The sequence below is a fragment of the Promicromonospora noduliphila genome (assembly GCF_056951025.1).
Map to the genome: position 1 here is coordinate 1,833,124 of NZ_CM167806.1, position 109,961 is coordinate 1,943,084.

117 protein-coding genes, 1 other RNA gene and 1 pseudogene (2 of these 119 only partly in view) are annotated in these 109,961 nt (G+C 71.3%); 49 read left to right on the forward strand and 70 right to left on the reverse strand.

Features of this window, described 5'->3' with window-relative positions; genetic code table 11:
• Window positions 1-1,610: the 3' portion of a bifunctional 3'-5' exonuclease/DNA polymerase gene (locus tag AC0QU1_RS07945; RefSeq protein WP_483575740.1), read on the forward strand. The gene continues 268 nt to the left of window position 1, outside the view; only the last 1,610 of its 1,878 coding nucleotides appear in the window; its start codon lies off the left edge, out of view; the stop codon is at window positions 1,608-1,610.
• A gap of 10 nt (window positions 1,611-1,620) precedes the next feature.
• On the opposite strand, the gene mtnN is transcribed toward AC0QU1_RS07945, so the two are convergent.
• The 3 genes and pseudogenes from mtnN to AC0QU1_RS07960 form a co-directional block, all read right to left on the reverse strand.
• Complete coding sequence (gene mtnN, locus AC0QU1_RS07950; RefSeq protein ID WP_483575742.1) at window positions 1,621-2,370, reverse strand: 5'-methylthioadenosine/S-adenosylhomocysteine nucleosidase; 750 nt, start codon at window positions 2,368-2,370, stop codon at window positions 1,621-1,623.
• Between the two features lie 170 nt (window positions 2,371-2,540).
• Window positions 2,541-2,990, reverse strand: a pseudogene (locus tag AC0QU1_RS07955) (S-ribosylhomocysteine lyase); the annotation flags it as partial.
• A 57-nt stretch (window positions 2,991-3,047) separates the two neighbouring features.
• Window positions 3,048-4,775: a SulP family inorganic anion transporter gene (locus AC0QU1_RS07960; protein WP_483575744.1), complete on the reverse strand. Its 1,728-nt coding sequence runs from the start codon at window positions 4,773-4,775 to the stop codon at window positions 3,048-3,050.
• A 144-nt stretch (window positions 4,776-4,919) separates the two neighbouring features.
• Here AC0QU1_RS07960 and AC0QU1_RS07965 point away from each other — a divergent pair, with 144 nt between their 5' ends.
• The 3 genes from AC0QU1_RS07965 to AC0QU1_RS07975 all read left to right on the forward strand — a co-directional run bounded on the left by AC0QU1_RS07965 (window position 4,920) and on the right by AC0QU1_RS07975 (window position 7,493).
• The gene (locus AC0QU1_RS07965) at window positions 4,920-5,864 is read left to right on the forward strand and encodes a Nif3-like dinuclear metal center hexameric protein (RefSeq protein ID WP_483575746.1); all 945 of its coding nucleotides are present in this window, start codon (window positions 4,920-4,922) and stop codon (window positions 5,862-5,864) included.
• Between the two features lie 118 nt (window positions 5,865-5,982).
• Window positions 5,983-6,744, forward strand: coding sequence for a zinc ribbon domain-containing protein (locus tag AC0QU1_RS07970; protein ID WP_483575748.1), 762 nt, complete (start codon window positions 5,983-5,985; stop codon window positions 6,742-6,744).
• Window positions 6,741-7,493: a histidine phosphatase family protein gene (locus AC0QU1_RS07975; RefSeq protein WP_483575749.1), complete on the forward strand. Its 753-nt coding sequence runs from the start codon at window positions 6,741-6,743 to the stop codon at window positions 7,491-7,493. The genes AC0QU1_RS07970 and AC0QU1_RS07975 overlap by 4 nt, the downstream gene beginning before the upstream one ends.
• 303 nt (window positions 7,494-7,796) lie before the next feature.
• Here the strand turns inward: AC0QU1_RS07975 and AC0QU1_RS07980 are convergent, their stop codons facing one another.
• Entirely contained in the window at window positions 7,797-9,263 is a 1,467-nt protein-coding gene (locus tag AC0QU1_RS07980; protein WP_483575751.1) for an MFS transporter, read from the reverse strand.
• Between the two features lie 82 nt (window positions 9,264-9,345).
• Window positions 9,346-10,173: a YaaA family protein gene (locus AC0QU1_RS07985; protein ID WP_483575753.1), complete on the reverse strand. Its 828-nt coding sequence runs from the start codon at window positions 10,171-10,173 to the stop codon at window positions 9,346-9,348.
• Window positions 10,174-10,340: 167 nt separating this feature from the next.
• Here AC0QU1_RS07985 and rnpB point away from each other — a divergent pair.
• An RNA gene (gene rnpB, locus AC0QU1_RS07990) (RNase P RNA component class A) lies at window positions 10,341-10,739 on the forward strand.
• 24 nt (window positions 10,740-10,763) lie between these two features.
• Here the strand turns inward: rnpB and AC0QU1_RS07995 are convergent.
• The 3 genes from AC0QU1_RS07995 to AC0QU1_RS08005 are packed head-to-tail and all read right to left on the reverse strand — an operon-like array spanning window position 10,764 to window position 12,690.
• A complete protein-coding gene (locus AC0QU1_RS07995) occupies window positions 10,764-11,336 on the reverse strand; it encodes a tyrosine-type recombinase/integrase (protein WP_483575755.1) in 573 nt (190 codons plus the stop codon).
• A gap of 9 nt (window positions 11,337-11,345) precedes the next feature.
• Window positions 11,346-12,056, reverse strand: a complete 711-nt coding sequence (locus AC0QU1_RS08000; protein ID WP_483575757.1) for a site-specific integrase — start codon at window positions 12,054-12,056, stop codon at window positions 11,346-11,348.
• Window positions 12,025-12,690, reverse strand: coding sequence for a hypothetical protein (locus AC0QU1_RS08005; RefSeq protein WP_483575759.1), 666 nt, complete (start codon window positions 12,688-12,690; stop codon window positions 12,025-12,027). The genes AC0QU1_RS08000 and AC0QU1_RS08005 overlap by 32 nt, the downstream gene beginning before the upstream one ends.
• Before the next feature lie 108 nt (window positions 12,691-12,798).
• Here AC0QU1_RS08005 and AC0QU1_RS08010 point away from each other — a divergent pair, with 108 nt between their 5' ends.
• From AC0QU1_RS08010 to AC0QU1_RS08030, 5 genes are all read left to right on the forward strand, one after another.
• Window positions 12,799-12,987, forward strand: coding sequence for a helix-turn-helix transcriptional regulator (locus AC0QU1_RS08010; RefSeq protein ID WP_483575761.1), 189 nt, complete (start codon window positions 12,799-12,801; stop codon window positions 12,985-12,987).
• A 615-nt stretch (window positions 12,988-13,602) separates the two neighbouring features.
• Entirely contained in the window at window positions 13,603-14,004 is a 402-nt protein-coding gene (locus tag AC0QU1_RS08015; protein WP_483575763.1) for a hypothetical protein, read from the forward strand.
• Window positions 14,005-14,494: 490 nt separating this feature from the next.
• A protein-coding gene (locus AC0QU1_RS08020; RefSeq protein ID WP_483574796.1) for an IS3 family transposase occupies window positions 14,495-15,783 on the forward strand; the annotation gives its coding sequence in 2 pieces (ribosomal slippage) (window positions 14,495-14,768 and window positions 14,768-15,783; 1,290 coding nt in all).
• A gap of 154 nt (window positions 15,784-15,937) precedes the next feature.
• Entirely contained in the window at window positions 15,938-17,758 is a 1,821-nt protein-coding gene (mobF, locus tag AC0QU1_RS08025) for a MobF family relaxase (RefSeq protein ID WP_483616438.1), read from the forward strand.
• A 943-nt stretch (window positions 17,759-18,701) separates the two neighbouring features.
• Window positions 18,702-18,953: a hypothetical protein gene (locus AC0QU1_RS08030; RefSeq protein ID WP_483575764.1), complete on the forward strand. Its 252-nt coding sequence runs from the start codon at window positions 18,702-18,704 to the stop codon at window positions 18,951-18,953.
• 13 nt (window positions 18,954-18,966) lie between these two features.
• Here the strand turns inward: AC0QU1_RS08030 and AC0QU1_RS08035 are convergent, their stop codons facing one another.
• Window positions 18,967-20,286 carry a chymotrypsin family serine protease gene (locus AC0QU1_RS08035; RefSeq protein WP_483575765.1) on the reverse strand — a complete coding sequence of 440 codons (1,320 nt, stop codon included), beginning with the start codon at window positions 20,284-20,286 and terminating at the stop codon, window positions 18,967-18,969.
• Window positions 20,287-20,833: 547 nt separating this feature from the next.
• Window positions 20,834-21,265, reverse strand: a complete 432-nt coding sequence (locus AC0QU1_RS08040; RefSeq protein ID WP_483575767.1) for a winged helix-turn-helix transcriptional regulator — start codon at window positions 21,263-21,265, stop codon at window positions 20,834-20,836.
• Between AC0QU1_RS08040 and AC0QU1_RS08045 the strand changes: the two genes are divergently transcribed.
• Window positions 21,264-21,860, forward strand: a complete 597-nt coding sequence (locus tag AC0QU1_RS08045; protein ID WP_483575769.1) for a hypothetical protein — start codon at window positions 21,264-21,266, stop codon at window positions 21,858-21,860. The two genes, AC0QU1_RS08040 and AC0QU1_RS08045, sit on opposite strands and share 2 nt — an antisense overlap.
• 142 nt (window positions 21,861-22,002) lie before the next feature.
• Complete coding sequence (locus AC0QU1_RS08050) at window positions 22,003-22,650, forward strand: PAS and ANTAR domain-containing protein (RefSeq protein ID WP_483575771.1); 648 nt, start codon at window positions 22,003-22,005, stop codon at window positions 22,648-22,650.
• A 73-nt stretch (window positions 22,651-22,723) separates the two neighbouring features.
• Here the strand turns inward: AC0QU1_RS08050 and AC0QU1_RS08055 are convergent, their stop codons facing one another.
• From AC0QU1_RS08055 to AC0QU1_RS08065, 3 genes are all read right to left on the reverse strand, one after another.
• Window positions 22,724-23,272 (reverse strand): DUF1062 domain-containing protein, encoded by a 549-nt coding sequence (locus AC0QU1_RS08055; RefSeq protein ID WP_483575773.1) that lies wholly within the window; start codon window positions 23,270-23,272, stop codon window positions 22,724-22,726.
• 250 nt (window positions 23,273-23,522) lie between these two features.
• On the reverse strand, window positions 23,523-24,314 hold the full coding sequence (locus AC0QU1_RS08060; protein WP_483575775.1) for a C40 family peptidase: 792 nt from the start codon (window positions 24,312-24,314) through the stop codon (window positions 23,523-23,525).
• Window positions 24,315-24,416: 102 nt separating this feature from the next.
• The gene (locus AC0QU1_RS08065) at window positions 24,417-24,863 is read right to left on the reverse strand and encodes a hypothetical protein (protein WP_483575777.1); all 447 of its coding nucleotides are present in this window, start codon (window positions 24,861-24,863) and stop codon (window positions 24,417-24,419) included.
• Between the two features lie 180 nt (window positions 24,864-25,043).
• Between AC0QU1_RS08065 and AC0QU1_RS08070 the strand changes: the two genes are divergently transcribed.
• Window positions 25,044-25,400 (forward strand): DUF3467 domain-containing protein, encoded by a 357-nt coding sequence (locus tag AC0QU1_RS08070; RefSeq protein ID WP_483575779.1) that lies wholly within the window; start codon window positions 25,044-25,046, stop codon window positions 25,398-25,400.
• A 268-nt stretch (window positions 25,401-25,668) separates the two neighbouring features.
• Entirely contained in the window at window positions 25,669-26,037 is a 369-nt protein-coding gene (locus tag AC0QU1_RS08075; RefSeq protein WP_483575781.1) for an STAS domain-containing protein, read from the forward strand.
• Window positions 26,038-26,085: 48 nt separating this feature from the next.
• Here AC0QU1_RS08075 and ppgK read toward each other — a convergent pair whose 3' ends face one another.
• Window positions 26,086-26,832, reverse strand: coding sequence for a polyphosphate--glucose phosphotransferase (gene ppgK / locus AC0QU1_RS08080; protein WP_483575783.1), 747 nt, complete (start codon window positions 26,830-26,832; stop codon window positions 26,086-26,088).
• A gap of 14 nt (window positions 26,833-26,846) precedes the next feature.
• On the opposite strand from ppgK, the gene AC0QU1_RS08085 reads away from it, so the two are divergent.
• Window positions 26,847-27,032 (forward strand): SPOR domain-containing protein, encoded by a 186-nt coding sequence (locus AC0QU1_RS08085; RefSeq protein ID WP_483575785.1) that lies wholly within the window; start codon window positions 26,847-26,849, stop codon window positions 27,030-27,032.
• Here the strand turns inward: AC0QU1_RS08085 and panB are convergent, their stop codons facing one another.
• Window positions 27,033-27,863 carry a 3-methyl-2-oxobutanoate hydroxymethyltransferase gene (gene panB, locus AC0QU1_RS08090; protein WP_483575787.1) on the reverse strand — a complete coding sequence of 277 codons (831 nt, stop codon included), beginning with the start codon at window positions 27,861-27,863 and terminating at the stop codon, window positions 27,033-27,035.
• A gap of 104 nt (window positions 27,864-27,967) precedes the next feature.
• Between panB and glnA (AC0QU1_RS08095) the strand changes: the two genes are divergently transcribed.
• The 8 genes from glnA (AC0QU1_RS08095) to AC0QU1_RS08130 all read left to right on the forward strand — a co-directional run bounded on the left by glnA (AC0QU1_RS08095) (window position 27,968) and on the right by AC0QU1_RS08130 (window position 41,339).
• Window positions 27,968-29,302, forward strand: a complete 1,335-nt coding sequence (gene glnA, locus AC0QU1_RS08095) for a type I glutamate--ammonia ligase (RefSeq protein WP_483575789.1) — start codon at window positions 27,968-27,970, stop codon at window positions 29,300-29,302.
• Window positions 29,303-29,361: 59 nt separating this feature from the next.
• On the forward strand, window positions 29,362-32,847 hold the full coding sequence (locus AC0QU1_RS08100; protein WP_483575790.1) for a bifunctional [glutamine synthetase] adenylyltransferase/[glutamine synthetase]-adenylyl-L-tyrosine phosphorylase: 3,486 nt from the start codon (window positions 29,362-29,364) through the stop codon (window positions 32,845-32,847).
• Window positions 32,848-32,928: 81 nt separating this feature from the next.
• Complete coding sequence (locus AC0QU1_RS08105) at window positions 32,929-33,816, forward strand: serine/threonine-protein kinase (protein WP_483575792.1); 888 nt, start codon at window positions 32,929-32,931, stop codon at window positions 33,814-33,816.
• Window positions 33,817-33,821: 5 nt separating this feature from the next.
• A complete protein-coding gene (locus tag AC0QU1_RS08110) occupies window positions 33,822-35,114 on the forward strand; it encodes a hypothetical protein (RefSeq protein ID WP_483575794.1) in 1,293 nt (430 codons plus the stop codon).
• A gap of 65 nt (window positions 35,115-35,179) precedes the next feature.
• Window positions 35,180-35,827 carry a nucleotide exchange factor GrpE gene (locus AC0QU1_RS08115; protein WP_483575796.1) on the forward strand — a complete coding sequence of 216 codons (648 nt, stop codon included), beginning with the start codon at window positions 35,180-35,182 and terminating at the stop codon, window positions 35,825-35,827.
• Window positions 35,820-38,342, forward strand: a complete 2,523-nt coding sequence (locus AC0QU1_RS08120; RefSeq protein ID WP_483575798.1) for an Hsp70 family protein — start codon at window positions 35,820-35,822, stop codon at window positions 38,340-38,342. Before AC0QU1_RS08115 ends, AC0QU1_RS08120 begins: the two co-directional genes overlap by 8 nt.
• Window positions 38,339-39,253: a tetratricopeptide repeat protein gene (locus AC0QU1_RS08125; protein WP_483575800.1), complete on the forward strand. Its 915-nt coding sequence runs from the start codon at window positions 38,339-38,341 to the stop codon at window positions 39,251-39,253. Before AC0QU1_RS08120 ends, AC0QU1_RS08125 begins: the two co-directional genes overlap by 4 nt.
• 130 nt (window positions 39,254-39,383) lie before the next feature.
• A complete protein-coding gene (locus AC0QU1_RS08130) occupies window positions 39,384-41,339 on the forward strand; it encodes a GTP-binding protein (protein ID WP_483575802.1) in 1,956 nt (651 codons plus the stop codon).
• Between the two features lie 385 nt (window positions 41,340-41,724).
• Here the strand turns inward: AC0QU1_RS08130 and AC0QU1_RS08135 are convergent, their stop codons facing one another.
• The 13 genes from AC0QU1_RS08135 to AC0QU1_RS08195 are packed head-to-tail and all read right to left on the reverse strand — an operon-like array spanning window position 41,725 to window position 49,736.
• Entirely contained in the window at window positions 41,725-42,924 is a 1,200-nt protein-coding gene (locus AC0QU1_RS08135; protein WP_483616440.1) for a tyrosine-type recombinase/integrase, read from the reverse strand.
• A gap of 8 nt (window positions 42,925-42,932) precedes the next feature.
• Window positions 42,933-43,163, reverse strand: coding sequence for a helix-turn-helix transcriptional regulator (locus AC0QU1_RS08140; RefSeq protein WP_483616442.1), 231 nt, complete (start codon window positions 43,161-43,163; stop codon window positions 42,933-42,935).
• A 15-nt stretch (window positions 43,164-43,178) separates the two neighbouring features.
• Window positions 43,179-44,780, reverse strand: a complete 1,602-nt coding sequence (locus AC0QU1_RS08145) for a replication initiator (protein WP_483616444.1) — start codon at window positions 44,778-44,780, stop codon at window positions 43,179-43,181.
• The gene (locus tag AC0QU1_RS08150; protein ID WP_483616446.1) at window positions 44,780-45,103 is read right to left on the reverse strand and encodes a WhiB family transcriptional regulator; all 324 of its coding nucleotides are present in this window, start codon (window positions 45,101-45,103) and stop codon (window positions 44,780-44,782) included. The genes AC0QU1_RS08145 and AC0QU1_RS08150 overlap by 1 nt, the downstream gene beginning before the upstream one ends.
• A complete protein-coding gene (locus AC0QU1_RS08155; protein WP_483616448.1) occupies window positions 45,100-45,855 on the reverse strand; it encodes a DUF2637 domain-containing protein in 756 nt (251 codons plus the stop codon). Before AC0QU1_RS08155 ends, AC0QU1_RS08150 begins: the two co-directional genes overlap by 4 nt.
• The gene (locus AC0QU1_RS08160) at window positions 45,852-46,292 is read right to left on the reverse strand and encodes a hypothetical protein (RefSeq protein ID WP_483616450.1); all 441 of its coding nucleotides are present in this window, start codon (window positions 46,290-46,292) and stop codon (window positions 45,852-45,854) included. Before AC0QU1_RS08160 ends, AC0QU1_RS08155 begins: the two co-directional genes overlap by 4 nt.
• Complete coding sequence (locus tag AC0QU1_RS08165; protein WP_483616452.1) at window positions 46,289-47,938, reverse strand: FtsK/SpoIIIE domain-containing protein; 1,650 nt, start codon at window positions 47,936-47,938, stop codon at window positions 46,289-46,291. The genes AC0QU1_RS08160 and AC0QU1_RS08165 overlap by 4 nt, the downstream gene beginning before the upstream one ends.
• Window positions 47,935-48,183 (reverse strand): hypothetical protein, encoded by a 249-nt coding sequence (locus AC0QU1_RS08170; protein WP_483616454.1) that lies wholly within the window; start codon window positions 48,181-48,183, stop codon window positions 47,935-47,937. The genes AC0QU1_RS08165 and AC0QU1_RS08170 overlap by 4 nt, the downstream gene beginning before the upstream one ends.
• Entirely contained in the window at window positions 48,183-48,407 is a 225-nt protein-coding gene (locus AC0QU1_RS08175) for a hypothetical protein (protein ID WP_483616456.1), read from the reverse strand. Before AC0QU1_RS08175 ends, AC0QU1_RS08170 begins: the two co-directional genes overlap by 1 nt.
• Window positions 48,408-48,448: 41 nt before the next feature.
• A complete protein-coding gene (locus AC0QU1_RS08180) occupies window positions 48,449-48,688 on the reverse strand; it encodes a hypothetical protein (protein WP_483616458.1) in 240 nt (79 codons plus the stop codon).
• Between the two features lie 20 nt (window positions 48,689-48,708).
• Window positions 48,709-48,969, reverse strand: a complete 261-nt coding sequence (locus AC0QU1_RS08185; protein ID WP_483616460.1) for a hypothetical protein — start codon at window positions 48,967-48,969, stop codon at window positions 48,709-48,711.
• On the reverse strand, window positions 48,966-49,349 hold the full coding sequence (locus tag AC0QU1_RS08190) for a hypothetical protein (RefSeq protein ID WP_483616462.1): 384 nt from the start codon (window positions 49,347-49,349) through the stop codon (window positions 48,966-48,968). Before AC0QU1_RS08190 ends, AC0QU1_RS08185 begins: the two co-directional genes overlap by 4 nt.
• A gap of 3 nt (window positions 49,350-49,352) precedes the next feature.
• Complete coding sequence (locus AC0QU1_RS08195; protein WP_483616464.1) at window positions 49,353-49,736, reverse strand: hypothetical protein; 384 nt, start codon at window positions 49,734-49,736, stop codon at window positions 49,353-49,355.
• A gap of 127 nt (window positions 49,737-49,863) precedes the next feature.
• On the opposite strand from AC0QU1_RS08195, the gene AC0QU1_RS08200 reads away from it, so the two are divergent.
• A complete protein-coding gene (locus AC0QU1_RS08200) occupies window positions 49,864-50,643 on the forward strand; it encodes a GntR family transcriptional regulator (RefSeq protein WP_483616466.1) in 780 nt (259 codons plus the stop codon).
• Between the two features lie 9 nt (window positions 50,644-50,652).
• Window positions 50,653-51,162: a GNAT family N-acetyltransferase gene (locus AC0QU1_RS08205; RefSeq protein ID WP_483616468.1), complete on the forward strand. Its 510-nt coding sequence runs from the start codon at window positions 50,653-50,655 to the stop codon at window positions 51,160-51,162.
• Window positions 51,163-51,204: 42 nt separating this feature from the next.
• On the opposite strand, the gene AC0QU1_RS08210 is transcribed toward AC0QU1_RS08205, so the two are convergent.
• From AC0QU1_RS08210 to AC0QU1_RS08225, 4 genes are all read right to left on the reverse strand, one after another.
• Window positions 51,205-51,453 (reverse strand): hypothetical protein, encoded by a 249-nt coding sequence (locus AC0QU1_RS08210; RefSeq protein ID WP_483616470.1) that lies wholly within the window; start codon window positions 51,451-51,453, stop codon window positions 51,205-51,207.
• Between the two features lie 232 nt (window positions 51,454-51,685).
• Complete coding sequence (locus tag AC0QU1_RS08215) at window positions 51,686-52,099, reverse strand: hypothetical protein (RefSeq protein WP_483616472.1); 414 nt, start codon at window positions 52,097-52,099, stop codon at window positions 51,686-51,688.
• A 332-nt stretch (window positions 52,100-52,431) separates the two neighbouring features.
• Window positions 52,432-52,635 (reverse strand): hypothetical protein, encoded by a 204-nt coding sequence (locus AC0QU1_RS08220; protein WP_483616474.1) that lies wholly within the window; start codon window positions 52,633-52,635, stop codon window positions 52,432-52,434.
• Window positions 52,636-52,983: 348 nt separating this feature from the next.
• Window positions 52,984-53,241, reverse strand: a complete 258-nt coding sequence (locus AC0QU1_RS08225; RefSeq protein ID WP_483575804.1) for a hypothetical protein — start codon at window positions 53,239-53,241, stop codon at window positions 52,984-52,986.
• A 75-nt stretch (window positions 53,242-53,316) separates the two neighbouring features.
• Here AC0QU1_RS08225 and AC0QU1_RS08230 point away from each other — a divergent pair, with 75 nt between their 5' ends.
• Entirely contained in the window at window positions 53,317-53,577 is a 261-nt protein-coding gene (locus AC0QU1_RS08230; RefSeq protein ID WP_483575805.1) for a GntR family transcriptional regulator, read from the forward strand.
• Here the strand turns inward: AC0QU1_RS08230 and AC0QU1_RS08235 are convergent.
• The 19 genes from AC0QU1_RS08235 to AC0QU1_RS08325 all read right to left on the reverse strand — a co-directional run bounded on the left by AC0QU1_RS08235 (window position 53,574) and on the right by AC0QU1_RS08325 (window position 68,234).
• Window positions 53,574-53,858, reverse strand: coding sequence for a hypothetical protein (locus tag AC0QU1_RS08235; protein WP_483575807.1), 285 nt, complete (start codon window positions 53,856-53,858; stop codon window positions 53,574-53,576). The genes AC0QU1_RS08230 and AC0QU1_RS08235 overlap by 4 nt on opposite strands.
• Entirely contained in the window at window positions 53,855-54,244 is a 390-nt protein-coding gene (locus tag AC0QU1_RS08240) for a hypothetical protein (RefSeq protein ID WP_483575809.1), read from the reverse strand. The genes AC0QU1_RS08235 and AC0QU1_RS08240 overlap by 4 nt, the downstream gene beginning before the upstream one ends.
• Window positions 54,245-54,253: 9 nt before the next feature.
• Window positions 54,254-56,980: a hypothetical protein gene (locus AC0QU1_RS08245; protein WP_483575811.1), complete on the reverse strand. Its 2,727-nt coding sequence runs from the start codon at window positions 56,978-56,980 to the stop codon at window positions 54,254-54,256.
• A complete protein-coding gene (locus AC0QU1_RS08250; protein ID WP_483575813.1) occupies window positions 56,980-58,233 on the reverse strand; it encodes a phage tail protein in 1,254 nt (417 codons plus the stop codon). The genes AC0QU1_RS08245 and AC0QU1_RS08250 overlap by 1 nt, the downstream gene beginning before the upstream one ends.
• A gap of 127 nt (window positions 58,234-58,360) precedes the next feature.
• Window positions 58,361-58,663, reverse strand: coding sequence for a hypothetical protein (locus AC0QU1_RS08255; protein WP_483575814.1), 303 nt, complete (start codon window positions 58,661-58,663; stop codon window positions 58,361-58,363).
• A gap of 8 nt (window positions 58,664-58,671) precedes the next feature.
• Entirely contained in the window at window positions 58,672-59,043 is a 372-nt protein-coding gene (locus AC0QU1_RS08260) for a hypothetical protein (RefSeq protein WP_483575816.1), read from the reverse strand.
• Window positions 59,043-59,471, reverse strand: a complete 429-nt coding sequence (locus tag AC0QU1_RS08265; RefSeq protein WP_483575818.1) for a hypothetical protein — start codon at window positions 59,469-59,471, stop codon at window positions 59,043-59,045. The genes AC0QU1_RS08260 and AC0QU1_RS08265 overlap by 1 nt, the downstream gene beginning before the upstream one ends.
• A gap of 16 nt (window positions 59,472-59,487) precedes the next feature.
• Window positions 59,488-59,856 (reverse strand): hypothetical protein, encoded by a 369-nt coding sequence (locus tag AC0QU1_RS08270; protein WP_483575820.1) that lies wholly within the window; start codon window positions 59,854-59,856, stop codon window positions 59,488-59,490.
• A complete protein-coding gene (locus AC0QU1_RS08275) occupies window positions 59,853-60,449 on the reverse strand; it encodes a hypothetical protein (protein ID WP_483575822.1) in 597 nt (198 codons plus the stop codon). Before AC0QU1_RS08275 ends, AC0QU1_RS08270 begins: the two co-directional genes overlap by 4 nt.
• A gap of 19 nt (window positions 60,450-60,468) precedes the next feature.
• Window positions 60,469-63,465, reverse strand: coding sequence for a phage portal protein (locus AC0QU1_RS08280; protein ID WP_483575824.1), 2,997 nt, complete (start codon window positions 63,463-63,465; stop codon window positions 60,469-60,471).
• Window positions 63,466-63,504: 39 nt separating this feature from the next.
• Window positions 63,505-64,968 (reverse strand): hypothetical protein, encoded by a 1,464-nt coding sequence (locus AC0QU1_RS08285; RefSeq protein ID WP_483575826.1) that lies wholly within the window; start codon window positions 64,966-64,968, stop codon window positions 63,505-63,507.
• 636 nt (window positions 64,969-65,604) lie between these two features.
• Window positions 65,605-65,745: a hypothetical protein gene (locus AC0QU1_RS08290; protein WP_483575828.1), complete on the reverse strand. Its 141-nt coding sequence runs from the start codon at window positions 65,743-65,745 to the stop codon at window positions 65,605-65,607.
• Window positions 65,742-65,990: a hypothetical protein gene (locus tag AC0QU1_RS08295; protein ID WP_483575830.1), complete on the reverse strand. Its 249-nt coding sequence runs from the start codon at window positions 65,988-65,990 to the stop codon at window positions 65,742-65,744. Before AC0QU1_RS08295 ends, AC0QU1_RS08290 begins: the two co-directional genes overlap by 4 nt.
• Window positions 65,987-66,532 carry a hypothetical protein gene (locus tag AC0QU1_RS08300; RefSeq protein WP_483575832.1) on the reverse strand — a complete coding sequence of 182 codons (546 nt, stop codon included), beginning with the start codon at window positions 66,530-66,532 and terminating at the stop codon, window positions 65,987-65,989. The genes AC0QU1_RS08295 and AC0QU1_RS08300 overlap by 4 nt, the downstream gene beginning before the upstream one ends.
• Window positions 66,533-66,591: 59 nt before the next feature.
• On the reverse strand, window positions 66,592-66,999 hold the full coding sequence (locus AC0QU1_RS08305) for a hypothetical protein (protein ID WP_483575834.1): 408 nt from the start codon (window positions 66,997-66,999) through the stop codon (window positions 66,592-66,594).
• Window positions 66,996-67,178, reverse strand: coding sequence for a hypothetical protein (locus AC0QU1_RS08310; protein WP_483575836.1), 183 nt, complete (start codon window positions 67,176-67,178; stop codon window positions 66,996-66,998). The genes AC0QU1_RS08305 and AC0QU1_RS08310 overlap by 4 nt, the downstream gene beginning before the upstream one ends.
• The gene (locus AC0QU1_RS08315; protein ID WP_483575838.1) at window positions 67,175-67,489 is read right to left on the reverse strand and encodes a hypothetical protein; all 315 of its coding nucleotides are present in this window, start codon (window positions 67,487-67,489) and stop codon (window positions 67,175-67,177) included. The genes AC0QU1_RS08310 and AC0QU1_RS08315 overlap by 4 nt, the downstream gene beginning before the upstream one ends.
• Complete coding sequence (locus AC0QU1_RS08320; protein ID WP_483575840.1) at window positions 67,486-68,037, reverse strand: hypothetical protein; 552 nt, start codon at window positions 68,035-68,037, stop codon at window positions 67,486-67,488. The genes AC0QU1_RS08315 and AC0QU1_RS08320 overlap by 4 nt, the downstream gene beginning before the upstream one ends.
• Window positions 68,034-68,234: a helix-turn-helix transcriptional regulator gene (locus tag AC0QU1_RS08325; RefSeq protein ID WP_483575842.1), complete on the reverse strand. Its 201-nt coding sequence runs from the start codon at window positions 68,232-68,234 to the stop codon at window positions 68,034-68,036. Before AC0QU1_RS08325 ends, AC0QU1_RS08320 begins: the two co-directional genes overlap by 4 nt.
• 142 nt (window positions 68,235-68,376) lie before the next feature.
• Here AC0QU1_RS08325 and AC0QU1_RS08330 point away from each other — a divergent pair, with 142 nt between their 5' ends.
• Together AC0QU1_RS08330 and AC0QU1_RS08335 are read left to right on the forward strand one after the other, a co-directional pair.
• Window positions 68,377-69,078: a hypothetical protein gene (locus AC0QU1_RS08330; protein ID WP_483575844.1), complete on the forward strand. Its 702-nt coding sequence runs from the start codon at window positions 68,377-68,379 to the stop codon at window positions 69,076-69,078.
• Window positions 69,078-70,208 carry a site-specific integrase gene (locus AC0QU1_RS08335; RefSeq protein ID WP_483575846.1) on the forward strand — a complete coding sequence of 377 codons (1,131 nt, stop codon included), beginning with the start codon at window positions 69,078-69,080 and terminating at the stop codon, window positions 70,206-70,208. Before AC0QU1_RS08330 ends, AC0QU1_RS08335 begins: the two co-directional genes overlap by 1 nt.
• Here the strand turns inward: AC0QU1_RS08335 and glnA (AC0QU1_RS08340) are convergent.
• The 5 genes from glnA (AC0QU1_RS08340) to AC0QU1_RS08360 form a co-directional block, all read right to left on the reverse strand.
• The gene (gene glnA, locus AC0QU1_RS08340; RefSeq protein ID WP_483575848.1) at window positions 70,205-71,629 is read right to left on the reverse strand and encodes a type I glutamate--ammonia ligase; all 1,425 of its coding nucleotides are present in this window, start codon (window positions 71,627-71,629) and stop codon (window positions 70,205-70,207) included. The genes AC0QU1_RS08335 and glnA (AC0QU1_RS08340) overlap by 4 nt on opposite strands.
• 379 nt (window positions 71,630-72,008) lie before the next feature.
• A complete protein-coding gene (locus tag AC0QU1_RS08345; RefSeq protein WP_483575850.1) occupies window positions 72,009-72,749 on the reverse strand; it encodes a DUF4191 domain-containing protein in 741 nt (246 codons plus the stop codon).
• A gap of 39 nt (window positions 72,750-72,788) precedes the next feature.
• Window positions 72,789-73,790: a lipoyl synthase gene (lipA, locus tag AC0QU1_RS08350; protein WP_483575852.1), complete on the reverse strand. Its 1,002-nt coding sequence runs from the start codon at window positions 73,788-73,790 to the stop codon at window positions 72,789-72,791.
• A gap of 91 nt (window positions 73,791-73,881) precedes the next feature.
• Window positions 73,882-74,610 (reverse strand): lipoyl(octanoyl) transferase LipB, encoded by a 729-nt coding sequence (gene lipB / locus AC0QU1_RS08355; protein WP_483575854.1) that lies wholly within the window; start codon window positions 74,608-74,610, stop codon window positions 73,882-73,884.
• 32 nt (window positions 74,611-74,642) lie between these two features.
• A complete protein-coding gene (locus AC0QU1_RS08360; protein WP_483575856.1) occupies window positions 74,643-75,356 on the reverse strand; it encodes an HNH endonuclease family protein in 714 nt (237 codons plus the stop codon).
• A 168-nt stretch (window positions 75,357-75,524) separates the two neighbouring features.
• Between AC0QU1_RS08360 and AC0QU1_RS08365 the strand changes: the two genes are divergently transcribed.
• On the forward strand, window positions 75,525-76,613 hold the full coding sequence (locus tag AC0QU1_RS08365; RefSeq protein WP_483575858.1) for a Gfo/Idh/MocA family protein: 1,089 nt from the start codon (window positions 75,525-75,527) through the stop codon (window positions 76,611-76,613).
• Window positions 76,614-76,729: 116 nt separating this feature from the next.
• Window positions 76,730-78,184 carry a serine/threonine-protein kinase gene (locus tag AC0QU1_RS08370; RefSeq protein WP_483575860.1) on the forward strand — a complete coding sequence of 485 codons (1,455 nt, stop codon included), beginning with the start codon at window positions 76,730-76,732 and terminating at the stop codon, window positions 78,182-78,184.
• 27 nt (window positions 78,185-78,211) lie between these two features.
• On the opposite strand, the gene AC0QU1_RS08375 is transcribed toward AC0QU1_RS08370, so the two are convergent.
• From AC0QU1_RS08375 to lpdA, 3 genes are all read right to left on the reverse strand, one after another.
• Window positions 78,212-79,156: a TIGR01777 family oxidoreductase gene (locus AC0QU1_RS08375; RefSeq protein WP_483575862.1), complete on the reverse strand. Its 945-nt coding sequence runs from the start codon at window positions 79,154-79,156 to the stop codon at window positions 78,212-78,214.
• A 121-nt stretch (window positions 79,157-79,277) separates the two neighbouring features.
• Window positions 79,278-81,155, reverse strand: coding sequence for a 2-oxoglutarate dehydrogenase, E2 component, dihydrolipoamide succinyltransferase (sucB, locus tag AC0QU1_RS08380; RefSeq protein WP_483575864.1), 1,878 nt, complete (start codon window positions 81,153-81,155; stop codon window positions 79,278-79,280).
• Window positions 81,156-81,184: 29 nt separating this feature from the next.
• Window positions 81,185-82,603: a dihydrolipoyl dehydrogenase gene (gene lpdA / locus AC0QU1_RS08385; protein WP_483575866.1), complete on the reverse strand. Its 1,419-nt coding sequence runs from the start codon at window positions 82,601-82,603 to the stop codon at window positions 81,185-81,187.
• Window positions 82,604-82,873: 270 nt separating this feature from the next.
• On the opposite strand from lpdA, the gene AC0QU1_RS08390 reads away from it, so the two are divergent.
• Window positions 82,874-83,227: an oxidoreductase gene (locus AC0QU1_RS08390; protein WP_483575868.1), complete on the forward strand. Its 354-nt coding sequence runs from the start codon at window positions 82,874-82,876 to the stop codon at window positions 83,225-83,227.
• 6 nt (window positions 83,228-83,233) lie between these two features.
• Here AC0QU1_RS08390 and AC0QU1_RS08395 read toward each other — a convergent pair whose 3' ends face one another.
• Entirely contained in the window at window positions 83,234-84,772 is a 1,539-nt protein-coding gene (locus tag AC0QU1_RS08395) for a leucyl aminopeptidase (protein ID WP_483575870.1), read from the reverse strand.
• A gap of 130 nt (window positions 84,773-84,902) precedes the next feature.
• On the opposite strand from AC0QU1_RS08395, the gene AC0QU1_RS08400 reads away from it, so the two are divergent.
• The 4 genes from AC0QU1_RS08400 to AC0QU1_RS08415 are packed head-to-tail and all read left to right on the forward strand — an operon-like array spanning window position 84,903 to window position 86,999.
• Window positions 84,903-85,262 carry a hypothetical protein gene (locus AC0QU1_RS08400; RefSeq protein WP_483575872.1) on the forward strand — a complete coding sequence of 120 codons (360 nt, stop codon included), beginning with the start codon at window positions 84,903-84,905 and terminating at the stop codon, window positions 85,260-85,262.
• The gene (locus AC0QU1_RS08405; protein WP_483575874.1) at window positions 85,262-85,708 is read left to right on the forward strand and encodes a hypothetical protein; all 447 of its coding nucleotides are present in this window, start codon (window positions 85,262-85,264) and stop codon (window positions 85,706-85,708) included. Before AC0QU1_RS08400 ends, AC0QU1_RS08405 begins: the two co-directional genes overlap by 1 nt.
• The gene (locus tag AC0QU1_RS08410) at window positions 85,705-86,793 is read left to right on the forward strand and encodes a quinone-dependent dihydroorotate dehydrogenase (RefSeq protein WP_483575876.1); all 1,089 of its coding nucleotides are present in this window, start codon (window positions 85,705-85,707) and stop codon (window positions 86,791-86,793) included. The genes AC0QU1_RS08405 and AC0QU1_RS08410 overlap by 4 nt, the downstream gene beginning before the upstream one ends.
• Window positions 86,790-86,999, forward strand: coding sequence for a hypothetical protein (locus tag AC0QU1_RS08415; protein ID WP_483575878.1), 210 nt, complete (start codon window positions 86,790-86,792; stop codon window positions 86,997-86,999). The genes AC0QU1_RS08410 and AC0QU1_RS08415 overlap by 4 nt, the downstream gene beginning before the upstream one ends.
• Here the strand turns inward: AC0QU1_RS08415 and AC0QU1_RS08420 are convergent.
• Both AC0QU1_RS08420 and yczR read right to left on the reverse strand, forming a co-directional pair.
• Window positions 86,941-87,525: an MMPL family transporter gene (locus AC0QU1_RS08420; RefSeq protein WP_483575880.1), complete on the reverse strand. Its 585-nt coding sequence runs from the start codon at window positions 87,523-87,525 to the stop codon at window positions 86,941-86,943. The genes AC0QU1_RS08415 and AC0QU1_RS08420 overlap by 59 nt on opposite strands.
• A gap of 45 nt (window positions 87,526-87,570) precedes the next feature.
• Window positions 87,571-89,079 (reverse strand): MocR-like transcription factor YczR, encoded by a 1,509-nt coding sequence (gene yczR, locus AC0QU1_RS08425; protein WP_483575882.1) that lies wholly within the window; start codon window positions 89,077-89,079, stop codon window positions 87,571-87,573.
• Between the two features lie 60 nt (window positions 89,080-89,139).
• Here yczR and yczE point away from each other — a divergent pair, with 60 nt between their 5' ends.
• Together yczE and AC0QU1_RS08435 are read left to right on the forward strand one after the other, a co-directional pair.
• Window positions 89,140-89,841 carry a membrane protein YczE gene (gene yczE / locus AC0QU1_RS08430; RefSeq protein WP_483575884.1) on the forward strand — a complete coding sequence of 234 codons (702 nt, stop codon included), beginning with the start codon at window positions 89,140-89,142 and terminating at the stop codon, window positions 89,839-89,841.
• Between the two features lie 94 nt (window positions 89,842-89,935).
• On the forward strand, window positions 89,936-90,949 hold the full coding sequence (locus AC0QU1_RS08435) for an aldo/keto reductase family protein (protein WP_483575886.1): 1,014 nt from the start codon (window positions 89,936-89,938) through the stop codon (window positions 90,947-90,949).
• Window positions 90,950-90,991: 42 nt separating this feature from the next.
• Here the strand turns inward: AC0QU1_RS08435 and AC0QU1_RS08440 are convergent, their stop codons facing one another.
• Window positions 90,992-91,573, reverse strand: a complete 582-nt coding sequence (locus AC0QU1_RS08440) for a DUF3043 domain-containing protein (protein ID WP_483575888.1) — start codon at window positions 91,571-91,573, stop codon at window positions 90,992-90,994.
• 92 nt (window positions 91,574-91,665) lie between these two features.
• On the opposite strand from AC0QU1_RS08440, the gene AC0QU1_RS08445 reads away from it, so the two are divergent.
• Complete coding sequence (locus AC0QU1_RS08445) at window positions 91,666-93,048, forward strand: dipeptidase (RefSeq protein ID WP_483575890.1); 1,383 nt, start codon at window positions 91,666-91,668, stop codon at window positions 93,046-93,048.
• 1 nt (window position 93,049) lies between these two features.
• Here the strand turns inward: AC0QU1_RS08445 and AC0QU1_RS08450 are convergent, their stop codons facing one another.
• The 3 genes from AC0QU1_RS08450 to nadA form a co-directional block, all read right to left on the reverse strand.
• The gene (locus AC0QU1_RS08450) at window positions 93,050-93,610 is read right to left on the reverse strand and encodes an acyl-CoA thioesterase (RefSeq protein ID WP_483575892.1); all 561 of its coding nucleotides are present in this window, start codon (window positions 93,608-93,610) and stop codon (window positions 93,050-93,052) included.
• Window positions 93,611-93,700: 90 nt separating this feature from the next.
• Window positions 93,701-94,291: a DJ-1/PfpI family protein gene (locus AC0QU1_RS08455; RefSeq protein WP_483575894.1), complete on the reverse strand. Its 591-nt coding sequence runs from the start codon at window positions 94,289-94,291 to the stop codon at window positions 93,701-93,703.
• A 25-nt stretch (window positions 94,292-94,316) separates the two neighbouring features.
• Window positions 94,317-95,531 carry a quinolinate synthase NadA gene (gene nadA, locus AC0QU1_RS08460; protein ID WP_483575896.1) on the reverse strand — a complete coding sequence of 405 codons (1,215 nt, stop codon included), beginning with the start codon at window positions 95,529-95,531 and terminating at the stop codon, window positions 94,317-94,319.
• A 28-nt stretch (window positions 95,532-95,559) separates the two neighbouring features.
• On the opposite strand from nadA, the gene AC0QU1_RS08465 reads away from it, so the two are divergent.
• Window positions 95,560-96,159, forward strand: a complete 600-nt coding sequence (locus AC0QU1_RS08465) for a hypothetical protein (protein ID WP_483575898.1) — start codon at window positions 95,560-95,562, stop codon at window positions 96,157-96,159.
• Between the two features lie 144 nt (window positions 96,160-96,303).
• Complete coding sequence (gene erpA, locus AC0QU1_RS08470) at window positions 96,304-96,657, forward strand: iron-sulfur cluster insertion protein ErpA (RefSeq protein WP_020014294.1); 354 nt, start codon at window positions 96,304-96,306, stop codon at window positions 96,655-96,657.
• Between the two features lie 106 nt (window positions 96,658-96,763).
• Here the strand turns inward: erpA and AC0QU1_RS08475 are convergent, their stop codons facing one another.
• Both AC0QU1_RS08475 and AC0QU1_RS08480 read right to left on the reverse strand, forming a co-directional pair.
• Window positions 96,764-97,033: a sulfurtransferase TusA family protein gene (locus AC0QU1_RS08475; RefSeq protein WP_483575900.1), complete on the reverse strand. Its 270-nt coding sequence runs from the start codon at window positions 97,031-97,033 to the stop codon at window positions 96,764-96,766.
• Between the two features lie 34 nt (window positions 97,034-97,067).
• Window positions 97,068-98,264 carry a cysteine desulfurase family protein gene (locus tag AC0QU1_RS08480; protein WP_483575902.1) on the reverse strand — a complete coding sequence of 399 codons (1,197 nt, stop codon included), beginning with the start codon at window positions 98,262-98,264 and terminating at the stop codon, window positions 97,068-97,070.
• A gap of 271 nt (window positions 98,265-98,535) precedes the next feature.
• Here AC0QU1_RS08480 and ctaC point away from each other — a divergent pair, with 271 nt between their 5' ends.
• Genes ctaC through AC0QU1_RS08495 form a run of 3 tightly spaced genes read left to right on the forward strand, consistent with a single transcriptional unit; the run spans window position 98,536 to window position 101,659 of the window.
• Window positions 98,536-99,447, forward strand: a complete 912-nt coding sequence (gene ctaC, locus AC0QU1_RS08485; RefSeq protein ID WP_483575904.1) for an aa3-type cytochrome oxidase subunit II — start codon at window positions 98,536-98,538, stop codon at window positions 99,445-99,447.
• Window positions 99,447-101,261 (forward strand): aa3-type cytochrome oxidase subunit I, encoded by a 1,815-nt coding sequence (gene ctaD / locus AC0QU1_RS08490; protein ID WP_483575906.1) that lies wholly within the window; start codon window positions 99,447-99,449, stop codon window positions 101,259-101,261. Before ctaC ends, ctaD begins: the two co-directional genes overlap by 1 nt.
• Complete coding sequence (locus tag AC0QU1_RS08495) at window positions 101,258-101,659, forward strand: cytochrome c oxidase subunit 4 (protein ID WP_483575908.1); 402 nt, start codon at window positions 101,258-101,260, stop codon at window positions 101,657-101,659. The genes ctaD and AC0QU1_RS08495 overlap by 4 nt, the downstream gene beginning before the upstream one ends.
• A 191-nt stretch (window positions 101,660-101,850) precedes the next feature.
• Here AC0QU1_RS08495 and trpD read toward each other — a convergent pair whose 3' ends face one another.
• Complete coding sequence (gene trpD / locus AC0QU1_RS08500) at window positions 101,851-102,900, reverse strand: anthranilate phosphoribosyltransferase (protein WP_483575910.1); 1,050 nt, start codon at window positions 102,898-102,900, stop codon at window positions 101,851-101,853.
• Window positions 102,897-103,346 carry a response regulator gene (locus AC0QU1_RS08505; protein WP_483575912.1) on the reverse strand — a complete coding sequence of 150 codons (450 nt, stop codon included), beginning with the start codon at window positions 103,344-103,346 and terminating at the stop codon, window positions 102,897-102,899. The genes trpD and AC0QU1_RS08505 overlap by 4 nt, the downstream gene beginning before the upstream one ends.
• Window positions 103,347-103,524: 178 nt before the next feature.
• On the opposite strand from AC0QU1_RS08505, the gene ctaE reads away from it, so the two are divergent.
• The 6 genes from ctaE to qcrB (AC0QU1_RS08535) form a co-directional block, all read left to right on the forward strand.
• Complete coding sequence (ctaE, locus tag AC0QU1_RS08510; protein WP_483575914.1) at window positions 103,525-104,178, forward strand: aa3-type cytochrome oxidase subunit III; 654 nt, start codon at window positions 103,525-103,527, stop codon at window positions 104,176-104,178.
• A gap of 121 nt (window positions 104,179-104,299) precedes the next feature.
• Entirely contained in the window at window positions 104,300-105,079 is a 780-nt protein-coding gene (gene qcrC / locus AC0QU1_RS08515; protein WP_483575916.1) for a cytochrome bc1 complex diheme cytochrome c subunit, read from the forward strand.
• Window positions 105,076-106,146: a cytochrome bc1 complex Rieske iron-sulfur subunit gene (qcrA, locus tag AC0QU1_RS08520; RefSeq protein ID WP_483575918.1), complete on the forward strand. Its 1,071-nt coding sequence runs from the start codon at window positions 105,076-105,078 to the stop codon at window positions 106,144-106,146. Before qcrC ends, qcrA begins: the two co-directional genes overlap by 4 nt.
• On the forward strand, window positions 106,143-107,852 hold the full coding sequence (gene qcrB / locus AC0QU1_RS08525; protein WP_483575920.1) for a cytochrome bc1 complex cytochrome b subunit: 1,710 nt from the start codon (window positions 106,143-106,145) through the stop codon (window positions 107,850-107,852). The genes qcrA and qcrB (AC0QU1_RS08525) overlap by 4 nt, the downstream gene beginning before the upstream one ends.
• A 165-nt stretch (window positions 107,853-108,017) precedes the next feature.
• Window positions 108,018-108,647 carry a superoxide dismutase gene (locus tag AC0QU1_RS08530; protein WP_483575922.1) on the forward strand — a complete coding sequence of 210 codons (630 nt, stop codon included), beginning with the start codon at window positions 108,018-108,020 and terminating at the stop codon, window positions 108,645-108,647.
• A 184-nt stretch (window positions 108,648-108,831) separates the two neighbouring features.
• On the forward strand, window positions 108,832-109,961 hold the 5' portion of the coding sequence (gene qcrB, locus AC0QU1_RS08535; protein ID WP_483575924.1) for a cytochrome bc1 complex cytochrome b subunit. The gene runs 541 nt beyond the window's last position; 1,130 of the gene's 1,671 nt are visible here — the first part of the coding sequence; it begins with the start codon at window positions 108,832-108,834; its stop codon lies beyond the right edge, outside the window.

Here is a 109,961-nt window from a genome sequence, read left to right on the forward strand (position 1 = left end):
CCGCGCTCGCCCAGGCGGGCCCCTCGGCCTGGGACCGGCTCTCCCCGGTCCCGCCACCGGGCGGCCCGACGGCGGCCGCGCTGGCTCGCCCCGACCGCCATCCCGGTGCCGAGCCGCTCTTCGAGCTCGGCGAGATCACGGCACCGGCAGGTCGCCCCGGATCGGCCGGAGGGCGCCGTCCCGAACCGGCCGAGGAAGGTCGCTTCGAGCCCGACGGACCAAGCCCTCGACCGGGCGGCGCAACCACGGCGAACAACGGCGACGAGCCTCTTGACCCCACCGCGGAGCTGACCGCCCAGCTCCGCGCGCTCAAGGACAGCAGCGATCCCGGCCGCCTGCGCCTCCTGCTCGCGGCCGAGTCGGCAGGAGCGCTCGCCGCCGCCGAGATGCACCACGCCGGCCTGCCCTGGCGGGGCGACCTGCACGACGAGGTGCTCACGGAGGCGCTCGGCCCGCGGCCCCGGCCGGGGGCGCGCCCGGCGAAGCTGGAGGCGCTGGCCAACCAGATCCGGGACGCGCTCGACGCCCCGCCCACACTCAACCCCGACTCCCATCCGGACCTGCTGCGCGCCATGGAGTACGCGGGCGTGGGCGCCCGCAGCTTGCGCAAGTGGGAGCTGGAGAAGCTCGACCACCCGGTGATCGCCCCGCTCCTGGAGTACAAGGGGCTTTACCGCCTCTACACCGCGAACGGCTGGAACTGGCTCGACACCTGGGCGCCCGACGGCCGGTTCCGCATGGAGTACGTGGTGGGCGGTGTGGTCACGGGCCGCTGGGCGAGCACGGGCGGCGGGGCGCTGCAGCTTCCGCACAGCGTCCGCCGGGCGGTCGTCGCCGACCCGGGCTGGACCTTCGTCGTCGCCGACGCCGCTCAGCTCGAACCGCGCGTGCTGGCCGCCCTGGCCCAGGACGAGCGCATGGCCGCGGCGGGCCGCGGCACGGACGGTGCGAGCACCGACATGTACGCAGGGATCGTCGCGACGGGCGCCGTCGACTCCCGCGAGCACGCGAAGGTCGGCATGCTCGGCGCGATGTACGGGGGCACCACCGGCGTCAGCGCGCAGGTGCTACCGCGGCTCGCCCGCGCGTTCCCGCAGGCCATCGATCTCGTCGAGCGCGCGGCGCGGGCCGGGGAGCGTGGCGAGGTGGTCACCACCCGGCTGGGGCGCAGCTCACCGCTGCCGGGCGAGTCGTGGGCGGCGGTGCAGGGTTCCGCGTTCGACGAGGACGCCGGGGCCGACGCCCAGTCCCGCGCCCGCAGCCAGACCCGCTCCTGGGGCCGGTTCACGCGGAACTTCGTGGTCCAGGGCACCGCCGCCGAGTGGGCGCTGTGCTGGATCGCGTCCATCCGCCGTCGGCTCTGGGCGCTGGGGGAGTGCCACGAGGACGACGCCGGACTCGCGCCCGCGCCGTTCAGCACCCGCCCGCACCTGGTGTTCTTCCTGCACGACGAGGTGGTGGTGCACGCACCGGCGGCGCTCGGGGACGCTGTCGCGCAGGAGGTGCGGGCCGCCGCCGTCGAGGCGGGCAGGCTGCTGTTCGGCGACTTCCCGGTGGACTTCCCGCTCAGCGTCGCCGTGACGGAGAGCTATGCCGACGCCAAGGGCTGACCGGCCGCCGTCAGGCAGCCAGCAGGCCGACCGCCGCGGCCACCAGCCGGGCCGAGCGCTGCGCGGCGTCGTCGACGTGCGTCAGGAACTCGGTGCCGTCGGGCGCACACAGGTCGGAGACGGCGCGCACCGATACGAAGCCGACGCCGAAGCTGTGGCAGAGCTGCGCCAGCGCCGCCGACTCCATGTCGACGGCGAGCATGTCGGGGAAGTCGGCGCGGAGCCGCATCGCCAGGTCGGCGGTCACGAACTTCTCGCCGGACCCGATGGTGCCCTCGCGCAGGACCGGGGCGACCGGAGCGCCGACGTCGGCCCCGACGGCAGGGGCCCAGGCAGTAGCAGCCGCACGCCGGACGACGTCGACCAGCCCGGGCTCGGCGTCGTACGCCTCCGGCATGCCGGGGACCTGACCGAGTGCATACCCGAAGGCGCGCGCGTCGGCGTCGGCGTTCACGTAGCGGGCGCCCAGCACGATGTCGCCGACGGCGATGTCCTTGGCGAGCCCGCCGGCGCTGCCCGCGCTGATCAGCGGCACGCCCGCGCCGTACCGCAGGATCGCGCTGGTACCCGCGGCCGTCGTGTTGACGAAGCCGATGCCGCTGCGGACCAGCACGACGGGGCGGCCGGACAGGGTGATCCGCCGGTGCTCGGCGTGGCCGATGCGTTCGGGTTCGCCCACCTCCGAGGCGAGGGCGAGGAACGGCGCGGCCTCGTCGTCCATCGCGACGAGCACGACGGCGACGGGCGTCGGGGCGCTCACCGGTCGACGCCGGTGTCCGTGCCGGCCGCTGCGCCGCCGGCTCCGGCGTCGCCGGCTGCCGCGCCACCAGCCGCCGCACCAGGGGCCCCCGCATCGCGAGCCGCCGCCGCACGCGCGGCCGCGTCCCGAGCCGCCAGATCGTCGGCCGACGCCTCGCCGGGGGCTCCCTCGGCGAACACGGTCGACCACACGCCGCGCGCCGAGAGGAACACCGACGCCGCCTCCTGCGCGCCGCTCAGCGAGTGGTTGGCGCCCCAGCCGCACTGCACCTCGTTGGCGGCGGGCACCTCGGTGGCCTTGACGATGTCGCGCATCGTCGCCTCGACCAGGCCGAGGACGTCCTCGTAGGCGGGATCGCCCTGCAGCATCAGGTAGAAGCCGGTCTGGCAGCCCATCGGCGAGAAGTCGAGGACGGCGTCGGAGTGGTTGCGCGAGTGCTCGGCGAACAGGTGCTCCAGGGAGTGCACGGTCGGCATCTCCAGGTGCGCGGTGTTGGGCTGCGTGAACCGCACGTCGTACTTGACGATCACGTCGCCGGCCGGGAGCTGCTTGCGGTCCGCGAGCCGCACGTACGGCGCCGCCACCGCCCGGTGGTCCAGGTTGAACGACTCGACGTTCATCCGGGGCGGCGTGCTGGGGGCTGGCGTGCTGGATGCTGGCTCGGTCACGGCAAAAGCCTATGCCGTCGAGGGCTGCAGGACATGCGACCGGGCATGTTCGACGGCGGCGGGCAGCTCGGTGAACAGGTGGCTCTCGTGCCGCAGCACCCGGGTGAGGCCGACGGCCTCCAGGAGCTTGCGGTGCTCGGGCCGGATGCCCTTGACGAGCACCGCGACGCCGCGCTGCTCGAGTTCCAGCACGAGGTCCGCGAGGGCCCGCGCCCCGGTGGCGTCCACGTGCCGCAGGTGGGAGAGCCACAGGATCACCACCTCGACCGGCTCGTGCCCGCGGGTGTGCGCGGTGACCTCGCTCAGCACCCGGTCGGACGCCCCGAAGAACATCGCGCCGTCCAGCCGGAACAGCGCGATCCGCTCGTCGCCCTCGTGCGCGACGCCGGGCAGCGGCTCGCGGTGCACCGACGTCGCCCCGGCGATGGCCCGCAGCGCGAAGAACGCGGCGATCAGCAGGCCGATCTGCACGGCGTCGATCAGGTCGAACGCCACGGTGATCACCGCGGTCACCACGAACGTGAGCGCGTCCGGCCGGGTGGAGGTGAGCACCGAGCGGATGGTTCCCGCGCCGATCATGCGGAACGAGGTCACCATGAGCACGCCCGCCAGCGCGGCGAGCGGTATGCGCCCCACCGGCCCCGTGGCCAGGTAGATCACGGCGAGGATCACCAGCGCGTGCACGACGGCGGACAGCCGGGTGCGGGCCCCCGAGCGCACGTTGACCGCCGTCCGCGCGATCGCGCCCGTGGCCGGGATCCCGCCGAACACGCCGCTCGCGAGCGAGGCGAGCCCCTGACCCACCAGCTCCCGGTCGGGGTGGTACGGCCCGGTGCCGCCCTGGCGCTCCGTCGGCATCGAGGCCGCGACACGCGCCGAGAGCAGCGACTCGATGGCGGCCAGCGCCGCGATGGCCAGGGCCGCCCCGACGAGCTCGCCCACGGCGTCCGGCGTGATCTCGGGCAGCACGGGGACCGGGAGCGAGCTGGGCAGCTCACCGATGCGCGGCACGGGCGCGCCCAGGACCTCCGCGAGCAGGGTCACCAGCGCGACGGCCACGAGCGATGCGGGCAGCGCGCTCGCCACCCGCGGCAGCACGAGCATCACGGCCGCGACGACGGCCACGACGGCCAGCGTCCAGGCCCAGGTGGGCGCTCCGCCGTCGGACAGGCCGCCGCCGGACGGCGCGAGCGCCTCCCCGACCGAACGCACGGCGGTGAGCAGTGTGTTGTGCCCGGTCTCCGCGTCGATGCCGACGGCGGCCGGGACTTGCTGCAGGAAGATGATCGCCGCGATGCCGAGCGTGAAGCCCTCGACGACGGGCCACGGGATGTAGGTGACGACGCGGCCCAGCCGGAGCAGGCCGCAGGCCAGCACGATGAGGCCGCCGAGCAGGGTGACCAGGGCTACCGAGCCGAGGCCGTGGTGGGCCACGATCGGCGCCAGCACCACCGCCATGGCGCCGGTGGGCCCGCTGATCTGCACGTTCGACCCGCCGAACACGGCGGCGACGACGCCGGCCACGACCGCCGTCACGAGCCCGGCCGCCGGTCCGACGCCGGAGCTGACGCCGAACGCGAGCGCGAGCGGCAGGGCGACGACGCCGACGGTGATGCCCGCCAGGAGGTCGGCGCGCAGGGTGCGGGGGCGCAGGTCGTAGTCGGTGTGCGACGGTACGAGGTCGCGGATGTCGATGCGTTCCCGGAGGGCGGTCAGCAGGGATGCCCTGCCGTTCATGCGGGGGTCTCGACGAGGTGGGCAAGGATGTCGTGAAGCGGCTCGGTGTCCACGATTTCAGGACGTTAGCAAGGCCCGGACCGGCCCGCCCCAGGTAACCGGACAAGCCCGCCCCAACCGGCACGCGGTACTACGCTGCGGGGTGTGAGCAGCAGCGACACCCCGACACTCGCCCAGGTCGTCGGCGCACTCGACGGCCTCTACCCGCCGGCGACGGCCGAGGGGTGGGACGCCGTCGGACTAGTGGCGGGGGACCCGGCGACGCCCGTGCGCAAGGTGCTGTTCGCGGTGGACCCCGTGGCCGCCGTGGTCGACCAGGCGCTGGAGTGGGGCGCCGACCTGCTCGTCACCCACCACCCGCTGTTCCTGCGCGGCGTGAGCTCCGTGGCCGCCACCACCTTCAAGGGTTCGGTGGTGCACCGGCTGCTGACCGGCGGCTGCGCCCTGCACGTGGCGCACACCAACGCGGACGCCGCGCCGCGCGGCGTGGCGGACGCGCTCGCCGACCTGGTCGGCATCACCGACCGGCGGCCGCTCGCGGTGAACGGCGGCGCCGACGACGAGACGACGCCTGACGGCGGGACGACGCCCCCGGGTGAGACGCACGGCGGCGGGACCGGCGGCCGACGGGGCATCGGCCGGGTCGGCCGCCTCGCCGAGCCCACCACGCTCGCCGACTTCGCCCGCCGGGTCGCCGCGGTACTGCCCGCGACGGCCCAGGGCATCCGGTTCTCCGGCGACCCGGACGCCCCCGTGGCCACGGCCGCCGTCCTCGGCGGGTCGGGAGACGGCTACTTCGACGCCGTCCGCGCGGCCGCCGCCGACGTCTACGTCACCTCGGACCTGCGCCACCATCCGGCCTCCGAGCTGCGGGAACGCGCCGAGTTCGAGGCCCGCGCCGCCGGCGGCCGCGGCCCGGCGGGCACCCCGTTCCTCGTGGACACCGCCCACTTCGCGAGCGAGTGGCCCTGGCTGCGCTACGCCGCCGAAGATCTCACGACGGCGCTCGCGGCGGCCGGCCTCACCGTGGAGACCCGGGTCAGCGAGCTCGTGACCGACCCGTGGACCGGCCAGGTGCCGTCCCGCTGACCGGTCCGGGTGAACCGGCCCGCCGTCGTCCACAGCCCGGCCCTCCGGGGGCGCTCGACGTCGGTGGCCCGGGGTAGCGTTGGACCACCCCCAGAACTCGACCGAGAGGACGCCTCCCGTGGCTACCGCACCACCCGAAGACCAGCGCAGGCTCCTGGAGGTCCAGGCACTCGACACCCGCGCCCAGCAGCTCGCCCACCAGCGCAGGAGCCTGCCCGTGCTGACGAGGCTGAGCGAGCTCGACGGCCGGATCGGCGACCTGCGGGCCTCGCTCATCGAGTCGCGGACCCGGGTGGCCGACCTGCGGCGCGAGCTCACCAAGGCGGAGGCCGACGTCGAGCAGGTCCGCAACCGCGCCGCGCGCGACCAGGAGCGGCTGGACTCGGGCGCCGTGAGTGCCAAGGACGCCGTGGCGCTCACCGATGAGCTCGGCTCCCTCGCCACCCGCCAGGCCGCGCTGGAGGAGATCGAGCTCGACGTCATGGAACGGCTCGAGGCGCACGAGGACTCGCTGGCCAAGGTCGAGGCAGCCAACGACGAGCTCGTCGCGGAGAAGACCGAGGCAGAGGCCGAGCGGGACGCCGCATGGGCCGACCTCGACTCACAGGCCCAGGCGCTCGCGGGCGAGCGCGTCGCGGCGGTCGAGGGGCTCGATGCGGGGCTGGTCGCCCTGTACGAGAAGATCCGGGCGCAGCTCGGCGGCACGGGCGCCGCCGTGCTGAACGGCAACCGCTGCGAGGGCTGCCGCATCGACCTCCCGCCGGGTGATGTCGCGGCGATCAAGAGCGCAGCGCCCGAGGCCGTCGTGCGCTGCGAGGAGTGCGGCCGCATCCTGGTCCGCGTCGCGTCCGGCGCGACGACCGGGGCTGCCGCCGGATGAGCGAGGCGCCCGGACTCGACACCCACCTGCGGCCACCGGCCGCGATCACCCGGTTCGACGGCGCGCTCCCGCTCACCGTCGTGCTCGTGCGGCACGGCGTGACGCCCATGACGGAGGCCGGCGGGTACTCCGGGTCGGACGTTCCCGGCCCGTCGCTGAACGCCCGCGGCCGGCTCCAGGCGGCCCAGGCCGCCGACGCCGTGTTCCGCATCGGCCGCGCGTCGCGCGACGGGGCCGCCTCCTCCGGCGGCATGCGCGGCGGCGGCCTCTGGCCGGACCTGCCCCGGCCGACGGCGCTGGTCGCCTCCCCGACCGTGCGCACACAGGAGACGGCGGCCGCCGTCGGACGGCGGCTCGGGCTGCACGTCACCACCGACGACCGGTTCGCCGAGTGCCGGTTCGGCGAGTGGGAGGGGCTCACGGCCCTGGAGATCGAAGAGGGCTGGCCGGGCGAGCTCATGCAGTGGCACTCGACGGGCACGTTCGTGCCGCCCGGCGGCGAGTCCTATGCGCAGCTCGGCGCCCGCGTCTGGGACGGCCTCGCCGACCTGCTGGCCGGCGGCGTGGACCGCACGGTGGTGGTGGCGGGGCACGCGGCGCAGATCCGGACCGCCGTCGGGCAGGCGCTGGGGGCGCCCGCCTCGTACTGGGCCCGGCTGCGCATTCCGCCCGCCTCGCTGTCTGTGCTGCGCCTCTGGGAGGACGGGACGACGGAGGTGACAGCCGTCGGCGTCCCGACGGACGGCTGAGCTGTACGCCTGTACGGCTGAAGCTGCATGCTTGTACGGCTGGAACTGTACGGCTGAAGGTGCGCGCCCGGGCCGCCGGTCGACCGAGCTACGGGTCGCTCGACGGGCCTGTTGGTCGCTCGACGGAACTACGGGTCGCTCGGCGGAGCTGTCGGTCGCCCGACGGAGCTGTCGGTCGCCCGACGGGGGCTGCTGCCGGCCGGGAAAGCGCCCCGCGGGAGGGTGTTGCTCTGCGTGGACACTGTTCACTGTCAGCAACACAGCCTGAGGAGCAACTGTCTTCCCCGGCGCCTGCGTTGCCCGCTACGGGTTGGTTGCCGGGCGGCCCTGCGCGCGCCGCAACGTGCCCCGGGCGAACGCCGGCGCGAGCGGCACCAGAGCCAGCACCAGGACGGCGGGCAGCACGAACCCGAGCCGCAGGTTGTCCGCCCCGACGAATCCCGTGAGCACCGAGCCGAGCAGCGCGCCCACGTAGTTGAACTGGTTGAAGCGCGCGATCACCGCGTCGGTTCGGGCGCGGTCCGGCTCGGCTGACGGTTCGGACGTCGGACTGATTGAGTCGGTCGAACCGATGGGGTCTGCCGAACCGATGGGGCTTGCCGAACCGATCGTGCCTGCCGAACCGATCGTGCCGGTCGAACCAATGGTGGCGGTCGAACCGTCCACGGGGCCTGCGGCGATGCGCCCGGCCGCCGAGAAGCTGAGCGGTGCGACCAGCGCGACGGCCGCACCGAGGATCGTGAATCCCGCGACCGCGACCTGCCAGGACGGCGCGAACGCGACCAGCGCCAGCGCCGCGCAGGCCAGGACCGCCCCGATCCGGAGCAGCGGCGTCACGCCGAACCGGGTGACGAGGTACCCGCCCGCCAGGCGCACCACGATCGAGGTCACGAGGTAGGGGAAGGTCGCGAGCGCGACCAGGTTGCCGGGGGCGTCGAACGCGCGGGCCAGGTAGACCGGTCCCCAGGCCGACGCGGTGGTGTCGACCATGTAGAACACGACCAGCCCGATCCCGACGAGCCAGATAGGTCGCCACGGGATGGGGCCGGCATCAGGCGGACCTGAGGACGCGGGGCTCGATGGCGCGGTGTCCGATGGCGTGATGCCCGATGGCGTGATGCCCGGCGGCACCGACGGCACGCCTACGGCCGCCGTCGGGCCAGGGAAGCCGAGCCGGTCGCGCCGCACGTCGAGCCCAGGCGTCGCCGCACCGTGCGCCTCGGGCGCGACGCGCGGCAGGAACGGCGCGAACGCGATCACCATCGGGACTACGACCACATAGGTGCCGACCGTGGGAGAGAGGTGCCCCGTGGCCAGCGCGATCGCTGCGGCGCTGATGCCGCCGGTGGTCCAGTAGCCGTGGGACGACGGCAGGATGGGGCGGCCGTACCGGTGCTCGAGGTCGACGGCCTGCATGTTGGTGGTGGCGTCGACCAGGCCCAGCGCGATGCCGTAGACGGCGACCCCGCCCACGAAGACGCCGACCGCTGGCGCCAGCGTGAGCGCCGGTACGGCGACGACCATCAGGGCGAGCCCCAGCCGGAGCAGCGGCGCGCTGCCGACCCGCCGCACGGCGCGCTCGGCGGCGAGGGAGCCGACGCCCGCGAGCAGCACCATCATGAGCAGCAGCAGCGAGAGGGCCACCTCGTCGAGGCCCCACCGGTCCAGGAACCGCGGCAGGCGGGTGGTCAGGCTGATGAAGACGAAGCCTTGCGCGAAGAACGCCGCGGCCACTGCGATGCGGGCGCCCGTCAGGCTGCTGATCCTCATGAGGGGTCATCAAACCGGTCGGCGGGCCTTGGCGCCAGAGGCGCGGCCCAGCCGTTACACAAGCCCGCCCGACCGGGGGCGCTCAGGCCAGGACCAGCTCCAGCGTCCGCGGGCCGCGCGGCGTGCCGTCCAGCAGGTTCGCCTCGATCAGGGTCTGGTCCCGGCCCGAGCCGATCTCGGTGAGCAGCACGGAGCCCACCAGCTCGTGTGCGGCTTTCAGCACGTCCTCACTGTTCCGGGCCTCGGGCTCGCGGCGCAGCAGGTGCCCGGCGAGCACGCCCCGCGTGTGCTTGGCGTTGTGCGACACCACGCTCCGCTTCCCGTCGGTCTCGCGCAGCACGCGTACCTCGACCCACTCGGCGGCCCCCGCACCGGTCGTCCGCGGCCGCCAGGCCGCGACATAGGTCGCGGACCGGCAGTCGACGACGACGTCGCGCGCGGCCCGCGCGTCGAGCACCTCGGCCAGAGCGAGCTTCCAGAACGTGGCGAGCCGGCCGACGTCGGGGAGCCCGACGCCCATGCCGAGCCGGTAGGCGGGGATGCGGTCGCCGGGAGCGACGACACCCCACAGGCCCGAGAAGGTGAGGACGCTCGCCTGGGCGCGCCGCGCGGCGCCGTCGGACAACGTGGAGAGGCCGGCCGCCGAGTACAGGACGCCGGTGTAGACCTCCGCCGCGCGGGCGGCCGGGGCTGTGCGCAGCTCCGTGTTGCGTGCCACCTCGTCGGCGAGGCCGTCGCTCACTCCGAGGGCCGCCGTCGCGCCGGGCTGGGCGCTGACCTGCGCGAGCTCGGACAGGACCCGCTCGCGCCGGGCGGTGAGCTCCGGGTGGGCCAGGGCGTTCAGGTCGAGGGGAGCTGCGCCGGCGGGCGCGGGCGTCTTGCCCTCGGAGGGCGGAAGGAGCAGGAGCACCCGTACAGCCTAAGTTGCCGGGCCCGAGGCGCTGGCAACTTCCGGTGGCCTCGGCCCGAGGCCTCGAACGCGGGAGTGGTAGCGGTATCGCCCGCCCTACCGCTACCACTCCCGCGCTCGACGGCGACGTCGTCGGACAGTCCGCTCGGGTAAACTCGGTCTGCGGACGAGTCGGTCGGACGGTCGCGTCGGGGACCTTCGGGTGCCCGCCGAGGAACGTCCGGGCTCCACAGGGCAAGGTGGTGGCTAACGGCCACCCGGGGTGACCCGCGGGACAGTGCCACAGAAAACAGACCGCCCACGGCCGCGAGGCCGGGGGTAAGGGTGAAACGGCGGTGTAAGAGACCACCAGCGCGGTCGGTGACGACAGCGGCTTGGTAAACCCCACCTGGAGCAAGGTCAGACAGACTGTGTTGGAGGGCTGCCCGCCCGACTCTCTTCGGAGAGGCGCAGTCGGGTAGACCGCTCGAGCCCTGCGGCAACGCAGGGCCTAGATGGATGACCGTCGCCCGTGCCAGGGTAACCGGGCGCGGGAACAGAACCCGGCGTACAGACCGGCTCGTCCGCTTTTATAGCCCTGACCAGGGCATTCAGGCTGCCGCAGGGGGTGCAGTCCGCAGAGAGTCCGCAGGAACTGCACCGAGAACACTGTCCACAGCGTCGCGGGTCCGGTCGTCGTCGTCCGGCCACAGGTGCGAGTAGGTGTCCAGCGTCTCGGCTGCGGACTTGTGTCCCAGACGCGCCTGCACCACCTTCACCGACGCCCCGCGCCGGATCAGCAGGCTCGCGTAGTAGTGCCTCAGGTCGTGGAACACCACGGCACCGCGCGGAAGGTCGCCGAGCGCTGCTCGTGCTGACTTGATCAGCGTCGGGCTCGCATCGTCAGGCGGGACGAGGCCCGCCGCTCGCGCCTGAGCGACGAGAACACCCGCCTTGGCGGCCGACACCCCGAGTGTTCTCGCGACCGATCGAACCCGGTCCTCTGGCGAGGCGTCCAACCACGCGAATGCCGCGAGCACGGTTCGCCGGGCCGCCGTCCAGAAATCGTTGAACGCAGAGCGGCGGAGTGCACCACCCTCCGAGTTCGTGAAGATGAGCCCGTCAGCCCCGGTCGAGTACGTGCTCAGGTGGACAGTGAGGGCATCGACCACGGTCTGCGGCAACGGGATCTCTCACTCCGACGCCTCGGTCTTGAGTTCGCCGAACTCCGGGCGAGCGCCGTTGACGGAGACGAGCTGCCGATCGACCGTGACTGTCCTCCGCATGAGATTGACCCGGTCCAGAGTGAGCCCGAAGACCTCACCCTGCCGAAGTCCAGTGCCCGCAGCCGTCACCACAAGGGCGCGGTAGCGGTCCGGGATCACGTCCCGGAGGCTGAGCACGACCTCCGTCGAGAGGGGCACGACCTTCTTCTTGCCGGGCTTGGGTGCCGTAGCCGTGACCGTGGGGCTCGTTGCGATCTTGCGGTCACGTACGGCGGACGCGAGCACGGCCGAGACGTACCTGTGGATGACGACGACCGTCGAGGGCGCCAGTTTGTCGCCAAGCGCCTTGTCGAGAGCCCTGATGTCGGACGGCGTGATGTTCTTGAGTCGCTTGTCACCGATCGCGGGATACACGTGATTGGTGAAGTGTCGCCGCACCAGGTCGGCGGTCGACTTCCTGTGACTGGCGATCTCGCGCCACGTCTCCGCGTAGTCGCGGAACGTGATGTCGCCGGCCTTGGGATGGACGTACTGCCCAGTCACGATGCTCGTCGTCACCTCGTCCAGCCAATCCTGAGCGTCAGTCCTGCGGTCGAAGTGGCGTGAGTGTTCGTGCTTGTCCGCGTCGCGGTAGCGGGCGCGCCACTTACCGTTCGGTCTCTTCTTGATGGACGCCATCGGTCTTTCCTTCCTGTGGGGTATCCGGGGGCTCTTGGGGGTCTTCGCGCAGCGGGAGGCCACGTCTGTCACGCCACTGGTCGGGGATGAACCAGACGTGCTCGCGTTCGAAGATGGTCTGCTTGACGCGCTCGGGATTGCTCTTGCGGGCGAGCAGCGAATCGCGCTCCCGCTCGACTTGTGATCGGGCCATGTCGGCAATGACCTCGGTGGTGTAGGTCAGGGCGTTGCCGATCTGGTTGTGGTCGGCCAGCCGGTCCCAGCCCGGGAGCCGGATGCCGACATCGATCGCGTCGTCGAGGTCACGGCGTTCGCGTTCGAACTCGATGAGTGCGTCGGTGGCGCGTTTGGCCAGGGCGAGGGTCTGGCGGGTGCGGGCGGCGACGTCGCGGGTGGCGGTCGCCAGCTCGGGTTCCTGCAAGAGGTCTTCGATGCGGATTTCAAGGGCTTCGGCCAGGTCGATCGCCTCAAGGAACTTGAGCGGGCGGTCTCCCTTCTCGATGGACCAGACAGTGGCCTGGGACCACTTCCAGCCGCGCTTGCGCATCCAGTCGGCAAGAGCCTTCTGGCTGCGGAGGCCTCGATGCTTGGTGAGGTTCTGTCCAACGTGTACGTCTCGCTCGTCTGCTGCCACCCACCAACCGTACTAGCAATTCTTGTTTACAGCAACTAGAAAGTATGTTTCACTGGAATTCACAGTTCGATATGACTAGGGAGTGTGGTCGTCGTGGAGTCTGATCCGATGCTGCGTACCCGGGAGGTCTCCGAGCTCCTGGGCGTGCCGGAGAACACGCTGCGGTGGTGGCGGTACACCGGCAGGGGCCCGGACTCGTTCCGGCTCGGTCCGCGCCGGGTGGTCTACCGGCGCTCGAAGGTGCTGGCCTGGCTCGCTGCGCAGGAGGCTGCTGGTGCCAACCACACGATGGTCTGATCCCTCCCAGGGCAGGCGAATGAACGGGGCTCGGACACTTCGGTGTCCGAGCCCCGTTGCCGTTCCGGCCAACGCCGCCGTCGCGAGCCGTGCCGCGCCATCGACGCCATCGTCCTCGCGTCCGTGCGGTGCGAAGGAGTGGATCGCCGGCTATCTGTCTGCCCGCGGGGGTGAGGCCGTGGCCGCCGAGGTGATCGAGGCCGGGCGCCTTCTGGGGTTCCCGGCGTCCACGCTGAAGAACGCCCGACCGAAGGCGGCCGACACATACCGGATCGGGTACGGCACGGCGCAGAAGACCTACTGGCGACTCCGCGCCGACGTCGGCACCGCCGTTGACGCGCGGCCCGCAGATACTCCGAGTCTCGCGGACACCGCAGATCCCGCAGCGGCCACAGTGCCCGCCGGGACCGCACGGCCTGCACCGGCCACAGGACACACGGACACCAGAGAGCCCGCTGGCCGCGCAGGTCCCGCGCTGCCCCGCGACACCGCCTCACCGCGACCGGCCGGAGCGGCCCGCCCGCGTCGTGCGCGTCGTCGACCTGGCGGTACTTCGGCATCGGGGTCCGGGGTGCAGCAGCCGACGCTGTTCGCGGTGATGGGGGTGAGCGAGCCATGAGGCGCGACCCGGAACGGGCCGGCTGGCGTGCCGTCGAGGATCTGAGGGCTGAGGCGCGGGCTCGTCGGGAGGCGGCCCGCCACCTGGCTTTCAGGCGCTCGTATCGCCTCGCCGAGACCACGGCGAGCGTCCTGTTGTGGGCGCAACTGGCTGCCCGCCAGGCCGCGCTGGCACTGCCAGACGACCCGGACGAGGCCGTGGTGCAGGCTCGGGCGTTCCGGCTGCTGGACGAGTCCTGGTGGCGGCCGTCCGATCGCCACAAGCGCGACCACCACGTCAAGCAGGTAGGTAACGCCGAGATCGGCCCAGTGGGGCAGTCGCCGGATCGCCCTGGTATCCCAGGCGGCGTCCCGCGTCGCCGGGCTCGCGGTGACGTTACCGGGGTGGATGGCCCATGAGCCGGACCCTGCGGCCGAGCGACGGAAGCTCCTGCCTGCGTCTCGCTGTGCGGGGAGGGGCGACGGTCGCTCGTATCGCGCCCGCCACCGGGCGCCCGGCCAGGGGAGACCTGCGCGCCGACGCGCGCGCGTCCTCTGAGGCCGGTTCCGCCGCCGTGCGGTCGGGCCCGGTGCAGCGGCTCGCGCCGTCGGTCGGCGGTCCAGAACGCGCCGGGGTCGTGGCCTGGGCGGCGCGGGGGTCCCGCCTTGCCGACCCCTCCCCCCGCCGGTCCTCGCTCCGGCCCTCCTTGACATCCGCCGTCCTCTCCCTACCTACCCCGCCGACCTCCACCTGCCCCACCGTTCCTCACCCCGTCCTGCCTCTCCCCAGCCACACCTGCCCCACCATCTCCACCACCACGTCCTGCGCCCTCGCCTCCCCACAAGGCAGCACACCTGAACCGGCCCGGGTTTGATGCCGCTGCTGTTTGAGTCCGAGAGGATGAACAGCATGCCGAAGAAGATCGATCCCCAGCTGCGTGCGAGGTGCGTACGACTGGTGCGCGAGCACCAGCAGGAGTACCCCACCCTGACCGCGGCGGTGACAGCGGTTGCTCGCCAGGAAGGTGTCTCGAAGGAGTCGGTGCGGCGTTGGCTGGCTCAGGCCGACGTCGACGACGGAACTCGGCCCGGTGTCACCAGCGAGGAGTCCGCCGAGGTCAGACGCTTGAAAGCCGAGGTCAAGCGGTTGCGGGAGGACAACGAGATCCTGCGGAAGGCCTCGATTTTCTTCGCGGGGGAGCTCGACCCCCGAAACCGCTGATCTGCGCGTTCATCGACGAGATGAGGAGTCAGGGCTACGCAGTCGAGTCGATCCTCCGCGTCCTGCACCAGCAGGGCCTGCCGATCGCTGCGAGGACCTACCGGGCCTGGAAGCGCCCGACCCGTATCGCGGACCGCACGATCACCGACGCCGTGGTCGAAGACACGGTCCGCGACCTCGCGTGGACGTTCAACGACGTCACCGGGCGCAAGCAGATGACTCCGGAGGGCCTGTACGGGCGGCGGAAGTGGCTCGCCCTGCTCCGCCGCCAGCACGGCCTGGCCGGCACGTCCCGCGGTGCGGTCGACCGGGCGATGCGGGCCCTCGGTCTTCAGGGTGTCGTCCGGGCGAAGAAGCTGCGCACCACCATCCCGAGCTCGGACGGGAAGCGTGCCGGTGACCTGCTGGGCCGCGACTTCACGGCCCCTGCACCGAACCGTGTGTGGGTCACCGATTTCACCTATGTCCGCACCTGGGCCGGGTTCGTCTACGTCGCGTTCGTCCTGGACGTGTTCGCCCAGCGGATCGTGGGCTGGCACGCCAGCTCCAGCAAGAAGGTCGAGTTGGTCATGACACCGCTGCGGATCGCGCTGTGGCAGCGCGAGAGGGAAGGAAACCCTGTCTCACCTGGGGATTTGATCCACCACAGCGATGCCGGGTCTCAATACACGGCGATTCGCCTGACCGAACACCTCGCCCTTGAAGGCATCAACCCGTCGATCGGGACCGTGGGCGACGCCTACGACAACGCCCTGATGGAGACCGTGAACGGCCTGTTCAAAGCGGAATGCATCCGCACCACCGTGTTCCACGCCGGCCCCTACCGCACCCTCGCGGACGTCGAGTACGCGACCGCCGGCTGGGTCGACTGGTACAACAACCGACGCCTCCACGGCTCTCTCGGGATGCTCACCCCGATAGAGTTCGAGACGCTCCACTACCAGGCACTCACCCGAGAGCCCGAACCCGCAAAGTAGCGGCAGGGAACCCGGGCCGGTTCACACCTCAGGCAGTTGAGGAGCGGTGGCGGTGTTGGCGTTGGGATGCGTTTGCGCCGTTGGCGGGCCGGTGGACGGGCTGGGCTGTTCGTGTTTGGGGTGGTGGTCGGTCGTGGCGGTGAGTGTGCATCGGATGAGTGTGGGTGAGGGGACGGACTATCTGACCCGGTCGGTGGTCAATGCCGACCGTGACATCCCCAGCCGGCAGGGCGATGGGCTCGGGGTGGATCCGGTCATCGCGTACTACACCGAGGCGGGCACCCCACCGGGGTATTGGCTCGGACGCGGCGTCCAGGAACTCGGTGGCGGAGGTGTGCTCGCCCCGGGCGACCGGGTGACCACCACGCAGCTTCAGCGGCTGCTGGACGCGGGCCGGGACCCGGTCACGACCGAGCCGCTGGGACGGGCTTATCCGAAGATCGTGCCGCTGGGTGAGCGGATCGAGAAACGCACCGCCGCCCTGGACCCGAGCCTGAGCCCGGCCGAGCGGCGGGCCGCGGTGGAGCAGATCACCCAGGACGAGAAGCTGGCTGGGGACCGTCACGCGGTGGCTGGGTTCGATCTGACGTTCTCTCCGCCGAAGTCGGTCTCGGTGTTGTGGGGCCTGTCGGACCGCACGACCCAGGCCTTGATTCTGGGTGCGCATCAGGCCGCCGTCGCGCAGACCCTCCGGTTCATCGAGGAGCACATCGCCGCCACCCGGACCGGCACCGACGCCGGCGACGGGTCGGTCGCCCAGGTGGACGTCACCGGTCTCATCGCCACGGCGTTCGACCATTGGGACTCCCGTGCCCACGACCCGCAGCTGCATACCCATCTGGTGGTCGCCAACAAGGTTCGCGCGGTGACGGATGGGAAGTGGCGGACGGTGGACTCGCGGGCGTTGTTCAACGCGAACGTCGCGTTCAGCGAGCACTACGACGCGGTCCTGGCCGACCGGCTGACCGCCAGCCTCGGCCTCCAGTGGGAACGACGCGCGGCACGCGGCAGGAACCGTAATCCGGGGTTCGAGATCGTCGGGGTGAGCGAGGAGCTGATCCGCGAGTTCTCGACCCGGTCGGCCGATATCGAGCCCGCCACTGACAGGCTGATCGCGGAGTACCGGCACAAGCATGGGCGGTCTCCGTCGCGGGGCACGATCAACCGGCTGCGGGAACAGGCGAACCTGGCCACCCGCCCGCCCAAGACGATCGAGTCCCTGGCCGACCTCACCAAGCAGTGGAACCAGCGCGCCGCCCGGGTCCTGGGCCGGGACCCGGGCGGCTGGGCGCGGGACCTGATCGCCCAGGCCGCCCGGGAACCGGGGCGAGCGTTCACCGCTACCGACGTCCCGAACGAGGTGGTCGAGAAGGCAGCGACGGTCGTGCTGCGGGTGGTGGGGGACAAGCGGGCGACGTGGAAGCACTGGCACCTGTGGGCTGAGGCCGAACGCCAGACCAAGCACTGGCGCCTGGCGACCCACCAGGACCGCGTGGACGTCGTGGCCCGAATCGTCGACACCGCCGAAGCCGCCTCGGTCCTCCTGACCCCGCCGGAACTGGCCCCGGCCCCGGGTTTCCTGCGCCGGGCGGACGGCACGAGCATGCTGCGGCCGAAGCATTCCCGGGTGTTCACCTCCCAGTCCGTCCTGGACGCCGAGACCCGACTCCTTGACGCCATGACCCAGCACACCGCACCCCACCTCGATACCGGCCGTCTCGGGGCCGTTCTCGCTCAGGGGGTACACCCTTCGGGAGAACCCGGCGCGTTGTTCACCGCATCGGGCCTTACTCCAGGACTGCACGGTCCAGGAGGGCCTTCGATCGGTCGATCCGGCGCCGGTACATCCGAGGGCTTCGCATCCACTCGTAGCACGCCGTCTGCATCGCTATGCAGAGTCTCGCCAATCGCGGCCAGTCACGCCTTGAGAACTTGCCCGACTGCAAGTCGCCCAAGGCGTCCGCAAGGCCCTTGACTGTCAGCGCCAAACCTCGGCTCCTGCCAAGCCGGGGTCGGAAGGCGTGAGCCTGCACTTCAAGCAGGGACAGCACCAACGCCCGAACGGAAGCAGCAAGCTCGCTGTCGCGTACCCGAGGACCGCTCCTCATCCGCAGGGCTGCATTGCCAACATCCCACGCCGCCGCAGAGAGCGCCGCAACAGCATCGTCCAGCTTGCTCCTTCGTCGGATCCGCGTGTCCCACCAGAAGGTCGCCAGGACCGTCGCTGCGGCAGCGAGAACTCCGCCAACCCATCCATCAAGCCATCCGATCATGGCGCAAGGATCCCCCGGCTTTTGACGAGCGACAAGGCTGTCAAACACAACTGTCGTGCCGATGCCGACCGGCTCGGCCGGATAAGGGGCGTCGCCCTCACCGAGTCCAGGAAAAGTCCACAAGATGTCCGACAGCCGCCGGAACTGACCGGCGCTGACCAACGCAAGAACCGCTAGATTCCAACGATCCCAACGTGGTCAGCACCGGCCGTTCCCCAGGTCCGACTTCGAGCTCTACTGCCACGACATCTGATCCGCGCCGTTGCGGGATCGATGCAAACGCGAACGGTCGAGATGCGTTCGGCCTTATGGGGCGACGCAGTCGAGGAACCTGGACAGCTCGACGGGTATCTCACCCTGACCGTAGTGGGATCCAGCCTCCCGATCACAAGCCGCAGGCCGACCAACCGGACGACCCGTGGCTGGTTGGGTGCAACTTTGGGCGTCGAGACGACAGAAGATCGGTAGGGTCTGACTCGCAGTTCGTCTGTGGCGCCCTCCTGAACGCTGCAGCGGCGTTCGGTGTCCAGATGGTGGTGGAGGGTAGGGACTATGCGATCGATTCGTGCGGTGCTCTTGGCTGTGGTGACCGCAGCGGTGTGTGTGGCATGTGGGGCACCCGCCGCTGGGGGGCCGGATCTGCCCGTGGTCCCGACACTTGTGACGAAGGCGATTACGTGTGAGACGGCCTTCGAGGGTTTCCAGGGCGATGACGAGCGCGTGCGTCAGCAGGCCGAGTTCGACAGCCTGGTCGCATGCGAGACGCGGGAGCACTGGATCGATGTCGGTGCTGATGTTCTGAATGATTCCCAGGAATCACTCGGTACCCGTCTCGAGCAGCTCTGTGATGACGGGTTGCGGCACGCCGAGACTCCGGTGTGCCGCAACCCGTCGTAGATCAGTTACAGCGTCAGTTGGTCATGATGCTATATCCAGTGCCCGGGAGGTATGCGGCGACTGGCGCGAAGAACAGGGTGTCGCTGCACTGCCTGGAAGCGCTCGCCGGATCTCCAACGCAGGTGTTCCCTGCGTTGACCATTCCGCTAATGACCCCGGTTGCAAATGCGTAGCTTTCGGAGTTGACGGCAAAGACCGGGCCACCCGAGTCCCCGCTGCCACCTGCTGGGATACCGGTCGACTGCACAGTTCGTGCCAAGTCGCCGTACACCCCATCAGCCCCGTAGTCGACGGTCAGGTCAGTGTGTGTGATCTGGTTGTTGTAGACCGTTCCGGTCGGCGCCCCGGAGTAGTGCACGTAGTGGCCCACGATGGGTGCCGTGGTCCCCGCGATATACACGGCTGTGGTGGATGTGTTCTCCCCGAGGTACATCGCAGGCATGTAGTCCTGACCGCTGAGCATGATCGCGTCGTCGATACCGATTGGACTTGGCACACTCAAGGGCTGCAGCCCGATGTCGTCACTGACCTGGTACCGGCCGACGCGCCAGTTCCGCGCGCCGGCGGGCTGCGCACAGTGATTCGCGGTCAGGAGCCTTTCTGCACCACTGGAATTCGCGACCGCGAACGACGAGGAGCACACAACGTAGTTGCCGGGGACAGACAGGTTCCTGATGATGTCGGCGCCGGCCTTGTATGGGGCATAGTCCAGGTCTCGGGACGCCGCCTCAGGGGAACCGTCGACCTGTGTCGAGATGGGGATCCCGTCGATCGTCGTGGTTGCTCGTGCTCGCGGTGTAGTCGCGAGTCCCACGTCGACTCCCGAATGATCGGGAGAGGGAGCAGCCCAGCTCACTTCGGCGCCGGCGAGCGTCCCACCGTCGACGATCTGTCGTGCGGCAGCGATCAGCTCGTCACCTGCGTAGAGCGACCGCTTGACGACCACATCATCATCGACGCCGGCGGCATCGACAACCTCCTGAAGCTGGCTCGTTGCGGCCTGCGGGTCCACCCAGATGGTCAACACGTCGGACTGGTCATCCCAGACGAGTGACACGGGCCCGAACGTGCCGTAGACCTCGTTTGCGACGGACATGACGGCGTCTGGCACGTTGCTCTGCACGGCTTCGCCGCCCGGGACGGTGTCTCGCACCTCCGTTGCGTCGCGGTGGTCCTTATCGTCGGCTGCCGCGCTGAGGCTGGCGTCGCCAGCCAAGAGGGAGGTCGGTAGCGAGCCCTGCTGGTCAGCAGCTTGCGCCGAACTCACGGCGGCCAGGGACAGGAGACCGCACAAGGCGAGGCTTGCGAGCTTGCGGCGATTTGCGGGTGTCATAAATCTTCCCTTCGATCGAGTTCTCTCGTTCAGGGCAGGGGTCAATCTATGACAAATCACCTATAGCATCGCCGGGTTTCACCCAGTCCAGGCCCGCTCTTGGCTTCCGATGGCGAAATCAAGACGCTCCGAGGCCTCGCTGCCGCGATGCTGCCGTTCAGTTTGAGGGTGGCCATCGGGCGAAGATCCCGCAGGTGCGCTCAACAGAGGGTCGCCGGCGGAACGGTCTTCACCTCACATGTCGGATGCGTCGTCTGTCCCGGTCCAACTGTCGGCCACACCGCGACTGGTGCCAGCAAGGCCCGGCACGATTAAGCCAAGCCGTGCAGTCCGCACACAGTCCGCAGAGAGTCCGCAGGAGCCCCACGAAGCGCCGTCAGCCCCCAACGCCGCCAACGCTCACGAGCCGCAGAATTCCAACGTTCTCAGCCGATCCCGCCGGGTACCCCGACAGGCCATAAAGCCTGCCGGGGAAACCCGGCGTACAGACCGGCTCGTCCGCCCGCAGGCATCCGCTCAGCGCCTGGTCTCGTACCATCGCCCGCGCCTACCCGACCACATCGGCGCAGCTCAGCGCCGCCTCCGGCGCAGCAGCGCCGTCGGTGCGCCGCAGGTGAGCCTCACCCCATACCCTGACTCCCTCGACGACGGGCAGGACGGTCATCCCGTACGGGGTGAGCCGGTAGATGACGGGCGCCGGAACCGGTCCGGTCACCACCCGTTCGACGAGCCCGTCGGCCTCGAGCTCGCGGAGCTGTTCGGCCAGCACCTTGGGCGTGATGGGCGCACCTCGGCGGCGCAGCCCGGCGAAGTGGGACTCTCCGTGGGCGAGCCAGTAGATCAGGGTCAGCTTCCACTTGCCGCCGATCGCGGCGAACGCGGCGGCCATCGGGCAGCCCGGCAGCGGATTGGGGCGAGAGGGGTTACCCGCAGGTGCCTTCTTGTTCACGGCTGTGCTCCGCTCGATAGTCGAGACCATGACCATTGCATACCGAAGAATTCCGTACCGAAGGATCCTGACCGCAGGCCTTTCCGCCGCCCTGCTGTTCGCGACGGCGGCCTCGGGCGGCGCCGCACCGGCTCACGCGTCATCGACGATCGCGGACGGCCAGCGGGACTTCGACTGGGAGATCGGGACCTGGCGCTCGACCGTGCAGGTGCTCGCCGACCCGCTCTCGGAGACCCCGGACGAATGGCTCCGGTTCACCGGCACCAGCACCGTGCGCCCGCTCGCGGACCGGCGGGCCAACGTCGTCGAGTTCGAGGTGTCGGGGCCGGACGGCAGCATCGACGCGCTCAACCTGAGGCTGTACGAGCCGCAGGCGCAGCGGTGGAGCCTGACCTTCGTCAACCTGCGCGACGGCCTGCTCACCCCGGCGGTGTACGGCGGCTTCCGCGACGGCGTCGGAGAGTTCTACGGCGACGACCAGCTCGGCGGCCGCCCGATCAAGGTGCGGTTCCTCATCACTCGGGTGAGCCAGGACGAGGCGCGGTTCGAGCAGGCTTTCTCGGCCGACGGCGGAACGACGTGGGAGACGAACTGGATAGCCGTGGATCGCCGAATCCGGCGCTGACGCTCAGCGAACGTGAGAGAAGTGTGTGGATCGCAGTGAATCGCTTCTCCGTCTGGCTCCTCCAGCACTGCTCGGCTACGGTCGAAAATGGTCAAGCAATGGCCATCGCAGTGCCGTAATCAGACCTGTCGATGGAGGACCGATGACTCAGTCTCTGCACGACACACCGCTCGATCATGTCCTGGCCCTCGGGGACAAGACCCCGACCGGCCGCTTCCGGGTCGACCTGTCGACCGAGCGATGGTGGTGGTCCGACCAGACCTACCGTATCCACGGGTTCCAGCCCGGCGAGGTGGTGCCGACGACCGCCATGATCCTGGCGCACAAGCACCCCGACGACCGCGAACGCGTGCGGCACGTCCTGGCTGAGGCCCAGCGGTCTGGCGAGCCGTTCGCCACGGTCCACCGGATCATCGACGCGACCGGGCGGCACCGCGTCGTCTCGATCGCCGGCCAGGCCGTTCGGGACGACGACGGCTACGTCGTCGCCCTCGCCGGATACGTGCTCGACCTCACGGACAGCGTCAAACGCCTCGCCGGCGAACAGGCGAACGAGTCCATCCGGATCGCTGCGAACAGCCGCCGTGACATCGAACAGGCCAAGGGGATAGTCACCGCCTTGCTCGACATCGGTGACGACGAGGCCTTCGAGCTGTTGCGCCACCAGTCCAACACCACCAACGTCCCCGTCCGGGAGGTCGCCCGCCGGCTGGTCGGCCGGGCGCGAGACGCGCTGGGTGAGGTGCCCCTGTCTCTCGACTTCCTGTCCCAGGTGCTGCGCGGCGACTAGGGCCGGGTCGGTCGCACGGGACCTGGGGCTCGTCCGGGGGATCACCCGGACGAGCCCCAGGTTCGAGTACGGCTCAGCGCTTGAGCGTGAAGGTGAAGTCGCCGGAGAGCTTGCCGTCCAGCCGGGCGGCCGAGACGATCTTCCCGTCCTCGATCAGCCGCTCGACCTCGCCCCGCGACAGGCCGCAGCCCTCGGCGATCAGCGGCGCGGTCCGGACCGGGATCCGCGCCCCGAAGCGGACCGAGACGTCGATCGCCTCGCGGTCCGGATGGTCCGACCCGCCGGTGTCGAGGCGCCAGGCGCCCGTCCAGTCGAGGGTGATGCGGTTGCGACGCTGCACGACCGGATCTTGGAGCAGCTCGGCCACCAGGTCCGGGTCGTTGTCGTGCAGCCGGTCCAGCAGGTCGGGTCGGATGGAGCCGACCCTGACCCGCTCCAGGACGGTGAGCTTTGCCGTGACCTCGCACACCGTGCAGAGCGCGAGGAGCCAGGCGTCGATGAGCTTGTGGTTGGCGTTGACGCGAAACTTGCCGCTCGCTCGGAAGCGCTCGGAGGCGCACACGGGACATCGACGGCGGACGAGCGGCAGGCAGGTGGGCATGACTGCCCAGTAGATGAGCATGGAGGTACACCGGTCTCAGTGAGAAGTCCGCAGCAAGAAGGAGCGCGGCGCGCAGGCGCGACGCGCGACAGATCAGCGCTCAGGAGGTCTCACAGGGTGTACAACGGCACGTCCTCGACTCGACGACTCGGTCAGGGCAGCACGGTAGGCGCGCGGAGCGGCGCTGCTCCACTGGTTTTCGGCCAGGTGGCTCTCGGGCAGGCGATGAGGGGCGGGCACCGGCCCGCCCCTCACGCCGTGCGCCGACCGGTCAGCCGACCCGGATGAACGTCGGGTTGGACTGCCAGATGCTGGTGTACCGGACGCTCTGCCCCGGGACCGGGGCCTCGATCTGCATGCCGTCGCCCGCGTAGATCGCGATGTGGCCGGGGGACCAGATCATGTCCCCTGGCTGCGCCTCCGTCCAGGGCACCACGGTCCCGGCGTACCGCTGCTCGGACGACGTGCGGGGCAGGCTGATCCCGACCTGCGCGTAGACGTACGAGGTGAACCCGGAGCAGTCGAACCCGGACGGCGTCGACCCGCCCCACAGGTACGGCACTCCGAGGTACCGCATCGCTATCGACACCACCGCAGAGCCCGTCTCCGCGGCTTCGGCGGCGGCCTCCGCCGCGGCTTCCGCCTCGGCCTCGGCGGCGAGCTCCGCCTGGTACTCCTCGTTCTCCTCGGCGGAGACGACGGACACGGCCGCGTCGTCGACCTTCAGCTCCGCGTCGGGGGCGACGGCGACCACGGGCGCGGCGCTGACCGCCGCCCTGGCCTGGGCGGTCAGCGCGTTGAGGTCGGCCGCGTCGAGCGTGCCTTGCAACGGCTTGGCGTCGAGCTTGGCCTTGACCGTCGTGCCGGCCGGCGTGGCGTTCGCCGGGGCGGCGACCAGGGACAGCAGCAGGCCGGAGCCTGCCATGACCACGGCGGTCCGCTTGGCCAGCTCCGTGGCCTGACCGGCAGCGGCCTGGGTGATGGGGGAGGGGATCGGACGGCGCGCCGCCCGATGACGGCCGCGGCTGCGCGTGGCCGTCGTGGGGTTGAAACGGGGCTCCATGAAAGCGGGGACCTTTCTGATCGGAGTAGAACCACACACGCGACCCGGGGTCGTGGCGCGTCGAACCGGTCGACACCGTGGGGTGCCGACGGCTGTGTCGGTCTACGTCCGGGAGATCCCCAGCGCATGGAGCGACGGCGCGGCCGCGGCGGCCACGCTCGACGCCGTCCGATGGTCGTGCCCCACCATGGCCGGCGCGAGCCGCTGCGCCGAGCGGTCCGGCATCACGGCCGGGACCAGCGACGGCGGCAGGACCGGGTCGCACTGCGCCGTCACCGTGCGGTGGTCGGAGCAGCCGTGCGAGCCCTCACCGTGCGGCGCGGCGGCAGCCTCGACGACGGCGCCGTGGGCGCTCGCGGGCGCGCATCCGGCGTCCGCCTGGGACGCGGCGAGCGGTCCACCGCCGTCGTGGGGGTGCTGGTCCAGGTGCACGCTGCACAGCGCGTGCACGCAGACGACGGCGAGCGCGACGAGCATGACCGTCAGGGCATCCGTAGAACCCGGCCGGCGGGCGGCGAGGCGCGAGCGGAGGCGTCGTGTCAGGCTCATGGTGGGCCCAACGATAACGGAACGAACACGAGCGACAGAACGGACATGCCTCAGCGCGCCGTCGAGCACTTCGGCCAGCCGATCGGGGACCATATGTCCTCCGAGTCCGTTTCCACTGTCGCGCCAACCGGCCCCACGATACGGTCGGTGCACCGCCGTCCGGCCAATCGAGGAGCCCCAGTGTCGTCCGACGAGCTGCCCCAGGAGTTCCAGATCGACGTGCCCGACGAGATGGAGACCGGCGTCCCGGCCGACTTCGCCTCCGTCTGGCACACGCCGACGTCGTTCATCCTGGACTTCATCGCCGTGAAGCAGCCGCCGAGCCCGGTCGCCGACCCGGAGTCGGGTGAAGTGACCTCCATTACCGTGCCGGGCCGGGTGGTCTCGCGCGTACGTATTCCTCCGCAGCAGGTGTTCGAGCTCGCGAAGGCACTAACTATGCAACTGGATGCATGGGAGAAGGAAAGCGCGCCGTCGGTTCGCAATCCGGGGTCTACGGAGGGCCCGGACGGCCCGAATCGGCCCTCAGAAAATTGATTCTGGTGAATTTTTTACTTGGACAATTGACCAACTCGGTGCCCATATGTCCGATCTGACCGTTAATTATCCGCCAGTTTGGCTGGAGAAGGGGTAGTTTATACCAGAGTGGTCCCGGAAATGTAACCTCCGGCGGCTGTTCCACTTGCGATCTTCACGGATGTAGGCTGCCCGTGATCGCAACGAAGGCGTTGCAATCTCCCAGAGTTGCCCGGGGGGTCGGGCGACCCGTTCCGGCGGCCGTGTCGGGGAGCAATGAACAGGGGCGATGCAAGTGAGCAACACTGAATTCGATAACAGGGGGCGCACGGGCGGGATCATGTTCGAGGAACAGTCCCGCGCGAGTGTCGTGAGCATGTGGGGAGAGATCGACGTCTCCCTGCGCGGTGAGTCGAGTGCTGCCATAGCCAACGCCCTCGAGCGGGCCAAGGCGGTGGTGATCGACACGTCCAGGGTGACCTTCATGGACTCGACGGGCGTGGCGTTCCTCATGCAGATGTACACCTACGGGACGCAGGACGGGCTGACCGTCAGCCTTCCCGAGCCGCCGCCCGTGGTCCGGACCGTCATCGAGATGCTCGGCGTGGACGCGCTGTTCGCGCAGCAGGCAGAGCCCGCCGTCGTGCGGGAGGCCTGACCGGGCCGCCGAGGACCGGGAAACCGGCCCGGAGGCCGGGCGCGGGGATCAGCGCCCGGCGGCGAGCGCCGCGGCCCCGACGATGCCGGCCGCGTTCCGGAGCTGTGCCGGCACGATCGGCGCGCGCAGGTGCAGGTTCGGCAGGTACTTCTCGTGGTGCTTGCTCACACCACCGCCCACGACGATGAGGTCGGGGGACAGGAGGTCTTCGACCACGCCGAAGTAGCGCTGCAGGCGCTCCGACCATTCGTCCCAGGAGAGGTCCTCGCGCTCGCGCGCCGAGTCGGCGGCGCGGGACTCGGCGTCGTGCCCGTCGATCTCAAGGTGCCCCAGCTCGGTGTTCGGCACCAGGACGCCGTCGACCACGAGGGCCGAGCCGATGCCCGTGCCGAGCGTCGCCACCAGCACCACGCCGGCGGTGTCGCGGGCCGCGCCGTAGCGGACCTCGCCGATGCCCGCCGCGTCGGCGTCGTTCACCGCGACGACGTGGCGGCCGGTCGCGCGCTGCACGAGGGCGGGCAGGTCCACGCCGGTCCAGGACTGGTCGAGGTTGGCCATGGAGCGCACCACCCCATGCTGCATGGGGGCGGGGAACGCGACGCCGATCGGCACGTCGTCCGGCAGGTGGTAGCCGCCGACGAGCTCGGCGAGCACGTCCGCCACGGCATGCGGGGTGGACGGGCGGGGGGTCGGGATGCGGGTGCGGTCCTGCGCGTACTTGCCCGCCACCAGATCGACGGGCGCGCCCTTGATCCCCGAACCTCCGATGTCTATGCCGAATGCCAGGTCGCTCATGTCAGGATCGTCTCATGAGCAACCAGGAGCAGTACTGGTACAACACCGCGACCGGCGAGGTCGAGACGGGGCGCCGCTCGTCCTGGACGCACCTCATGGGCCCGTACGGCACCCGCGCCGAGGCCGAGCGGGCGCTGGAGAACGCGAAGGCGCGCAACGAGTCGTGGGAGCAGGACGACGAGGACTGGCGCAAGAAGTAGCTACTTGTCGAACGAGTGCGCCTCGTCCGGGAACGACGAGTCCTTGACCTCGGCGATGTAGTCCTCGGCGGCCCGCTGCAGCACCGCGCCGAGCTCGGCGTAGCGCCGGGCGAAGCGCGGCGACCAGCCGGTCATCCCCGCCATGTCGGTCCACACCAGGACCTGCCCGTCGCAGTGCGGTCCCGCGCCGATGCCGATGGTGGGGATGCGCAGGATCTCGGTGATCCGCGCGGCGACGTCGGTGGGCACCATCTCCAGCACGAGGGCGACGGCGCCCGCCTCCTCGACGGCCTTGGCGTCCGCGGCGAGCTGCTCGACGGCGGCGTCGCCGCGGCCCTGCACGCGCGGACCGCCCAGCAGGTTCTCGGACTGCGGCGTGTACCCGAGGTGCGCCACCACGGGGATGCCGGCGGAGGTCAGTGCCCGGATCTGGGGTGCGGAGCGGACGCCGCCCTCGAGCTTGACGGCGTCGGCGCCCGTCTCCTTGAAGATGCGCACGGCCGTCTCCAGCGCCTGCTGGGGACCGGCCTCGTAGGAGCCGAACGGCAGGTCGATCACCACGAAGGCGTGCTTGGCGGCCCCGGCGACGGCACGCGCGGCCGGAATCATCTCGTCGACCGTCACGGGAATCGTGGTCGTGTGCCCGTGCATGACGTTCCCGATGGAGTCGCCGACCAGCAGGATGTCCATGCCGGCGGCGTCGAAGATCGCCGCGGTCACGGCGTCGTACGCGGTGAGCATCGCGAGCTTCTCTCCCCGGGCCTTGGCCTCGGCCAGGTGGTGCACGCGGACCCGCTTGGGACCCTGAGTGGGCGAGGTGTGGGCGGACATGGTTCTCCTGTGGTTCGAGCGGCTGCGGTGCCGCAGGAAAGCCTACGACCGGTCGTCCATGCTCGGTACACGCGCCTGTAACAGGCTTAGGGCAAGATGGGGCCATGGACAGGCAGCAGGAGTTCGTGCTCCGCACGGTCGAGGAGCGCGACATCCGCTTCATCCGGCTCTGGTTCACCGACGTGCTCGGTGTGCTGAAGTCGGTTGCCGTGGCACCCGCCGAGCTGGAGTCGGCGTTCAGCGAGGGCATCGGCTTCGACGGCAGCGCCATCGAGGGGCTCACCCGGGTCTTCGAGGCCGACATGGTCGCCAAGCCCGACCCGACCACCTTCCAGGTGCTCCCGTGGCGAGGTGAGCGGCACGGCACGGGCCGCATGTTCTGCGACATCCTGACGCCGGACGGGCAGCCGTCGCTCGCGGACTCCCGCAACGTCCTCAAGCGCACCCTCGCCAAGGCGAGCGACCGCGGGTTCACCTTCTACACGCACCCAGAGGTCGAGTTCTACCTCTTCAACCAGCAGACCAAGGCCGACGCCGAGCTGGAGCCGGTGGACCAGGGCGGGTACTTCGACCACCTGGCCAGGGGGTCGACGCACGACTTCCGCCGGGCCGCGATCACCATGCTGGAGTCCATGGGCATCTCGGTGGAGTTCTCCCACCACGAGGCCGGCCCGGGGCAGAACGAGATCGACCTGCGGTACGCCGACGCGCTGACCACCGCGGACAACCTCATGACCTTCCGCACGGTGGTCAAGGAGGTGGCGCTGGAGCAGGGCGTGTTCGCGTCCTTCATGCCCAAGCCGCTGGCCGACCAGCCCGGCTCTGGCATGCACACGCACGTTTCGCTGTTCGAGGACGACCGCAACGCGTTCTACGAGCCCGGCGCCCAGTTCGAGCTGTCCAAGACGGCGCGCCAGTTCATCGCGGGCCTCATGGTGCACGCGGGCGAGATCACCGCCGTCACCAACCAGTACGTCAACAGCTACAAGCGGCTCTGGGGCGGGCAGGAGGCCCCGAGCTACGTGAGCTGGGGCCACAACAACCGGTCCGCGCTGGTCCGCGTGCCGATGTACAAGCCGGGCAAGGGCAACTCGGCGCGCATCGAGTACCGCGCGCTCGACTCCGCCGCCAACCCGTACCTGGCGTTCGCCGCGATCCTCGCGGCGGGCCTCAAGGGCATCGAGGAGGGCTACGACCTCCTGGACCACACCGAGGACGACGTGTGGGAGCTCACCCCGGCCGAGCGCCGCGCGCTGGGCATCACGCCGCTGCCGCGCGACCTGGACGAGGCCATCCAGTACATGGAGAAGTCCGAGCTCGTGGCCGAGACGCTCGGCGAGCACGTCTTCGACTACTTCCTGCGCAACAAGCGCGAGGAGTGGGAGGCGTACAGCGCCCAGGTCACACCGTTCGAGCTCAAGCGGTTCCTGCAGCTGTGACCGTGCCGACCGTGCGCAGGGGGGTGCTGCACGTCCGGCCCGCGTCGTAGGGTCGGGGGGTGCAGAGCCGCCGACCCGAGACCTTGACGACCCATCTGATCCGGGCCGGGTTCGCCGACCTCACCCGGTCGGCCGCGCTGTGGCGCGATCCCGACCTGGTCGCGGTGCTGGACAGCCGGGCCACGGGCGGCGGTGAGCCGAGCCGCGCGGTCGGGCCCGATGCGGCCGGCCCGGATCGCGGCGCGGTGGCCCTCGACCCCGCCGGCGCGGCGCTCCTGCGCTCGCTCGCCTCCGTGGCCGACCCCGACCTCGCCCTGCTCCAGCTCGTCCGCCTCGCGGCGGCCGCCCCGGACCGGCTGCGCCCGGTCCTCGTGGTGCCCGACGGCGGGGCGGCGGCTCCGCCCGGCGGCGAACCGCGCGTGGGGGCGGGCCCCCGGGTCGGCGCCGACGCCGCCGACGACGGACTGACACCCACGCCGGACCTCGCCCCCGCCGAGCCCACGGGCCCCGACGACGAGGGGCCACCCCTCCCCACCGCGCGCGACCGGCTGCTGCGCGTGCTCGGCTCGTCCTCCGCGCTCGGCGACGAGCTGGTCCGGCGCCCCACCCTGCTCGACCTGATCCTCGACGGCACCCCGGGCACCGACGTCCCGGCCCCGGCGGTCCGCGCGGAGCTGCTCCGGGCCGTCGACGCCGACCCCGACGCCGACGAGCCCGTCGCGGGCACCCACGTCCCGGCCGGTGGTGCGGGGGACGAGGCGGAGGCGCCCGGCGACGTGCCGCCGTCGTACACGGACCGGCTGCGGCGCGCCTACCGGGCGCGGCTGCTACGGATCGCCGCGACCGACGTGACCGCGGCCGACCCGACCGCCGTGCTGCCCGCCGTCGCCGCGGCGCTCGCGGACCTGGCCGCCGCCGCGCTGGAGGCGGCGCTGGCCGTGGCCCGCTCCGAGGAGGAGGACCACGCCGTCGGCGTGCGCCTCGCCGTGGTGGGCATGGGCAAGACCGGCGGCCGGGAGCTGAACTACATCTCCGACGTCGACGTCATCTACGTGGCCGAGCCGGGCCGGCTGCCCGACGGCGCGCCCGCGTGCGACGAGGACCACGCGCTGCGGGTCGCCACGCGGCTCGCGGGTCGGCTCGCGCAGGTGTGCTCCGGCGCGTCCGCGGAGCCCGCGCTGTGGCAGGTCGACGCGGCGCTGCGGCCCGAGGGCAAGCAGGGCCCGCTCGTGCGGACGCTGGCCAGCCACGTCGCCTACTACGAGCGGTGGGCCGTGACGTGGGAGTTCCAGGCGCTGCTCAAGGCGCGCCCCGTGGCGGGCGACCTGGAGCTGGGGGAGGCGTACGCGGCCGCCGTCGGGCCGCTGGTGTGGCAGGCCGTGGAGCGGCCCAACTTCGTGGAGGACGCGCGCGCCATGCGCAAGCGCGTCGAGGACAACGTGCCCGTCACCGAGGCGGACCGGCAGATCAAGCTCGGCAAGGGCGGCCTGCGCGACGTCGAGTTCACGGTCCAGCTCCTGCAGCTCGTGCACGGGCGCGCGGACGAGCACATCCGCTCGCGGACCACGCTGGACGCGCTGGCCGCGCTGTCCAAGGGCGGTTACGTGGGGCGCGAGCACGCCCGCCGGATGGGGGAGTGCTACCGGTTCCTGCGCGCGCTGGAGCACCGGATCCAGCTCTTCCGGCTGCGCCGCACCCACCTCATGCCGACGGCGGAGGCCGAGCTGCGCCGCCTGGCCCGCGGGCTGCGCTACGGCAGCGCCGACGACCTGGTCAAGACCTGGCGCACGGTGCGGCGCGAGGTGCGCGACCTGCACGAGGCCGTCTACTACCGGCCGCTCCTGCCCGCCACGGCGCTGCTGTCCACGGGTGAGGCATCGCTCGCGCCCAAGGCCGCCATGGCCCGGTTCGCCGCGATCGGCTACCGCGACCCGGCCGGCGCGATGCGGCACGTCCAGGCGCTGACCGACGGCGTCTCGCGGCGCGCGGCGATCCAGCGGCAGCTCCTGCCGGTGCTGCTCGGCTGGTTCGCCGAGGGCGCCGACCCGGACGAGGGGCTGCTCGCGTTCCGCAAGCTGTCGGACACGCTGGGCTCCACCCACTGGTACCTGCGGCTGCTGCGCGACTCGGCCGAGGCGGCGTCGCGGCTGGCGCAGGTGCTGTCCTCCTCGCGCTACCTCGCGGACGCGATCGGGCGGTCGCCGGAGTCCGTGCGCTGGCTGGCGCAGTCCGAGTCGCTGGCTCCGCGCGGGGTGCGGCGGCTGGCCTCGGAGGCGGACGCGCTGCTCGGCCGGGCCCAGGAGGTGGGCGCCGCCACCGTGGCGCTGCGCGCGCTGCGGCGCCGCGAGCTCGCGCGCACGGGCGTCGCCGAGGTGCTGGGGGCCCTCGGGCCCGTCGACGCCGCCAAGGCGATCTCGGACGCCGCCGACGTGGTCCTGGCCGGCGGGCTGCGCATCGCGGAGCACGAGGCGCGCGACGAGCGGAGGGTCGCGCGCGGGGACGAGCCCGCGCGGCTGCTCATCGTGGCGATGGGCCGGCTCGGCGGCCAGGAGATGGGGTACGGGTCCGACGCCGACGTCATGTTCGTGTACGAGGCGGTCGGTGGCGCGGCGGACAAGGAGGCCAACGACTACGCGCTGGCCGTGGCCAAGAACCTGCGGCGCATCCTGTCCGCCGTCGGGCCGGAGCCGGGCCTGCCGGTGGACGCCGACCTGCGGCCCGAGGGCCGCAACGGGCCGCTGGTGCGGTCCTTCGAGTCCTACGTGGAGTACTACGGCCGCTGGTCCTCGCCGTGGGAGGCGCAGGCGCTCCTGCGGGCGCGGCCCCTGTCGGGCACGCTGAGCGTGGTCGCGGCGGGTGGCCCGGCCGAGGGCGCGGTGGCGGCAGCGCTGTCGGACGGCGGTGGGGCGGCCGACGGCGGTGGGGCTGGCGCCCGGGGCGCCGGTGCCGGGGCGGCCGGCGCCGGCGGCGAGCTCGACCTGGGGCCGGGCGCCGAGGGCGGCCGGTCGCTGGGCGCGCGGTTCGCGGCGCTCGTCGACCCGCTGCGGTACCCGGAGGGCGGGCTGGACGCGGCGGTCCTGCGCGAGGTGCGGCGCATCAAGGCGCGCGTGGAGTCGGAGCGGCTGCCGCGCGGCGCGGACCCGGCGCGGCACCTCAAGCTGGGGCGCGGCGGCGTGTCGGACGTCGAGTGGACGGTCCAGCTCCTGCAGCTCCAGCACGCGTTCGAGGTGCCAGGGCTGCGGACCACCGGCACCGTCTCGGCCCTGGAGGCCGCGCGGGAGGCCGGCCTGCTGACGGCCGACGACGCCGAGGTGCTGCTGGAGGCCTGGGTGCTCGCGTCGCGGCTGCGGTCGGCGATCGTGCTGTGGTCGGGCCGGACCACGGGCGCCGGCGTGGACCTGCTGCCGCACGACAGCCACGCGCTGACCGGGATCGCGCGCCTGCTCGGCGACGTCGGCACGGGGCCGGAGCTGGAGGAGCTGTACCTGCGGGTGGCCCGGCGGGCGCGCGGCGTGATGGAGCGGGTGTTCTACGGCGCGCAGTAGCGGATTCGGTCGCCTCGGGAGGGGTCCCTGAGCACGTCAGGCACGATATCGTGCACCACGGCTTAGGGGGAGGGAGAGCCCGTGCGCCTGCTCACCGACGGCCGTCGGATCGGCGACACGTACGAGGTCGAACGCTACCTCGGCGAGGGCGCCTACTCCGAGGTGTACCGGGTGCGCCACCGGTTCCTGGGCCGGCAGGCCATGAAGGTCTTCAAGCGGGTCGGCACCCTGGCCGAGACCCGGCGGATGCTCGGCGAGGCCGTGCTGCTCTCCAAGCTGGGCCACCCCAACATCGTGCGGGTCTTCGAGGCGGGCACCGTTGACACACCTGCGGGCGACCGCGGCTTCTTCACCATGGAGTACGTGGCGGCCGGGAACCTGGACGACTTCCGCCGGTCGCGTCCGGACCGGTCGGTCCGCCTGGCCGACGCCGTCGAGATCCTCGTGCAGCTCTGCGCCGGCCTCGCCGTGGCCCACCGGGAGGACCCGCCGATCGTCCACCGCGACATCACGCCGTGGAACGTCCTGGTCGGTTATGACAGGGGGCGCCTGCGGGTGCGGGTGGGCGACTTCGGGCTCGCCCGGCGGGTCGACGCCCGGACGGGCCTGACCAGCTCGGAGGGCACCCTGGCGTTCATGGCGCCCGAGGCGCTGCGCTACGGGCAGGGAGCGTCCCCGGCGGGCGACGTGTACGCCGTCGGCACCGTGGCGTACCTCCTGCTGACCGACGTCCTGCCCTACCCGGAGGTGCCGCTCACGGTCTTCGGCGCGCAGCACCGCGCGCCGCCGATCTCGCCGCACGACCTCAACCACGACGTGGACCACGAGCTGGCGCGGATCGTGCTGCGCGCCCTCGAACCGGACCCGCCGGACCGGCCGGCCGATGCGGCGGAGCTCGGCGCGGAGCTGGCCGTGTGGCAGACCCGGCACCACCCCGGACCGCCCGACGACGCCCCCGATGCGAGGTGACCGCGATGAGCACCACGTCCGACGTCGCGCGCGAGCTCGACCGCGTGCTGCGCCCGCTCGCCGGCCACGGCCTGTACCGGAACAACGCGTTCCGGGTGACCGGCCTGCCCACCACCGCGACGCCCCGGCAGATCCGGCGGCTCCAGGAGGAGCTCCGCAACCCCTACTACGTGCCGCCCGTCGCCGAGCGTGACGTGCCGCTGCCGCCGTCGGACGACGGTGACGCGCAGCGCGCGGCCTTCGAGGTGCTGCGCGACCCGCTCGCGCGGCTGGTGCACGAGCTGTTCTGGCTGCGCCCGGAGCAGGCGAGCTGGCACGAGCACGCGATCTTCGCGCACTGTCGCGCGCTGGAGGCGACCACCCGCGACGGGAAGGTCGCGGAGCAGGAGACCTGGGACGACTGGCGGTCGGGCCTGCGCCTGTCGGCGCAGGCGTTCGCCACCGGGGAGACCTGGGGGTGGGTCCGACGGCGGGCGGCCGAGATCGACGACCCGCGCCTGTCCGTCGCCGTGCTCCGCGCCCTGCGGGAACGGCTGCCGGAGCACGTCATCGGGGTGACCGTGGGGCTGGCGGTGCGGGCCGCCGCCGTCAGCCGGGCGCAGGCGGAGCCGCACCTCGCGGTGCTCCGCCAGGCGGGGTTCGAGCCGCGGCAGGTGCGCGAGGTCGCCCGGGCGGCCGTCGAGCCGTCGGCCGGCCGCGTCCGGGAGGCGTGCGAGACGGCGCGCAGCTCCGACCCCGCCGTCGGGCTCACGGCCGCCCGGGACCTGCTCGACGGGACGCAGGCTCCGCTGACGACCATCACGACCGTGCTGGGCGCCGACGACGACCTGGCCGGCGCCTGCCGGGACGAGGTGGCGCACGCCGTCAACAACCGTGTGGTCGCGTACGTCAACGAGTTCCTGGAGGACGGGCGGGGCGCGCTGCCCTCCGCGCCTGCCCTCGACCTGCTCCGCCGGGCCCGCTCGCTGGCATGGTCCCCGACGGTGACGGAGATGGTGGACAAGAACCTCGCGGACCTCGAGGAGCTCGTGGCGTCCGGCGCCGGTCGCACGCCCGCGTGGCGGGGCGCCTCGGCCCAGCGCGGCGGGGCCCCGGTCGGGGCGTCCCAGGACGCCGACCTCGGGTGCCTCGTGCTCACGGTCCTCTTCGTGATCGGCGGGGTGGCCTCGTGGTGGCTCCTCAACCAGCTCGACATCGGGCCGGTCTGGCCCGTCCTCGGCGGCATCTTCGGGGGCTTCGTGGCGATCGGCGTGGTCGCGCAGATCATCGAGTTCTTCCAGGACCTGTTCGGCAGGTAGCCCCGGGACGCCGTGCAGCCCGCGCCACGCCGGGCTCCGCGCACACGAACGTAAGGAGTGGATGGATGAACGCCGCACCACGGCGCCGGGAGGGCGCCTCCAGCCTGATGGCCTGGTCCCGGCAGCGCCGGTTCCCCGCCGAGTTCCGGATCGCGGCGCTCGCCGAGGTGCCCGGCCCGGCGGAGCCCCCGGCACCCGAGACGACGCCGGACCGGGCGGGTGACGCCTCCGCCGTCGTGCCCACTGGGACCACCGCTGGAGCTGCCGCCGGGGAGCCGCCCGTGCCGGACGACCTGCCGGACCGGGTGGTCGCCGACCTCGCCACGGAGATCTGGCGGGCCCGCCGCAAGGTGGACGGGCCCGACGCCGAACGGGACGCGCCGCGCGCGGTGCGCTGGGCGAGCCGCTACCTGAGCGCCGCGGCCGACCGGCTGACCGGTGCCGGGATCGAGGCGCACGGCCACGACGGGCTCCGGTTCGACGTCGGGATGGAGCTGCGCGTCCTGGCCTACCAGGACGCCCCGGACGTGACGGAGGAGACCGTCATCGAGACGGTCCGGCCCTCGGTGCGGCGCGCGGGGCGCGTGATCCAGGAGGGGGAAGTGATCGTGGCGGTGCCGGAGAGGGCGGTGCCGGTGCCGGAGGAGGCGGCGCCGGACGAGGCAGTACCCGAGCAGGCAGTACCCGAGCGGAAGGGGCAGGACGATGCGTGACACCATCGACTTCGGGATCGACCTCGGCACCACCAACAGCGCCGTGGCGGTGGCCAGGGGCGCCAGCGCCGAGGTGATCCGCAACAACCGGAACCTGGAGTTCACGCCGTCGGCGGTCTACGTGAACCGGTCGGGGAACCTGCGGGTCGGGCAGCAGGCGCGCGACCGGGTCGTGTCCGACCCGGGCAACGCGTGCGCGGAGTTCAAGCTGCGCATGGGCCGGCACGACCAGGACAAGCTGTTCGAGGAGTCCGGCCGGACCATGTCGCCGGAGGAGATGTCGGCGGAGGTGCTCAAGTCGCTGCGCGGCGACGTGCAGCGCCGGACGGGCGAGCAGATCGAGACCGCCGTCATCACGGTCCCTGCCGCGTTCACGGCGGACCAGACGGCCGCGACCAGCCGGGCGGCCGAGCTCGCCGGGCTGCGCGAGGCGCCGCTGCTGCAGGAGCCCACCGCCGCCGTCTGGGCGTACACCGCCGACGCCGCCGACGTGCCCGACCGGGGGTTCTGGCTGGTCTACGACTTCGGCGGCGGCACGTTCGACGCCGCGGTGGTCAAGATCGAGGACGGCGAGTTCCTCGTGGTCAACCATGCCGGCGACAACTCGCTGGGCGGCAAGCGGATCGACTGGGCGCTCGTCGAGGACCACCTCCTCCCGCGCCTGCGCCAGGAGCCCGGCCTCGGCGACGTCACCCTGGACGACCCCCGGTACCGTGGCGCCCTCGCCCAGCTCAAGGACCTGGCGGAGAGCGCGAAGATCGAGCTGTCGCAGCAGGAGACGGTGGACGTCGAGGCCGAGGTCACCATCGACACCGGCCGCTCGGTCGAGTTCTACTGCGAGCTGACCCGCGCCGACCTCGACGGCGTCGCGCGGCCCCTGGTGGCCAGCTCGATCCGGCTGTGCCGCCAGTCGCTGTCCGAGAGCGGGATCGGGCCGGAGGCGTTCGAACGCGTCCTGCTCGTCGGCGGCTCGTCCCAGCTCACCCTGGTGCGGGAGATGCTGACCGACCCGGCCGACGGCCTCGGCATCCCGCTTGACCACAGCCTGGACCCGATGACCGTCGTGGCCCGCGGCGCCGCCGTCTACGCGGCGACCCAGCGCCTCCGGGTCCAGGCGGGCGACCCGGCGGAGCACGGCCGGATCCAGCTCATCCTCGAGTACGGCCCGGCGGGCCTCGACCCCGACCCGCTCGTCGGCGGCCGGGCACAGGCCGACGACGTCCAGGACTGGTCCGGCTGGACGGTCGAGCTCCGCAACACGACCGCCGCGCCGGTCTGGAGCACCGGGGCCGTGGCGCTCCGCGCGGACGGGACGTTCTCGGTGCGGCTGCTCGCCGAGGCGTACGCGACCCACTCGTTCACCGTGACGCTGCGCGACCCGGCCGGGTCTCAGGTCGAGACGGCGACGACCGGCCTCACCTACCAGCGCAAGAGCGGCGGGATGGGCGGCGCCCCGACGATGAGCCACTCGCTCGGCATCGGCCTGGTGGACAACACGGTGGAGCCCCTGGTCCGGCGGAACACGGAGCTGCCGAGCACGGGCCGGATCCACGGCCTGCGGACCACGCAGGCCGTCAACCGGCTGTCCGGCGACGGCCTGATCCGGATCCCGATCCTGTCCGGCGAGCATCCGCGGGCCGATCGCAACACGGTCGTGGGACAGCTCGACGTCCGCGCGCACGACATCTCGCGCGACGTGCCCGAGGGCACGGAGGTCGAGGTGACCCTGCACGTCGACGCCAGCTTCCGGATCAAGGCCGACGCGTTCGTCCCGTTCCTCGACGCGGAGTTCCCCATCGACGTCGACCTCGCCCGGCCCGTGCTGCCCGGCGTCGCGGACCTCAAGGCGACGCGCGCCGCGGTCGAGGCCCGCTACCACGACCTGCGGAGCCAGGCCGAGGTGATGCGGGCGACCGAGGCGGCGGCCCGCCTCGACCGGGTGGACTCGGACGGCGTGTTCGACGAGATCGACCGGCTGCTGCGCCAGGCCGAGGCCGACCAGGACGCCGTGGCGACCTGCCAGGCGCGCCTGCTCGACGCCGACACCGCGCTGGACGAGGTGGACGAGCTGCTGGAGCTGCCGAAGGTCGTCGAGGACGGCCGGGCGGCGCAGACCATCGCGCAGGAGGTCGTCGAGCACGCGGGCGGGAGCCGTCACGCCGCGGACCTGCGTCGGGCCGAGGCCGACCTCGAGGAGGCCATCGCGGACGGCAACCGGACGGTCATCGAACGTCGGACCGAGGAGGTCAGGGCCATCGCGATCCGCGTGCTCCAGGACAGCGGGGAGCTGCCGCTGGTCCGGTTCAGCGGGCTGGAGAGCGAGCTCGACGGCGACCCGCGCCGCGAGGTGCAGAGCCTCCTGGCCGACGGGCGCCAGGCGGTCGCCCGGGGCGACCTGGCCCGGCTCGACCGGATCAACGCGAGGCTCTACCGGTTCGTCGACCAGGGTGGCACGACGTCGCAGTACCGCCCGGGCAACCTCGGGCACCTCGGCCGAGGGGACGGCCAGCGATGAGCACCGTCGACGCCGCCACCCGCCACGCCCGCGCCGGCCGGTACGACACTGCCCGGCAGCTCCTCGACACGCTCGGCGGCCAGGACAGCGACGACGTCGCGGTGCTCGACCTGCTCGCGCGCATCCACGCCCAGCGCGGCGACCTCGTCGGGGCCGACGCGTGCTGGGCCCGCGTCGAGCAGCTCGACCCGGAGCACACCGGCGCGCGCGAAGGACGCCGTCGGATCCGCGAGACCTGGGCCGGCAAGCGCTCCGGGCGCGCGGGCGTGGCCGCGGGCGCCGCGCTGGTCGGCGTCCTGATCGCCGCGGGCGGGGCCGCGGCCGGCTGGGGGCTCGCCCCGCGGCAGGACGCCGAGCCCGCCACCGACCCGGCGGTGGCGCAGGAGCTCGCCCGGCTGCGGGAGGAGGTGGGCGAGCTGCGGTCCTCTGTGGCTGCCGGGCCGGGCGGCGGTGATGCGGCGGCTGAGCGGGCGACGGCGGACCGGCTCCGGGAGATCCGGGAGGCGCTCGCCGACCCGCGGTGGAGCACCACCCTCGACGCACGATCGGTCCTCGTGACCTTCCGCGACCCGGTGTTCCTGGCGGGCGGCGCCGAGGCGTCGGTCCGGGGCGGCGAGGCGCTGACCGGCCTCGCGGGCCGGCTCGGCGACCTGACCGGCGTCGCCGTCACCGTCGTGGGCCACACCAGTGACACCGCGCCCGTGCCGGGCGGCCCGTACGCGAACAACGCGGAGGTGGGGCTGGCCCGCGCGCTCGCGGCGGCGCAGGCCGTCGCCTCGGGCAGCGGGATCCCGCTGAGCGCCGTGGACGTCGCGAGCGCGGGCGACGTCGACCCGCCGTACCCCAACACGGACGCGGCGGGCCGGGCCAGGAACCAGACCGTGACGGTGACGGTCGAGGTGGTGCCGTAGGCGGCGGGCGAAAATCCGTTGCCCCGGTCGCGCCCGTCGGCGCATGGTGGGGCCACCCGAGAGATTGGAACCCCGATGACGGCTGTCACGCCCCGTGCCCTGACCCACCGAAACACGGACGTGACAGCCTTTGTCGTACCTCAACCTCGGGATCGTCGCCCATGTCGACGCCGGTAAGACCAGCCTGACCGAACGCCTGCTGCACCACGCGGGCGTGATCGACCGTCCAGGCACCGTGGACGGCGGCGACACCACCACCGACACGCTCGCGCTGGAGCGCGAGCGTGGCATCACCATCCGTGCGTCGGTGGCGTCCTTCCCCGCCGGCGACGTCACCGTCAACCTGCTCGACACGCCCGGCCACCCCGACTTCATCGCCGAGGTGGACCGCAGCCTGGCCGTGCTCGACGGCGCGGTGCTCGTGCTGTCCGCCGTCGAGGGGGTGCAGGCGCAGACCCTCGTGCTGATGCGCGCCCTGCAGCGGCTGCGCCTGCCCGTGATCGTGTTCGTGAACAAGATCGACCGGCGCGGTGCTCGTCCGGAGGCGGTGGTCGACGCCGTCGCCCGGCGGCTCAGCCCCGACGTGCTGCCGGTGCAGCGGGTGCTTAATGCCGGAACGCCGGCCGCCCGGGTGGAGGCGCTGCCGGACGACGGCCTGCGTGACTGGCTCGCCGGCGAGTCGCGGCGGGGGAGCGCCCATGCCGTGCTGTTCGGGTCGGCGATGACGGGGGCCGGTGTGGCGGAGCTGGCGGCGGGGTTGGGGACGTACCTGCCGGTGGCGGGGACGCACTTGCCGGCAGCGGAAGTGTTGGCCGACGGCGCGGTGCGCGCGATGGCGGATGGCGCGATGGCGGACGGTGCGGTGCGTGCGATGGCGGACGGTGCGGTGCGCACGACGGCGCCTGTCCCGGGCGCGGCGGCCGTGAGTGGCGCCGGAGCCGACGGTGCGGCGGACGATCTCTCCGGAGTGGTCTTCGCGATCGACCGCGACGAGGGCCGCAAGCGGGTGTTCGTCCGGATGCGGTCGGGCACGCTGCGGATGCGCGACCGGCTCGACCTCGGGCACGGCCGGGCCGAGCGGATCACCGGGCTGCGCGTCGCCTCCCGCGGCACGCTCGAACCGCGCACGACGGCGGAGGCCGGCCAGATCGCCGTCGTGCAGGGGCTGACGACGGCGCGGGTCGGCGACGTCCTGGGGCAGGCGCGGCCGGGGGACGAGCGGGCCAGCCAGTTCCCGCCGCCGTCGTACGAGACCGTCGTGGACGCCGCCCCGGACGCGCGCGGGCGGCTGTATGCCGCGCTCACCGAGCTGGCGGAGCAGGACCCGCTGATCCGGGTGCGGCGGCGCGGTGAGGAGATCACTGTGTCGCTGTACGGCGAGGTGCAGCGCGAGGTGCTGGCCGCGATCCTGCAGCGGGAGCACCGGGTCGACGCGCGGTTCGGCGAGGTGCGGACGGCGCGCACGGAGCGGCTGGTCGGCACGGGGCACGCGCTGGAGGTGAAGAAGCAGGACGGCAACGAGTTCCTGGCCACGATCGGGCTGCGGGTCGAGCCCGTGCCGGCCGGGGCGGGCGTGACGTTCGAGCTGGAGTGCGAACGCGGGTCGATGCCACCGGCGTTCTTCGACGCCACCGAGGACACCGTGCGCCGCGAGCTGGCCCGCGGGCCGCTGCGGTTCCCCGTGCCGGATGCTCGCGTGGTCATGACGCACTCGGGCTACGCGCCCCGGCAGAGCCACATGCACCAGAGGTTCAACAAGGCGATGTCGAGCACGGGGGCGGACTTCCGCGGGCTCGCGCCGCGGGTTCTCGCGGCGGCGGTCCGGCGGGCGGGGACGGTCGTGTGCGAGCCGGTGCACCGGTTCGTCATCGAGCTGCCCGACGACGTCGTCGGACCGGTGACCTCGCTGGTGGGACGGCTGGGCGGGGTGCCGTTCGACTCGCGGACGGTGGGCGCGGGGATCGCCGTCGTGCGGGGAGAGATCCCGGCGGGCGGCGTGGCCGCGCTGCAGCGGGACCTGCCCGGGCTGACTCGCGGCGAGGGCATGTGCCGCACGGAGCACGACCGGTTCGAGCCGGTCCACTGACGGCGGCTCGGTTGGCGCCCACGGATTGAGTGGACGGTGAGTTTCCCAGCAGACCGCCCGTTCAGCGCACGCGCACCTGAGCGCCCGAAGATGACCATGCACCTGCTGCCAGGATCGTGTCCGACGTGGCAGCAAGTGCATGGTCGTCTGCGGTCGGCCGCGACCATGGGGCCGAGGGCGATGCCGGTGGGGCCTCGGCGAAGCGTCGTCGCAGGCGAGGTGCCGGAGGCGGACCCCTACGCGGAGCGTCGCGAGGGCGCAGTGACACGCGACCACGAGAAACGGCGGCCAACGCTGCACAACGTCGCACGACGAAAGTGCAGGTCAGCCGCCGTTTCGGGCCATCTCAGCAGGTCGCGGGGGACCGGCTGTCAGATGTCGTAGGTCAGACAGCGTTTTGACCGCTGACCTGGGCAGACTCCTCAGATTTTGGCGGAAGTTCCACACCGGTTACACGAAGCAGCGAATCGACCGCCTTCCGCGTGCGCTTGTCGCTGCCCGGCATGAGGTGGGTGTAGGTCCGCAGCGTGAAGCCGGGGTCCGAGTGACCCAGGTACTCCGACACGGCCTTGATGCTCTCGCCGTCGTGCAGGAGCGTGCTCGCGTACACATGCCGCAGCATGTGGCAGCCGTTGTCCCGTTCGGTCGGAACCCCAGCCTTCTCCAGTGCCTTTTTCCAGATGAACGGATTGAAGTAGTTCCGATTGAGCGCTTTCCGCTCACGCGACGTGATAACGAGATTCACCGTCGTCGGCACGCCGTCCGTGGTCTTCCAAGGCAGAGTAACGGCCACGGTCGGGTGTTTTTTCAGGTATTCCTTCAATTCCTTGTGTACCGTCGCGGGCAACGGGACCTCCCGCACCTTCTCAAATTTCGGCAGTGCAAACACCTGCCGATTTCCATTAAATAGCTTCACCTGCCGGTTGACGGTCACCCGCCCACGCTTGAAATCCACATCGTCAACGGACAGGCCGAAGACCTCACCCTGACGGAGCCCCAGACCGACGGCGAGCGTGGCGACGATCCGGTACCGCTCAGGCAGCGCCGCACGCACGGCGTGGACCCGCTTGGGCTCCCAGGGCACCACGCGACGACGAGTCACCTTGGGAGGGCTGACTGAGTCCGCCTTGCACGGATTCTTCCGGATCATCTCGTCCGCCACTGCCGCCGAAAGGACGGCCGAGACGTTCGTAAAGATCACTTGCTGATAGGACGGCGCCAACTTACTAAGGCTCTTGAGCCATGCCTGGATTGTTGATGGCTTGAGCGAGGCGAGTGTCTTCGAGCCGAGGACCGGGTAAGCGTGGAGGCGAAGGCGCAATTCAACGGCATCATGTGTCGAAGCGTCGAAGGTCTGCGATTCCAACCACTCTTCCGCATAGTCCTCAAATGTGACCTTGCCAGCGTCGGCAGCGATGTACTCGCCCCGAAGCTTGTCGCCCTCCATCTTGATGACGTAGTTCTGAGCGTCGGTAAACTTCGCGAACGACTTCGAGGGTTGCTTCGTGCTATCCGGTTCACGCCAGCGGGCGAGGTAGAAGGTCGTGACCTTGCCGTTCTTGTTGGTGCGCGTGCGCTTCTCCACGGAGCCCATCAGGCCGCCTCAGCCTGGGCGCGCAGCCAGGCGCGTACGGTGGCGGGGTCGTAGCGCAGGTAGCGGCCGACGCGGAAGGCGGCAGGGCCGGTGCCCATGGTGCGCCACCGGTACAGCGTGGCCACGCTGGGCAGGCGCAGGAACTCCGCGACCTCCTCAACGGTCCACAACTCATCGATACGCGGGACCTCGTTGGGTTCCTTGGCCCGCCGGTTCTTCGTGTTCTTCATGACCCAGCCCCTCCCCTAAGCCGCCACAACGGCGACTGCCGAACGGTTATCCACAGGCCCGGGTGACCCTGGCGGGGCCAGGCCGAGGACGTGTTTCGCCGCGTCGTACTGCCCGCGACGGCGCAAGGTTTCTTGCAGGCTCGCGGCGATCACGGCCGCGTACGTGTAGGTCCCGGCTTCCGGCTCACGCCACACGTACCGGGCGTGCCCATCGCTGGTCTCCTGCGTGGTGGAGAGCCGGTCGGCGTCGTCGGCTTCGATCCCGGCGGCCTCCAGGGCCTGGCGGACGACGGCGGCCCGGTCGGCACGGTGCTGGGTGAGGGTCTTGCCCGACCACCCCCGGGAGACCAGGACGCGGCGGCCGCCGAGGCCGAGGTTTTCCCGGTCGTGCGCCGGGGACAGGCACGCACCGGGCTTCATCCCGGGCGTGGGCTGCTTGGGCTGCACGCCGTACCGGAGCCAGTTCGCGCAGTCCGGCCCGCAGGGCAGTACCCGCACGTGGGCGTGGAGCCGGTCAATGTGCTTGTCGTACTCGACGCGGGCGGCGCTGTCGGCGGCGTCGTCACCGGCGGCGTAGGTGCCTGCTATGGACTTGGTCAGGTACTTGCACAGGTACCGCACCGCCCGGTCAGAGTCCGGGGTGCCGCCCAACAGGCCCTTGATGTCCACTTGCTTACCGAGCCGGACCACATGCGCCGGGTCATCGAGGTTGGCGGTGGCTTGCTTCCACGTGGGCAGGGCCTTGCCCGTGGCCGGGTCGAGGTAGCTCGACGAGTCCTCGTCCCACACGGGCGGCTCGGTGTGCTCGCTGTAGACGACATCGGCGTCGGTGCATGGGGGCCACCAGGCGGCGAAGTAAGTGGCGGCGGCAACCTGCTTGACCATGGCGCGGGGGATGGTGCCCCGGATCGCGGCGTGCAGGTGCGGGGCCAGGCGCCTTTGTGGTTCGACGGCGGCGAAGTATTGGACGTTGTACCCGGCGCAGCGGCGCAGGTTCTGCATGAACCGGTCCACGACGCGGGAGAACATCAGCGCGTCCAGGGCGGCGGTGCGGTAGTCGTACCGTGACGGGTCGGCGGGGATCCCGGTGCCGGGTGTGATCCGGCCGTAAGACCCGAGGGTGAGGGTGAGGAACATCGAGGGCCGGAACGTGCGCCCGGTCCGGGGGTCGGTGAAGGTGCGCCCGAGGGTCCCGCTGGCCATCTCTCGCGTGGGCAGGTCCGGGACATCGGGACGACGCCGCGTCGAGCGCACGGCACGCTCAGGAGCCGGAGCGTCGTCCTCCTTCTCCTCGCCGTCGTCAGCCTGGGCCGTCTCGGGTGCCGGGGGTAGGTCGGGTTCGTCGTCGCGGTGCCAGCCCTCGCGGCACTGGTACATGCGCAACCGGCGGGCCTTGTCCGCGCAGCCCTTGCACTTGGACTCCCGGGTGGAGCCGCACGGGATCGGCACCAGGTGCGTGACCCCGGTCTGACGGTCGAACACGGCCCGCACGACCGGGGACGTGCACACCCCGTTGGCCTCAGCACCAGCACGGGCAAGGTCCCGTGCCTGACGGGCGGCGTCATCGACGTCGAGGCCCGAGCCGTGGGTGTCGAGGTCGGTGCGGAACGAGACCATCAGGCCGCCACCTCCGAAGGGTCAGGGTCGAGGCCGGGCAGGGCGAGGGGCAGGGTGCCCTGTACCGGGAGCCCGGTCAGCAGGTCTTGGAACAGGCCAGAGACGGGCCGCTCGCGCCACAGGGTGCGGTCGGCACCGGCCCAGAAACCGGCAGTGGTCTCCTTGGTGGCGACCTCGCGGGCGCACGCGGCAGCCACCGGGCAGGTGGCGCAGACACCGAACATGCGGGCCCGGGACGCGGCAGACGGGTTCTCGTCGGTCCAGGGCAGGCCCTGGTGCTTGTCTGTCGCGCAGGCCGCGCCGGTCAGGCGGTTGGTACTCATGCCATCACCCCCGGCAGGTCCAGACCGGGCAGCGTGCTCTGCATCGCCATGGGCGAGACCGGCTTGCGCGTGCGGCGTGAGGAGGAGCGGACCGGGCCGAGAACCGGGACCGGCGTGCCGGCAGGAGATTCGGCCGGCCGAGCCACAGGCACTCGTACGGGAGCAGGCGCAGGCTCGATAGCCGGGACCGGTGCGGGTGCCTCTACCGCCGCGGGAGCCGGGCGGGACTTGCGCGCAGCCGGACGCGCCTTGCGAGCACCCGTGGGCTTGGGCTTTGGCGCGGTCTTGGGCTTGCGGACCGGTGCCGGGGTCGGGCCGTCAGCCACGACGAGGGACGCCAGTGCGTGGGTGGAGGTGAGCACGGACAGGGGCGCAAGGGCGACCAGGACCACTCCCACCAAGACCTTGACGGCGGGCGGCACGTCGTAGGCGTGCGCGGCGTTGGCGGCGATGGACACCACCGTGAACAGGAACATCAGGGTCCAGGCCCACACGCTGGAGCGACCCCGGGCGCGCAGCACGAGGGCCACCAGGCCGTACACGAGCACGCTCGCATCGATGACGACCGGCACGAGGAACGCCAGGGCCTCAGGCACCCGACCCCACAGGGCAGCGTCCCGCAGCGACGAGAACGACAGCGCGAACGAGGCCAGGGCGACGGCGACAGTAAGCGCCACGGTGAACACGAGCACGGGTCGGGAGTCGGCCGCGATCCGGGCCACCGGCCCGGCGGAACGAGCGGTGCGGGTCATGTTGGCTCTCCGTTCGTGTCGGCGCGCAGGGCGTCACGCCCGGCGGGGGTGATCCAGATAGGGCGGCCGCGTCGCTGGTACGCGGGGCGGCCGGGGGACGGCTCCACCTCGCGGTGGTAGCGGAACTGGTAGCCGTCCGGGTTGGCGGCGAGCCAGGCGCGGTAGCGGCCCATCCACGCGCTGTAGGCGTCCCAGAGCGGGTCGGGCACCTCTTCGAGGTCACCGAGGGTGACGTACCCGGCATCCACGAGCGGGCGCACGGTGCCAGGTCCGGAGTACCCATCGATGAGGGACGAGCCGCCGTCGTCGTCCGCAACGCGGAGCTGCAGCGCGCCGACCGTCGTCATGTGGGCGCGCAGCCACACGCGATGTCCGTCGAGGCGGGCCAGGTCGTCCAGTAGTTCACGCCGACGCGGCGTCAACACCGGGCGGGTCACGATGTGCCCTCCTGACCCTCAGCGGCCTCGCCAGCAGCCGGAGGAGCAGCCGGGCGGGGCTTGCGGGGGCCTCTGGGCCTGCGCTTGCGGACCGGGGCATCGTCGGGCTCATCCGGCGATGCCTCGTCGGGCGTCTCGACGGCGGCGAGGCGGCCACCAGCACGAGCCCAGGCGGTAGCGGCGTCCAGGCCGGTCCGAGGTGCCGGGGCGGCGTGGTCGGCCGGGGCGGGGTAGTGCAAGGCGGTGGCCCGGATCAGGTCATCGGACCAGTAGTCGAACCGGACCAGGACCGGGGAGCCGTCCTCGGTGACCAGGTAGGCGGTACCGGGGTCGTTGCGGTTGATCGTGTGCGCTGGGGCGAGGTCTGCCAGCCCGCCGAGCACCATGTCCGTCTCGGCGTCGGAGTCCAGCCGGAGTGCGATCCTCTGTGTGTACAGGGACCGAGTGCCGCCCAGAGCCTCCTGGCGAGGGTTCTGCACGCACGAGAAAACGACGACGCCCAGGGCACGGCCTTGGGTCAGGATCTTGGAGATGAGGCGTTCGGCCTCACGTCGGGTGTCAGTGTCGGCGTATGCCATCAGGTCGGCCAGTTCATCGACCACCAGCACGTGGAGCGGGTCCCCGGCGGCTGGGACGTGCAGGCGGGACACTCCGCGCATGGCCGCGCCGCGTTCGTCGATCACGTGCAGCAGAGCACGCAGGACTTCTACGGCGTCGGTGGCGGTGTAGGCGACGTGCCCGAACAGGGCACGGCCGGTCTCGACCTCCAGGCCCTTCTTGAGGTCCACGCCCCACAGGCGCACCAGTCCGGCGTGCACGGCCGGGGCGAGGCCGCCGACGACCGACCACAGGACCGAGCCCTTTCCGGCACCGGAGGCACCGACCACGAGCGTGTGCCGACCCCGGACCACGAGCGTGCAGGGCTGCCCACCCCGGGTCCGGCCCACCGGGACCGCGTCCGTGGTGACCGCGTCGGGCGAGGGCAGTACCGCGTCACGGGGCGCCAGGCGGGCGGTGGTGAACAGCACCAGGTCCAGCACCCGGGGCGAGACCTGCCCGGTGTCGTACCCGTGTGCCCCGTAGGCGGTGGCCACCGCAGGGGCGGCGCGGCGCAGGGTGTCCATCGTCTGCCCGGGGAAGACCTGGACTCGCAGGGTCACGGCGCCGGGGGCGTGGATGACCTTGCGCAACCGAGACACAACGACCGTGCCGTCAGCCTGCTTGCGGTCCAGACCGCACGCGGCGGCGATCTTCGACCACGCCCGGCGGATGTCGCGGGCGTTCTTCGCACGCCGGTAGTGCCGTGGCGCGAGCGCGGCCCAGGCCCCAAGGAACAGCCCAGGGGACAGGAACACCGCCAGGAGCACCAGGGGTCCGGTCGTGCGGTCGCCGGGCCACTCAGCCACGGTCAGGGCACCCCACCAGCCCAGCGCGAGCAGCACGCCGAGCGCGACCGGCAGAGGATTCTTGCCCGCCCAGACGCCCAGGGCACTGGTGAACTGCCACGAGCGACCAGCGGTGAACCGCACGAGCCGGGTCACAATCCGCGAGACAAGGCCGAGCCGGTCAGACCGGCCGGTGGTCGCGGCGATGATCCGGGCGCGAGCCCGGGCGTCGTAGTCGCGGAACGCAGCACGGGGGTTCATCGGCTCTCTCCGTCCTGCTCGGCGGCCAGGCGGCGGTTGAGTTCGTCGCGGAAGTCGTTCAGGCGTGACATCAGCGCAGCGGAGTCGTCGTGCAGGTCGTCATGCAGCCGCGTGGCCGCACCGACCTGGGCGAGATGAGACATGAGCGTGTGCCATGCCTCGGCCGCCCGCTCACCCGCGATCCGTGCGTCCTCCAGGGCTGCCACCACACGGCGGTTGACCTTGCGTGTCGTCTCTCGTGTCATCAGGTCATCCCTTCTCTGTCCTCGTGCGGTCGCACGAGGGCTTCGGCTTCATCGATCAGCGCGTGCAGTTGCACCCGGAGCTGATAGATCCGTTCGCCCAGGTCCTCATCGAGCGGGACCAGGTACGCCCCGCCGAACGCGAGCAATGCGTATGCCTCGTTGATCTGCGTGACGCCCTCTCTGGCGGTGGCAACGAGGTCCCGGCGTTTGGCGGCTTCATCCATCGCGGGATCGGTCGGACCTGCGTACGCCCACCGCTTCGGCATCAGCGCGAACCTCCGCCGTCGGTCTGACGGCCGACCCAACGGCCTTGCTCGTCGTAGAACTCGGGGCGTTCGGCGCGGTGCGCGTCACGAGCCGCACGACGTATCTCCTGTTGCATGGGCTTGGCCCGGTCGTGCAAGCCTTGTGCCTGGTCAGCGGCGCCGAGGGCCCCGGTCTCGTTGAGGACCCGGGCGGCGCCCTGCAGCGCGTTGACAGCCTGGAACAGGTAGTCAGCGGCCATGGCTAGGTCTTCGGCGCGCGTCACCGGGTACCACCGGCCCAGGGCAGGAGAGCCAGACCGAGGGTGACCGGCAGGAGCACTCCGGCCCCGGTCAGGAACCCTGCGGTTCCGGCGCCGACCAGCCAGACCGTGCCGGTCAGCGCACCGGCGACGAACGCGACCAGGCCAGCCGTGGCCAGCAGCCACGAGGCCCGAGAAGTCAGGGTCAGAACCCGGCGGACCGGGCCCGAGGGGGCGGTACCGGGAGTTCCCGCCATCCGTGCGTGACGCGGCATGTTCATCGCGCCACCGCCCCGACGTCGGCCGCCTCGTTCCAACGGAGCGGACGTGGCTCGGGCCGCCCGCCCAGGGCCAGCGGTGCAGACAGGAACACTGGCACCGCGCCGGAGACACCTACCCAGCACGAGAACCCGGAACCGTCCTTCCGCGTGATGTCGTCACGCGACTCCAGACCGAGCAAGTGCGCAACGGTCTCACCGTGCGCGGTCTCCGTGACCGTGACGTGCAGCCGCCGGTCCGTGTCGCCGTGCCACGTGATCGACGCGATCCGCTCGTCGCCGATCAGTTCGGCCACGTATGCGGCGAACCGGAGCACGTCCCCCGCCGAGGGGGCCGACACCGCAGCATCGGCCACCCCCGACGTACGCAGATTCGCGCCCATGGATCAGGCCGCCTTCGCCTGGGCCGGGGCGCTTGCGATCTCCGCGATGCCAGCGGCCTCCCACGAGGTGGACAGGCCGTTGTTGCGCCGGTCGACGCGGACCGAGGCCACCAGGTCGGTGAACTTGATCGGCGTGAACAGCGACGGGGCGGGCATCTCCCGCGCCGGAACCGTCACCTTGACCGACTCGGTGGAGACCCGGCCCCACGACACGGACTGGTACACGACCTCAACGCCCCACAGCGGGGCACCCGTGTTCTCGTCTCGGGCCTGGACGTCGCCCGGGCGGCGCTTGCCGTCGGCCGTCTCGATCCAGTCCATGACCGGCTCCACAACGCCGGTCGCCATCATCTGCTGTCGGTTGCTGTCTACAGCGAACGTCGCCATCTCTTGTCTCCTCAGTCATCTCTGCGACCCGTTGGTCAACTGGCTTAAGCCAGTGATCCAGACCATAGACTGGCTTGAGCCAGTTGCGCAAGAGAGTGGCTTGAACCAGTTCGCTAGAGTTGGCCGCATGCCTGATCAGCGACCCCACGGCGACAACGCCGAAGCGCGCGCGATCGCCGCCGCGCTGCGGGACGCGATCCACTCCGGCGAGTACAACGCCGGAGACAAGCTGCCGTCCGAGCGCGTGCTAGCCGCGACCTACCACGGCGCCCGAAACACCGCCCGCGCCGCCATCCAAGAACTCATACAAGAGGGCCTGGTCCGGCCCGAGCACGGCCGCGGATACTTCGTCCGCGAGCGGCCCCGCTGGATGCGGTTCGGCCGCCTGCGCTACACGACCCCGATGCGCGCCGTTACCAGGCACGGCCCGTTTGGCGCCGAAGCCCGGGCCCAGGGCAAGACACCCCGCGTCGAGGTCCGCAGCGCCGAGCGCATCCCCGCCGACGCCCACGTCGCCGAACGACTCGGCATCGAGCCCGGGACCGACGTCGTGCGACGCGAGAACTGGTACTACGCCGACGAGATACCGATGCAGATCGGCATCACGTACATCCCCTGGTCCATCGCCCAGGGCACTGCACTGGCCAAGGCCGAGAACCTGGGCAAGCGCAGCCTGTACGGCAGGCTCGAAGACCTCGGCTACACCATTGCCAACATCCGCGAAGAGGTCACCGCCCGGCCCGCCACCCGGGAAGAAGCGGAAGGGCTCGACCTACCCGCAGGCGTACCTATGATCGACCTCTGGCACACCGGCATGACCGCCGAGAAGCAGCCCTTCGAGGTCACCAACTTCTGCATGCGCGCCGACTACTCAGCACTCGACTACGACATGCCCGTGGAGTACTAGCCCATGACCATGACCATGACCATCCGCCCGCGCCGCGACGAAGACCTACCAGCCCTGGCCGCCGCTCTAGTTCGAGTCCACGCGTTGGACGGCTACCCCGTCGAAGGCGTTGCAGATCCCGAGGGCTGGCTACGTCACGACCATGAGCTACAGAGTTGGACCGCCGCCGAAGACGACAAGCCGGTCGGGCAAGTCACCCTCCTACGAGCCGCATCCGACGACGACGCCGCACGCGCCTGGCAGGAGCACATCGGCGGCAACATCGACCGCTTGGCCATCCCCGCGCGGCTCTTCGTGGACCCTGACCACCGGGGTAGCGGCGCAGGGCGACTCCTGATGGAAGCAGCCATCGACTACGCGAGGGCCCAGGGCCTCGCCATCGCGTTCGACGTCATGCTCAAAGACCGAGCCGCGATCCGACTCTACGAACGCCTCGGAGCCCAGCGCGTTGCCGACCTCACGCACCATTACGGCGACGGCCTCACCGAACCGGCCGCCGTCTACGTTGTTCCCTCATGACCATCTGATGCAGTAGATGTCCACGCCCTAGCATGTGGCCCGTCAGCGCGTGAACAGCGGCATGGCCTGAGGTCGGCCCTTGGCGTCCGTGGCCACGGCCCACGTATGCAGACGCCACCCCACGTTAGTGATGGCCTCGACCATCAGGGCGATGTCATCGACCGCACCGGACATCCCGGGATGCGTGGCGGGAACGTTGAGGATCGGCGTGAACACGGTGCGCCCCGCGTCCCACGCCTTGCTTGCGTCTGCCGCTACCACACCTGCCTTGACTTCCTTGATGAACCCCATGTCTTCGAGGCTACGACCGTACTGGCGCGGCCGGGCAGGTGAACCAAGGGTGAATCCTGCGATCCACTTGGCAGGCGGGTACTGCCGAATTGACCTCTATCAGATCAAGGCGCGCCTACGGCGCGCGGGCTGTCCGGCCGACAGGGGCCCCGCGAGGCGGGGCCCCGCGCTCCGCTCGCTGACGCTCGCTGTGCGCACCCCACCCCGCACCCCTGACGCCCTGCCCGCCCTATCACTCGTACTCGTCGATGATGACGGCGGACGCATCGTCAGTATCAGCGGGAAGGTCGCTGTCGCACTCGAAGTCCCACGTGTCCAGCGTGTCAACGAGTGCGGGCGTACGGCGTGGATCGTCAACCTTGCAGATCATCGATGTGCCGTCCTTGAAAGACACGGTCGCATGTGGGCTGAACTTCACGGTGTTCGAGTGCAGCACCTCGAACCCCATCGTCATGCGGGTGCCGAAAGCATCGGACGTGATCGTGACCGGTGTTTTGACGTCGTACCAGTCGGACCCGGTGTTGTCCGTCACGTCGACGATATCCACGGACCGGGCCGGTTCCTCGGGTTCCTCGGGCTCGCTCGCGCAGCCAGGCAGTGCGAGCGTTGACAGGAGCAATGCCAGAGCCAGGTAGTGCTTGCGCATGCTCGACACGCTATCGACGCGGCTACCGTGACCGCCGCTGTATGACGGGTGATCTTGCCTCCGGCGGGCACCGCAGGAATCAAGAGGATCGAGGGAACGCGGGGTCCCTGGTCCTCCGTCATCCATTGGCTTCACCGGGACCCTGACACCGAACCCGCCGTCAGTGCAACAGGTCCCGCCGACCAGGCGCACCACGTCACCCATGCGCTGACGGGCGGGACCTGTTGCACTGACGGCAGAACCGATGTCCGAGACGTGCCCCGCGCCAACGGATGACGGAGGACCAGGGACCCCGAGCCGGGAGTATGGCCGGGTCACAGACCCGCAACTCATCAGAAGTTTGGAGTGTCCCAACTGTGGATGCTGATGGGTACTCCGCGCGAAAGGAACAGCGTGGTCTTATCGCCGTCGGCGTCGGTGACGTCAAACGGCGTGACCTTGTCCGATTCCAACGCCTCAATGATTGTGGCCCTGACGCCCTCGACCACGTTGTTTGGGACGTCGACCACGATGCTGCCGTACTTGATGTGAGCCATGGAGGCCAGCATCCCAGGCAGCTCGACGTGCGGACCGCATCGCGCCGGGTGATGTTTGCGGCCCGCGCAGCCAGGCGAGTTACACGAGAGTTACACGGGATCACGAGAAACGGCGGCTAACGCTGCACAACGTCGCGAGACGAAAGTGCAGGTCAGCCGCCGTTTCGGCGCATCTCAGCAGGTCACGGGGGACCGGCCGTCAGATGTCGTAGTAGAGCTCGAAGTCGGACCGACCGAACGGCTGTCGTTGGTCAGGTTGGGAACGTTGGTATCTTGCCGTTTCCGTGTTGGCTGGTGATGGTCCTCGGGTGCCGCGTACGGACATCCTGCGGACTTTCTGCGGACTGACTACCTGCCCGGCATCGGCTGCCCCGTGGGTGACAGCGGGTAGCCGTCCGCGTCGTACATCCACGCGAGGTCCCTGGGCTTGTGCAGCGTGCGCAGCCCCGGCTCGTGGCGGACGCCGCCGAGGCAGTGGCGCTGTCCGTCTATCGGGTCGCCGTCGTGCAGCCAGTGCCACTGCCGCGACGGCACGGGAACCAGCATCACGGTCTCGCGGCAGAACTCGCATCGGGCCTGGGTGCCCTCGGGCGGCATCTTCCTCATGGGTGGAAGGTACTGCACTTGTCACATGATGTCAGGTGACGAGAAGCACCGTCGCGGGACACCTACGGTCGAGATATGACGTTGGACCTGGACGGGCCTGAGCCGATGTACGAGCAGATCGCTGCCGTGCTCGCCGCCCGGATCGCCGACGGCACCTATCCGCCGCGGCGCCGCATCCCCTCCGAGGCAGCCATCTGCGAGGAGTTCGGCGTTGCACGACCGACCGCCCGATCGGCCGTGCAACTCCTGCGTGAGCGCGGTCTGGTCACGACCGTGCAGGGCAAGGGCACCTACGTCGCGCAGGCGTCCGCAGACGACGCCGACGGCTCCGCCTAGTCCCCGCGCGTCAGCAGCTCCTCGACCTGGCCCTTCCATGCCTTGTCCTCGTCGATGTGGGCGTCGAGCTTGGCCTCGATGCGGTCGACGGCGTCGCGGACGGTCTTTCCGCTGTTGGGCTTCATCTCGGAGCGAAGCACCTGCAGCGACTCGGTGATCTCCTTGAGCCGGGGCAGGGCGCGCCAGGTGACGAAGGCCGCGGCGCCGGCGACGAAGACGATCGCGGCGGGCCAGGAGTCGCCGACGGCGGTCAGGATGGTCACGACGTCGTCGGTGGTCACAGGTCGACCATCCAGCCGAGCGTGGACAGGTAGAAGTTCCCGGTGCCGATCGTGGATCCGCCGGAAATCGAGATCTGCCCGTTCGGGCTGCAGAACAGGCGCCCGACCGAGCTGGACACGCCGAACATGACCGGTCCGCCCTCGATGATCTGCGACGGCTCGAACTCGAACCCGGACGGCAGCGTGCCGACGAGCTGCGTACCGGCCCACACCGGGCTGTTGTCGTAGTTGGCGCGGCCGCGCACCCACACGACGATGCCCTGTCGGCGCACCTCCGGGGTGAACCCGGACACCGCGGCCATGCCGTCGGCCAGGGTGATGGGCTGCCAGTCGGTGTCCTCGGCGACGTCGGCGACGTCGATCAGACCGCCTGCTGCTCGGGTCATGGTCGGCTCCTATCGGGCGTAGTACGAGGGTTCGGCCAGGGCGACGGCGGTCCCGGCGGGGTGGGTCTTGACGACGCCGTTGACGGACCGGGTGACGGTCATGGAGGTGCCGACGACGTTGGTGACGGTCATGAGCTCGCCGCCGACCAGGACGTCGTAGTCGCCGTCGGCGTGCGTCCAGGCGACGCGGTCGGGCAGGTCGAGGCTGAGCGTGGTGGCCGTGGTGCTGATTCCGGCGGCCAGGGTGGTGCCCTGGCCGCTCCAGCGGTGCCCGGCGTTCCAGTACCCGACGCGGTAGGGGCGTGCGGGCACGCAGGTCCAGCGCAGGCGCAGGTGCAGCGGGGTGGCCTCGATCTGCACGCCCGTCACCAGGACGTCCACCGCGTAGGGGGGAAGCCATGGTGGCGGGTCGGTGATGACCAGCCGGTCGCCCGGGGTCAGGTCGAGCAGGTCCCGGGTCAGGATCGGGTCGGCGAGCAGTTCCGGGTGTGCCAGGTCGACGCCGAGGGTGGGGTAGCGGCCCTCGTCCCAGGTGCCGGTGTGCAGGCGCCAGGACGCGGTGCGGCGGACCAGGTCGTCGGTGCCGAGGTTGAGTTCGAGCGCCGTGTCGTACAGTCCGACGCCGTCGGGCGGCGGATGGATGGACATGGGCCCCTCGCCCTGCTCCTCGGTGGCGCGGGTGCCGTTCGGGCGTGAGATGGTGACGCGGTTGCGGGTCAGGCCGTCGTCGTCGGTGGGCTGGAACGGGATGATCAGGTTGTCGGTGTAGGCGATCGTCACGGGCGGCTGGGACCCGAGGGAGTGCAGGGACCGGTACCGCAGCCCGAGGGCCGCCTGGTCGTCGTGCAGGAGTCCGCCGTCGGCCGTGCTGGTCTGCCCCGTCAGGCCGAGGAAGGTGTCGGTGCGCTGCGGGCCCATGGTGGCCGAGGAGGTGATGACGCCTCGGCGGGAGATGGCCTCGGAGACCTCGGCCGCCAGGCGGTTCAGGCGGAACATCGCGGTCTCGCCGTCGTACCCGGCCAGGACGTCCGGGGTGACGGCCGAGACGCTGTTGGACCCGTTCTCGATCGTCAGGTGCCCGAACGCGGTCTCGCCCAGGTCGAACCGGCGCGGGTTGACCAGGACGTAGGCCACCGGGTCCAGGTTGCGGCCGGTGATGGTGCCGGTCAGCCCGGTCTCGAAGCTGTCAGCGTCCACGGTGTTGACGGCGTAGTCCACGTCCGAGCCGTTGTTCGCCAGCGACACGGACAGGCGCAGCCGCTCGTCGTTGGCCTGGAAGCTGATCCAGTTGGACCCGCCGATGTCGGTGCCGTCGCTGTTGTAGCCGCGCAGCCGGATCGCGCCGTCGGCGTTGGCGAACACGGTCACCACGGCCAGGTCCGCTCCGCCACGGCCGTAGAAGTTGATCTCCAGCAGCTCGGCCTCCCCGCCGATCCCGGCTGGCGGGAGGTGGAGCAGGTGCCGCACCTGCACGCGCCCGGTGGAGGGCACGCGCGCCACGCGGGCGCGCATGCGAGTGTCCCCGAGGGTCGGGATGGGGTTGGACCCGCCGAACCCGTCGTACGCGGCGAGCTGCGGGTCACCGGCCCAGCCCAGGGGGTAGGCGCCGATCGCCTGCCCGAACGAGGCAGCGTCGGTGCCGTCCTCCATCGGCCAGTAGGCCAGCATCGCGGACTGGTCCAGGCCCATGATCGACCGGTAGACGGCCGAGTCCAGCGGCTGGGCGCCCTGCCCGAGACGGCGGGTCACACCCGCGGCCTGCACCTCGGTGAGGACCGACTCGGCGCCCTTGGTGTTCCAGTCCATCGGCCACTCGGCGACCTCGCACACGGCCAGCACGTGGGTGTTGTTGACGCTGCCGCCGGACACGTCCCACTCGTTGCCCTGGTCGTCGTCGAACAGGGTCGCGCCCACGGGCAGGTCCGCCGTCGTGCACGAGGAGCGCACGGCGCCGCCGATACCGGCTCGCAGCTCCCACCCGTGCACACGCTGCGGCGTGGTGCCTGCCACGGAGGTGGGCTCCTTGCCCAGGGTGAGTGCCGCGGTGGAGTTGAAGATGCTGGTCGTGCCGGCGGCGGTGATCGCGGGGCCGAGCTGGGTCCAGGTCCCGGTCAGGCTGTCGGAGTAGTAGAACGTCGCGGTCCGGCCGCCGACCCCGTTGTCGACGTCGAGGGTGACCCGCAGGGCGACCCGCCCGGCCCACGGCGGGACCGGGACCGTGGAGCGCGCCTCCAAGACCGCGGTCCCGTTGGTGGTCCAGAACAGGGTCAGGGTGCCGTTGGCCTCGGCGCGCAGCAGCCACGAGCGCTGGTTGCCGGTCGCGGACCACTTGGACATGACGTCGGCGGCCACGGTCCACGAGTCGCGGTAGCCCTCCCACCGGATGTCGATGTCCCCGGTGATGTCCAGGGAGGCCGCGTCGGGTGTCCACGCGCGTGTCCCGGGCAGCTCGAGGTCCAGCCAGGGGGCGCCCAGGCTCACCCGGGCGCGGGCGGGCGTGTTGCGGCCCACGAGCCCGTACAGCGGGGAGGTGGGGTTGCGGGGGCTGTACTTGCCGTCGCCGTTCCTCACGGTGAACGACAGGGACGACACGTCGGCCTCGGCGCCCTCGGAGCGGGCGCCGTGCGCCACGGACACGCCCGACTGGTCCAGGTCGTCACCGAGCGGCTGCCAGGCGCCGCCGTAGTGCAGGTCGACGCCGAGGAAGCCAGCCGGGAACGGGCTCTTCCTGGCCATCAGCGCGCCCCGAGCACGGTCTGGACGTTGCCGCCGTTGACGCGGATGCGCTTGCGCAGCTCGTTCAGCAGCGCGTCCATGAGGGGGTCGCCGCTGCCTTCGAACGAGATGACGACCTGGTTGCCCGAGGCGCCGCCGGTCCCGCTGCTGGGTGCGAGCGCGACGGGGTCGACGGACAGCGACGTCGCGCGCTGCATCGCTCGGTCGACGGTCGTGGCGCTGTCGGCGATGCCGCCCGCGAGCATGTCCATCAGACGCTTGCCCGCGCCGCCGTTGTTCCACGACCGCAGGGGCCCGAACCTGACGGGCGATCCGGGCAGGAACCCGCGGATGGTGTTCGCCACGTTGCCGGCCGCGTCCGCGACGCGGCCGACCATGGCATTGATGCCGTCGATCAGGCCCTGGATGAGCTGGGCGCCCTTGTCGTACAGGAGGCTCCCGAGGTCGCCCACGGCGCGGGAGATGCGGTCCGGCAGGCCTGCCAGCCAGTCCACCATGCCCTGGACGCGGGCCACCACGCCGTCCCGGACGCGGCCGAAGTAGGCCATGATCCGGTCCCAGTTGGTGATGATCATGCCCAGCGGCGTCCACCGGAACACGGTCTGCAGGAACTGCCAGAGGCTGCCGAAGAAGGATTGGATGCTGGTCCACACGGTCCGGGCGGTCGGGACCAGGGTGTTCGTCCACCAGCGGGCGACCGCGGACATGGCACGCTGGATCCCGGACCAGGCGACCTTGACGATCTTCTGCCCGACCTCGGTCTGGGTGAAGAACCACACCAACCCCGCCACGAGCAGCGCCACGGCGGTGATGATGAGGCCAATGGGGTTGGCGAGCATGGCCGTGTTCAGGCCGCGCTGTACCGCCGTGGCGGCCGTGGTCACCCCGGACCACACGCGCGTGGCGATGGCGGCGATCTTGGACTGCCTGATGAAGCCGGCCAGGCCTTCGCCGATGTCACCGACAGCCTCCCCCCACTGCAGTGCCGCGCCGCCGGCGGACAGGAACGACCCGGCGGTGCCGCCGACCATCTCGCCGAGGTCGCGCATACCTCCGCCGAGGGTGCCCGCGTTGGTGGCCAGGTCACCGAACTTGTCCCCGGTGCCCTCCACCGCGCCGTCGATCTTGTCGACGGCGCGCGCGGCGCTCTCGGCCTGGGCCTCCAGGCCCTTCATGGAGTCGCCGGCTCGGTCCATCGACGTGGTGAGGTCGCGGGTGTCGCCGACGATCGCGATGCGGATCGGTCCGGCCATGGTCACTTCCTCCCGTCGCGGATCTTGGCCTGTCGCAGGAACTCGTCGCGCTCACCGATGGTGAGCTGGTGGTACTCGCTCGGTTGCACCCCGGTCACGAGGCAGAAGTACGCCAGCCGCTGGGCCCTCAGCTTGAGGGCGTGGGCTCTTTTCCCTGCTCGGTCTCCGGGGCGTCGGGGTCGAGCTCGGCGGCCGGCTCGGGGAAGTAGTCATCCAGGTCGGCCAGGCTCAGGTCCATCGCCTCGGCGTACGCGGGTCCGTCCTTGACGCCGCGGCGGCGCTTGTCGACGAACACGAGCGCCCGACCGCACCGGAACGGTTTCTCGCGCAGGACCGCGAGGTCCTCGCCGAACGCCTTGGCGATCGCGATCTCGTCGAAGCCGGTCAGGGTGCGGAAGAAGTCCTCCAGGGGGAGGTCACTGGTGGCCATGCTGCTCCTCAGGTCAGGTCGTACTTCTCGAAGACGCGGTCCAGGCCGGCCTCGAGCATCTCGGGTGCGCGCTGCTCCAGGTCGGCGTCGGCGCGTTGCATGAACCGGGCGGGGCGGATGTTCCGCCTCGGCCAGCCGTAGTTGATGGCCCCGGCGTACGGGACCCGGGCACGTCCGGCGGTCACGACGGCCTTGGACTTGGCCCGGTTGCCGCGGATCGTGGCCGCCAGGCGCCCGGACCGCTTCGGGGCGAACGTGCTCGCCAGCCGCGCCCCCTCGGCGGCGATCTCGGCGAAGACGTCCTTGAGGTCGTCGACCTCGACACCGGCCTTGCCCAGGTCGCGCGCGGCCTGGCGTAGCCCTTCGACCTGGACGGGCATCAGGCCGGGTCCCTGACAGGCTTGGCCGTGAACATCCACTCGACCTCGGTGGTCTGCCGGGCCGACGTCGAGGGGTTGGCCTCGCCGCCGAGCAGGTCGCCGTCCGGGTCGGTGACGGTGCAGGTGCCCTCGAACGAGGGTTGTGCGGCGGTGGCCACGCCGTCGGTGGGGCGGCCGTTGGGCCACAGCTCGACGGGGACGTCCTCGCCGGCCTGGGTCCAGATGATGTTCCAGAGGCTGTTGGCGCTGGTGTTCTGCTTGAGCACGAGGGCGAGCGTGTAGTCACGCTTGCCGCCCGCTGCGGCGTCCGCGAACGACACGAAGTCGCTGTCGGTCTCGGCGCTGCGGATGGTGCCGGTGCTGATGCTGTCGGTGTACTCCATGGAGTCCACGAACAGGACGGCGTGCCGGGTGCCAACGTCAGGCATGATGCTTCCTTTCGTCCTACGCGGACAGTTCGAGCGTGATCGTCAGGGCGAGGGTGTAGAGGTTGGCGGGCACGGCTTCACCGGCCGTGACCACCTGGGGCTCGACCGAGGCGCCGAACCCGTACAGGGACTGCACGCACGCCAGCAGCGGCGCGGCGAGCTCGTCGACCTTGGCGTCGGCCAGCCACTGGTCCGGGCTGAGCACGACGAACGCGGACAGGGTGGTGTTCGTCGAGCCGAGGAACGCCCCGGGCACCAGGCGGCCCACGGTCACCCAGGCGTCCCCGGCCCGCAGGTTGCCCGCCACGGGGCGCGGCGTGCACGTGATCCCGTCGAGCGTGGAGACCGCGTCGGCGAGGGCCTGGCGCGCTTCGGTGAGGTTCACGCCAGCACCACCTTCCGGTGTGGACCCTCCAGGCGCACGACCTCGGGGTCGGTGCGCGGGACGCGGGAGGCCGAGGTGCCGCCCTCGAACGTGGTCACCTGCGCGACGGGGACCGCGCGGGCGGCGAGGTTGCGTGCCACGCGGCGCTTGAGCGCTTCCCGCAGGTCGTCGGGGTAGACGGGCGGGACGTCGCACACGGCGCGCTGTGCGGCTGCCTCGGCGTCCAGGGCCTCGGTGATGGCCGCGTCCGTGGCACTGGTGCCACCGTTCGTGGACAGGTACGCCTTCACCTTGGCCAGGTCCGGCATCTCGGGCGCCGTCGTCGGCACGGCGGCGTTCGCCGTGAACGGCTCGACGGCGTTGACGTTCCCGGAGACGGTGAGCACGGCCAGGTAGCGGCCGGCCTGCGCGAGCGTGACGACGACGCTCACAGAGCCGCCCGTCACGACCGGTGCCGGGGTCGCCGTCGTGCCGTCGGGCGCCGTGACGAGCACCGCGACCGAGCTGCCGTCGGGCACGTCGATGCCGATGCACCAGTCGTCGCCGACGTCGAGGTCGACGATGCGCGGCGTGGTCGCCGTCACCTGGCTCATGCTCACCTCCCCTCGGGTGTCACGCGGTGGTGTCGTAGATGACCTGGCGGACGCCGGCGATGTCGATGTTCGCGAAGGCCTTGTAGCCCCACACGGCGATGTCGATCATCGCGACAGGCGCGTAGTCGCCGGCCGCGTCGGTGCCGGCGAACTCCAGCCGCTCCGGCGCCGAGCTCCAGCCGGAGACCACCGACGGGTCGAACAGCCACGAGTTGTTCGGGGAGCCGGGCGTCTGCGGGAGCGCGCCGGCCGGGACGCCGCGCAGGCCGTTGACGTTCAGCGTCTGGAACAGGTTCCCGACGCTGCCGTTCGCGTTCGACGGCCCGACGGCGGGGAACAGCGGGCGGTCGGAGAGGTCAACCGCGTTGGCGAGCCGGCCGTACAGGTTCTGCTCGATCGCGAACGCCGAGAAGTCGTAGGCCGGGGCGAAGTTGAGCCCGATGAGCATGTTCTGCACGTCGGCGGCCAGAGCCGCGTCCACGGCGCCCGCGGTGAGCGTGACGTCCGCCGCGGCCGTGAGCGTCGCCAGGAACGTCGCCGTGGCGGTCTCCAGGCCCTGGTAGTACTCGCGGACGATGCGCTGCCAGATCAGGTTCGAGGTGGCCGGGTTGCCGCCCAGGTCCCACACCTCGCGGGTGATCGACACCTTGCCGGAGACCGGGGTCGGGGTGATCGTCTGCGAGGTCGTGGTGAAGGTGCCCGACGTCGGCTCGGTGCCCTCGGTGTGGTCGCCCACGAGACCGGACGCCGAGTTGAACTTCGGCACGACGAACGGCGACAGGCCGTTGGGCAGGCCGCCCTTGTTCACCATGGCCCACAGCGGGGTCCGGTTGGCCGGCGGGTCGTAGTACATGTCCGGGCGCTGCACGGCCGGGTTGAGCGAGGTGACGTCGGCGCGGTCCACGTCGAAGGCGGCCTGGATGTGGCCCATGGCGCGCTTGCCGGCGGCGGTGGTCATGCCGCGGACGTCGCCGGAGCGCTGCATCTCGATCAGGTCCGAGGCGAAGTCGTGCTCACCCTGGGTGAACCGCCCGGCACGGTCGAACGTGTACGGCGAGGCCTCCTTGACGGCGGCGACCCGGGCGAAGCGCTCGCCGGGCGTCTCGCGGGCGCCGGAGTTCACGAGCTGCGCGGGCCGCCCGGTGGCGGACAGCGCCGCGCCGACGAGCTCGCCGGCCTGCGCCTCCTCGGTCTCCTTCTCCTCGTCCTTCTCGTCCTCGGCGGCCTTGAGCGCCTTGGCGATGGCCTGGGCGAGGGCCTCGTAGTCCAGGGTGATGGCCGGCGTCTCGTCCGGCGTCTTGTCGGGCATGGTGGTTCCCTTCGTGCTGGACGCGGCGACGGACGTCAGCCGCGCGTCGTCGAACGCCGGACGTGGCGTCAGACTGGTCTCATTGAGGGTCGCGGCCAGCACGTCGTACTGGCGCGGGCCGGTCTCCTCCCACTGCGTGACGTCCAGGCCCACCGACAGCCCGTCCAGGGCGCCGTCCTCGGCCTCGGCCAGTGCCTGGTCACCGGCGGGGCCGCGCGCGACCTTGAACTTCACGTCCAGGCCCTCGGCCGTCTCGGTGATCGCCATGGCGGCGCCCAGGAGCTGGTCCCAGTCGTGGTCGCGCAGGAGCTTCACGCGGTTGACCGCCGAGCGCTTCCACTGCACCGACCCCGGCCGGAAGCTGAACTTCCCGTCGCCGTTGTCGGCCGGCTGGTCCCACAGCAGCGCGCGGCCGGTGATGACGCGGTGCTCGCGGTCGACGGCGAACGTCGTGCCGCCGTCGTCCAGGCGCAGGTTCACGGTGCGCGGCGTGGCGTCGAAGGTGGAGCGCATGCTGCCCTCCCGGGCGTTGGTGACGGAGATGACGTCGGTGGCCACGACCTCCGGGGCCGGGCGGGGCTGGGCTGGGACGCGGCCGGGCAGGTCTTCACGCTCGCGCACCTCCTGCGCGTCGGTGACGCCGAGGGTGATCGCCTTCTCGTGCGTGGTCCACCGCGTGATCGGGTCGGCGCGCATGTAGTCGTCCAGGTCGAACACGGCGCGGTAGCCGAGCTGCGTGACGTCGGGCATGGACAGCCGGTCGGTGATCGCGCGCATGAACGCCGACAGCACGTCGTTGACGCGGTCCTGCCGCCGGTCGGTCGCGTTCTGGTAGGTGCGGCTGGTCGTCGAGATGCCCAGGTCCTCGGGGTCCACGCCGATCGCGTTCGCGATGTCCAGGGCCGCCCGCTGCTGCAGCTGCACGAGCTGCAGGTCGGCCGGGCTCGGGCTCTGCACGGTGTTGTAGGACAGCGTCTCGGGCACGTACGCGGTGGCGCGCTTGCGGCGCGAGGAGATCCAGGCCCGGATCGCCGAGGTGATCTTCTCCGTCGTCAGCCCCGCAGCGCCGTCGGCCGGGGTGAAGTAGTCGAACGGGCGCGGGTCCTCGGCGTACATCGCCGCGGCGTCCTCTAGCAGCACCGCCCGGCGGATCGCCCGACGCGCGGCCACCAGCAGCGGCGGGTTCGGCGAGTCGAACCGGATGAAGTCATAGGCGCTGCGCGGCCGACCATCCACGTAGATGGTCGAGGCAGGGTCGAACCCGGACGGCAGCGGGTTCTGGTAGCCCGTGGGCGGGTTGACCGTCACGCGCCGGGAGTCGACATGCTGCACCGCCGTCGGGTAGCCGAGCGTGCCGCGCGCGGTGACCTCCCACCAGGCGATGCCGTCGCACAGCATGTCCTCGACCGTCATGGCCAGCGTGACGACGTTCGCCACGCCCGGGTCGAGCTGCTCGAACAGCGGGTCGCGCACGACGCGGCGGTCGGGGTCCAGCAGGTGCAGCGGCAGCGTGGCGATGTTGCAGATCATGTTCCGGCCGCGCAGCACCGCCGGGACGCTCAAGGCCGCCGCACGGGTCGTGCCGTCCTCGGTCAGCAGGCCCGAGTCCAGGGCCATCTGCAGCGAATAGAACCGGGTGTTCTCGGGGGACGAGAACGCCTGGCGTGGTCTGAGCCACGACCTCGGGTCCCACCAAGAATTCCCCATGTGAGGGATTCTATACCCCTACCCCCTACAGGTAACCGATCAGAGCTCGACGACGATGATCGTGTCGACCTCGGGCGCCGGCTTCACGTTCGCCGCCGCGGTGATCGCCCAGGCGGCGGCCTTGATGGCGTCCGCGCGCTCCGTCGAGCGGATCCGGGGCCCGTCCGCGCCCGGCGACGTGCGCATCGCCAGCACCTGGGCGGTGAGCGCCGCCGAGCCGTCGTGCCGGAACGAGTCGTCGCCGAGGTAGCGCACCAGGTCGCCTACCTGCGCCCGCGTCGAGTCCGCCGCCTTGGTGAAGCGGACGCGGTTCTCCGTCCAGGCCGCGTGCTCCGTGAGCGACGCACCCACCAGCGCGGGCGTCCGGAGCTCCATCGCCGCGACCGAGGCGGCCGCCGCCGGGACGTCCGGGTGGTCGGTGACCGAGACGATCACCGGGCCGCCGTCGGCCGGCTTCCACGCGCACGCCACCGACACGCCCGCGGCGAACCACGCCTCCACGGCGACCGCGTCCGGGGTGCGCACCGGTGCGGTACCGCGCAGCCCCTCCCAGGCCTCGGCCTCGATGATCGGATTGCCCGGCTGGTTGAGCCCCGCGCCGGCCAGCCACACGTCAGCCGAGTTGAGGTACTGCGCGATGAACGCCTTCATCGGGTCCGGGTCGTCCAGCTCCTCGTCCTGCTCGCCCGCGAGCGCCTTGCGGTACTTCGCGGCGATCATCTCCTCACGAGCCTGCGACCAGTACGGCGACGCGGCACGCCACACCGCCCGGTCACCCGGATCGGCGGCCGCCGGAGCTCCCCACCACAGCAGCAGCGACTTGCCGTCGTCCTCGGTCAGCGCCGACTTCATCCGGCCGCGCATGAGCGACGTCGCGCGGCGGTGCGCCGTCGAGGTCAGGACGATCTGCGGGCTCTCGCGCTCCAGCATGGCGGGCTCGAGGTCTTCGTCGACGGCCGACGCGGGAACATCCCACGCCTCGTCGACCAGCCCCAGACAGGTGTCATAGCCGGTCGTCGAGTCCTTCGAGCGCACGACCCAGCGGTTCACACCGAGGTAGGAGACCTCCGGCTCGGTCATGCCCTTCTTCGAGTCCCAGCCGTCCTGACTCGCGGTCCACGGCCACGCCTTGCGGATGATCTCCCGGCAGATCGCGAGATCCCTGCCCGTGTGCATGACGATCTGCTCGTCCTCGAACAGCTCCGGCCCGTGCCGGAGCCGCCACAGTGCCGAGCCACGCAGGCGCGTGGACTTGCCGGAGCGCCGCGAGGTGGACTCCACGACGAAGAACCACACGAGGTTGCCCTCTGCGTCGTGTTCGAGCTGCCGCCAGATCGCGAACTTCTGCCACCAGCGCAGGCGCAGCGGCCGGCCACGCTCGCGGAGGTTGCCCTCCATCCATGCGATGGCCTCGGGACCGTAGGTGCCCACGGCGCGGTGGTGCGCCGGCGTCACGGCCAGCGGAACCGCGGCGTCGTCGGGCACGTCGAGGATGGGAGCCATCCACTCCGGCGCTGTTGCTACGAAATGGTCCCAAGTGCGGTCGGCGGGTATGCCGTGTGTGTGTTCTTCCGAAGGGGCGGCGACTGGTAGGCCACCCTGGGCACCGGAAAAAGCGGGTTGCTGTCGGTTGATGTCTCTTATCGCGTCAGCCTTCGCCTTCGCGATCACGGCAGCCTGTCCCGAGCGGTCGGAGCACTTGCGGTGCTCGACCCTGTGGTTCGCAGGGTCCCACGTCAGCTCGGGATGGGTCGACCGGGCCTTGATGTGCCCGAGCCTCCAGCCGCTCTGTCTCCCGTTGGTGCCGGGTGGGTCGGCCTCCACGGGCAGACCGCACTGCCCGCATGGCACGGGCCACGTGGTCCGGGCGGCGAGCCGGGCGCGTGCAGTGGTGACGGCCCGGCCGCGCCAGGGCGCGACGCTGCCCGGGACGATGGTCTGCTTGCGGCCCATCAGCGCCTCCAGTGCTTGAGGTAGGTGGTGTAGACCAGCGCGCCCAGCCAGGCGCACAGCGCGCCGTAGGCCAGGACGGGCACCAGGAGGCCGAGGAAGCTCATCGCTTGTCCCTCCACGCCCCGATGATCAGCGGCGACCAGGCCGCGAGGACGCAGATGCTCCAGAGGAAGGCTTCGGGCCAGTTCATGAGCCGGCCCCCATCTCCTTGAGCGCGGTCGCGATCTGGTCGCTCATCTCGTTGAGCAGCCGGATCGCCTGCTCACGCTCGGACTCCGTGATCGGGCGGGTGAGCTCGTCGTAGAGGTTCGGTTCGGTGGTGCTCATGATGTGGGCTCCAGGGGTGCGAGGAGGGCTGGGCAGTCGTCGAGGTGGTACACGACGCGGTGTGCGGGCTCCGGGACGCCCCGGACGCGGTCTGCCCACGTCCAGGACTTCACGTGAGCGCCGCAGGGGCAGATGCCGCCTTGGCCGACGGTGCGGCGCCGGCGGGCGCCTTCGATGCGCTCCAGGTCGTCGACGGAGGCCTGGAAGAGGTCCGGGGTATCCATACGTCGGGTTCGGGTGCTCATGACGCGACCACCCGCAGGTGCGGTCTGCGTGGGGTCGGTTCCGTAACCGCGGCTGACGGTTCCTGAGTGGGTGCAGTAATAGAAGAAGAAGGGGCAGCGCTGTGACCTGCGCTAACGCTCTCGAACTTCGTCACCCCAGGACGAAGTTCGCTAACAGCGGTCGTCACCTCAGGACGAAGTTCGGGGGTCTTCTTCGTCCCCTGATGACGAAGTTTGGTCTTGCGGCTCTCGTGCCAGGTGCACCACGGGAACCGGTCGTCCATGACGTAGTCGTGCGTGAACGGCAGGACGATGCACCGAGCGGTGGACTCGGGTCGGATGAGGCCCTCCGCTATGGCCTTGCGGATCTCGCGCGGCAAGTTACGGGGGTCGATCCCGAGCTTGCGAGCCACCTCGCCCTGGCGGAAATGGGAGTGACCGTCTCCCCGGTTCTCGATGAACGCGAGGAAGTACAGCCGAAGGTGCAGCGGTGTTACAGGCGAGGATGCGATCCGCTCAGCCTCGTCGAGTGGTAGTGGACGGTACTTGCGGCGGCGCCCCACGGCCCCTCCTTGATGATGCAGGGCCGGGGTGTCGGCATCACCGACACCCCGGCGGAGGATCAGGGCAGCTCGGCGTACCCGAGATCGGGCTCGGCCAGGTTCAGGTGCTCGAAGTGCCGGCTGGTGATGAGCAGGCTGTTGAGGTGCTGCATCTTCTTGCCGACGAAGATGCGCGCGTGCTCGGGGAGTCGTCCGACGGTTGGCGCGATGCCGTCCATCGTGTGGACGTCCTCGGCACCGTGCGCTTCGAGCACCACGTGGATGTCGGCCAGCACCTCCCGCATGGCCTCGACGTTCTCGAGCTGCCACTGGTTGACCATCCGGGCCTGCTCCCACATGGCGTGGTCGAAGCGAGCCAGGATCGCCCGCTGGCGGGGGTCGAGGAGCTTGCCGGCCTTCGTCCGCTCGGTGTCCCGCGGGTCGAGCTCGTCGAGGAACTCGACCAGGTCGGCGTAGGTGATCTTCATCGGTGGCTCCTCAGGAAGCGGTTCATCGCGCGCTGGTTGCGGTAGCGCACGTGCCGGGCATGGGCCCGCTCACGGGCATGCTCGCGGCGAGCGTCGCGCTGTGCGGCGCTGTCGGGGTGCTTGGGGTGGTCGGGCCCGAGGTCGATGCGCCGGGCGGCGCGGATCTCGTCGGCGGTCATGACGCCCCCCGGGTCGGGCCGTGGAACGGGCATCCGGCTGCGGACTTCCGACAGTGCGTGCCGTGCTTCGTCAGCGCGTTGCACCGGCCGGCCTCGGGCAGCGACGCCAGGCGTGAGCGGATGCGCCACGGGAGCGGGCCGACCTGCTCGTGGTCCGGGATCCCCGTGAGGCCCTGCGGCTCCCCGGGGGCGCCGAGGACCCAGAACGCCGTGGAGCCGTCGGGGTTCACGACCTCGGCGACGTGGATGTCGTCCTCGGCGACGTCGTCGAGACAGGTCTCGCGCAGGATCAGGGACTTCTGTGTGTTCACCGGGCACCGCCGTCCAGCACGTCCGCGACGGCGCGCAGCGCGCGGGCGACGTCGGCGGCTGGGAGCTCGCGGAGCGCGACCAGGGCGTCGTAGACCGATCCAACGTCGCGCAGCGCCTCCCAGATCGGCAGGGCAGGGGCCTCGCCGACGGTGCCGCGCACGGCGTCGCGGGGGTCGGGCTCGACGTGGCGGGCCTCGACGCACGCGGAGCAGATGCAGTCCGGGACGTGCGGCGCCTCGGCGTGCTCCAGCTCGTCGGCCGGCCACGTCGCGTAGGAGCCGTCGTCGGTCCAGGCGTCCACGTAGTGCTTGCCGGTCGGGGGGTCGGTCCAGACCATGCGCGCGACGCCGAGCATGCCGTCGAAGTAACGGTCGGCCGGTGCGACGATCCGGAGGCGGTCGCCGGGCTGGAAAGGGTGGGGGGTAGCCTGGTTCATGTCCTTGTACTCCTTGCTGGTGTGCGGGATGTGCTTCGAGCCGTTGCCGCGGCTCGTGGTCTGACGGGCGTCTCCTTGCCGGGAGGCGCCCGTCGTCGTTGTCGCGGTCATGCTGCGCCGCCGACGGAGGTGGCGGCTGCCTGCTGCTCGATCCACGCCTCGATGTCCTCCTCGAAGTAGGCGACACGGCGCCCGAGGCGGAACGAACGAGGACCTTCGTTGCGGTGCCGCCAGTAGGCGAGCGTGCCGAGCGGGATGCCGGTCCTCTCTGACACCTCGTTGGTGCGGAGGATCTTCCTGGGGGACATGTCTGGCTCCGATCTGTCATTGAGCGCTGTGAGTTACATCCGTCAGCGCTAGCTCTGTCCGGCATGGCTCACGATAGAACGCCGCGCTCCCCAATGCAACACACCTTTGACAGAGGTGACTCACGTTGGGAGTATTGGGGGCGTGGAAGCCGAAGAAGTGACTGTTGACCCGATCGACGTCGAGACACTCATGGAGGAGTCGACCGCCATCGCGCCCGGGATCATGCTGCCGAAGCAGTTCGTGGCGCGAGCGTCGGTCGATGACTCGGACGTCGAGATCCAGGTTGACGTCACATTCGAGGCCAGGGCAAAGCGCGTGATCGTGACGGACCGCTCCGGGTGGGGGGTGACGTCCGAGAAGATTCGAGCCGTGCCGGTCGCCCGCATCATGAAGCAGGCGTTGCGGAAGGTTGTCTGGTACCAGAACTCGGACGACGGCGGCCCAGTGTTTGGCATCGGCGAGCGCAAGATCCCGAAGTCGATCGTCGAGCAGTGGCCGGATGGTGACGTTGAGGTGTTCCTCAACCACATTTCCGTGGTCTACCTCGTGGCCTACGCGCTCGACGAGGCACCGACGGCCGCGGTTGCCCATGCGGCCGGAGTCTCACGCGCGACCGCTGGACGGTTCGTGGCTGCGGCGCGAAAGCGCGGGATGCTGCCGCCGGTGGTTAAGCGCGAGAGGGAGGGGGATTGGGAGGCAAAGATGGTGCCGGTCGACATCGGGGACGACGGGACGACGATTGAGGCCCTCCAGATCGGCGCCCCGGAGGGTTACCTTGAGTGGACCAAATGGCACCTCGATCGGGGATGGCCGCTCCACCTCGGAAGCGACGGGGACTCCTGATGGCGTGGATCACGAAGCGCCCTGATGGGAAGTGGCGGGCGGCGTTCCGGTGCGACGGATGCGACCGGCACCAGGGCCTTCGGAAGGAGCACACGTCGCACCATGCGCGCAAGACGGATGCTCAGGACTGGCTCGATGAGCAGACCGCGAAGCTCGTCACGGGCACCTGGACGGACACGCGCAACGCGAAGATGACGCTCGGGGCATGGTGCGACACGTGGCTTGAGGGCTACGCGGTGAAGAAGCCGTCGACGGTCCGCCAGGCGCGGACCCACGTGGCAAAGATCAAGGCCGGTCTCGGCGGCCGGCGCCTGGCGCAGCTCAAGCCGTCCCAGATCAAGGCCTGGACGACGTCGCTCGCCGAGGGGGGAGCCGAGGCCTCCTACGTCTACGCGCTCCACGCACGGCTGTCCCAGGTCCTCACGGACGCGGTCGCCGACGGGCTCCTGGCGCGGAACCCGTGCTCGAGGCGAACGGCGCCACCGGCGGGCAAGCAGCGTGCGTTCATCGCGACGACGGACCAGCTCTGGGCGCTGCACGACGCCATGCCCGAGGAGCTGCAGCCGGCAGTCATGCTCGGCGCGTTCGCGGGCCTGCGCGTCGCTGAGGTGTGCGGGCTACGGGTCGCCGACGTCGACTTCCTGCGCGCCATCATTAACCCCGCGGTGCAGTGGCCGGCCGAGGATCTCAAGACCGACGAGTCCAAGGCGCCGATCCCGGTCGCGCGCGAGCTCGTCGAGGTGCTGTCGGCGCACCTGGTGAAGTACCCCTCCGACGGGACGGTGCTCACCACGGAGCTGGGGGAGCAGACCGGGCCGTGGCAGATCCAGCGCGCCGTACGCGCGGCCCGCGTCGAGGCGAAGCTGCCCGAGGAGTTCCGCTTCCACGACCTGCGCCACTACTACGCGTCGCTGCTCATCTCCGAGGGCGCCGACGTGAAGGTGGTCCAAGCCAGGCTCCGGCACGCGAGCGCGAAGACGACGCTGGACACGTACGCGCACCTGTGGCCGGACACAGAAGAGTCCACACGAACCGCCACCGGGAAGGTTCTGGCGGCTCGTGCGGACTCTTTGCGGACTAAGGGGTCTCGGAAGGCCCCGGAGGCCCGGAATCTAGCCGATCAGGCTTAGATATCGTAGTAGAGCTCGAACTCGTGCGGGTGCGGGCGCAGCCGGATCGGGTCGATCTCGTTCTCGCGCTTGTACGCGATCCACGTCTCGATGAGGTCCTCGGTGAACACGTCACCGGCGGTGAGGAACTCGTGGTCGGCCTCGAGCGCGTCGAGCACGCCCGGGAGCGACGTCGGCACCTGCGGGATGAGCGCGTGCTCCTCCGGCGGCAGCTCGTACAGGTCCTTGTCCACGGGAGCCGGCGGCTCGATGCGGTTGCGGATGCCGTCCAGACCGGCCATCAGCATCGCGGAGAACGCGAGGTACGGGTTCGACGACGGGTCCGGCGCGCGGAACTCGATGCGCTTCGCCTTCGGGGAGGTACCCGTGATCGGGATACGGATCGAGGCGGAGCGGTTGCGGGCCGAGTAGACGAGGTTCACGGGAGCCTCGAAGCCGGGCACCAGGCGGTGGTACGAGTTCACCGACGGGTTGGTGAACGCGAGCAGCGACGGCGCGTGCTTCAGGATGCCGCCGATGTACCACCGGGCGAGGTCGGACAGGCCGCCGTAGCCCTTCTCGTCGTAGAACAGCGGCTCGCCGTTCTTCCAGAGCGACTGGTGCGAGTGCATGCCCGAGCCGTTGTCACCGAAGATCGGCTTCGGCATGAAGGTGGCCGACTTGCCGGCCTGGAACGCGACGTTCTTGATGACGTACTTGAACTTCATCAGGTCGTCGGCGGCGTGCAGCAGGGTGTTGAACTTGTAGTTGATCTCCTGCTGGCCGGCGGTGCCCACCTCGTGGTGCGCGCGCTCGACGGAGATGCCGACCTGGCCCAGCGTCTTGACCATCTCGTCGCGCAGGTCGGCGAAGCGGTCGCTCGGCGAGGTGGGGAAGTAGCCGCCCTTGTAGCGGGTCTTGTACCCGAGGTTGCCACCCTCCTCCTCGCGGCCGGTGTTCCACGCGGCCTCGACGGAGTCGATCGAGTAGTAGCTCTCGTTCGACGCGGTCTTGAAGCGCACGTCGTCGAAGATGTAGAACTCGGCCTCCGGGCCGAAGAACACGGTGTCGGCGATGCCGGTCGACTTCAGGTACGCCTCGGCCTTTGCCGCGATGTTGCGCGGGTCGCGAGCGTAGGGCTCGTTCGTGAACGGGTCCACGATGGAGAAGTTCACGATCAGGGTCTTGGCCTTGCGGAACGGGTCGATGAACGCCGTCGTGACGTCCGGCACGAGCTTCATGTCGGACTCGTGGATCGCCTGGAACCCGCGGATGGACGAGCCGTCGAACATGAGGCCCTCGCTGAAGGCGTCCTCGTCGAACTGCTCGACCGGGATGTTGAAGTGCTGCGTGACACCCGGCAGGTCGATGAACCGAACGTCGACGAACTCCACCCCCTCGTTGCGGGTGAAGGCGATCGCCTCCTCGGCGTTGTTGAACATCTGCGCTCCTTGCTCGCTCGATAAGTCCAGGGGGAGTCCGTCGCACCGTGCCGATGGGCTGGGCAGGGTCACATGCGGATCGCCACGAACCTAAGGGCCGGTGGTTTCTCTCGGGTTACTGATTGTTGCCGGAACGTTTCCCGCGCCTCTCGACCGTGTAACCGCGGGGAGATGCGCTGGTGATGGCTCCGGCGGTGGTGCCAAGCGTGCCAGAACTCACAGGGCGCGGCCGGGCGACGTCCGTCCATCGGGACGGGTACGGGCGAGCGCCGGGTGCACGGCTGGGCACACGAAGAGGGCGCCTTCCGCACGGAAGGCGCCCTCTTCGGTTGCGCAGGTTTCGCGGCGACGGCGGCTGTCCGACGGCGGTGGTGGCCGGTCAGCGGCCGCGCATGCCCTTGCGGTCGGGGCGCGCGCGGGTCGGGTCGATGCCCTTGGGGATCGGCAGCCTGACGCCACCGATGGCCTTGAGGCGCTTGCTGATCTCGGCCACCTCGGCCCGGGTCAGGGTCGACTTGAGCCGCGAGACGGCCCGCGCGAGCTTGGTGAGCGGCACCTGCCCCTCACCGTCGCCGCACTGGATCAGCGTGACCGGCACGTTGGACAGGATGCGGGTGACCTTCTTGCGCTCCTGGTCGAGCAGGCGCGTCACGCGGTGCGACGGCCCCTCGGAGACGAGCACCACACCGGCCTTGCCGACGCCGCGGAACACGAAGTCCTGGTTCCGCGCGTCGACCGCGACGGGCTCGTCCTCGAACGTCCAACCGCCGCGGACGGTGCCGAGCGCAGCTCGCGCCGCGCCGGGCTGGCCGGCGATCTGCGTGTAGGCGGCCTTCTCCGCGCTGCGCGACAGCACGAACATCGCCGCCAGCACACCGAACGGCACGCCGACCACGAGCGCGTAGACCCACGGGCCCGTCAGGACGCCGATGAGCAGCGCGACCGCCACGACGCCGAGGAACGAGGCGAGCATCCACCAGGTGACGAGCGGGTTCTGCCTGCGGGTCATCTGGTAGACGTCCCACAGCTGGTGGTACCAGCGCCGCTTCTTGGGCTTCTTCTGCTGGGAGGCGGACGCTACATCGTTGCGCGCATCGCCCCCGGACGGGGTTCGGGCCATGGTCGTCAATTCTAGTGGCTGCGAGCGGACTGGATGCCCTCAGCGAGCCAGCAGGCTCGCCGCCTCCTGACGCGAGGTGGTGGGCTCCGCGAGGTGCGAGAGCGCCTCGGGAATGGGTCGGCCGTGCTTGGTCATCGCCTGGCCCCACAGGCGACCCGCGCGGTAGGACGAGCGCACCAGCGGGCCCGCCATGACGCCGAGGAAGCCGATCTCCTCGGCCGTCTCGGACAGCTCGACGAACTCCTCGGGCCGCACCCAGCGGTCCACCGGGTGGTGGCGCAGCGACGGGCGCAGGTACTGCGTGATCGTGATGATGTCGCAACCGGCGTCGTGCAGGTCCCGCAGGGCCTGCTTGACCTCGTCGACCGTCTCGCCCATGCCGAGGATCAGGTTCGACTTGGTGACCAGGCCGGCGTCGCGTGCGCGGGTGATCACGGACAGCGACCGCTCGTAGGTGAACGCCGGGCGGATCTGCTTGAAGATGCGCGGCACGGTCTCGACGTTGTGCGCGAGCACCTCGGGGCGTGACTCGTTGACGACGTCCAGCAGCTCGGGGATGGCGTTGAAGTCCGGGATCAGGAGCTCGACGCCGGTGCCGGGGTTCAGGGCGTGGATCTGGCGGACGGTCTCCGCGTAGAGCCAGGCGCCGCCGTCGGCCAGGTCGTCGCGGGCGACGCCTGTGACGGTCGAGTACTTCAGGCCCATGGTCCGCACGGACTCGGCCACGCGGCGCGGCTCGTCCCTGTCGAAGTCGGCGGGCTTGCCAGTGTCGATCTGGCAGAAGTCGCAGCGGCGCGTGCACTGGTCGCCGCCGATGAGGAAGGTCGCCTCGCGGTCCTCCCAGCACTCGAAGATGTTGGGACAGCCCGCCTCCTCGCACACCGTGTGCAGGCCCTCGCCCTTGACGAGCGATTTCATGTCGCGGTACTCGGGACCCATCACCGCCCGGGTCTTGATCCAGTCGGGCTTCTTCTCGATGGGCGTGGCCGAGTTGCGCGCCTCGATGCGCAACATGCGTCGGCCTTCAGGTGCGATGGTCACGCAGATCCCTCCCAGGTCAGCGGGTTCGCCCAGCCTATGCCTCGGGCGGCCGACGTCGCGCGGCCGTCCCGCGGGCGAGGAGTGGCGTTCGTCACGCGGTCGCGGGGACCGCTTCGGCCGGCGTCCGCTCGGCCGGGCCGACTGGTGTCCCGGCCGACGACGGCGCGTCACCGCGCGAGAGAAGGGGTGCGAGGTGCTCGACGAGGGCCGCCTCCAGCAGGGGACGCACCTCGTCGACGGTGACCCGCCGGCCCAGCTCGGCGGTCAGCGACGTGACGTCGGCGTCGTCGATCCCGCAGGGCACGATGTGCTCGAACGCGGTCAGGTCGGAGTCGCAGTTCAGGGCCAGGCCGTGCATGGTGACGCCCTTGGCGACCCGCGCGCCGATGGCGCACACCTTGCGCTCGCGCCGGGGGCTCGGCAGGTCGGGGGAGTCGGCGGCCACCCAGACGCCGGACCGTCCCTCGACGCGCATGGTCTCGACGCCGAGCGCCGCGCACACGTCCATCACCGCCTGCTCCAGCGTGCGGACGTACTCGACGACGTCGAACGGCTTGGCCAGCTTGACGATCGGGTAGGCGACGATCTGGCCCGGCCCGTGCCAGGTGATCTTGCCGCCGCGGTCGACCTTGATGACCTCGGTGCCGTCGGTCGGGAACTCGTCGCGGTGCGTGCGCGCACCCGCCGTGTAGACGGACTCGTGCTCCAGGAAGAAGAGGGTGTCCGCCTGTTCCTCGGTACGGACGGCCTCGTGCGTGCTGCGCTGCAGGTCCCAGCCCTCGTGGTACTCGACGTGCCCGGCGAGATGACGAATGTCCATGCCCGCCACCCTAAGCCCGCCGCCGCACCGGCTCAGGAGGTCGGGAGCGGTTCCGCCGGGCAGGTCGTCAGGACCTCCGCCATCGCGTCGTGCTCCTGGGGCGTGACCCACAGCTCGTACTTGGCCTTGACCGCGATCTGCCGGGCGACGTACTCGCAGCGGTACGCCTGGTTCTCGGGCAGCCACTCGGAGGCGTCCTGCGCCCCCTTGCCCATGTTGGCCGGGCCGTCGGACGCCACGAGGTTGAGCGGGTCGTTCGCGATCTGGACGCGCTTGTCCTCGTCCCAGTCGGCCGCGCCGGTGGTCCAGGCGTTCATCAGGGCCACGACGTGGTCGATCTGCACGTCGCCGGAGTTCTCGCCGCGCTCGAAGCTGATCGTCTCGCCCGTGTACGGGTCGTCGAGCGTGCCGGAGGCGACCTCGCACGAGTCGCCCTCGGTCAGCTCGATGTCCTCGAGGTCCCGCTGGAGCATGTCGTTGCGGGTGTCGCAGCCGTTGTCGTCGACGTCCTGCCAGGCGCTGCCGAAGTCGGCCTCGCGGTCGTAGCCGGCCTCGGTCGCCGGTTCCTGGACCGTGAGGTCCTCCAGCGCCGCGAGAGCCGAGCCCTCCGCGCCCTCGGCGGGGGCGACGTCGTCGCCCAGGGACTTGACCACGAAGTTGCCGGCGAGCACGAGGGCCGCCACGGCGATGAGCACGAGCTGCAGGGTCTTGCGAGTCTGGCTGGACTTCTTGGCTGTGGCGGACACGAGCCCCCTCATTCTGTCGGCCGGTGTTGTCCAGGCCGAACGAGGCCGGACAAGAGAAATAACGTGTGAAACGTACCTCTTGCCCCAGTCTGCCAGAGTTGTGTTACGCCGCTTAAGCCGCTGACCAGTGATCTCGCGTCGTCGCGTCCTGCGGGGCACCATGGGGCCATGGCTCTACGGATCGGGATTGTCGGGTACGGGGGTGCGGGCAGGCAAATTCACGCCCGCCTGGCGCGAGCTGCGGGAATGTCGGTAACGGCGGTTGTCGCGCGCGACCCCGGACGGCGTGTCCAAGCCGCCGGCGACTGGCCGGGCGCCCGGCTGTTCAACGACCTGCCGTCGATGCTCGCAGAGGCCGGCCTCTACGACCTCGTGGTCATCGCCAGCCCGTCCGCGCTGCACGCGGACCACGCGAACGCTGTCTCCCTTTCGGGCAAGCCCTTCGTGCTGGACAAGCCCATAGCGACGACGGCGGCCGAGGCACGGCGGGTGGTGAGCGCGGCGTCGTCGTCGGGCACACCGTTCACCGTGTTCCACAACCGGCGCTGGGATCCCGAGCAGCTCACCCTCGCGGCCCTGCTGAAGCGCGGCGACCTGGGCCGGGTGCACACCTTCGAGCGCCGCTGGGAGCGGTGGCGGCCCAAGCCGCAGCAGCGGTGGAAGGAGAACGACGCCGTGGGCGGCGGGCTCCTGCTCGACCTCGGTACGCACCTCGTGGACTCGGCGACACAGCTCTTCGGACCGGTCGTCGCCGTGTACGCCGAGGCCCGGGCGCTCTCGACGCCCACAGAGGACGACGTCTTCCTCGTGCTGCACCACGCCGCGCCGGGCAGCGAGCCGGGCGCCGTCCCGGGGCGCGCCGCGGCCGCCGACGTCCTGTTCGGCGTCGAGCCGCCCGCCAAGGGCGTCGTCTCCCGGCTGTGGGCGGGCTCCCTGGTCGGCGCCCCCGGCCCGCGCACGCGCGTCCTCGGCGACGGCGGCGCGTACCTGGTGAACTCGTTCGAGGGCGACGCGTCACCCTTCGACGTGCTCGACGGCGAACAGCCGGAGGGCACCCTCGGCTGGCTCGTCCGCGGCCGGGAGCGGACGGCGGTGCCGCAGCCGCCCGGCGGGCACGCGGACTTCTACCCCGCCGTCGCCGAGTGGCTGGTGGGCGAGGGGGACATCCCCGTCGACCCGGCCGACGCCGTCCGGACCGCCGAGGTGCTCGACGCGGCCCGTGTGTCGGCCAAGGAAGGCCGGCTCGTCGACGTGTGAGGCGGTCGGCGACACCCGGGCGGTCCATGCATTCGGGTGTTCACCCACAGGGTGCTCGATTCGGCAAATCCTGTGGATAAAGGGCGGGCTCCGGACCGCGGGGTTCTGATGAACGGGTGCACTACATCGAATCCGCAGAACTGGTCCGCGTTGCCGTCCCCAGCGAGGCCGCAGCGCGGGATCTCTTGGTGCGCCGTCTGGACACCCTCGCGACACTGGACCACCCGCACCTGGTGCCGCTCATCGCCATCTCCCCGAACGGCCCGGACAACCTCGACGTCCGGCTCTCGCGGACCGGGGCGGTCGACCTCCCGACCGCCGTCGGCTCGCGCGGCCCGCTGACCGCCGCCGAGGGCTCGGGGATCACCGTCGCCATCGCGCAGGCGCTCGCGGCGCTGCACAGCGTGGGCCTCGTCCACGGCGGCGTCCGGCCGACCGACGTGCTGCTGCGCAGCGACGGCAGCGCCATGCTGCGCCCCCGCGTGACGCTCCCCGACCACAGCGACGACCCGGTCGACGTGACGTCGCTGGCGACGCTCGTCGAGTCGGTGCTGGGCTTCCCCGGCCCCAGCCTGGACTCCGAGGCCGACGAGGCGCTGCGCGCCGTGCTGGCCCGCGCCCGTGCGGAGGACCCGCGCGACCGGCCTGAGCCGGGCACGCTCGCCGCGCTCGCGGACAAGGCGGTCAAGCCCGAGCCGGTCCGGCTGCCGCACGGTTCCGCGCTGGTCTCGGCGGCCCTCAGCGGTCCCGTGGCCCTCGCGGGCCACGTCCCGCTCGGCGCGCACACGCCGTCCGCGTGGCGCTCGGCCGCCAAGACGCTGACCGGGTCCATCGCGGCCGTCGACGCCAGGTCCTGGGGGGCGCGGCGCCGGGCGACGATGCCGGTCTCCGGCAGGCCGGGGGCGGCACAGCCGGCCGGCCAGGCCGCCCGGTCGCGGATCACCAGCGGCTCGGTGTTCGCGACGGCCATGGTCGCGGCGGGCCTCGTCGCGGGCATCACGGTCGGGGTCACGGCCCTGCCCGAGGCCTTCGGCGGCGAGGAGCCGGCGGTGGCAGCCCCCTCGCCGACGGCGTCGACTCCGCGCTGGGGCGGCATCAACCCGGTGAGCAACGCCAAGGATCCGGCCGGTGCTGCCGTCGAGCTCACCGAGCGCCGTCTGGCGCTGCTGGCGGGCGCGGTGTCCGACATCAGCACCGTCAACGTGGAGGGCTCGCCGGCCTACCTGGCCGACCAGCAGATCCTCGACGAGCTGGAGCGGAACGGCGCGCAGGTGGTCGGCGCGTCCGCCGACGTGAAGTCGACGGAGGTCGTGACGATGGGCCCCGGTGCCGCGTCGGACCTGCACAGCGCGACCACGGCGTCCCGCCAGACCTCCGAGACGGCGGCCGCCGAGGGGGAGCGGGCGACCGAGAGCACGCCCATCGAGGCGGTCATCCGGATCGAGTACACGATCACCGCGCACATGCAGGTGTCCGAGGACGGCGAGACGGTGGTGCCCGCATCGCAGGAGTCGGCCGACCTGACCCTGGTGTGGACGCCGGGCGGCTGGCGGGTCAGCGAGGTCCGCTGACCCGGCCCTCACGGGTGCAGGCGCCGCTCACGGGTGCACGACCCAGCGGGCCGCCTCCCGCGGGCTCGTGTGCGTCCAGGTGAAGCCGGTCCGGCTCAGCACGCCGGGCACCACCCGCTGGGAGGCCACGAGGTCGCCGGCAAACTGGCCGAGGGCGATCCGCAGCGCGAACCTTGGCACGGCCAGCGCCGCGGGCCGGTGCAGCTCCTGGGCGAGCGCGCGGGTCAGGGCCCGGTTCGTGGTGGGCTCCGGCGCCACCGCGTTGACCGGGCCGCGCACCTCGGCGCCGATGACGTGCCGGATCGCCGCCACCTCGTCGGTCAGGGTGATCCAGCTCCACCACTGGTGCCCGGTGCCGAGCGGGCCCCCGAGGCCGAGGCGCAGGAGGGGCAGCAGCCTGCCGAGTGCGCCGCCCGACGGCGCGAGCACCAGGCCGCTGCGCAGCCAGACGACGCGCGCCCCGGCGTCCGCAGCGGGCGCCGTCGCGTTCTCCCACGCCTTGACGAGGCCCGCGAGAAAGTCGTCCCCGCGTTCGGACGCCTCGGTGAGCACCTCGTCCCCGCGGTTCCCGTACGCCCCGATCGCGGAGGCGTTCACCAGCACGGGCGGCGTCTCCAGCCGCGCGATGGTGCGGGCGAGCAGGCTCGTGGTGGTGGTGCGCGAGCCGACGAGCGTCTGCTTGTAGGCCCGGGTCCAGCGGTGGTCGCCGATCCCCGCCCCGGCCAGGTTCACGACGGCGTCCGCGCCCTCCAGGGCGGTCGGGTCCAGCTCGCCCGTTCGCGGGTCCCACGGCAGGTTCCGGACGCCGTCCGTGCCTGCGCTGTCCGTGCCCGTTGTGCCCGTGGCGGCGGTCGGGCTCGGCTGGTCGGTGCCGCGGCGGACCAGGCGCCGCACGCGGTGTCCGTCGGCAAGGAGGTTCGCGACCAGCGCGGAACCGATGAGACCGTGCGAGCCGGCCACCACTACGTCCATGCGGCGAATCTAGCCTGCCCGGGGCGGGCGTGACCGCCGGACGGACGACCGTGGCCGGCCCCGGATCCGGGACCGGCCACGGTCAGTTGCGACGCTGGTCGAGCCGACGCCACGGCGTCGGTCAGAGACCGACCTCCGCCTCGAACGCGCCCTCCTCGATCCGGTTCTTGATGGCGGTGAGGAAGCGGGCGGCATCCGCGCCGTCGACCAGGCGGTGGTCGTAGGACAGGAAGATGTACGCCATCGAGCGCACCGCGATGCTCTCGTTGCCGTCGGTGTCCGTCACCACGACCGGGCGCTTCGTGATGGTGCCCGTGCCGAGGATCGCGGCGTGGCCCAGCGGGACGATCGGGGTGTCGATGAGCGACCCGCCCGAACCGGTGTTGGTGATGTTGAACGTGCCGCCCGACAGCTCGTCCGGCGTCACCTTGTTGGCCCGGGTGCGGGCACCCAGGTCCTGGATCTGCCGGGCGATGCCCGCCAGGTTGAGGTCGCCCGCGTTCTTGATGACGGGCACCACGAGGCCGCGCTCGGTGTCGACGGCGATGCCGACGTTCTCCGAGGGGTGGTAGGCGATCTCGCCCTTCTCGGTGTCGATCGTGGCGTTGATCTTCGGGTACGCCTTGAGCGCCTCGATGGCGGCCAGCGTGAAGAACGGCAGGAACGTCAGCTTGGCGCCCTCGCGGGCCGCGAAGGACTCCTTGGCCTTGGCCCGGAGCTTCGCCACGCGGGTGACGTCCACCTCCATCACCGTGGTGAGCTGGGCCTGCGTCTGCACCGCCTCGAGCATGCGCTCGGCGACGATCTTGCGCAGGCGCGACATCTTCTCGGTCGTGCCGCGCAGCGGCGACACCTCGAGCTTGGTCGGGGCCGACGGCGTCGTGGTCGCCGCGGGCGCGGCGGCCGCGGGTGCCGGCGCGGCCTTGGCCTCGGCGGCCGCGAGCACGTCCTCCTTGCGGATCCGGCCGCCGACACCGGTGCCCGTGACGGAGGCGACGTCGACGCCCTTCTCCGCCGCGAGCTTGCGGACCAGCGGGGTGAGGTAGGAGCCGATGGTGCGGCCCGGCGACGTCGGGGCGGGGGCCTGGGCGGCGGGAGCGGCGGGCGCCTGAGCGGTCGGAGCGGGCGCCGCCGGTGCGGGAGCCGGGGCCGGGGCGGGCGCCGCGGGAGCCGGGGCGGCCGGTGCCGGAGCCTCGGCGGCCGGCGCCGGGGCGGCGGTCTCCGCGGGTGCGGGGGCAGCAGCCTCGGCGGGTGCCGGCGCCGGGGCAGCGGGCGCAGGCGCAGCAGCCGGAGCGGCGGCCCCCGACCCGACCAGCGCCAGGACGGCGCCGACCTCGACGGTCTCGTCCTCCTTGACCAGGATCTCCTGGAGCGTCCCGGCGACGGGCGACGGGATCTCGGTGTCGACCTTGTCGGTGGACACCTCGAGCAGCGGCTCGTCGACGGCGACCTCGTCACCGACCTCCTTGAGCCAGCGCGTCACTGTGCCCTCGGTGACCGACTCGCCCAGGGCGGGCAGCGGGACCTCGGTCCCCGCGCCGGCCGGCGCCGCGGCGGGTGCCTCGGCAGGGGCCTGTGCGGGGGCAGGTGCCTCGGCGGCGGGCGCCGCGGCGGGCTCGGGCGCGGCAGGAGCCGGCTCGGGAGCAGGAGCGGGCTCGGCGGGGGCCGGGGTCGGCTCGGGAGCTGCGGCCTCGGCGGGCGCCTCGGTGGCCTCGGCGGCGGGCTCGGCCGCCGGGGCGGCCGGGGCGGCACCGGCACCGGAGCCGTCGCCGATGACGGCGAGGGTGGCGCCGACCTCGACGGTGTCGTCCTCCTGGACGAGGATCTGCTCGAGGACGCCGGCGATCGGCGACGGGATCTCGGTGTCCACCTTGTCGGTGGACACCTCGAGCAGCGGCTCGTCGACGGCGACCTCGTCGCCGACAGCCTTGAGCCAACGGGTGACAGTGCCCTCGGTAACGGATTCGCCGAGGGCCGGCAGCTGCACGTTCTCAGACATGACCTGCAGGGTCTCCTTTGTCGTTTCGGTCAGTTGTGGGCGTGCAGAGGCTTGCCGGCCAGCGCCATGTGTGCCTCTCCGAGTGCCTCGTTCTGGGTGGGATGTGCGTGGACGAGCGAGGCGACGTCCTCCGGGAACGCCTCCCAGCCCACGATGAGCTGGCCTTCGCCGATCAGCTCGCCCACCCGCGAGCCGATCAGGTGCATGCCGACCACGGGTCCGTCCTTGCGGCGCACCAGCTTGGCGAAGCCCTGGGTGCCCAGGATCTTGCTCTTGCCGTTGCCCGCGAGGTTGTACTCGACGGTCTCCACCTGGTCCGCGCCGTACAGCTCGGCTGCGCGGGCCTCGGTGACGCCGACCGACGCCACCTCCGGCTCGCAGTAGGTGACGCGCGGGATCGCTGGCTCGTCGAGCGGCGCGGGCGCCAGGCCCGCGATCTGCTCGGCCACGAAGATGCCCTGCGCGAACCCGCGGTGGGCGAGCTGCAGGCCGGGCACGATGTCGCCGACGGCCCAGACCTGCCCGCCGGCCGGCGTCGGGACGCCGGTGCGCAGCAGCTCGTCGGTCAGCACGAAGCCGCGGTCGATGCGCACGCCGGCCGCCTCGTAGCCGAGGTCAGCCGTTCGCGGACCGCGCCCGACGGCGACGAGCAGCAGGTCGGCGTCGAACGTCGTGCCCGACTCCAGCTCGACCTTCACGCCGTCGTCGGACTGCTTGACCTGGGCGAAGCGGTCGCCGAGGGAGAACTTGATGCCGCGCTTGCGGAACGCGCGCTCCAGCGCCTTCGAGAGCGCGACGTCCTCGTTCGGGACGAGGTGCGGCAGCGCCTCGACGATCTGCACGTCGGCGCCGAACGACTTCCAGACGCTCGCGAACTCGACGCCGATCACGCCGCCGCCGAGCACCACCACGGACTTCGGCACGGTGTCCAGCGTGAGCGCCTCGTCGGAGGTGATGACGCGGCCCCCGAGCTCCAGGCCGGGCAGCGTCCGGGCGTACGAGCCGGTCGCGAGCACCACGTGGGTGCCGGTGTAGCGGGAGGTGGTGCCGTCCGCCGCGGCGACCTCGACGACGCCGGGCGACACGAGCGTGCCGTGCCCGTGGGCGACCGTGATCTTCCGCGAGGCGATCAGGCCCTGCAGGCCCTTGTACAGCCCGGCAACCACCGAGTCCTTGTAGGCCAGCACGGCCGGCATGTCGATGCCGTCGAGCGAGGTGCGGACGCCGAACTGCGCGCCGTGGGCCGCGGCGTCGGCCACCTCCGCCGCGTGCAGCAGCGCCTTGGTGGGCACGCAGCCCACGTGCAGGCAGGTGCCGCCGAGCTTGCCCTCTTCCACGAGGGCCACGCTCAGGCCGAGCTGCGCCGCCCGGAGGGCCGTGGCGTAGCCGCCGCTGCCCCCACCGAGCACGACGACGTCGAACGTGACCGGGTTGTCCTGCGTAGGCACGTACTGGCTCCTCGTCGACTGTGTTGACGATTGTTGACTCTGCGGGGTGCGGCCTCCGCGTGCACGCTGTGGTCAGCCCGCGCGCGGAGAATGAGCGCCGCATGCCATCTTGACACTTCAGCGGGCGTGGCCCCAATCGGGTACGCGGCTTGCCGGGTGTGACCGTGGTGACATTGACCGGCCGACGGGGCTGTGACAGGAGTTTGTGAGTTCCCTGGATGTGCGTGGAGATGCCTAGGACGGCGCCGGTCTCGCTAGTAGTCTCGGTCCATGCCCCGCCAGTCCCGTAGCTCGCTCGCGCGTTTCTTCCAGCGACGGTCCCCGTCCGGCAGCGGATCGCGCCCCGGTGGCGGCGACGCGCGCCGCCAGACCCTGGCACACCTCGGCGAGTTCGTCGGGTCCCGTGTCGGCGTCGAGGCCTACGTGGAGCCGCCCACCGCGCAGATCCCCAGCACGATCCTGCTCGTGGCGAGCACCGGGGAGTGGACGCGCCGCCGGGTGCCCGACGAGCGCACGGCGTTCGACATCGCGAACCAGCTCGGGGTGCCGGTGTACAACGTCCGGTTCACCGGCTACCCCCAGCGGATGCGCGACTGGAACAGCGCGCAGCGCAAGCCGAAGTAGGGCCTACTACTTCGCCGTCGCCCGGCCCTCGATGAAGCTCAGCAGGGTGCGGACGCCGACGCCGGTGCCGCCACCCGGCGTGTAGCCGTGCGCGCCGCCCTCGTTGAAGGCCGGGCCGGCGATGTCCAGGTGGGCCCACGGGTGGTCGCCCACGAAGGTCTGCAGGAACAGGCCGGCGTTGAGCATGCCGCCCCAGCGCGGCCCCGAGTTGGCGACGTCGGCCACCTTGGACTTGATGTTGGACTTGAGCTCCTCCGGCAGCGGCATCGGCCAGAACAGCTCGCCCGCAGCGGAGGCGGCGGCCGCCACCTCGTCGCGGACCTCGTCGGTGCCCATGACGGCGGACGTGCGGTTGCCGAGCGCGACCATCTGGGCGCCGGTGAGGGTGGCGATGTCGAGCACGACGTCGTGGCCGTCCTCGACGGCGGACACGAGGCCGTCGGCCATGACCAGGCGGCCCTCCGCGTCGGTGTTCAGCACCTCGACGGTCTTGCCGCCGTAGATCGTGATGACGTCGGCGGGGCGCTGCGCGTTGCCGCCCGGCATGTTCTCGGCGAGGCAGAGGTAGCCCGTGACGGCGACCGGCAGGCCGAGCTTCGCGGCGGCGACCACGGTGGACAGCACGGTGGCGGCGCCGGCCATGTCGGACTTCATGGCCTCCATGCCGGCCGACGGCTTGATCGAGATGCCGCCGGAGTCGAACGTGATGCCCTTGCCCACCAGCGCGACCTTCGCGGCGGGCTTGGCCGGCGTGTAGGCGACCTTGACGAGGCGCGGCCCGCGGGTCGAGCCCTGCCCGACCCCGGTGAGCCCGCCGTAGCCGCCGGCCGCGAGCTGCTTGTCGTCCAGGACGGTCACCTTGACCTGCCTCACGTCCTTGGCCGCTGCCTTGGCGGCGTCGGCGAACGTGGCCGGGTACAGCTCGTTGGGCGCCGTGTTGACCAGGTCGCGCGCGGCGTGGACGGCGGCAGCCACGATCTCGGCGCGCTCGGCGGCGAGCTTGGCCTTGGCGTTCTTGTGCAGCGGCGTCAGGATCTCGACGGCGGCGACCGGGTCCTTGCCGTTCTTCGCGTCCTTCGCGGCGGCCTTTGCCTGCTCCTTCGCCGTGTCCTTGCCGGCGCTGCGGTAGCGGTTGAAGGCGTAGGCGCCCAGCAGCGCGCCCTCGGTCACGGCGGTGATCTCGGCGTCGTCCGAGGCGGGCAGCGCGATCGCGGCCGACTTCAGGCCTGCGAGCTCGCGGGTCGCGGCGCCGGCCGCGCGGCGCAGGGTCTCGGCGGCGAACGTGCCGTCCTCGGCCCGCTCACCCAGGCCGGTCAGCACCAGGACGTCGGCGGCGAGCTTGGCGCCGGCGGGGATCTTGCGGACCTCGTCCCTGGCGCCGGTCACGCCGAGCTGCGGGGCGAGCGTCTCGAGCTCCGTCAGCAGGTCCGTGGGGAGCTGGTCGGAGACGACGGCCACGCCGTCCGACGTCTGGGCGGTCGCCACCACGAGCGCTTCGGCCTTCACGGCGGTGGGATTCTTGCTGGAGAGGGTAACGGAGGTCACGAGGCCGATCGTAACCCGGGCCTCCGACAGCCGGTTCCCTGGGGTTTCCGGCCGAGGCGGCCCGATGGAGGCGCAGGTCACGCACGATCCGATTCCCGCACCGCCGGGGCCGCCGGGTAGTCTGCGGGACGTGATCCTTGCCCTCCTGCTCCTCGTGGTCGCGCTGTGCGTGGTCCTGGCCGGGTGGGCCGGCTGGTTCGTGGCCAGGGACCGCGCGGTCATCCTGAACCAGCTCTGGGGCGGGGCCGTGATCGAGTTCCTGGTGCTCGTGCAGGGCGTCGTCGCGATCGTGCAGGGCGCCACCGGCGCCGGCGCGGGCGACCCGCTGCTGTTCTGGGGCTACTACGCGACCGCGCTGGTGATCCTGCCGGTCGCCGCGGCGTGGGCCTTCGCAGAGCGCACCAAGTGGAGCTCCGTGGTGCTGCTCGCGGCGTCCCTGACCGTGGCGTTCCTCCAGTGGCGCATGTGGCAGATCTGGACGGGGGTGTGATGACGGAACGACCCGCGGCGGAGCGACCCGCTGCCGGACGGCGGACCGGGCGGGGCTTTGGCCGCGCGCTGGTGACCGTGTACGGGATCCTGGCGTTCGCGGCACTCGGCCGGTCGTCCTACGAGCTGGCCGTGAAGTTCGGCGAGGCGCCCGTGGCCTACACGCTGTCGACGCTCGCCGCCGCCGTCTACGTGGTCGCCACGTTCGCGCTTGCGATCGGCAGCCCCGCCTGGCGCGTGACCGCCTGGATCACCGTCGGGATCGAGGCGGTCGGCGTCGTGACGGTCGGTGCGCTCTCGCTCGCCGACCCGGACGTGTTCGGCGAGTCGACCGTCTGGTCCGGCTTCGGCCAGGGCTACGGTTACGTGCCGCTCGTCCTGCCGTTCGTGGGGCTGTGGTGGCTGTGGCGGACGTCGCGCGCCGTTGCGGAGAAGAGGACTGCATGAGCTGGCCGTACTCGCTGCTGTTCCACGGTGTGTTCCGCCGGATGGACCCCGAGCGGGCGCACGAGCTCGCGTTCGCGCTGATCGAGCGCGCGGGCAAGGTGCCGGTGCTGCGCGACGTCGTGCAGGGCGCCGTCGCCCCCTACCTGGGGCAGCGTGCCGGGGGCCCCGGCAGCGTGCGCCTCTTCGGCCGCGTGGTGCCCGCGCCGTTCGGGCTGGCCGGCGGGTTCGACAAGAACGCGCGAGCGGTCAGGGGCCTGACGATGCTCGGCTTCGGGTTCGTCGAGATCGGCACCGTCACCGCGCACCCGCAGCCCGGCAACGAGAAGCCGCGCATGTGGCGCGAGCTCGACGTGCGCGGCGTGCGCAACCGGATGGGCTTCAACAACGAAGGTGCCGCGGCGGCGGCCGCCCGGCTGCGGGAGCTGCGGAGCACCGCGGCGGGCCGCGCGATCGTCGTCGGCGCCAACATCGGCAAGTCCAAGGTGACGCCGTCGGAGCACGCCGCGGCCGACTACGCGACGTCGGCCCGGCTGCTGGCGCCCTGGGCGGACTACCTCGTGGTCAACGTGTCGTCGCCGAACACGCCCGGCCTGCGCGACCTGCAGGCCACCGAGTCGCTGCGACCCATCCTCGAGGCGGTGCGCGCGGCCGCCGACGAGGCCAGCGCGGCGTCCTCCGGCGCGGGCCGGCGGGTGCCGCTCCTGGTGAAGATCGCGCCCGACCTCGCGGACGAGGACATCGACGCCGTCGCCGACCTCGCGCTGGAGCTGGGCCTGGACGGCGTGGTCGCGGTCAACACCACGATCGGCCACGACCGCGGCCCCGGCGGGCTGTCGGGTCCGCCGCTGCTGGGCCGCGGCATCGAGGTCGTCGCGCGGCTGCGGCAGCGCCTGGGCACCGGTCCGGTCATCATCGGCGTGGGCGGCATCACCCGCGCTGACGACGTTCGCGCGTACCTGCGCGCCGGGGCCGATCTGACCCAGGGGTACACGTCGTTCGTCTACGAGGGGCCGCTGTGGGCGTCGGAGATCAACCGTGCGCTGACCCGCTCCGCCGGCTCGACAGCAAGTGGGAGGTACGAGTGATCCGTCCGCAGTGGGAGTGGGCCCTCGACGACGCCGAGGGGCGCCGCCTGAGCGAGCCCGTCACGCCCGTCTTCACCGCGCAGTACGACGCCGAGCAGTGGCTCGGCGAGCACTGGCGCGAGCTGGCCGAGGCCGGGGCGGCGCGGGCTAGCCTGCTGCACGACGGTACCCAGGCCGCGCCGAGCGTCGAGCTGCGGATCCCCTGAGCGGGGGCGACCACCAGCTCGCCCGGCCGGTCAGGCGCAGGCCGGCGGGCACGAGCACACCGCGGATCAGCGTCGCGTCGACAGCGACGGCCAGCGCCATGCCGATGCCGAGCTGCTGCATGAACGACACCTCGCTGGACGCGTAGACGGCGAACGACGCGGCCAGGATGAGGGCGGCGGCGGTGACGAGCGAGGCCGACCGCGCGATCCCGGCGGGCACCGACCCGACGACGTCGCCCGTGCGTGCGTACTCCTCCTGGACGCGGGCCAGGAGGAACACCTCGTAGTCCATGCTCAGCCCGTAGGCGATGCAGAACATCAGCAGCAGGATGCTGGGCTCCACGACGCCCGTGGGGACGAATCCGAGCAGGCCGGCGAGCGCGCCCTCCTGGAAGCCCCACACCACCACGCCGAACATGACCGAGAGCGAGAGCAGGTTCAGCACCATCGCGGTCAGCGGTGCGACGACGCTGCCGGTCATGACGAACAGGACCACGAACGTGACGGCCAGGACGAGCACGGCCACCAGGGGCAGGCGCTCGACGATGCCGTCGCGGTAGTCCGCCAGCTCCTACCTGGGCGAGCTGGCCGACCGCTGACGGCCCGTGACCCGGCCCCACGCCCGGACCAGCCGCGGCACGGCCTCGGCGAGCTCCGCGGGTGACCGGGTGAACGTGAGCCGCACGCGCGTGGTCGCGCCGGCGTTGTCCGGCGTGAACAGGGGTCCCGCGGCCACGAGCGCGCCCTCCGCCGCTGCGGCCGCCGCGAAGGCCTGCGCGACGGGCCGGCCGAGGTCGACCCAGCAGAACAGGCCGCCCGGCGGCACCGGCACCCCCCAGGGGAACGCGTCCCGGAGCGCGCCGACCAGGAGGTCGCGCCGCTCGCGCAGCATGCGGCGGCGGCCGCTCACGACCTCCGCGCGGCGCCCGAGCAGCTCCGTCACGGCGAGCTGCTCCAGCACGGCGGTCGCGATGTCCGCCGACTGCCGCGCCCGCGCGAGCTGCGCGATCACCTGCGGATGCGCGCGGACCCAGCCGATGCGCAGCCCGCCCCAGAACGACTTCGAGGCCGACCCCACCGACACGACGTGCGGCGACGTCCCGTCCCCCGCGAACGCGGGCGGAGTCCGGTCGCCGGACGGGTCCTCGTCGGACAGGTCGAGCTCGACCAGCGTCTCGTCACCGACGACCGTGACGCCGTGGCGGTCGGCGATCTCCCGGACGGCAGCCCGTTCGCCTGCCGACAGCACGAAGGCCGTCGGGTTCTGGAAGTCCGGTACGAGGTACACGAGCCGCGGCTGGGCGCGGCGGACGGTCGAGGCGAGCAGGTCGACGTCGAGCGGTCCCGTCGGAACGCCGACCACGCGGCCCCCGGCGTTGCGCATGGCCTCCATCGCGTGGAAGTAGGTGGGCGACTCCACCACCGCGCGGTCGCCCGGGCGCAGATGGGTCCGCGCGAGCAGGGAGATCGCCTGCTGGGCGCCCGTGGTCACCAGGATCTCGTCGGCGGTCGTCGGCACGCCGCGCTCGCGGTAGCGGGCGGCGACGGCCTCGCGCAGCGGCGCGAGGCCGTACGGCTCGTACCCGCCGGTGTCGAGATAGGCGGGCAGCCCCTCCAGGGCGCGCGCGAAGGCCTCGTGCAGCTCGGGTGGCGCCGGCGGCGTCGCCTGCCACAGGTCCACGTGTCCGACGCCGGACGGCCCGCCCGCCGGGGTCGCCACCCGCAGGGCGTCGTCGGCCACGGGGGCGTCGCCGCCGGCCGGTCTGCTCGGGCTCGGCCGGACGGCGCCCTGCGGCAGCGTGGTGACCGTGCCCGACCCGACACGACTGATCGCGAAGCCGAGCTCCCGCAGCCGCGCGTACGCGCCGGACGTCGTGGTGCGCGAGACCCGGAGCGTCGCGGCCAGCTCACGCTCGCTGGGCAGTCGGGTGTGCGGCGCGAGCGTGCCCGACAGGACGGCGGCGCGCAGGGCGTCGGCGAGGGCCACGTACGCCGGTCCGCCGGCGTGCCAGGTGCCCAGCAGCCGGGCCGTCGTGGACGGGGAGATCTGGCGCAGCACGGTGGGAGTCGCGGCGGACATGGGGCCACTCTTGCGTGATTGGCCATGGATGACAAGGCCAATGGTCCGCATGATGGGCACATGACGACGACCACCGGCCGCCCGGCCGACCACGACTCGATCCCCACGGCACCACCTACCGAGTCGACGGGGCGGGGCGCGGCGCCCGTCGCGATGCACCCCGCGCGCCGCGGCGCGCAGCTCCTGGCGGGCCTCGTCGGCTACGGCGTCTCCATGGCGCTGATGCTGCACTCCGGACAGGGCGCGATGCCGTGGGCGGTGCTCGACCAGGGCATCGTGGACCGCACGGGACTGGCCTACGGGTGGGTGGTGCTCGGGATCGGGCTGCTGGTGATGCTCGCCTGGATCCCGCTGCGCCAGCGGCCCGGTATCGGGACGGTCGCCAACATCATCGTGATCAGCCTCGTGGTCGACCCGGCCCTGTGGGCGGTGGAGCGGCTGCTGCCCGCACCCGGGCTCGCGGCCGGGATCGCGCTGGTCCTCGGCGGCATCGTCCTCAACGGCGTGAGCACCGCCGCGTACGTGGGCGCCCGGCTCGGGCCGGGGCCGCGCGACGGGCTGATGACCGGCCTGGTGCAGCTCACCGGCTGGCCCGTCTGGGTGATCAAGACCGTCATCGAGGTCACGGTCGTCGTCCTCGGCATCCTGCTGGGCGGCACGTTCGGCTGGGCGACCGTCGTGTTCGCCTTCGGCGTCGGCCCGGTGGTGCAGGTGGCCGCGCGGTGGCTCGCGCCGTCGGGCCTGGTCGGGCGCCGCCGCTGAGGCGCCGGCAGTGGCATCGCGGGAGGCCCGCTTTTCCCAACGGGGACCAACAAGGGGGTCGATTCGATTCGAAGGCCTGTCGTAGGGTGCGGTCATGGTCAACTACCGGTACCTCGGCAACAGCGGTCTCAAGATCTCGGAGATCACGTACGGCAACTGGCTCACCCACGCATCGCAGGTCGAGAACGACGTCGCCGCGGCGTGCGTCCGCGCGGCGCTCGACGCGGGCATCAGCACCTTCGACACGGCGGACGCGTACGCCAACACGGCGGCGGAGCAGGTGCTCGGCGACGCGCTGAAGGGCGAGCGCCGCGCGTCCATCGAGATCTTCACCAAGGTCTTCTGGGCCACCGGGCCGAAGGGCCCCAACGACGCGGGCCTGTCGCGCAAGCACATCATGGAGTCCATCAACGGCTCCCTGACGCGGCTCGGCACCGACTACGTCGACCTGTACCAGGCGCACCGGTACGACGTCGAGACCCCGCTCGAGGAGACGATGCAGGCATTCGCCGACGTCGTCCGCCAGGGCAAGGCCCTCTACATCGGCGTCTCCGAGTGGACGGCCGACCAGATCCGCGCGGGCGCCGCCCTGGCCAAGGAGCTCGGCTTCCAGCTCATCTCGTCGCAGCCGCAGTACTCGATGCTGTGGCGCGTCATCGAGGGCGAGGTCGTCCCCGCCTCGAAGGAGGCCGGCCTCTCCCAGATCGTGTTCTCGCCGATGGCGCAGGGCGTGCTGTCGGGCAAGTACCTGCCGGGGCAGCCGGCGCCGGCCGGCTCGCGCGCCACGGACGAGAAGGGCGGCGCGCAGACGATCAGCCGCTTCATGAACGACGAGACGCTGACCGCCGTGCAGAACCTCCGGCCGGTCGCGGACGAGCTCGGCCTGTCCATGGCGCAGCTCGCGGTCGCGTGGGTGCTGCAGAACGACAACGTGGCCTCGGCGATCGTGGGCGCCTCGCGCCCCGAGCAGGTCGCGGAGAACGTCAAGGCGTCGGGCGTGACCATCCCGGCCGAGCTGATGACGCGGATCGACGACGCCCTCGCCGGCATCGTCGAGCGCGACCCGGCCAGGACGCTGGCGGGCATGCCGAAGACGCGTCCGGCCTGACCGGCACCACCTGCACCTGACGGCGCGGCGGCTGCCCGGGGATCACTCCGGGTAGCCGCCGCGCTTCTTGCTCATCGGCTTGGGCAGCCGCGACCGGCGGAGCTGGTAGGCACGCGTGATCGTGTACATCAGCAGACCGCGCGGGACCTCGCCGAACTTGGCCGTCAGGCGCTTCTTCAGCGACCGCCACAGGAGCCACGCGTCGATGATCGTCAGGAACAGGAACCCGTACAGGCCGAGCATCACGACGATGGCGAGCTCCGGGTACTGCTGCGTGAAGAAGGTGGCGAACAGGAAGACGAACGCGACCGGCAGGAAGAACTCGCCGAGGTTCCAGCGCGCGTCCACGTAGTCGCGCACGTACCGGCGCACCGGGCCCTTGTCCTTGGCCGGCATGTACCGCTCGTCGCCGGTCTGCATCGCCTGGTAGGCGCGCTCCCGGTCGATCCGCGACTTCTCGCGCTGCGCCTTGCGCGCGGCCCTGCGGTCGTCCGGGACGAGCGGCCGCTTGTTGGCGGCCTGCGCGACGTTGCGCTTGGGCGTGGGCCGCCCCTTGCCGGCGACGGTCGGCGTCGCGTCCGACGGCGGAGTCACCTCGTCGGGAGAGTCGCCCACTGGGGTCACGCCCTCTGGTGTCGAAGTCTTGCTGCGGGAAAACACCTCCATAGCCTAGTCGCTCACCGCGGCGGGTCGCTGCGAGCCGTTAACGTGGGGCGGTGACCACCGATACCACTCAGGCCCTCCGCGCTCGCGTCGCCGAGCTGTTCCCCGCCCTGCAGGCCGACCTCGAGGCGCTCGTGCGCATCCCGAGCGTCTCGGCCGCCGCGTTCGACCAGGCGCACGTGGCCGCCAGCGCCGCTGCGACGGAGCAGCTCCTGCGCGACGCCGGCCTGCCCGACGTCCAGATCCTGACCGCGCCTCGGCCCGACGGCACGCCCGGCGCCCCCGCCGTCGTCGCGCGCCGGCCCGCGCCCGCCGGCGCGCCCACCGTCCTGCTGTACGCCCACCACGACGTCCAGCCGCCGGGCGACCCCGCGACCTGGGACACCGCCGACCCGTTCGAGCCCACCCAGGTGGGGGAGCGCCTCTACGGCCGCGGCGCGGCCGACGACAAGGCGGGCATCGTGGCCCACCTCGGCGCCCTGCGCGCGCTCGGCCTGCCGGACGGCGCCGACCTGCCCGTCGGCGTCACCGTCTTCCTCGAGGGTGAGGAGGAGTCCGGGTCGCCGTCGTTCCGCGCCTTCCTGGAGGCGCACCGGGACCTGCTCGCGGCCGACGTCATCGTCGTGGCCGACTCCGGCAACTGGAAGATCGGCGTCCCGGCCCTCACGACGTCGCTGCGCGGCCTGGTCGACGGCGTCGTCGAGCTGCAGGTCCTCGACCACGCCGTGCACTCGGGCCAGTTCGGCGGCGCGGTGCTCGACGCCGTCACCCTGATGTCCCGCCTCGTGGCGACGTTCCACGACGAGGCGGGCGACGTCGCGGTCGAGGGCCTGGTCACCGCGCCCGAGCCGCTGGTCGACTACGACGAGGCCGCGTTCCGCGCGGACTCCTCGCTGCTCAACGGCGTGGCGCTCGCCGGCACCGGCACGCTCTCCGGGCGGCTGTGGGCCAAGCCCGCGCTGTCCGTGATCGGCATGGACGTCACCTCGGTGGCCGAGGCCTCCAACACGATCGCGCCGCGGTGCACCGCGAAGATCTCGCTGCGCCTCGCCCCGGGCCAGGACCCGGTGGCGGCCGATGCGGCGCTGGCGGCGCACATCGCGAAGCACGCGCCGTTCGGCGCGCAGGTCTCCTGGCGCTCCGGCGAGCAGGGCAAGGCGTTCCTCGCGCCGGGCGACACGGCGGCGATGCGGGCGGCCCGCGCCGCGTTCACCGAGGCGTGGGGCACCGAGCCGGTCGACGTCGGCGTGGGCGGGTCCATCCCGTTCATCGCCGACCTGCTCGAGATCTTCCCGGACGCCGCGATCCTCGTGACCGGCGTCGAGGACCCCGACTCGCGGGCGCACGGCGCCAACGAGTCGGTGCACCTCGGCGAGCTGCAGAAGGTGGTCCTGGCCGAGGCGCTCCTGCTGGCGAAGATCGGCGAGGGCCTCTAGCTCAGCTGGTGGCGGAGGGGCTCGTCGCGGAGGACTCGCGCGGGGCGACGTCCATCGCGCGAGCCCACGCCGCGACGTCGGCGGGGAGCTCGGGGGAGGGCAGGTCCTCGCCGGTCGAGTCCCGCACCACGTCGAACGGCGAGATGCGGTTGGCCTTGCGGTCCAGGAACCGGCTGGCCACGTAGCCGCGGGCGTACAGCTTCTCGCCCCGCGTGAACACCTGCTCCAGGTAGAACACGCGCTCGTCCCAGCCCAGGATCCGGGTGGTGATCTCGAACCGGTCGAAGAGCTGCAGGGACCGGCGGTACTTCATGGTCGAGGCAGCGACCACCGGGGCCCAGCCCTTCTTGCGGGCGAGGGGGAACAGGCCGAGGTCGGCGATCTGGTTGTTCCGGGCCACGTCCATCATCTGCAGGTACGTGCCGTTGTTGACGTGCAGGTACGAGTCGAGGTCCAGGGGGCCGACGCGCATCCGGGTGACCGACGGGTCGAGCAGCGTCTGCCCGGGGCGGGCCTTGCGCGGGAACAGTCCGGACCAGGTGAGCTGGAGCATGCGAGCCATGGCCCGAAGGATATACCGAGAACTGGAAGTATCGGGTAAATATCCGGGGAACGGTCGTCGCGTCGGGAGGGAGCGCGGCGGGCCGGCGGATCAGCCCGGCGGGTGCTGGATGGCGCTCCGCACCGACCGCGCCACCGCCGTCGTCTCGAGCCGTTCGACCAGGTGCAGCGCCATGTCGATGCCCGCGGAGACGCCCGCAGAGGTGACCACGTCGCCGTCGTCCACGTACCGCGCCTCTGTGTCCACGAGGATGCTCGGGTCCAGCTCGGTGAGCTCGTCGTAGTGGTCGTGGTGCGTCGTGGCGGGCCGTCCGGCGAGCAGGCCGGCGGCCGCGAGCGGCAGGGCCCCCGTGCAGACGCTCGCCATGATCGGGGTCTGCTTGCGGATCTGGCGCAGCCACTCCAGGTGCCCCGGCTCGGCCAGCAGGGGCCGCGTGCCCAGCCCGCCCGGATAGACCAGCAGGTGCAGCGGCCCGACGTCGTCCGCGCCGTGCGTCGGCAGGATCCGCAGGCCCTTGGCGAGCCGCACCCCGGAGCCGTCCCACGAGAACGTGCTCGCGGACGGGCGGAGCTGCGAGTGGGAGGCCCACTCGGCGAACACCTCGAAGGGCCCGACGACGTCGAGCTCCTCCGCCCCGTCGAAGACGAAGATGCCGATGCGCAGCCCGCCGTTGCCGCTCACTGGTCGGTCCTTTGGCCGGTCCGGGTCAGATTCCTGGAAGGGCCAGCATCTGGTCGAGCGCCACGCGAGCCCAGTGGGCGTCGTCGGCGTCGACGACGATCCGGTTCACCATGCGTCCCTCCACGAGCGACTCCATGGCCCACACGAGGTGGGGCAGGTCGATCCGGTTCATGGTCGAGCAGAAGCACACCGTCGAGTCGAGGTAGTGCACCTGCTTGTCCGGGTGCGCCCGCGCGACCCGGCGCACGAGGTTGAGCTCGGTGCCGATGGCCCAGGAGGACCCGGGCTCGGCCGCGTCGAGCTGCTTGATGATGTACTCGGTCGAGCCCACGTAGTCAGCGGCCGTGACCACCTCGTGCTTGCACTCGGGGTGCACCATGACGTTGACGCCGGGCACCGCAGCGCGGATGTCGGTGACGTTCTGCGCCGAGAAGCGGCCGTGCACCGAGCAGTGGCCGCGCCACAGGATCATCCGCGCGTCGCGCAGCTCCTGGTCGGTCAGGCCGCCGTTCGGCTTGCGCGGGTCGAAGACCACGCACTCGTCCAGCGACATCCCGAGCTCCAGGACGGCGGTGTTGCGGCCCAGGTGCTGGTCGGGCAGGAACAGCACCTTCCCGGTGCCGTCGACGCCGCCCACCTGGTCGAAGGCCCAGCGCAGCGCGACCTCCGCGTTGGAGGAGGTGCACACCGTGCCGCCGTGCCGGCCGGTGAACGCCTTGATGGCGGCAGAGGAGTTCATGTAGGTGACCGGGATGGTGGAGTCGGCGATGCCGACGTCCTGCAGCACCGCCCATGCCTCCTCGACCTGGCCGATCGCCGCCATGTCCGCCATGGAGCAGCCGGCTGCGAGGTCGGGCAGCACGACCTGCTGCTCGTCCGAGGTGAGGATGTCGGCGCTCTCTGCCATGAAGTGCACGCCGCAGAACAGGATGAACTCGGCCTCGGGCCGAGCGGCGGCCTCGCGCGCGAGCTTGAAGGAGTCACCGGTGATGTCGGCGAAGTCGATGACCTCGTCGCGCTGGTAGTGGTGCCCCAGCACAAACGCGCGGCTGCCCAGGGCGGCCCGTGCGGCGCGGGCCCGGTCGACGAGGTCGGGGTCGCTCGGCGCGGGCAGGTCGCCCGGACACTCCACGCCGCGCTCGGAGGCCAGGTCACGGCCCTGGCCGAGCAGGAGCAGGGGGGAGGGGGCGGGCTCGGAGAAGCCGGAGTGTTCAGCCAGCAGGGTGCTCACAGTCCCCATGATGACACGCGGTCAGGATGGTGCCACGATGCCTTTCGTGCACGTGCTGCTGCTTGCCGAGACCCTGCCCGACGCCGAGCGGCTCGCCTCCGCGTGGCGCGTGGCCGCACCGCACACGCGCACCGAGGCGCGCGAGGTCCGGGTGCCGAGCGGCGTCGGGGCATCGGCCGGCGGGCGCGGGGCCGGCGGGCCTGGTGTCGGCGCTCCCGGAATCGGCGGGCACGGCAACGGCGGCGTGCTCCTGGCGGGCGTGGCCATCCCGGTGGGACGGCCGGACGACGTCGGCCCGGACGCCGTGGGACCCGCCCAGCCCGGCCCGGCCCCGCGCGGGCCCGCACCCTCCGCCCTGCCACGCGCCGAGGGCGCGGCGCTCGTCGACGCCGCGGCGCGCGCCGACGTCGTCGTGGCGTACGTCACGCTGCTCGACGGCGAAGGACTGCACCGCGGCGTGGCCGTCGAGGCCGCCGCTGCTGCCGCGCCGCATGCCGTCCCCGTCGTGGTCGTCACCGACCGCAGCGAGGTGAGCAGGCGCGAGTGGTCGACGGCGGGCCTGAGCGGCGTGCACGAGGTGGCGGACGGCGACGTCGCGCGCGTGGCCAGGACCTGGTCGCCCGGCTGGGCACGCTGATGCCGGACGGATGACGGGCGCACACATCCCGTGGGCGTACGATCTGAGAACAGACCGGCAAACGGGGAACAGACGGACGGCCCACTGGGTTGGCACCGTTGAGAGATCGACTACCGGTATGTCGAACACGATCGGGAGATGAGCATGACCGACACCACCACGGACATCGCTACCCACGGCGTCAACGTCACCGACGTCGCCGCGGGCAAGGTCCGTAGCCTGCTCGAGCAGGAGGGCCGCGACGACCTGCGCCTCCGCGTAGCGGTGCAGCCGGGTGGCTGCTCCGGGCTGATCTACCAGCTCTACTTCGACGAGCGCGTGCTCGACGGGGACGCACTGCGGGACTACGACGGCGTCGAGGTCGTCGTGGACAAGATGAGCGTGCCGTACCTCGAGGGCGCCACCATCGACTTCAAGGACACGATCGAGCAGCAGGGCTTCACGATCGACAACCCGAACGCGGGCAGCGCATGTGCCTGCGGCGGGTCGTTCTCCTGATCGAGGGTCTTCCGCGCGGTACTCGTTGCACGACGGGCCGGTCGCCTGAAGGTGACCGGCCCGTCGTCGTTGCTCGGGGGCTGGGTTGTTCGGGACCGGCCGGTGGTCAGTGGAGCCGGACCGTGACGGCCCAGCCGTCCCAGGCGTCGTCCCCGTGCTCGCCCGGGCCCGGCGGGTCGCTCGCGCGGTGCTCCGAGGTGCCGAGGTGCTCGTGCCCGCGCATCCGGCACCAGGCCGGCACGTCGAGCTTGGCGGCGGGGTCGGTCGACAGTACGGTCAGCTCCGTGCCCGCCGGCAGCCCTCTCGCCACGGCGGCCAGCCGGATCACGGGAAGGGGGCAGCGCAGCCCCCGCGCGTCCACGAGCGTGTCAGACACGGAGACCACTCTAGTGACCTGAGCGTCCGGCACGTCAGAGGCCGCCGACGCCCAGCATGTCCCGGACGCGGGTGACCGCGCCGGGCAGCACCGCGCAGAAGCGGTCGACGTCCTCCTGCGTGGTGGTGCGGTCCAGGGCGATCCGCACGTTGCCGTGGGTGAGCACCCCCATCGCCGCGAGCACGTGCGAGGGCTCCAGCGTGCTCGCCGTGCACGCCGAGCCCGACCCGACCGCGAACCCGTGCCGGTCCAGCTCGGTCACGAGCGCCTCGCCGTCCACGTAGAGGAACGAGAACGTGGCGACGTGGGGGAGCCGGTCGTCCGGATCGCCCACCACCTCGACGTCGGGGATGCGCGCCACCTCCGCCCGCACGCGCTCGACGAGCGCCCGGCGCCGGGTCTCCTGCGCCGCACGGTCGGCCTCGACCGCCTGCAGCGCCACCGCGGCGGCGAACGCGAGCGGGACGCTCACGCCGCCCGGCGCCCACGGGTCCTCGTCCTCCGGGCCCACCGGCGCCGTCCGCACCCGCTGCCGCGCGGCCAGCACGCCGACGCCGGCGGGTCCGCCCCAGTCCGCCGGGTCGGCCGCCAGCAGGTCCCACGCCTGAGGTACCGCCACGTGGCCGACGCTCGCTCCGGCGTCGACCAGGAGGGGCACGCCCGCGGCCCGGGCGGCGTCGTGCACCACTCCCACCGGCTGGACCGTGCCCACCTCGCCGTTCGCGTGCTGGAGCGCGGCAAGGGCGACGCCGGGCGCCCGGAGGGCGGCCGTCATGGCCGGGACGTCGACGCGCCCGAGCCGGTCGACCGGGACCGGGTGCTGCTGGCCGGCGGTGCCGGCGGCATCGGCGGTGCCGGCGGGCCGGGCGCTCCCGGCCACGTGGGCCGCCGTGTGCAGCACCGCGGCGCGCTCGACCGCGCTGGTCACGACGGTGGTGCCCGAACGGCGTCGGGCAGCGGCGGCCGACAGGACCGCCGTGTGCAGCGACGCCGTGTGTCCCGGCGTGAAGTGGACCTCCTGGGGGTGCGCGCCGAGCACGGCGGCGATCGCCTCGCGCGCGCCGTCGAGCAGGCGGGCGGCCCGCCGGCCCTCCGCGTGCAGGCGGCGCGGATCGGCCCAGCCGTCGGCGAGGGCCTGCTCGAACGCCTGCCGGGCGAGGGGGTGCCACGGGGCGCGCCCGCCGTTGTCGAGATGCACCCGGCGGGGGGTGTCTGGGGTGGCGTGGCTCACACGTCCTCCTGCTCCTGGGTCCGTCCATCCGATCCTCGCACCCCGGGGCGGCGGCCCGTCGCGGCGATCGTTCTGACACGACCCGGGCGCGTGTCCTGAACAGCGCCGATACGCGCCCTGGGTGCGGAGTGCGTCACGTCCCGCGGGGTGCGTTCCGGGCATCATCAGCCCCCGGGGCGCGCTAGGCTGCATCCCATCGAGGACGAAGGTTCTGCGTGGAGCTCGGGAGGAAACCGGTGCGACGCGCCGGACGAGACGTGAAAGGCCTCCCTTGCACTCGAAGCCACCTACCCGCACCCGGCGGGCCATCCTGCGTGCGTCGGCACTCGCCGTCGCCGTCGCAGTGCTGGCCACGGGCTGCGCCAGCGAATCCGTCCAGCGCGGATACCTGCCCGGCTACAGCGACGGGGAGGTGACGAACCAGACCGGACGCATCACCGACCTCTGGGTGGGCTCGTGGATCGCCGCGCTCGCGGTGGGCATCCTGACGTGGGGCCTGATGCTGTGGTGCATCGCTGCCTACCGCAAGCGCAAGGACGACCACCAGCTCCCGATCCAGACGCGCTACCACCTGCCGCTCGAGCTCATGTACACGGCGGTGCCGCTGATCATGGTGCTCGTGCTGTTCTGGTACACCGACCGCGACATGACCGAGATCAAGGCGGTCGACGGCACGGCCACCGAGCACATCCAGGTGGTCGGCAAGCAGTGGAGCTGGGACTTCAACTACCTCGACGCCGACGTCTACGACTACGGCGAGCACGAGGCCAACCCGGGTGGGCTCACCGCGGAGGACGAGGTCGACGGCGCCGTCGGCACCTCGACGTCGTTCCCGACGCTCTACCTGCCGGTGAACGAGACCGTCGAGTTCACGCTCAACTCGCGCGACGTGATCCACTCGTTCTGGATCCCCGCCTTCCTGTACAAGCAGGACATGATCCCCAACCGGACCAACACCTTCCAGGTGACGCCGACCCGCGAGGGCACCTACGCCGGCAAGTGCGCGGAGCTCTGCGGCGAGTACCACTCCGGCATGCTCTTCAACGTCAAGGTCGTGTCGGCCGAGGAGTACGACGCCCACATGGCGGAGCTGGCCGCGAAGGGCCAGACCGGCGAGCTCGGCATGGACCTCGCCCGCACGACCGGTCCGGTGGATACTGAGCAAGAGGAGACTGAGCACTGATGGCCGCAGAGACCACCACCGACCTGGTCCCGGGCCTGGCCCCCGGGCGGCAGTCGCTCGGCCGGACCATCGTCAAGTGGATCACCTCCACCGACCACAAGACGATCGGGTACCTCTACCTGATCACGTCGTTCCTGTTCTTCTGCATCGGTGGCCTGATGGCGCTGGCGATCCGCGCCGAGCTCTTCGAGCCGGGCATCCAGCTCGTGCAGAGCAAGGAGCAGTACAACCAGCTCTTCACGATGCACGGCACCATCATGCTGCTGCTGTTCGCCACCCCGCTCTTCGCGGGCTTCGCGAACGTGATCATGCCGCTCCAGATCGGCGCGCCCGACGTCGCGTTCCCTCGCCTGAACATGTTCGCCTACTGGCTGTTCCTGTTCGGCGGCCTCATGGTGACCGCAGGGTTCCTCACGCCGCAGGGCGCCGCCTCGTTCGGCTGGTTCGCCTACGCGCCCTTGTCGACCACCACCTACAGTCCGGGGTTGGGTGGCGACCTCTGGGTCTTCGGCCTGGCGCTCGCGGGCTTCGGCACCATCCTCGGTGCGGTCAACTTCATCACCACGATCATCACCATGCGCGCGCCGGGCATGACCATGTTCCGGATGCCGATCTTCACCTGGAACACGCTGGTCACCAGCCTCCTGGTGCTGATGGCGTTCCCGCCGCTGGCCGCGGCCCTGTTCGCGCTAGGCGCCGACCGCCGCCTCGACGCGCAGATCTTCAACCCGGAGAACGGCGGCGCCATCCTCTGGCAGCACCTGTTCTGGTTCTTCGGGCACCCCGAGGTGTACATCATCGCGCTGCCGTTCTTCGGCATCGTGTCCGAGATCCTGCCGGTGTTCAGCCGCAAGCCGATCTTCGGCTACACGGGCCTCGTGTACGCGACCATCGCGATCGCCGCCCTGTCGGTGACGGTGTGGGCGCACCACATGTACGTGACCGGCGCGGTCATGCTGCCGTTCTTCGCCTTCATGACGATGCTCATCGCGGTGCCGACCGGCGTGAAGTTCTTCAACTGGATCGGCACGATGTGGCGAGGGAAGCTCACCTTCGAGACGCCGATGCTCTGGTCCATCGGCTTCCTCGTGACGTTCCTCTTCGGTGGCCTGACGGGCATCATCCTGTCGAGCCCCGCGCTGGACTTCGCCCTGTCCGACTCCTACTTCGTGGTGGCGCACTTCCACTACGTGGTGTTCGGCACCGTGGTGTTCGCGATGTTCGCCGGCTTCTACTTCTGGTGGCCCAAGATGACGGGCCGCATGCTGAGCGAGCGCCTGGGCAAGCTGCACTTCTGGCTGCTGTTCGTCGGCTTCCACATGACGTTCCTCATCCAGCACTGGCTGGGTGTCGAGGGCATGCCGCGGCGCTACGCGGACTACATGCCCGAGGAGGGCTTCACCTGGGAGAACCAGGTGTCGACGATCGGCGCGTTCATCCTTGCCGCGTCCACCCTGCCGTTCCTCTGGAACGTGTACACCACCTCGCGCAAGGCGCCCAAGGTCACGGTCGACGACCCGTGGGGCTACGGCCGCTCCCTGGAGTGGGCCACGTCCTGCCCGCCGCCGCGGCACAACTTCGCCTCGCTCCCGCGCATCCGCTCGGAGTCGCCGGCGTTCGACCTGCACCACCCTGAGGTCGTCGCGATGGAGCACCCGGAGTACAACCGCCGCGTGCTCGACAACGTCTACGGCGAGGCCGACCGGCGCGGTCAGGACAAGCAGGGCCAGCAGCGCGCGATGCAGGACGGCGGCGAGCCGGGCCAGAGCAGCACGACGATCGTGGACGACCCGGACGAGGGGACCAGCAAGTGAAGATCGAGAGCCGGCTGTTCCTCTGGGGAACGCCCATCTTCGTCGGGGCCGGCATCGTCTACGGCTTCCTGACGGACTGGACCGAGCCCGTCGGCTACCTCGGCATGCCGCTCGTCGGCGGCCTGGTGGCGATGATCGGCGCGTACCTGGCCCTGACGGCCCGCCGCATCGATGCCCGCCCCGAGGACGACCCGAACGGCAACATCGAGGACGCGGCAGGCGACCAGGGTGTGTACGCGCCCTGGAGCTGGTGGCCGCTGGCGATCGCCGGCTCCGCCGCGATCTGCTTCCTCGGCCTGGCCGTCGGCTGGTGGGTGTTCTACATCGGCTTCTGCGTGGCGATCATCGCGCTGGTGGGCTGGGTGTTCGAGTACTCGCGGGGCATCCACTCGCACTGAGCGGCCACCCCGCCCAGGGCGCGCGCCCCATACCGGGGCCCACCCCGGCGCCGGGCGTGCGAAGAAGTCCGCTACGAGGATGCCTTTGGGCACCGAATCCGGCGTGGATCGGTGCCCAAAGGCATCCTCGAAGCGGACTTCGCTGTTGCTCGCGGGCGTGCGGAGCGGGCCGTGGCGTGCGGAGCGCCTGCCTAGCGGCTCGCCGCGATCCACCGGTCCAGGGCCGCCTGCGCCGCCCCCGAGTCCACGGCCTGGGCCGCGAGCCCGAGGCCCGCGCCGAGCCGCTCCACGAGCGTCCCAGACCCGGTGCCGGGCAGCGTGCCGTCGGCGACGAGGCCGGCGGCGGCGTTCAGCAGCACGGTCTCGCGGACCGGGCCCACCTCGCCCGCGAAGACCGCCCGGGCGACGCCCGCGTTGTAGGCCGCGTCCTGGCCGCGCAGGTCCTCGACCTTGATGCGCGTGAGCCCCAGGTCGGCGGCCGGGTCGAGGCGGTGCTCGGTGACGGCGCCGTCCGACACCTCCCACACGGTGGCGCCGGCGGTCGCCGCGAGCTCGTCCAGGCCCTCGTCACCGCGGAACACGAGCGCCGACTTACCGCGCTCGGCGAACACACCGGCCATCAGCGGCGCCATCCGCGCGTCCGCACAGCCGACGGCGGCAGCGCGCGGCTGGGCCGGGTTGGTGAGCGGCCCCAAGAAGTTGAACGCCGTCGGCACGCCCAGCTCCTTGCGGGCCACGCCCGCATGCCGCATGGACGGGTGGAACACCATCGCGAAGCAGAAGGTGATGCCCGCCTCCTCCGCGATCTCGGCCACCCGCTCGGGCGTGTGGTCCAGCCGGATCCCGAGCTCCTCCAGCACGTCCGCGCTGCCCGACGACGACGAGGCCGCGCGGTTGCCGTGCTTCACCACCCGCAGGCCAGCGCCCGCGATGACCACCGACGCCATCGTGGAGATGTTCACGGTGTGCGCACGGTCGCCGCCGGTGCCGACGATGTCGACCGACGGCCCGGCCACCTCGATGCGGGTCGCGTGCTCGACCATCGACCGGGTCAGGCCGGCGAGCTCGTCGACGGTCTCGCCCTTGGCGCGCAGCGCCACGAGGAACCCGGCGAGCTGGACGGGGGAGACCTCGCCGGTCATCACCCGGTCCATCGCCCAGGTGGCCTCGTCCTGGCTCAGGTCCGTGCCGTTGATGAGCTCGGTGAGCAGGCCGGACCAGGTGGGTGCCTCGAGGTTCACGCCGACCCCGCCCGGGCGGGGTCGAGGAACGCCCCGACGGCCTCCTGGACCTTGACGGCGTCGAGCGGGCGCGACACCACGCCGTCGGCCAGGGACCAGGACGCGAGCCACGCGTCCTGGGGGCGGCCCGTGAGGATGAGCACCGGCGGGCACTCGTAGATCTCGTTCTTGAGCTGGCGGCACAGGCCCATGCCGCCGGTCTGGTCGGCCTCGCCGTCGAGGACGAGCAGGTCCCACTCCTCGTGGTCCGCCTTCTCCACCACGGCGGCGGGGGTGGCGGCCTCGGCCCACACGATGTCGGGCGCACCAGCGCCCAGGCGCGGGCCGACGGCGAGGCGCACCTGCTCGCGCACCGTGCGGTCGTCGCTGTACAGGAGGACGCGCGGGCTGGACGTCGCCACAGTGCTCGTTCCCGCCTCGGTCACATCCGTCGTCATGCCGGTCATGCGTCGATCGTGGCACAGTCCCCGCGCTCACGGCAGATTTGTCCACGCCCTTTTCATGGCACTCTGTGGAATCGCGTCAGCAAGAGACGCCGCAGGTAGGGCGTTGGAAGGACTTTGTGAGATTCGACGCGAGCGTGGCCGGTACTTCGGCGTTCGGGACACTCGAACGTCCGCCATAATGGCTCTCGTGTCGACCGCAACGGCTGCAGCCACCCCCACGCACCAGCACGTGACAGTCAATCGTCCGAACCCGGTCTCGGTCGGGACGATCGTCTGGCTGGCGAGCGAGCTCATGTTCTTCGCCGCGCTCTTCGCGATGTACTTCACCGTCCGGCAGACCATGCCGGCAGAGGAGTGGGCGCTGCAGGCGGACAAGCTGAACATCGGCTTCTCGACGATCAACACGATCGTCCTGGTGCTGTCGTCCTTCACGTGCCAGTGGGCCGTCTTCAAGGCCGAGCAGTTCAAGCCGTCGCGCTCCGGGAACATCTTCCAGTTCTGGACCTGGGGCATGCACGAGTGGCTCACGCTGACCTACCTGATGGGCGCGTTCTTCATCGGCGGTCAGATCCTTGAGTACACCGAGCTCGTCCACCAGGGGCTGACCATCTCGTCCAGCCCGTACGGCTCGGTCTTCTACATGACCACCGGCTTCCACGGGCTGCACGTGACCGGCGGTCTGATCGCATTCCTCTTCGTGCTCGGCCGCTCGTTCGCCGCCAAGCGCTTCGGTCACCACGAGGCCACCACCACGATCGTCACGTCCTACTACTGGCACTTCGTCGATGTGGTGTGGATCGCGCTGTTCGCGGTGATCTACCTGCTGCGCTGAGCCCGCGGCACCGGCGCTCTGCCGCGCCGGTGCATCGCGGCCCGTGCGGTGGCATAGGTTCAGGACAGAGAAGCTCGAACACTCGAAGCTCAATAACCCATAGCGAGACGAGGAAATTTTCGTGAAGGCACTCGCCGCCCGCAGGCACCACCGGCTGGCGCCGGTCGTACTCCTGCTGCTGGCGCTGCTGACCACGGGCGGCATCTACGCCGCCCTGGCTCCGAGCACGGCCAAGGCCGAGACCGTCAGCACCGCGGACATCGAGACCGGTAAGAAGCTGTTCCAGGCCAACTGCGCGACGTGCCACGGCGCGAACGCGGAGGGTACCGACGGCGTGCCGTCCCTGGTGGGCGTCGGCGCCGCCGCCGTCGACTTCCAGGTGTCGACCGGCCGCATGCCGATGCAGATGAGCGGCCCGCAGGCGCAGGCAAAGCCGCCGCAGTTCGACGAGGAGCAGACGGCGGCCCTCGCCGCGTACGTCGCCTCGCTGGGCGCCGGGCCGGCGATCCCCACGGACGACCAGGTCGACGCCGCGCAGGGTGACCCCTCCAACGGCATGGCCCTGTTCCGCACCAACTGCGCCATGTGCCACAACGCCGTCGGCGCGGGTGGCGCGCTCTCGGAGGGCAAGTTCGCCCCCGCGCTGTGGGACACGTCGGAGCGGAACATCTACCAGGCGATGCTCACCGGCCCGCAGTCGATGCCGGTGTTCAACGACGCGAACATCACGCCGGACGAGAAGCGCGACATCATCGCCTTCCTCGTCGAGCAGCGCGAGGGTTCGGCCGGCGGTAACGCGCTCGGCGCCCTCGGCCCGGTGTCCGAGGGCCTGTGGGCCTTCGCGATCGGCATGGGCCTGCTCATCGGCGCAGCAGTGTGGATCGGAGCGAAGTCCTCGTGAGCGAGAACCAGAACCCCCCGGCCGACGCCTCGCACGAGGTGACGGTCACCCCGCAGCCGGGTACCACCGTCGGGCACCCCGAGCGTTTCGAGGACCCGGGCGTCCCTGAGCACAAGCACCGCCTCACCGACACGGACCCCCGCGCGGCCAAGCGCGCCGAGCGGACGGTGACCTTCCTGTTCGTCCTGTCGGTCCTCGGCACCATCGGCTCGATCGTCGCCTACGTGCTGGTCCCGCCGGACGGCACGACGTCGGGCGTCCGGCTCTCGACCCTGCTGATCGGCCTCGGCCTCGCGGTGTCGCTGCTCGGCATCGGCGTCGCGGGCATCCACTGGGCCAAGTCGCTCATGGGCGACCGCGAGCTGGTCCAGGAGCGGCACCCGCTCAGGTCGTCGGACGAGACCCGCGCGGACGCCGTCCGGGACCTGAACGACGGCCTCCAGGACTCGGGCGTCGTCGGACGGCGCGGGGTGCTCAAGGGCGCGTTCTTCGGTGCACTCGCCCTGTTCCCGCTGGCCATCGCCGTCCCGCTGGTCGGCTCGGTGGGCGGGGACTGGCAGATCTCCCGGTTCAAGCACACGATGTGGAAGCAGGGCACGCGCCTTGCGATCGACCCGTCGGGCCGGCCGATCAAGGCCGCGGACGTGACCGTTGGCTCGGTGTTCCACGTGATCCCCGAGACCACGCAGGAGTTCCGCGAGTCGCACGAGTGGATCACCGAGAAGTCCAAGGCCGTCGTGCTGATGGTGCGCCTCAACCCGGAGGACCTCCGGACCGACCAGTCGCCGGAGGGCCAGACCTGGTCGCACGAGGGCATCGTCGCCTACTCGAAGATCTGCACGCACGTGGGCTGCCCCGTGGCCCTGTACGAGCAGCAGACCCACCACCTCCTGTGCCCCTGCCACCAGTCGACGTTCGACATCGCGGACAGCGCGAAGGTCGTCTTCGGCCCGGCCAACCGCCGGCTGCCGCAGCTTCCCATCACTGTCGACGACGAGGGCTACCTCGTGGCGCAGGACGACTTCGCCGAGCCCATCGGCCCGAGCTTCTGGGAGCGCCTGAAGTGAGCACCGCGACCCACGACACCACGCACGAGGCACCGGCCAAGCCGACGACGCCGGTCGGCAAGGCCGCTGACTACCTGGACCAGCGCACGACCATCGGCGTGCTGGTCAAGGAGTTCGCCCGCAAGGTGTTCCCGGACCACTGGTCCTTCATGCTGGGCGAGATCGCCCTGTTCTCGTTCGTCGTGCTGATCGCCTCCGGCTTCTTCCTCACGATGTTCTTCGAGCCCTCCATGGCGCTCACCACCTACCACGGCGAGCACCCGGCGAACATGCAGGGCCAGCTCATGTCGGTGGCGTTCGCCTCGACCCTCGACATGTCGTTCGAGGTGCGCGGCGGCCTGCTCATGCGGCAGATCCACCACTGGTCGGCGCTGATCTTCATGGGCTCGATCGTCGTGCACATGATGCGCGTGTTCTTCACGGGCGCGTTCCGCAAGCCGCGCGAGATCAACTGGCTCGTCGGCCTGGTGCTGATGATCCTCGGCCTGGCCGCTGGCTTCACCGGCTACTCGCTGCCCGACGACGTGCTGTCCGGCAACGGCCTGCGCATCACCGACGGCGTGGTCAAGTCGATCCCGCTGATCGGCTCGTTCCTGTCGTACTTCATCTTCGGCGGCGAGTTCCCGGGCGAGCACATCATCCCGCGCCTGTTCACGCTGCACATCTTCGTGATCCCGGGCCTGCTGCTGGCCCTCATCGCGCTCCACCTGTTCCTCATGGTGCTGCAGAAGCACACCCAGTACCCGGGCGGCGGTCGCACGGACCGGAACGTCGTCGGCTACCCGGCGGCTCCCGTGTACGTGGCCAAGATGACGGGGAACTTCTTCATCATCGCGGGTGTGCTGACGCTCATGGGCGCGACCATGGCGATCAACAACGTCTGGAACTACGGTCCGTTCGACCCGTCGCCGGTGTCCGCCGGCGCCCAGCCGGACTGGTACATGCTGTTCCTGGAGGGCTCGCTGCGCCTGATGCCGGGCCAGGGGACCGAGTGGGTCGTCGGCGGCTTCACGCTGCCGCTGAACGTGCTGATCCCCGCCGTGGTCGTCCCGGGCATCCTGTTCACGTTCCTGTTCGTCTACCCGTTCGTCGAGGCGCGGGTCACCGGCGACGACCGCGAGCACCACGTGCTGGACCGCCCGCGCAACAAGCCGGTGCGCACCGGCCTGGGTGTCGCGTTCCTGACGGCGTTCATCATCCTGGCGCTGGCCGGGTCGAACGACCTCATCGCGACGCACTTCCACCTGTCGATCAACGCGATCACGTGGGTGTTCCGCATCCTGCTGTTCGTCGCGCCGGTGTTCGCCTACTACGTCACCAAGCGCATCTGCCTCGGGCTGCAGCGCAAGGACCGTGAGCTGGTGCTGCACGGCCACGAGTCGGGCCGCATCGTGCGGTTCGCCAACGGCGAGTACATCGAGGTGCACACCCCGCTCGACGAGCAGGAGCGCTGGCTGCGCGTCAACTACGAGGCGCCGGCCCCGCTGGCGATCGCCCCGAAGACGGACGCCCGCGGCGTGAAGCGCAAGGGCTACGGCTCCGACAAGCGGTGGCAGGGCCTGTCCCGGTTCTTCTACGAGGACCGCGTGGAGCCCGTCACCCCGGCGGAGGTCGCGGCGGCGCACGCGCACGGCGAGCACGACGAGCTGACCGGATCCGAGCGCCAGACGGTCGAAGCCGGCGCAGGAACCGCGCAGGAGCACTGAGCGACCTGCGACACCAAGCGATGGCCTGTGTCTCCCGGTCCGCGACTGCGGCCGGGGACACGGGCCATTGCCGTCCCGCCGGGCACCACAGCGGCGCACGGCCAGGACGGCGGCATGACCCGCGTGCCGTCCGGTGCGCGGACCGACCCTGGAGGTACCTCAGCAATGGCTGTCTACACGCTCCCTGACCTGACCTACGACTACGCCGCGCTCGAGCCGCACATCTCGGGCAAGATCATGGAGCTGCACCACTCCAAGCACCACGCGACGTACGTCAACGGCGCGAACACTGCCCTGGAGCAGCTCGAGGAGGCCCGCGAGACGGGCAACCTGGGAGGCGTCAACAAGATCGAGAAGGACCTCGCCTTCAACCTCGGTGGTCACATCAACCACTCGATCTTCTGGACGAACATGGCACCGGAGGCCGGCGGCGAGCCGACCGGCGACATCGCCGCGGCGATCGACGAGCACTTCGGCTCGTTCGAGAAGTTCAAGGCGCACTTCACCGCTGTGGCCGCCGGTGTGCAGGGGTCCGGCTGGGCCGTCCTGGCCTGGGACTCCATCGGTCAGAAGCTGGTCGTGGTGCAGCTCTTCGACCAGCAGGGCAACATCCCCTTCGCGCTCACCCCCGTCCTCATGCTGGACTGCTGGGAGCACGCCTACTACATCGACTACCTGAACGTGCGCCCGGACTACATCAAGGCGTGGTGGAACCTGGTGTCCTGGAGCAACGTCTCCGAGCGCCTGGGGCGGGCCAGGACGCAGACCGCCGGCCTGGTCGTCGCCTCGGCCTGACTGCCTGAGCACTGCCCGAACCGATCCGGTGCGGCCGCGGGAACCTCTTCCCGTGGGTGCACCGGATCTGTTCTGTCACGATTCAGCCGCCTGATTCGTCGCCGAGGGTGGAAGCGACGCCCGGCACGGTGTCTACTGGAGATCTACTGGACACACATGTGCCTCCGACCTCAGGGGTGATGACGTGGCACAGCAGCGTACGACCGCCGTCGGCAAGGCCGCCGACTACCTGGACCAGCGCACGACCATCGGCGTGCTGGTCAAGGAGCTCGCGCGCAAGGTGTTCCCGGACCACTGGTCCTTCATGCTGGGCGAGATCGCCCTGTTCTCGTTCGTCGTGCTGATCGCCTCCGGCTTCTTCCTGACCATGTTCTTCGAGCCGTCGATGGCGCTGGTGCGCTACGAGGGCGAGTATCCCGCGTCGATGCACGGCCAGCTCATGTCCGCGGCGTTCCGGTCGACCGTCGAGATGTCGTTCGAGGTGCGCGGCGGCCTGCTGATGCGGCAGATCCACCACTGGGCGGCCCTGATCTTCATCGGCGCCATCGTGCTGCACATGTTCCGGATCTTCTTCACCGGTGCGTTCCGCAAGCCGCGGGAGATCAACTGGATCGTCGGCCTCACCATGCTGATCCTGGCGCTGGCGGCCGGGTTCTCCGGCTACTCGCTGCCGGACGACGTGCTGTCGGGCAACGGCCTGCGCATCATCGACGGTGTGGTCAAGTCGATCCCGGTGATCGGCTCGTTCCTGTCGTTCATCGTGTTCGGCGGCGAGTTCCCGGGCGGGCACATCATCCCGCGCCTGTTCACGCTGCACATCTTCGTGATCCCCGGGCTGCTGATCGCGCTGATCGCGCTGCACCTGTTCCTGATGGTGCTGCAGAAGCACACCCAGTACCCGGGCGGCGGGCGCACCGACCGGAACGTGGTGGGCTACCCGGCCGCGCCGGTCTACGTCGCGAAGATGACCGGCAACTTCTTCATCATCGCCGGCGTGCTGACGCTCATGGGCGCCACGATGGCGATCAACAACGTCTGGAACTACGGCCCGTACGACCCCTCGCCGGTCTCGGCGGGCACGCAGCCGGACTGGTACATCCTGTTCGTCGACGGCGCGCTGCGCCTCATGCCGGGGCCGGGCTGGGAGTGGGTCATCGGCGGGTTTACCCTGAGCATGAACCTGCTGATCCCGGCGGTGATCGTGCCGGGCATCCTGTTCACGCTGCTGTTCGCGTGGCCGTTCATCGAGGCCCGCGTCACCAGTGACCACCGTGAGCACCACGTGCTGGACCGGCCCCGCAACCGGCCGGTGCG

Bases quoted from the DNA above. Each gene is read 5' to 3' on its own strand.
- AC0QU1_RS08230 (WP_483575805.1), top strand. From the start codon at position 53,317: ATGACGTTGGACCTGGACGGGCCTGAGCCGATGTACGAGCAGATCGCT.
- AC0QU1_RS08265 (WP_483575818.1), bottom strand. From the start codon at position 59,471: ATGCCTGACGTTGGCACCCGGCACGCCGTCCTGTTCGTGGACTCCATG.
- AC0QU1_RS08165 (WP_483616452.1), bottom strand. From the start codon at position 47,938: ATGAACCCCCGTGCTGCGTTCCGCGACTACGACGCCCGGGCTCGCGCC.
- AC0QU1_RS08035 (WP_483575765.1), bottom strand. From the start codon at position 20,286: ATGACACCCGCAAATCGCCGCAAGCTCGCAAGCCTCGCCTTGTGCGGT.
- AC0QU1_RS08155 (WP_483616448.1), bottom strand. From the start codon at position 45,855: ATGACCCGCACCGCTCGTTCCGCCGGGCCGGTGGCCCGGATCGCGGCC.
- AC0QU1_RS08365 (WP_483575858.1), top strand. From the start codon at position 75,525: ATGGCTCTACGGATCGGGATTGTCGGGTACGGGGGTGCGGGCAGGCAA.
- AC0QU1_RS08335 (WP_483575846.1), top strand. From the start codon at position 69,078: ATGGCGTGGATCACGAAGCGCCCTGATGGGAAGTGGCGGGCGGCGTTC.
- AC0QU1_RS08320 (WP_483575840.1), bottom strand. From the start codon at position 68,037: ATGACCGCGACAACGACGACGGGCGCCTCCCGGCAAGGAGACGCCCGT.
- AC0QU1_RS08285 (WP_483575826.1), bottom strand. From the start codon at position 64,968: ATGGCTCCCATCCTCGACGTGCCCGACGACGCCGCGGTTCCGCTGGCC.
- AC0QU1_RS08405 (WP_483575874.1), top strand. From the start codon at position 85,262: ATGACGGAACGACCCGCGGCGGAGCGACCCGCTGCCGGACGGCGGACC.
- AC0QU1_RS08000 (WP_483575757.1), bottom strand. From the start codon at position 12,056: ATGGCGTCCATCAAGAAGAGACCGAACGGTAAGTGGCGCGCCCGCTAC.
- AC0QU1_RS08170 (WP_483616454.1), bottom strand. From the start codon at position 48,183: ATGACACGAGAGACGACACGCAAGGTCAACCGCCGTGTGGTGGCAGCC.
- glnA (WP_483575848.1), bottom strand. From the start codon at position 71,629: ATGTTCAACAACGCCGAGGAGGCGATCGCCTTCACCCGCAACGAGGGG.
- AC0QU1_RS08410 (WP_483575876.1), top strand. From the start codon at position 85,705: ATGAGCTGGCCGTACTCGCTGCTGTTCCACGGTGTGTTCCGCCGGATG.
- AC0QU1_RS08435 (WP_483575886.1), top strand. From the start codon at position 89,936: ATGGTCAACTACCGGTACCTCGGCAACAGCGGTCTCAAGATCTCGGAG.
- yczR (WP_483575882.1), bottom strand. From the start codon at position 89,079: ATGTCCGCCGCGACTCCCACCGTGCTGCGCCAGATCTCCCCGTCCACG.
- AC0QU1_RS08530 (WP_483575922.1), top strand. From the start codon at position 108,018: ATGGCTGTCTACACGCTCCCTGACCTGACCTACGACTACGCCGCGCTC.
- AC0QU1_RS08140 (WP_483616442.1), bottom strand. From the start codon at position 43,163: ATGAAGAACACGAAGAACCGGCGGGCCAAGGAACCCAACGAGGTCCCG.
- AC0QU1_RS08250 (WP_483575813.1), bottom strand. From the start codon at position 58,233: ATGGCCGGACCGATCCGCATCGCGATCGTCGGCGACACCCGCGACCTC.
- AC0QU1_RS08200 (WP_483616466.1), top strand. From the start codon at position 49,864: ATGCCTGATCAGCGACCCCACGGCGACAACGCCGAAGCGCGCGCGATC.
- AC0QU1_RS08210 (WP_483616470.1), bottom strand. From the start codon at position 51,453: ATGGGGTTCATCAAGGAAGTCAAGGCAGGTGTGGTAGCGGCAGACGCA.
- AC0QU1_RS08010 (WP_483575761.1), top strand. From the start codon at position 12,799: ATGCTGCGTACCCGGGAGGTCTCCGAGCTCCTGGGCGTGCCGGAGAAC.
- AC0QU1_RS08085 (WP_483575785.1), top strand. From the start codon at position 26,847: ATGAGCAACCAGGAGCAGTACTGGTACAACACCGCGACCGGCGAGGTC.
- AC0QU1_RS08305 (WP_483575834.1), bottom strand. From the start codon at position 66,999: ATGAAGATCACCTACGCCGACCTGGTCGAGTTCCTCGACGAGCTCGAC.
- AC0QU1_RS08145 (WP_483616444.1), bottom strand. From the start codon at position 44,780: ATGGTCTCGTTCCGCACCGACCTCGACACCCACGGCTCGGGCCTCGAC.
- AC0QU1_RS08260 (WP_483575816.1), bottom strand. From the start codon at position 59,043: ATGCCCGTCCAGGTCGAAGGGCTACGCCAGGCCGCGCGCGACCTGGGC.
- AC0QU1_RS08120 (WP_483575798.1), top strand. From the start codon at position 35,820: ATGCGTGACACCATCGACTTCGGGATCGACCTCGGCACCACCAACAGC.
- nadA (WP_483575896.1), bottom strand. From the start codon at position 95,531: ATGGGGACTGTGAGCACCCTGCTGGCTGAACACTCCGGCTTCTCCGAG.
- AC0QU1_RS08220 (WP_483616474.1), bottom strand. From the start codon at position 52,635: ATGGCTCACATCAAGTACGGCAGCATCGTGGTCGACGTCCCAAACAAC.
- AC0QU1_RS08195 (WP_483616464.1), bottom strand. From the start codon at position 49,736: ATGGCGACGTTCGCTGTAGACAGCAACCGACAGCAGATGATGGCGACC.
- AC0QU1_RS08465 (WP_483575898.1), top strand. From the start codon at position 95,560: ATGCCTTTCGTGCACGTGCTGCTGCTTGCCGAGACCCTGCCCGACGCC.
- sucB (WP_483575864.1), bottom strand. From the start codon at position 81,155: ATGTCTGAGAACGTGCAGCTGCCGGCCCTCGGCGAATCCGTTACCGAG.
- AC0QU1_RS08240 (WP_483575809.1), bottom strand. From the start codon at position 54,244: ATGACCCGAGCAGCAGGCGGTCTGATCGACGTCGCCGACGTCGCCGAG.
- ctaE (WP_483575914.1), top strand. From the start codon at position 103,525: ATGGCTCTCGTGTCGACCGCAACGGCTGCAGCCACCCCCACGCACCAG.
- yczE (WP_483575884.1), top strand. From the start codon at position 89,140: ATGACGACGACCACCGGCCGCCCGGCCGACCACGACTCGATCCCCACG.
- AC0QU1_RS08060 (WP_483575775.1), bottom strand. From the start codon at position 24,314: ATGGAGCCCCGTTTCAACCCCACGACGGCCACGCGCAGCCGCGGCCGT.
- AC0QU1_RS08205 (WP_483616468.1), top strand. From the start codon at position 50,653: ATGACCATGACCATCCGCCCGCGCCGCGACGAAGACCTACCAGCCCTG.
- AC0QU1_RS08110 (WP_483575794.1), top strand. From the start codon at position 33,822: ATGAGCACCACGTCCGACGTCGCGCGCGAGCTCGACCGCGTGCTGCGC.
- AC0QU1_RS08115 (WP_483575796.1), top strand. From the start codon at position 35,180: ATGAACGCCGCACCACGGCGCCGGGAGGGCGCCTCCAGCCTGATGGCC.
- AC0QU1_RS08450 (WP_483575892.1), bottom strand. From the start codon at position 93,610: ATGGCTCGCATGCTCCAGCTCACCTGGTCCGGACTGTTCCCGCGCAAG.
- AC0QU1_RS08190 (WP_483616462.1), bottom strand. From the start codon at position 49,349: ATGGGCGCGAATCTGCGTACGTCGGGGGTGGCCGATGCTGCGGTGTCG.
- AC0QU1_RS08390 (WP_483575868.1), top strand. From the start codon at position 82,874: ATGCCCCGCCAGTCCCGTAGCTCGCTCGCGCGTTTCTTCCAGCGACGG.
- AC0QU1_RS08040 (WP_483575767.1), bottom strand. From the start codon at position 21,265: ATGGTCTCGACTATCGAGCGGAGCACAGCCGTGAACAAGAAGGCACCT.
- ctaD (WP_483575906.1), top strand. From the start codon at position 99,447: ATGGCCGCAGAGACCACCACCGACCTGGTCCCGGGCCTGGCCCCCGGG.
- AC0QU1_RS08290 (WP_483575828.1), bottom strand. From the start codon at position 65,745: ATGAGCACCACCGAACCGAACCTCTACGACGAGCTCACCCGCCCGATC.
- panB (WP_483575787.1), bottom strand. From the start codon at position 27,863: ATGTCCGCCCACACCTCGCCCACTCAGGGTCCCAAGCGGGTCCGCGTG.
- AC0QU1_RS08225 (WP_483575804.1), bottom strand. From the start codon at position 53,241: ATGAGGAAGATGCCGCCCGAGGGCACCCAGGCCCGATGCGAGTTCTGC.
- AC0QU1_RS08045 (WP_483575769.1), top strand. From the start codon at position 21,264: ATGACCATTGCATACCGAAGAATTCCGTACCGAAGGATCCTGACCGCA.
- mobF (WP_483616438.1), top strand. From the start codon at position 15,938: ATGAGTGTGGGTGAGGGGACGGACTATCTGACCCGGTCGGTGGTCAAT.
- erpA (WP_020014294.1), top strand. From the start codon at position 96,304: ATGACCGACACCACCACGGACATCGCTACCCACGGCGTCAACGTCACC.
- AC0QU1_RS08185 (WP_483616460.1), bottom strand. From the start codon at position 48,969: ATGAACATGCCGCGTCACGCACGGATGGCGGGAACTCCCGGTACCGCC.
- AC0QU1_RS08125 (WP_483575800.1), top strand. From the start codon at position 38,339: ATGAGCACCGTCGACGCCGCCACCCGCCACGCCCGCGCCGGCCGGTAC.
- glnA (WP_483575789.1), top strand. From the start codon at position 27,968: ATGGACAGGCAGCAGGAGTTCGTGCTCCGCACGGTCGAGGAGCGCGAC.
- AC0QU1_RS08345 (WP_483575850.1), bottom strand. From the start codon at position 72,749: ATGGCCCGAACCCCGTCCGGGGGCGATGCGCGCAACGATGTAGCGTCC.
- AC0QU1_RS08505 (WP_483575912.1), bottom strand. From the start codon at position 103,346: ATGACCGGCATGACGACGGATGTGACCGAGGCGGGAACGAGCACTGTG.
- AC0QU1_RS07960 (WP_483575744.1), bottom strand. From the start codon at position 4,775: ATGAACGGCAGGGCATCCCTGCTGACCGCCCTCCGGGAACGCATCGAC.
- ppgK (WP_483575783.1), bottom strand. From the start codon at position 26,832: ATGAGCGACCTGGCATTCGGCATAGACATCGGAGGTTCGGGGATCAAG.
- lipB (WP_483575854.1), bottom strand. From the start codon at position 74,610: ATGGACATTCGTCATCTCGCCGGGCACGTCGAGTACCACGAGGGCTGG.
- AC0QU1_RS08255 (WP_483575814.1), bottom strand. From the start codon at position 58,663: ATGGCCACCAGTGACCTCCCCCTGGAGGACTTCTTCCGCACCCTGACC.
- AC0QU1_RS08150 (WP_483616446.1), bottom strand. From the start codon at position 45,103: ATGAGTACCAACCGCCTGACCGGCGCGGCCTGCGCGACAGACAAGCAC.
- AC0QU1_RS08055 (WP_483575773.1), bottom strand. From the start codon at position 23,272: ATGCTCATCTACTGGGCAGTCATGCCCACCTGCCTGCCGCTCGTCCGC.
- AC0QU1_RS08295 (WP_483575830.1), bottom strand. From the start codon at position 65,990: ATGAGCACCCGAACCCGACGTATGGATACCCCGGACCTCTTCCAGGCC.
- AC0QU1_RS08175 (WP_483616456.1), bottom strand. From the start codon at position 48,407: ATGGATGAAGCCGCCAAACGCCGGGACCTCGTTGCCACCGCCAGAGAG.
- AC0QU1_RS08215 (WP_483616472.1), bottom strand. From the start codon at position 52,099: ATGCGCAAGCACTACCTGGCTCTGGCATTGCTCCTGTCAACGCTCGCA.
- AC0QU1_RS08015 (WP_483575763.1), top strand. From the start codon at position 13,603: ATGAGGCGCGACCCGGAACGGGCCGGCTGGCGTGCCGTCGAGGATCTG.
- AC0QU1_RS07980 (WP_483575751.1), bottom strand. From the start codon at position 9,263: ATGAGGATCAGCAGCCTGACGGGCGCCCGCATCGCAGTGGCCGCGGCG.
- AC0QU1_RS08075 (WP_483575781.1), top strand. From the start codon at position 25,669: ATGCAAGTGAGCAACACTGAATTCGATAACAGGGGGCGCACGGGCGGG.
- AC0QU1_RS07975 (WP_483575749.1), top strand. From the start codon at position 6,741: ATGAGCGAGGCGCCCGGACTCGACACCCACCTGCGGCCACCGGCCGCG.
- AC0QU1_RS08065 (WP_483575777.1), bottom strand. From the start codon at position 24,863: ATGAGCCTGACACGACGCCTCCGCTCGCGCCTCGCCGCCCGCCGGCCG.
- AC0QU1_RS08275 (WP_483575822.1), bottom strand. From the start codon at position 60,449: ATGAGCCAGGTGACGGCGACCACGCCGCGCATCGTCGACCTCGACGTC.
- AC0QU1_RS08280 (WP_483575824.1), bottom strand. From the start codon at position 63,465: ATGGGGAATTCTTGGTGGGACCCGAGGTCGTGGCTCAGACCACGCCAG.
- AC0QU1_RS08180 (WP_483616458.1), bottom strand. From the start codon at position 48,688: ATGGCCGCTGACTACCTGTTCCAGGCTGTCAACGCGCTGCAGGGCGCC.
- AC0QU1_RS08050 (WP_483575771.1), top strand. From the start codon at position 22,003: ATGACTCAGTCTCTGCACGACACACCGCTCGATCATGTCCTGGCCCTC.
- AC0QU1_RS08245 (WP_483575811.1), bottom strand. From the start codon at position 56,980: ATGGCCAGGAAGAGCCCGTTCCCGGCTGGCTTCCTCGGCGTCGACCTG.
- AC0QU1_RS08375 (WP_483575862.1), bottom strand. From the start codon at position 79,156: ATGGACGTAGTGGTGGCCGGCTCGCACGGTCTCATCGGTTCCGCGCTG.
- AC0QU1_RS08310 (WP_483575836.1), bottom strand. From the start codon at position 67,178: ATGACCGCCGACGAGATCCGCGCCGCCCGGCGCATCGACCTCGGGCCC.
- AC0QU1_RS08325 (WP_483575842.1), bottom strand. From the start codon at position 68,234: ATGTCCCCCAGGAAGATCCTCCGCACCAACGAGGTGTCAGAGAGGACC.